At 72.9% G+C, this 110,313-nt stretch carries 108 protein-coding genes, 2 pseudogenes and 1 riboswitch (1 of these 111 cut by a window edge); of the genes and pseudogenes, 59 read left to right on the forward strand and 51 right to left on the reverse strand.

Annotated elements, in window-relative coordinates; genetic code table 11:
- Together CHB94_RS10720 and CHB94_RS10725 are read left to right on the forward strand one after the other, a co-directional pair.
- Positions 1–103, forward strand: partial view of an SDR family oxidoreductase gene (locus CHB94_RS10720; RefSeq protein WP_089336567.1) — the end only. The gene continues 698 nt to the left of window position 1, outside the view; the window shows 103 of its 801 coding nt (coding positions 699–801); its start codon lies off the left edge, out of view; its stop codon occupies positions 101–103.
- Positions 104–156: 53 nt separating this feature from the next.
- Positions 157–1,113, forward strand: a complete 957-nt coding sequence (locus CHB94_RS10725) for an NADPH:quinone oxidoreductase family protein (RefSeq protein ID WP_089336568.1) — start codon at positions 157–159, stop codon at positions 1,111–1,113.
- A gap of 110 nt (positions 1,114–1,223) precedes the next feature.
- Here the strand turns inward: CHB94_RS10725 and CHB94_RS10730 are convergent, their stop codons facing one another.
- Positions 1,224–1,427: a DUF5703 family protein gene (locus tag CHB94_RS10730; protein WP_089336659.1), complete on the reverse strand. Its 204-nt coding sequence runs from the start codon at positions 1,425–1,427 to the stop codon at positions 1,224–1,226.
- Between the two features lie 133 nt (positions 1,428–1,560).
- Between CHB94_RS10730 and CHB94_RS10735 the strand changes: the two genes are divergently transcribed.
- Positions 1,561–1,833 (forward strand): Rv3202a family protein, encoded by a 273-nt coding sequence (locus CHB94_RS10735; RefSeq protein WP_089336569.1) that lies wholly within the window; start codon positions 1,561–1,563, stop codon positions 1,831–1,833.
- 96 nt (positions 1,834–1,929) lie between these two features.
- Here the strand turns inward: CHB94_RS10735 and CHB94_RS10740 are convergent, their stop codons facing one another.
- Both CHB94_RS10740 and CHB94_RS10745 read right to left on the reverse strand, forming a co-directional pair.
- Positions 1,930–3,921: an AAA family ATPase gene (locus CHB94_RS10740; RefSeq protein ID WP_089336570.1), complete on the reverse strand. Its 1,992-nt coding sequence runs from the start codon at positions 3,919–3,921 to the stop codon at positions 1,930–1,932.
- 73 nt (positions 3,922–3,994) lie between these two features.
- Positions 3,995–4,975, reverse strand: coding sequence for an aldo/keto reductase (locus CHB94_RS10745; protein ID WP_089336571.1), 981 nt, complete (start codon positions 4,973–4,975; stop codon positions 3,995–3,997).
- A gap of 213 nt (positions 4,976–5,188) precedes the next feature.
- Here CHB94_RS10745 and CHB94_RS10750 point away from each other — a divergent pair, with 213 nt between their 5' ends.
- From CHB94_RS10750 to CHB94_RS10770, 5 genes are all read left to right on the forward strand, one after another.
- Positions 5,189–6,019 carry an undecaprenyl-diphosphate phosphatase gene (locus CHB94_RS10750; protein WP_089336572.1) on the forward strand — a complete coding sequence of 277 codons (831 nt, stop codon included), beginning with the start codon at positions 5,189–5,191 and terminating at the stop codon, positions 6,017–6,019.
- Positions 6,020–6,150: 131 nt separating this feature from the next.
- Positions 6,151–6,849, forward strand: a complete 699-nt coding sequence (locus tag CHB94_RS10755; protein ID WP_089336573.1) for a histidine phosphatase family protein — start codon at positions 6,151–6,153, stop codon at positions 6,847–6,849.
- Between the two features lie 63 nt (positions 6,850–6,912).
- The gene (locus CHB94_RS10760) at positions 6,913–7,464 is read left to right on the forward strand and encodes a DUF3090 family protein (protein WP_089336574.1); all 552 of its coding nucleotides are present in this window, start codon (positions 6,913–6,915) and stop codon (positions 7,462–7,464) included.
- 11 nt (positions 7,465–7,475) lie between these two features.
- Entirely contained in the window at positions 7,476–8,225 is a 750-nt protein-coding gene (locus CHB94_RS10765) for an SCO1664 family protein (RefSeq protein WP_089336575.1), read from the forward strand.
- Positions 8,226–8,439: 214 nt separating this feature from the next.
- Positions 8,440–8,826, forward strand: coding sequence for a VOC family protein (locus CHB94_RS10770; RefSeq protein ID WP_089336660.1), 387 nt, complete (start codon positions 8,440–8,442; stop codon positions 8,824–8,826).
- A 3-nt stretch (positions 8,827–8,829) separates the two neighbouring features.
- Here the strand turns inward: CHB94_RS10770 and CHB94_RS10775 are convergent, their stop codons facing one another.
- Entirely contained in the window at positions 8,830–9,546 is a 717-nt protein-coding gene (locus CHB94_RS10775; protein ID WP_089336576.1) for a maleylpyruvate isomerase family mycothiol-dependent enzyme, read from the reverse strand.
- Between the two features lie 119 nt (positions 9,547–9,665).
- Here CHB94_RS10775 and mshC point away from each other — a divergent pair, with 119 nt between their 5' ends.
- Together mshC and CHB94_RS10785 are read left to right on the forward strand one after the other, a co-directional pair.
- Entirely contained in the window at positions 9,666–10,919 is a 1,254-nt protein-coding gene (gene mshC, locus CHB94_RS10780) for a cysteine--1-D-myo-inosityl 2-amino-2-deoxy-alpha-D-glucopyranoside ligase (RefSeq protein ID WP_089336577.1), read from the forward strand.
- On the forward strand, positions 10,916–11,962 hold the full coding sequence (locus tag CHB94_RS10785) for an HD domain-containing protein (RefSeq protein ID WP_089336578.1): 1,047 nt from the start codon (positions 10,916–10,918) through the stop codon (positions 11,960–11,962). The genes mshC and CHB94_RS10785 overlap by 4 nt, the downstream gene beginning before the upstream one ends.
- Positions 11,963–12,136: 174 nt before the next feature.
- On the opposite strand, the gene CHB94_RS10790 is transcribed toward CHB94_RS10785, so the two are convergent.
- Complete coding sequence (locus CHB94_RS10790) at positions 12,137–13,000, reverse strand: PAC2 family protein (RefSeq protein ID WP_089336579.1); 864 nt, start codon at positions 12,998–13,000, stop codon at positions 12,137–12,139.
- Positions 13,001–13,124: 124 nt separating this feature from the next.
- Between CHB94_RS10790 and metH the strand changes: the two genes are divergently transcribed.
- The 4 genes from metH to CHB94_RS10810 all read left to right on the forward strand — a co-directional run bounded on the left by metH (position 13,125) and on the right by CHB94_RS10810 (position 19,452).
- On the forward strand, positions 13,125–16,928 hold the full coding sequence (gene metH / locus CHB94_RS10795) for a methionine synthase (RefSeq protein WP_089336580.1): 3,804 nt from the start codon (positions 13,125–13,127) through the stop codon (positions 16,926–16,928).
- A 128-nt stretch (positions 16,929–17,056) separates the two neighbouring features.
- Positions 17,057–17,214: riboswitch (cyclic di-AMP (ydaO/yuaA leader) on the forward strand.
- A gap of 14 nt (positions 17,215–17,228) precedes the next feature.
- Positions 17,229–18,233: a VldE C-terminal domain-containing protein gene (locus CHB94_RS25115; protein ID WP_254920566.1), complete on the forward strand. Its 1,005-nt coding sequence runs from the start codon at positions 17,229–17,231 to the stop codon at positions 18,231–18,233.
- Complete coding sequence (locus CHB94_RS10805; protein WP_217899262.1) at positions 18,230–18,949, forward strand: HAD family hydrolase; 720 nt, start codon at positions 18,230–18,232, stop codon at positions 18,947–18,949. The genes CHB94_RS25115 and CHB94_RS10805 overlap by 4 nt, the downstream gene beginning before the upstream one ends.
- A gap of 23 nt (positions 18,950–18,972) precedes the next feature.
- A complete protein-coding gene (locus CHB94_RS10810) occupies positions 18,973–19,452 on the forward strand; it encodes a mycothiol transferase (RefSeq protein WP_089336581.1) in 480 nt (159 codons plus the stop codon).
- A gap of 21 nt (positions 19,453–19,473) precedes the next feature.
- Here the strand turns inward: CHB94_RS10810 and CHB94_RS10815 are convergent, their stop codons facing one another.
- Positions 19,474–20,430 (reverse strand): RecB family exonuclease, encoded by a 957-nt coding sequence (locus tag CHB94_RS10815; RefSeq protein WP_089336582.1) that lies wholly within the window; start codon positions 20,428–20,430, stop codon positions 19,474–19,476.
- Between the two features lie 95 nt (positions 20,431–20,525).
- Between CHB94_RS10815 and CHB94_RS10820 the strand changes: the two genes are divergently transcribed.
- From CHB94_RS10820 to pafA, 9 genes are all read left to right on the forward strand, one after another.
- Positions 20,526–21,425, forward strand: a complete 900-nt coding sequence (locus CHB94_RS10820; protein ID WP_089336583.1) for a tRNA (adenine-N1)-methyltransferase — start codon at positions 20,526–20,528, stop codon at positions 21,423–21,425.
- 127 nt (positions 21,426–21,552) lie between these two features.
- Complete coding sequence (gene arc / locus CHB94_RS10825; RefSeq protein WP_089336584.1) at positions 21,553–23,331, forward strand: proteasome ATPase; 1,779 nt, start codon at positions 21,553–21,555, stop codon at positions 23,329–23,331.
- Between the two features lie 210 nt (positions 23,332–23,541).
- Positions 23,542–25,047: a depupylase/deamidase Dop gene (gene dop / locus CHB94_RS10830; RefSeq protein WP_089336585.1), complete on the forward strand. Its 1,506-nt coding sequence runs from the start codon at positions 23,542–23,544 to the stop codon at positions 25,045–25,047.
- A 90-nt stretch (positions 25,048–25,137) separates the two neighbouring features.
- Positions 25,138–25,347 (forward strand): ubiquitin-like protein Pup, encoded by a 210-nt coding sequence (locus CHB94_RS10835; protein WP_089336586.1) that lies wholly within the window; start codon positions 25,138–25,140, stop codon positions 25,345–25,347.
- Positions 25,348–25,596: 249 nt separating this feature from the next.
- Positions 25,597–26,136 carry an endonuclease VII domain-containing protein gene (locus CHB94_RS10840; RefSeq protein WP_254920567.1) on the forward strand — a complete coding sequence of 180 codons (540 nt, stop codon included), beginning with the start codon at positions 25,597–25,599 and terminating at the stop codon, positions 26,134–26,136.
- Positions 26,133–26,990: a proteasome subunit beta gene (prcB, locus tag CHB94_RS10845; protein ID WP_176445505.1), complete on the forward strand. Its 858-nt coding sequence runs from the start codon at positions 26,133–26,135 to the stop codon at positions 26,988–26,990. Before CHB94_RS10840 ends, prcB begins: the two co-directional genes overlap by 4 nt.
- 4 nt (positions 26,991–26,994) lie before the next feature.
- Positions 26,995–27,852, forward strand: a complete 858-nt coding sequence (gene prcA / locus CHB94_RS10850; RefSeq protein ID WP_089336588.1) for a proteasome subunit alpha — start codon at positions 26,995–26,997, stop codon at positions 27,850–27,852.
- Positions 27,853–27,858: 6 nt separating this feature from the next.
- Entirely contained in the window at positions 27,859–28,212 is a 354-nt protein-coding gene (locus CHB94_RS10855) for a hypothetical protein (RefSeq protein ID WP_089336589.1), read from the forward strand.
- Positions 28,213–28,293: 81 nt separating this feature from the next.
- Positions 28,294–29,652, forward strand: a complete 1,359-nt coding sequence (gene pafA, locus CHB94_RS10860) for a Pup--protein ligase (protein ID WP_089336590.1) — start codon at positions 28,294–28,296, stop codon at positions 29,650–29,652.
- A gap of 209 nt (positions 29,653–29,861) precedes the next feature.
- On the opposite strand, the gene CHB94_RS10865 is transcribed toward pafA, so the two are convergent.
- Both CHB94_RS10865 and CHB94_RS10870 read right to left on the reverse strand, forming a co-directional pair.
- A complete protein-coding gene (locus CHB94_RS10865; protein WP_089336591.1) occupies positions 29,862–30,155 on the reverse strand; it encodes a putative quinol monooxygenase in 294 nt (97 codons plus the stop codon).
- The gene (locus CHB94_RS10870; RefSeq protein WP_089336592.1) at positions 30,152–31,294 is read right to left on the reverse strand and encodes a DUF3866 family protein; all 1,143 of its coding nucleotides are present in this window, start codon (positions 31,292–31,294) and stop codon (positions 30,152–30,154) included. Before CHB94_RS10870 ends, CHB94_RS10865 begins: the two co-directional genes overlap by 4 nt.
- A 79-nt stretch (positions 31,295–31,373) precedes the next feature.
- Here CHB94_RS10870 and CHB94_RS10875 point away from each other — a divergent pair, with 79 nt between their 5' ends.
- The 8 genes from CHB94_RS10875 to CHB94_RS10910 all read left to right on the forward strand — a co-directional run bounded on the left by CHB94_RS10875 (position 31,374) and on the right by CHB94_RS10910 (position 39,476).
- On the forward strand, positions 31,374–32,351 hold the full coding sequence (locus tag CHB94_RS10875; RefSeq protein ID WP_089336593.1) for a helix-turn-helix transcriptional regulator: 978 nt from the start codon (positions 31,374–31,376) through the stop codon (positions 32,349–32,351).
- Positions 32,348–33,334: a helix-turn-helix transcriptional regulator gene (locus CHB94_RS10880; protein WP_217899263.1), complete on the forward strand. Its 987-nt coding sequence runs from the start codon at positions 32,348–32,350 to the stop codon at positions 33,332–33,334. Before CHB94_RS10875 ends, CHB94_RS10880 begins: the two co-directional genes overlap by 4 nt.
- Positions 33,335–33,343: 9 nt before the next feature.
- Positions 33,344–33,550, forward strand: a complete 207-nt coding sequence (locus tag CHB94_RS10885) for a hypothetical protein (protein ID WP_089336594.1) — start codon at positions 33,344–33,346, stop codon at positions 33,548–33,550.
- A 107-nt stretch (positions 33,551–33,657) separates the two neighbouring features.
- Entirely contained in the window at positions 33,658–33,975 is a 318-nt protein-coding gene (tatA, locus tag CHB94_RS10890; protein ID WP_089336595.1) for a Sec-independent protein translocase subunit TatA, read from the forward strand.
- 85 nt (positions 33,976–34,060) lie between these two features.
- A complete protein-coding gene (gene tatC, locus CHB94_RS10895) occupies positions 34,061–34,909 on the forward strand; it encodes a twin-arginine translocase subunit TatC (protein WP_141137459.1) in 849 nt (282 codons plus the stop codon).
- 11 nt (positions 34,910–34,920) lie between these two features.
- A complete protein-coding gene (locus CHB94_RS10900; protein WP_089336596.1) occupies positions 34,921–35,820 on the forward strand; it encodes a diacylglycerol/lipid kinase family protein in 900 nt (299 codons plus the stop codon).
- 123 nt (positions 35,821–35,943) lie between these two features.
- On the forward strand, positions 35,944–38,787 hold the full coding sequence (locus tag CHB94_RS10905; protein ID WP_089336597.1) for a DEAD/DEAH box helicase: 2,844 nt from the start codon (positions 35,944–35,946) through the stop codon (positions 38,785–38,787).
- A 98-nt stretch (positions 38,788–38,885) separates the two neighbouring features.
- Positions 38,886–39,476, forward strand: coding sequence for a DUF4333 domain-containing protein (locus CHB94_RS10910; RefSeq protein WP_141137460.1), 591 nt, complete (start codon positions 38,886–38,888; stop codon positions 39,474–39,476).
- A 16-nt stretch (positions 39,477–39,492) separates the two neighbouring features.
- Here CHB94_RS10910 and CHB94_RS10915 read toward each other — a convergent pair whose 3' ends face one another.
- On the reverse strand, positions 39,493–40,410 hold the full coding sequence (locus CHB94_RS10915) for a 5'-3' exonuclease (protein ID WP_089336599.1): 918 nt from the start codon (positions 40,408–40,410) through the stop codon (positions 39,493–39,495).
- A gap of 115 nt (positions 40,411–40,525) precedes the next feature.
- On the opposite strand from CHB94_RS10915, the gene CHB94_RS10920 reads away from it, so the two are divergent.
- The 3 genes from CHB94_RS10920 to CHB94_RS10930 are packed head-to-tail and all read left to right on the forward strand — an operon-like array spanning position 40,526 to position 43,761.
- On the forward strand, positions 40,526–41,641 hold the full coding sequence (locus tag CHB94_RS10920; RefSeq protein WP_089336600.1) for a M24 family metallopeptidase: 1,116 nt from the start codon (positions 40,526–40,528) through the stop codon (positions 41,639–41,641).
- Positions 41,616–42,101 carry an Lrp/AsnC family transcriptional regulator gene (locus CHB94_RS10925; protein WP_089336601.1) on the forward strand — a complete coding sequence of 162 codons (486 nt, stop codon included), beginning with the start codon at positions 41,616–41,618 and terminating at the stop codon, positions 42,099–42,101. The genes CHB94_RS10920 and CHB94_RS10925 overlap by 26 nt, the downstream gene beginning before the upstream one ends.
- A gap of 40 nt (positions 42,102–42,141) precedes the next feature.
- Positions 42,142–43,761, forward strand: a complete 1,620-nt coding sequence (locus CHB94_RS10930; RefSeq protein WP_254920568.1) for an Rv2578c family radical SAM protein — start codon at positions 42,142–42,144, stop codon at positions 43,759–43,761.
- A gap of 10 nt (positions 43,762–43,771) precedes the next feature.
- Here CHB94_RS10930 and CHB94_RS10935 read toward each other — a convergent pair whose 3' ends face one another.
- Positions 43,772–44,617: a hypothetical protein gene (locus CHB94_RS10935; RefSeq protein WP_089336602.1), complete on the reverse strand. Its 846-nt coding sequence runs from the start codon at positions 44,615–44,617 to the stop codon at positions 43,772–43,774.
- 272 nt (positions 44,618–44,889) lie between these two features.
- Between CHB94_RS10935 and CHB94_RS10940 the strand changes: the two genes are divergently transcribed.
- Both CHB94_RS10940 and CHB94_RS10945 read left to right on the forward strand, forming a co-directional pair.
- Positions 44,890–46,080 carry a carboxylate-amine ligase gene (locus tag CHB94_RS10940; RefSeq protein WP_089336603.1) on the forward strand — a complete coding sequence of 397 codons (1,191 nt, stop codon included), beginning with the start codon at positions 44,890–44,892 and terminating at the stop codon, positions 46,078–46,080.
- A 9-nt stretch (positions 46,081–46,089) separates the two neighbouring features.
- Entirely contained in the window at positions 46,090–46,953 is an 864-nt protein-coding gene (locus CHB94_RS10945; protein ID WP_089336604.1) for a lysophospholipid acyltransferase family protein, read from the forward strand.
- A 21-nt stretch (positions 46,954–46,974) separates the two neighbouring features.
- Here the strand turns inward: CHB94_RS10945 and CHB94_RS10950 are convergent, their stop codons facing one another.
- Both CHB94_RS10950 and CHB94_RS10955 read right to left on the reverse strand, forming a co-directional pair.
- Positions 46,975–47,505: a GNAT family N-acetyltransferase gene (locus tag CHB94_RS10950; RefSeq protein WP_089336605.1), complete on the reverse strand. Its 531-nt coding sequence runs from the start codon at positions 47,503–47,505 to the stop codon at positions 46,975–46,977.
- Positions 47,506–47,558: 53 nt separating this feature from the next.
- Positions 47,559–48,968, reverse strand: coding sequence for a KamA family radical SAM protein (locus CHB94_RS10955; RefSeq protein ID WP_089336606.1), 1,410 nt, complete (start codon positions 48,966–48,968; stop codon positions 47,559–47,561).
- Positions 48,969–49,095: 127 nt separating this feature from the next.
- On the opposite strand from CHB94_RS10955, the gene kdd reads away from it, so the two are divergent.
- The 8 genes from kdd (at position 49,096) to CHB94_RS10995 (ending at position 58,085) form a co-directional block, all read left to right on the forward strand.
- The gene (gene kdd, locus CHB94_RS10960) at positions 49,096–50,124 is read left to right on the forward strand and encodes an L-erythro-3,5-diaminohexanoate dehydrogenase (RefSeq protein ID WP_217899264.1); all 1,029 of its coding nucleotides are present in this window, start codon (positions 49,096–49,098) and stop codon (positions 50,122–50,124) included.
- Positions 50,121–51,704: an amidohydrolase gene (locus tag CHB94_RS10965; protein ID WP_254920569.1), complete on the forward strand. Its 1,584-nt coding sequence runs from the start codon at positions 50,121–50,123 to the stop codon at positions 51,702–51,704. Before kdd ends, CHB94_RS10965 begins: the two co-directional genes overlap by 4 nt.
- Before the next feature lie 85 nt (positions 51,705–51,789).
- Positions 51,790–53,388, forward strand: a complete 1,599-nt coding sequence (kamD, locus tag CHB94_RS10970) for a lysine 5,6-aminomutase subunit alpha (RefSeq protein WP_217899265.1) — start codon at positions 51,790–51,792, stop codon at positions 53,386–53,388.
- Positions 53,381–54,166 (forward strand): lysine 5,6-aminomutase subunit beta, encoded by a 786-nt coding sequence (gene kamE, locus CHB94_RS10975; RefSeq protein WP_254920570.1) that lies wholly within the window; start codon positions 53,381–53,383, stop codon positions 54,164–54,166. Before kamD ends, kamE begins: the two co-directional genes overlap by 8 nt.
- Positions 54,163–54,567, forward strand: a complete 405-nt coding sequence (gene kal / locus CHB94_RS10980) for a 3-aminobutyryl-CoA ammonia lyase (RefSeq protein ID WP_089336607.1) — start codon at positions 54,163–54,165, stop codon at positions 54,565–54,567. Before kamE ends, kal begins: the two co-directional genes overlap by 4 nt.
- Positions 54,568–55,154: 587 nt before the next feature.
- Positions 55,155–56,771, forward strand: coding sequence for an apolipoprotein N-acyltransferase (gene lnt, locus CHB94_RS10985; RefSeq protein WP_254920571.1), 1,617 nt, complete (start codon positions 55,155–55,157; stop codon positions 56,769–56,771).
- Complete coding sequence (locus CHB94_RS10990) at positions 56,768–57,553, forward strand: polyprenol monophosphomannose synthase (protein WP_089336608.1); 786 nt, start codon at positions 56,768–56,770, stop codon at positions 57,551–57,553. Before lnt ends, CHB94_RS10990 begins: the two co-directional genes overlap by 4 nt.
- The gene (locus CHB94_RS10995) at positions 57,546–58,085 is read left to right on the forward strand and encodes an FxsA family protein (protein WP_254920572.1); all 540 of its coding nucleotides are present in this window, start codon (positions 57,546–57,548) and stop codon (positions 58,083–58,085) included. Before CHB94_RS10990 ends, CHB94_RS10995 begins: the two co-directional genes overlap by 8 nt.
- Here the strand turns inward: CHB94_RS10995 and CHB94_RS11000 are convergent.
- The 7 genes from CHB94_RS11000 to CHB94_RS11030 all read right to left on the reverse strand — a co-directional run bounded on the left by CHB94_RS11000 (position 58,082) and on the right by CHB94_RS11030 (position 64,158).
- Positions 58,082–58,639 (reverse strand): dihydrofolate reductase family protein, encoded by a 558-nt coding sequence (locus tag CHB94_RS11000; protein WP_089336609.1) that lies wholly within the window; start codon positions 58,637–58,639, stop codon positions 58,082–58,084. The two genes, CHB94_RS10995 and CHB94_RS11000, sit on opposite strands and share 4 nt — an antisense overlap.
- Before the next feature lie 153 nt (positions 58,640–58,792).
- On the reverse strand, positions 58,793–59,137 hold the full coding sequence (locus CHB94_RS11005) for an RNA polymerase-binding protein RbpA (protein ID WP_089336610.1): 345 nt from the start codon (positions 59,135–59,137) through the stop codon (positions 58,793–58,795).
- Between the two features lie 192 nt (positions 59,138–59,329).
- On the reverse strand, positions 59,330–60,163 hold the full coding sequence (locus CHB94_RS11010; RefSeq protein ID WP_089336611.1) for a thymidine kinase: 834 nt from the start codon (positions 60,161–60,163) through the stop codon (positions 59,330–59,332).
- Positions 60,160–61,539, reverse strand: coding sequence for an MFS transporter (locus CHB94_RS11015; RefSeq protein ID WP_089336671.1), 1,380 nt, complete (start codon positions 61,537–61,539; stop codon positions 60,160–60,162). The genes CHB94_RS11010 and CHB94_RS11015 overlap by 4 nt, the downstream gene beginning before the upstream one ends.
- 100 nt (positions 61,540–61,639) lie before the next feature.
- Positions 61,640–62,146, reverse strand: a complete 507-nt coding sequence (locus CHB94_RS11020) for a lysophospholipid acyltransferase family protein (protein WP_254920573.1) — start codon at positions 62,144–62,146, stop codon at positions 61,640–61,642.
- A complete protein-coding gene (locus CHB94_RS11025) occupies positions 62,131–62,907 on the reverse strand; it encodes a glycerophosphodiester phosphodiesterase family protein (RefSeq protein WP_217899266.1) in 777 nt (258 codons plus the stop codon). Before CHB94_RS11025 ends, CHB94_RS11020 begins: the two co-directional genes overlap by 16 nt.
- A gap of 66 nt (positions 62,908–62,973) precedes the next feature.
- Positions 62,974–64,158, reverse strand: coding sequence for a MalY/PatB family protein (locus tag CHB94_RS11030; protein ID WP_089336613.1), 1,185 nt, complete (start codon positions 64,156–64,158; stop codon positions 62,974–62,976).
- Between the two features lie 92 nt (positions 64,159–64,250).
- Here CHB94_RS11030 and CHB94_RS11035 point away from each other — a divergent pair, with 92 nt between their 5' ends.
- Positions 64,251–64,658: a hypothetical protein gene (locus CHB94_RS11035; RefSeq protein WP_254920574.1), complete on the forward strand. Its 408-nt coding sequence runs from the start codon at positions 64,251–64,253 to the stop codon at positions 64,656–64,658.
- Between the two features lie 5 nt (positions 64,659–64,663).
- Here the strand turns inward: CHB94_RS11035 and CHB94_RS11040 are convergent, their stop codons facing one another.
- Both CHB94_RS11040 and CHB94_RS11045 read right to left on the reverse strand, forming a co-directional pair.
- Positions 64,664–64,900: a hypothetical protein gene (locus CHB94_RS11040; protein ID WP_089336614.1), complete on the reverse strand. Its 237-nt coding sequence runs from the start codon at positions 64,898–64,900 to the stop codon at positions 64,664–64,666.
- A gap of 458 nt (positions 64,901–65,358) precedes the next feature.
- Positions 65,359–65,934, reverse strand: a complete 576-nt coding sequence (locus CHB94_RS11045; RefSeq protein WP_089336615.1) for a cysteine hydrolase family protein — start codon at positions 65,932–65,934, stop codon at positions 65,359–65,361.
- Between the two features lie 256 nt (positions 65,935–66,190).
- On the opposite strand from CHB94_RS11045, the gene CHB94_RS11050 reads away from it, so the two are divergent.
- Positions 66,191–66,385: a hypothetical protein gene (locus CHB94_RS11050; RefSeq protein WP_089336616.1), complete on the forward strand. Its 195-nt coding sequence runs from the start codon at positions 66,191–66,193 to the stop codon at positions 66,383–66,385.
- Between the two features lie 80 nt (positions 66,386–66,465).
- Here CHB94_RS11050 and CHB94_RS11055 read toward each other — a convergent pair whose 3' ends face one another.
- Both CHB94_RS11055 and CHB94_RS11060 read right to left on the reverse strand, forming a co-directional pair.
- Entirely contained in the window at positions 66,466–67,110 is a 645-nt protein-coding gene (locus CHB94_RS11055) for a LysE family translocator (RefSeq protein ID WP_089336617.1), read from the reverse strand.
- A 196-nt stretch (positions 67,111–67,306) separates the two neighbouring features.
- A complete protein-coding gene (locus CHB94_RS11060; protein WP_089336618.1) occupies positions 67,307–67,903 on the reverse strand; it encodes an antibiotic biosynthesis monooxygenase in 597 nt (198 codons plus the stop codon).
- A gap of 124 nt (positions 67,904–68,027) precedes the next feature.
- Between CHB94_RS11060 and CHB94_RS11065 the strand changes: the two genes are divergently transcribed.
- Complete coding sequence (locus CHB94_RS11065) at positions 68,028–68,732, forward strand: M50 family metallopeptidase (RefSeq protein ID WP_176445506.1); 705 nt, start codon at positions 68,028–68,030, stop codon at positions 68,730–68,732.
- 1 nt (position 68,733) lies between these two features.
- On the opposite strand, the gene CHB94_RS11070 is transcribed toward CHB94_RS11065, so the two are convergent.
- Both CHB94_RS11070 and CHB94_RS11075 read right to left on the reverse strand, forming a co-directional pair.
- The gene (locus CHB94_RS11070) at positions 68,734–71,091 is read right to left on the reverse strand and encodes a glycoside hydrolase family 65 protein (RefSeq protein ID WP_089336619.1); all 2,358 of its coding nucleotides are present in this window, start codon (positions 71,089–71,091) and stop codon (positions 68,734–68,736) included.
- Positions 71,092–71,164: 73 nt separating this feature from the next.
- The gene (locus CHB94_RS11075) at positions 71,165–71,911 is read right to left on the reverse strand and encodes an HAD family hydrolase (RefSeq protein WP_089336620.1); all 747 of its coding nucleotides are present in this window, start codon (positions 71,909–71,911) and stop codon (positions 71,165–71,167) included.
- A 170-nt stretch (positions 71,912–72,081) separates the two neighbouring features.
- Between CHB94_RS11075 and CHB94_RS11080 the strand changes: the two genes are divergently transcribed.
- Positions 72,082–72,627 (forward strand): YbhB/YbcL family Raf kinase inhibitor-like protein, encoded by a 546-nt coding sequence (locus tag CHB94_RS11080; protein WP_089336621.1) that lies wholly within the window; start codon positions 72,082–72,084, stop codon positions 72,625–72,627.
- A 106-nt stretch (positions 72,628–72,733) separates the two neighbouring features.
- On the opposite strand, the gene CHB94_RS11085 is transcribed toward CHB94_RS11080, so the two are convergent.
- Positions 72,734–73,543, reverse strand: coding sequence for a GNAT family N-acetyltransferase (locus CHB94_RS11085; RefSeq protein WP_089336622.1), 810 nt, complete (start codon positions 73,541–73,543; stop codon positions 72,734–72,736).
- A 123-nt stretch (positions 73,544–73,666) separates the two neighbouring features.
- Here CHB94_RS11085 and coaA point away from each other — a divergent pair, with 123 nt between their 5' ends.
- Together coaA and CHB94_RS11095 are read left to right on the forward strand one after the other, a co-directional pair.
- Positions 73,667–74,620: a type I pantothenate kinase gene (gene coaA / locus CHB94_RS11090; RefSeq protein WP_089336623.1), complete on the forward strand. Its 954-nt coding sequence runs from the start codon at positions 73,667–73,669 to the stop codon at positions 74,618–74,620.
- 217 nt (positions 74,621–74,837) lie between these two features.
- Positions 74,838–75,041 carry a DUF5999 family protein gene (locus CHB94_RS11095; RefSeq protein WP_089336624.1) on the forward strand — a complete coding sequence of 68 codons (204 nt, stop codon included), beginning with the start codon at positions 74,838–74,840 and terminating at the stop codon, positions 75,039–75,041.
- Between the two features lie 15 nt (positions 75,042–75,056).
- Here CHB94_RS11095 and CHB94_RS11100 read toward each other — a convergent pair whose 3' ends face one another.
- From CHB94_RS11100 to CHB94_RS11175, 16 genes and pseudogenes are all read right to left on the reverse strand, one after another.
- Positions 75,057–75,641 carry a DinB family protein gene (locus CHB94_RS11100; protein WP_089336625.1) on the reverse strand — a complete coding sequence of 195 codons (585 nt, stop codon included), beginning with the start codon at positions 75,639–75,641 and terminating at the stop codon, positions 75,057–75,059.
- Positions 75,642–75,703: 62 nt separating this feature from the next.
- Positions 75,704–78,745, reverse strand: a complete 3,042-nt coding sequence (gene gcvP, locus CHB94_RS11105; RefSeq protein ID WP_089336626.1) for an aminomethyl-transferring glycine dehydrogenase — start codon at positions 78,743–78,745, stop codon at positions 75,704–75,706.
- A gap of 139 nt (positions 78,746–78,884) precedes the next feature.
- A complete protein-coding gene (locus tag CHB94_RS11110; protein WP_089336627.1) occupies positions 78,885–79,457 on the reverse strand; it encodes a MerR family transcriptional regulator in 573 nt (190 codons plus the stop codon).
- 315 nt (positions 79,458–79,772) lie between these two features.
- Positions 79,773–80,261 (reverse strand): bifunctional nuclease family protein, encoded by a 489-nt coding sequence (locus CHB94_RS11115; protein WP_089336628.1) that lies wholly within the window; start codon positions 80,259–80,261, stop codon positions 79,773–79,775.
- 140 nt (positions 80,262–80,401) lie between these two features.
- Positions 80,402–81,139, reverse strand: a complete 738-nt coding sequence (ftsR, locus tag CHB94_RS11120; protein ID WP_254920575.1) for a transcriptional regulator FtsR — start codon at positions 81,137–81,139, stop codon at positions 80,402–80,404.
- A gap of 85 nt (positions 81,140–81,224) precedes the next feature.
- Positions 81,225–81,743, reverse strand: a complete 519-nt coding sequence (gene odhI, locus CHB94_RS11125) for an oxoglutarate dehydrogenase inhibitor Odhl (protein WP_089336630.1) — start codon at positions 81,741–81,743, stop codon at positions 81,225–81,227.
- A gap of 249 nt (positions 81,744–81,992) precedes the next feature.
- Positions 81,993–82,397 (reverse strand): glycine cleavage system protein GcvH, encoded by a 405-nt coding sequence (gene gcvH / locus CHB94_RS11130; protein ID WP_089336631.1) that lies wholly within the window; start codon positions 82,395–82,397, stop codon positions 81,993–81,995.
- 63 nt (positions 82,398–82,460) lie between these two features.
- The gene (locus CHB94_RS11135) at positions 82,461–83,414 is read right to left on the reverse strand and encodes a DUF881 domain-containing protein (protein ID WP_089336632.1); all 954 of its coding nucleotides are present in this window, start codon (positions 83,412–83,414) and stop codon (positions 82,461–82,463) included.
- On the reverse strand, positions 83,411–83,743 hold the full coding sequence (locus tag CHB94_RS11140; protein WP_089336633.1) for a small basic family protein: 333 nt from the start codon (positions 83,741–83,743) through the stop codon (positions 83,411–83,413). The genes CHB94_RS11135 and CHB94_RS11140 overlap by 4 nt, the downstream gene beginning before the upstream one ends.
- Before the next feature lie 5 nt (positions 83,744–83,748).
- Positions 83,749–84,660 (reverse strand): DUF881 domain-containing protein, encoded by a 912-nt coding sequence (locus CHB94_RS11145; RefSeq protein ID WP_089336634.1) that lies wholly within the window; start codon positions 84,658–84,660, stop codon positions 83,749–83,751.
- Positions 84,657–85,340: a cardiolipin synthase ClsA gene (clsA, locus tag CHB94_RS11150; protein ID WP_254920576.1), complete on the reverse strand. Its 684-nt coding sequence runs from the start codon at positions 85,338–85,340 to the stop codon at positions 84,657–84,659. The genes CHB94_RS11145 and clsA overlap by 4 nt, the downstream gene beginning before the upstream one ends.
- Positions 85,341–85,486: 146 nt before the next feature.
- Positions 85,487–87,553: an elongation factor G-like protein EF-G2 gene (locus CHB94_RS11155; RefSeq protein WP_089336635.1), complete on the reverse strand. Its 2,067-nt coding sequence runs from the start codon at positions 87,551–87,553 to the stop codon at positions 85,487–85,489.
- A gap of 12 nt (positions 87,554–87,565) precedes the next feature.
- Positions 87,566–87,766: a DUF1918 domain-containing protein gene (locus tag CHB94_RS11160; protein ID WP_089336636.1), complete on the reverse strand. Its 201-nt coding sequence runs from the start codon at positions 87,764–87,766 to the stop codon at positions 87,566–87,568.
- A gap of 146 nt (positions 87,767–87,912) precedes the next feature.
- Positions 87,913–88,056, reverse strand: a pseudogene (locus CHB94_RS26715) (DUF2243 domain-containing protein); the annotation flags it as partial.
- Between the two features lie 134 nt (positions 88,057–88,190).
- The gene (locus CHB94_RS26135) at positions 88,191–88,460 is read right to left on the reverse strand and encodes a hypothetical protein (protein ID WP_089336637.1); all 270 of its coding nucleotides are present in this window, start codon (positions 88,458–88,460) and stop codon (positions 88,191–88,193) included.
- A gap of 555 nt (positions 88,461–89,015) precedes the next feature.
- Positions 89,016–90,476, reverse strand: a complete 1,461-nt coding sequence (locus CHB94_RS11175) for a DHA2 family efflux MFS transporter permease subunit (RefSeq protein ID WP_089336638.1) — start codon at positions 90,474–90,476, stop codon at positions 89,016–89,018.
- Between the two features lie 126 nt (positions 90,477–90,602).
- Here CHB94_RS11175 and CHB94_RS25120 point away from each other — a divergent pair, with 126 nt between their 5' ends.
- Positions 90,603–91,205 carry a TetR family transcriptional regulator gene (locus CHB94_RS25120; RefSeq protein ID WP_176445508.1) on the forward strand — a complete coding sequence of 201 codons (603 nt, stop codon included), beginning with the start codon at positions 90,603–90,605 and terminating at the stop codon, positions 91,203–91,205.
- Positions 91,206–91,250: 45 nt separating this feature from the next.
- Here the strand turns inward: CHB94_RS25120 and CHB94_RS11185 are convergent, their stop codons facing one another.
- The 3 genes from CHB94_RS11185 to CHB94_RS11195 are packed head-to-tail and all read right to left on the reverse strand — an operon-like array spanning position 91,251 to position 94,461.
- Positions 91,251–92,357, reverse strand: coding sequence for a zinc-dependent alcohol dehydrogenase (locus CHB94_RS11185; RefSeq protein WP_089336639.1), 1,107 nt, complete (start codon positions 92,355–92,357; stop codon positions 91,251–91,253).
- Positions 92,354–93,340 (reverse strand): Gfo/Idh/MocA family protein, encoded by a 987-nt coding sequence (locus CHB94_RS11190; protein ID WP_089336640.1) that lies wholly within the window; start codon positions 93,338–93,340, stop codon positions 92,354–92,356. The genes CHB94_RS11185 and CHB94_RS11190 overlap by 4 nt, the downstream gene beginning before the upstream one ends.
- On the reverse strand, positions 93,337–94,461 hold the full coding sequence (locus CHB94_RS11195; protein WP_176445509.1) for a glycosyltransferase family 4 protein: 1,125 nt from the start codon (positions 94,459–94,461) through the stop codon (positions 93,337–93,339). Before CHB94_RS11195 ends, CHB94_RS11190 begins: the two co-directional genes overlap by 4 nt.
- A 193-nt stretch (positions 94,462–94,654) precedes the next feature.
- Between CHB94_RS11195 and CHB94_RS11200 the strand changes: the two genes are divergently transcribed.
- Positions 94,655–96,007 (forward strand): amidase family protein, encoded by a 1,353-nt coding sequence (locus CHB94_RS11200; RefSeq protein WP_089336642.1) that lies wholly within the window; start codon positions 94,655–94,657, stop codon positions 96,005–96,007.
- Positions 96,008–96,121: 114 nt separating this feature from the next.
- Here CHB94_RS11200 and CHB94_RS11205 read toward each other — a convergent pair whose 3' ends face one another.
- The 5 genes from CHB94_RS11205 to benA all read right to left on the reverse strand — a co-directional run bounded on the left by CHB94_RS11205 (position 96,122) and on the right by benA (position 104,123).
- The gene (locus CHB94_RS11205; RefSeq protein ID WP_089336643.1) at positions 96,122–96,535 is read right to left on the reverse strand and encodes a DUF4349 domain-containing protein; all 414 of its coding nucleotides are present in this window, start codon (positions 96,533–96,535) and stop codon (positions 96,122–96,124) included.
- A gap of 82 nt (positions 96,536–96,617) precedes the next feature.
- Complete coding sequence (locus CHB94_RS11210) at positions 96,618–99,356, reverse strand: helix-turn-helix transcriptional regulator (RefSeq protein WP_089336644.1); 2,739 nt, start codon at positions 99,354–99,356, stop codon at positions 96,618–96,620.
- Positions 99,357–99,417: 61 nt separating this feature from the next.
- The gene (benC, locus tag CHB94_RS11215; protein ID WP_089336645.1) at positions 99,418–102,174 is read right to left on the reverse strand and encodes a benzoate 1,2-dioxygenase electron transfer component BenC; all 2,757 of its coding nucleotides are present in this window, start codon (positions 102,172–102,174) and stop codon (positions 99,418–99,420) included.
- An 18-nt stretch (positions 102,175–102,192) separates the two neighbouring features.
- Positions 102,193–102,741, reverse strand: coding sequence for a benzoate 1,2-dioxygenase small subunit (gene benB / locus CHB94_RS11220; RefSeq protein WP_089336646.1), 549 nt, complete (start codon positions 102,739–102,741; stop codon positions 102,193–102,195).
- Positions 102,742–102,746: 5 nt separating this feature from the next.
- Positions 102,747–104,123 carry a benzoate 1,2-dioxygenase large subunit gene (gene benA / locus CHB94_RS11225; RefSeq protein ID WP_089336647.1) on the reverse strand — a complete coding sequence of 459 codons (1,377 nt, stop codon included), beginning with the start codon at positions 104,121–104,123 and terminating at the stop codon, positions 102,747–102,749.
- Positions 104,124–104,366: 243 nt separating this feature from the next.
- Between benA and CHB94_RS11230 the strand changes: the two genes are divergently transcribed.
- The 6 genes from CHB94_RS11230 to CHB94_RS11255 all read left to right on the forward strand — a co-directional run bounded on the left by CHB94_RS11230 (position 104,367) and on the right by CHB94_RS11255 (position 109,508).
- Positions 104,367–105,311, forward strand: a complete 945-nt coding sequence (locus tag CHB94_RS11230) for a LysR substrate-binding domain-containing protein (protein ID WP_089336648.1) — start codon at positions 104,367–104,369, stop codon at positions 105,309–105,311.
- The gene (locus CHB94_RS11235) at positions 105,308–106,411 is read left to right on the forward strand and encodes a mandelate racemase/muconate lactonizing enzyme family protein (protein ID WP_089336649.1); all 1,104 of its coding nucleotides are present in this window, start codon (positions 105,308–105,310) and stop codon (positions 106,409–106,411) included. Before CHB94_RS11230 ends, CHB94_RS11235 begins: the two co-directional genes overlap by 4 nt.
- Positions 106,412–106,454: 43 nt before the next feature.
- The gene (gene catA, locus CHB94_RS11240) at positions 106,455–107,309 is read left to right on the forward strand and encodes a catechol 1,2-dioxygenase (RefSeq protein ID WP_089336650.1); all 855 of its coding nucleotides are present in this window, start codon (positions 106,455–106,457) and stop codon (positions 107,307–107,309) included.
- Positions 107,306–107,680, forward strand: coding sequence for a muconolactone Delta-isomerase (gene catC, locus CHB94_RS11245; protein WP_254920577.1), 375 nt, complete (start codon positions 107,306–107,308; stop codon positions 107,678–107,680). Before catA ends, catC begins: the two co-directional genes overlap by 4 nt.
- A 174-nt stretch (positions 107,681–107,854) precedes the next feature.
- Positions 107,855–109,255 carry an MFS transporter gene (locus tag CHB94_RS11250; RefSeq protein WP_089336651.1) on the forward strand — a complete coding sequence of 467 codons (1,401 nt, stop codon included), beginning with the start codon at positions 107,855–107,857 and terminating at the stop codon, positions 109,253–109,255.
- A gap of 52 nt (positions 109,256–109,307) precedes the next feature.
- The gene (locus tag CHB94_RS11255) at positions 109,308–109,508 is read left to right on the forward strand and encodes a hypothetical protein (protein ID WP_089336652.1); all 201 of its coding nucleotides are present in this window, start codon (positions 109,308–109,310) and stop codon (positions 109,506–109,508) included.
- A 127-nt stretch (positions 109,509–109,635) separates the two neighbouring features.
- Here the strand turns inward: CHB94_RS11255 and CHB94_RS27020 are convergent, their stop codons facing one another.
- A complete protein-coding gene (locus CHB94_RS27020) occupies positions 109,636–109,809 on the reverse strand; it encodes a DUF8730 family Cys-rich protein (RefSeq protein WP_089336653.1) in 174 nt (57 codons plus the stop codon).
- A 202-nt stretch (positions 109,810–110,011) separates the two neighbouring features.
- Here CHB94_RS27020 and CHB94_RS26720 point away from each other — a divergent pair.
- Positions 110,012–110,313, forward strand: a pseudogene (locus CHB94_RS26720) (rhodanese-like domain-containing protein); the annotation flags it as partial.

The following is a 110,313-nucleotide window of genomic DNA, read 5'->3' on the forward strand; positions in this document are numbered from 1 at the left end:
CGGCGCCGTGCCCTACAAGTTCAAGGGCGTGCCGTCTGCGAAGACCCGGAGCGGCGAGACCGCCGTCGTCCCCGAGGCGCTGCGCCCACCCGGCATGCGCTGACGCCCGGGGGCACCCCGTGACCACGGTCACGGAGCGTCTGGCAAGGTCGCGACATGCGTGCATGGCGGGTACACGAACTCGGGGATCCCTCGAAGGTCATGAGCCTCGACGAGGTGGAGCAGCCGACCCCCGACGAGGGACAGGTCCTGGTCCGGGTGCGGGCGGCGGCACTGAACTTCCCCGACGTCCTCATGGCCATGGGCATGTACCAGGAGAAGCCGCCACTGCCCTACACCCCGGGTGTCGAGCTGTGCGGGGAGATCGTCGAGACCGGCCAGCGGGTGATCGGCTCGCCGTCGCGCGGCCCGGGGGCCTTCGCCGAGTACGCGCTGATGGACACCGACAACGCGTGGCCGGTGCCCGACGGCATGAGCGACGAGAAGGCGGCCTCGCTCTACCTGACCTACCAGACGGGGTACGTCGGCCTGCACCGCCGCGCGAACATCCAGGCCGGTGACTGGCTGCTGGTGCACGCCGGGGCGGGCGGCGTCGGGACGGCGGCCATCCAGCTCGGCAAGGCCGCCGGCGCGAAGGTGATCGCGACGGCCGGCGGCGCCCGCAAGACCGAGGTCTGCCGGGAGCTGGGCGCCGACCACGTCATCGACTACACGACCGAGGACTTCGTCCCCATCGTGAAGGAGGTGACCGGTGGGCACGGCGCCGACATCGTCTACGACCCGGTCGGCGGTGACGTCTTCGACAAGTCGCGCAAGTGCATCGCCTTCGAGGGCCGGATCGTCGTGGTGGGCTTCACCAGCGGCCGCATCCCCGAGGCGCCGGCCAACCACCTGCTGGTGAAGAACTACAGCGTCGTCGGTCTGCACTGGGGCCTCTACCGGAAGATGGACCCGGCGCGAATCGGGCAGGTCCACGAGGCGCTGACCACGCTCGTCGAGTCCGGCGCGGTCGACCCCCTGGTGGGGGAGCGCCTGCCCCTGGACCAGGCGCCCGAGGCGCTGGCCAAGCTTGCTGACCGGAGCACGGTCGGTAAGGTCGTCCTCGTCCCCTGAGGGCAACGCCTGACCTGGGCGCGCGACCCTCACCCAACCCGAGGTGGAGGCGGCGCCGGGCGACGGCTCGACCCGTGTCCCCGCGGCGGTACGCCGCGCGCCGCACTGGGTCAGATGACGGGAAGCGGCAGGTAGGACAGCCGGGCGCGGCGCCGGAGGATGACCTTGCGGGTGCCGTCGGGGTGCAGTTGCAGGCGGGCCAGCTCCCAGCCGCCGGTGTCGGCCTGCAGGCTCAGCATGGTCGCCGCTGCGGACCGGGACGTGCCCGGCGGGATCCGCAGCGGCGCGTACTGGTAGTCCGCGGCCGCCTCCATCACGCCGATTGTGCCCGGCCCGCGCCGATCGGTCACGCGATCGTGACCCGGTCGGCAGACCCGGCCTGCCGGGCCCGGGCGCGTTCGGCAGGATGGATGGCGAGCCCCGCCGACCCACGACGAGGAGGACGACGTGACCGGACCCGGCATCCCGAGCGAGGTGCCCGACGCCGACCGTGCGGAGCAGGAGGCGCTCCTCGACCCGCCCGCCGTGACCTCGGCCGCCGAGGCGAACGCCCCTGCGCCGGGCGTTCCGGAGGCCGACGCCCTGGAGCAGCAGCTCGCGGCACGCCCGGGGGAAGCCGGCAACCCGCTGCGGCCGGTCGATGACCGGGAGGCGAACGAGGCCGACATCCTCGAGCAGGACGCCGATGTGCCGCTGGACGACGACGACATCCTGACCTGACCCGCTCGCGGTCACCGTCTCGGTGTCGAGCCGTGGTCGCTCCCGTGTTCTGTGACGCCCCCCCGGCCGACGCCGGCCACGGGCGGCCGGACCGGCTCAGCCGGCCGGGTCGCCGTGCTCCGCCAGCAGCGAGGCCAGCCGGGTGCGCCGGGGGCGGACGTCGACCTCGCGCACCGCTCGCGCCAGGGCGGCACCGCTGGCGTGCACGATCGACAGGTGCTGCTGGGCGCGTGTCACGGCGGTGTAGACCAGCGGCCGCGACAGCATCCCACCGGCCTCCGGCGGCAGGACGACGACCACCCCCGGCCACTCCGAGCCCTGCGCCCGGTGCACGGTGATCGCCCAGCCGTGCCGGAGGTCCGACAGTGCCTGGCCCGACACCGTCACGGGGCCGGACGCGAAGGAGACGTCGATCGAGCCCTCCCCGGTCCCCGTGACCACGCCCACCTCACCGTTGGCGAAGCCGGTGGGCTCCAGGTCGAGATGGTTGGCGGTGGCCACGACGCGGTCGCCGGGGTCGAAGCCGAAGACCGTGCCGGTACCCGGGTTGAGCTCGTCCTTCAGCGCCTTGTTGAGCTCGATGGTGCCTGCGGGCCCGCGGTGGACCGGCGTCACGACCTGCACCGCGCCCGGCTCGATGCCGAGCGCACGGGGGATCGAGTCGGTGACCAGCTGGACCACCCGCCGTGCGGCCTCGGCGCTTCCGGTCGCCGGGACGACGACCACTTCACGGTCGGGGGAGTCCACCGGCGGCAGTTCGCCGCGCCGCATCGCCGTGGCGAGCCGGGCGATGGCGCCACCCTCCGCCTGCCGGTACAGCGTGGTGAGCTCGGTCACCGGGACCGCGCCGGAGTCGATCAGGTCGCCGAGCACGTGACCCGGGCCGATCGACGGCAGCTGAGCCGGGTCGCCCACCAGCAGCAGGTGGGTGCCGTCGGGACAGGCCTCCAGCAGCGCCGCGGTGAGCTCGACGTCGAGCATCGAGGCCTCGTCGACGACGATCACGTCGGCGTCCAGCGGCCACTCCTCGTTGCGGGCGAACCCGCCGGTGGTGCCCTGCGCGCCGAGCAGCCGGTGCACCGTGACCGCCGGATGGTCGGTGAGCTCCTCCAGCCGCTTGGCCGCGCGCCCGGTGGGAGCGGCGAGCGCGATGTCGGTGCCCTTCGCCCGCAGCAGCTTCACCACCGCGGCGACCGTGCGGCTCTTGCCGGTGCCGGGTCCACCCGTGAGCAGGCTGACCCCGGACTCGAGCGCCTGCGCCACGGCGGCCTTCTGCGCCTCGTCCAGTCCCTTCGCGACGGACCGCACCGACGCCGGGTCGGCGATCCGCTCGGCCGAGGCCGCGAGCCGGGCCACACCCTCGGCCACCGCCTCCTCGGCCATGCCGTAGCGGGCCAGCGACAGCGACCGCAGCGCCGGCTCGGGCTCCGGGTCGGACTCGGTGGCCTCGGTCGGGGTTCCCTCGCGAGGTTGCGAGCGGAGGGGGGATCGAGGTCCTCCTTCGTGCTCCAGCACGTCCCCGGACTCCACCGCGGCCACGATCGCCGCCACCGGATCACTCACGCCCTCGGCCCGCAGCGCGGCGACGACCAGGTCGGCCGGCAGCGTGGTGTGCCCGTCGCGGGTCGCCGTCCGGAGGGTGAGGCCGACGATGGCGCGGCCGCGGCGGCTGTCCTGCCGGTCGGCCCCCTTGAGCACGGCGATGGCCAGCCGGTCCGCGTCGCCGAGGGCGACGCCGGTGAGGCTCAGCAGAGCCCAGGGGTCGTCGCGCAGCCGCCGGGCGGCGTCGGGGCCGAGAGTGTCCGTGACACCCGCGGCCAGCTTGGCCTGCAGCCCGGCGCCGACGAGCAGTTCGACGACCTCGTAGGTCGGCTGCGCGGACAGGAAGCTGGAGAACAGCCGCTCGGCCCGCTGCCGTCCCACCCGGGGGAGCTTGATCAGCCGATCGGCGGTGACGTCGTCGGGTGCGGTGATGCCGGCGGCCGGCAGCTCGGCCGCCGTCCGCCGACCCAGGCCCGGCCAGAGACCGGCGGCGCAGAACGCGGCGAAGACCGGGTCACCCCCGGCCGCCGGGGTTGCCGCCGTCATGCCACCTCCTCGCCGGCGCCCGCCGGCCGCCCGACCACCGGTTCCCTGTCTCCCCGTGAGCCGGCGAACCGGCTCACGTCGCCGACCGGCGTTCGGGGTAGCTGAAGGCCGGCGCGGAGACGTCCTCCAGAGCGGTGCGGATCGCGGCGGGCAGGCGCACGCCCTCGGCGTCCAGGCTGGCCTGCAGCTGCTGCGCGGTGCGCGCGCCGACGATGGGGGCCACCACCCCCGGCCGGTCGCGCACCCAGGCGAGGGCGACGGCCAGGGGAGTGGTGCCCAGCCCCTCGGCCGCGGTGATCACGGCCTCGACGATCCGATCGGCCTTCGCCGAGCGCAGGCCGTCGATGAAGCCCTGCCACTGCGGAGAGGCGCCGCGGGACTCCGACGGGGTGCTGTGCCGGTACTTGCCCGTGAGCAGACCACGGCCCAGGGGCGACCAGGGCAGCACGCCCAGGCTGAGCGACTCGGCGGCGGGGATCACCTCGCGCTCGACCCCGCGCTGCAGCAGCGAGTACTCGACCTGCGTGCTGACGACCGGGGTGCGCCCCGGCCAGGCGCGCTGCCAGGTGGCCGCCTGCGCGGTCTGCCAGCCGGTGAAGTTGCTGATGCCTACGTACCGTGCCCGCCCGGAGGAGACGGCGGCGTCACAGGCGGCGAGGGTCTCCTCGAGGGGGGTGGTCTCGTCCCAGGCGTGCAGCTGCCACAGGTCGACGTAGTCCAGGCCGAGGCGCTCCAGGGAGGCGTCCAGCGCGGTCAGCAGGTGACCACGGGAGGCGCCCCGGCCCATCGGTCCCGGCGCGGTGCGGCCGACGGCCTTGGTGGCGACCAGCACCTCGGAGCGGGGGACGACGTCGGCGAGCAGGTGGCCGAGGGTGCGCTCGCTCTCGCCGTCGCAGTAGACGTCGGCGGTGTCCACCAGCGTGCCGCCCGCGTCGACGAAGGCGGTCAGCTGCATGGCGGCCTCGTCCTCGTCGGTGTCCCGGCCCCACGTCATCGTGCCGAGCGCCAGCCGGGATACGACCAGACCACTCCGTCCCAGCGTGCGTTGCTCCACGACCGGCCAACCTACCGGCGCGCCCGGCCCGGCACCGGGGAGCACCCGGCCGCCCGGAGCGGCGCGGCGGGTCGCCCGCGCCCGCCGCCTAGGGTGACCTGTCGTGCCCGGACGACACGCTCAGACCCTGGCCGCCGCGAGATCTGCCCAGTGGTGGTCATCAGCGCCTGATGGCCACCACTGTGCAGATCTCGCGGCCACGGGAACGCGCTGATGGGCTGGATCGAGGCCGTCGTCCTGGGCGTCGTCCAGGGGCTGACCGAGTTCCTGCCGATCTCCTCCAGCGCCCACCTGCGCCTCGTCGGCGAGCTGTTCGGTTGGGACGACCCGGGCGCGGCGTTCACCGCGATCATCCAGATCGGCACCGAGGCCGCCGTCCTCCTGTACTTCCGCAAGGACATCTGGCGGATCGTCGTGGCCTGGCTCGCCTCGCTGACCGGCCGGCGGAAGGGCGATCCCGACGCCCGGATGGGCTGGCTGATCATCGTCGGCAGCATCCCGATCGTCGTCCTCGGGCTGCTGTTCCAGGACGACATCGAGACGACGCTGCGCGACCTGCGCATCGTGGCGATCTGCCTCGTCGGGTTCTCCCTGATCCTCTTCTGGGCCGATCGCGGCGGTGCCAAGAAGCGGGAGCTCCGGGATCTCACGGTCGGGCACGGCATCGGTTTCGGCTTCGCGCAGGCGATGGCGCTGATCCCCGGGGTCTCCCGCTCCGGCGGGACGATCACCGCCGGCCTGTTCCTCGGCTACTCCCGGGCGGCTGCGGCGCGGTACTCCTTCCTGCTCGCCATCCCCGCCGTCCTCGGGTCCGGGTTCTTCCAGGCCTACGAGGCGCTCACCGGGGACGTCGCCGGTCAGGGCGTCGCCTGGGGGCCGACGATCCTGGCCACCGTCATCGGCTTCGGCGTCGGTCTGACGGTGATCGCGTGGCTGCTGCGCTACCTCGACCGCGGCAGCTTCCTGCCGTTCGTGGTCTACCGCGTCGTGCTGGGGCTGCTGGTCCTCGCGCTGGTCGGCGCGGGGGTGCTCAGCCCGACCTGAGAGAGGAACCCGCTGCCCTCACCCCTCGCACGCTCGGGGCGGTGGAAGGACCCCGTCCTCCTCACCCCTCGCACCCTCGGGGCGGGCCTCGGGACGGGGCCCGACGGGACCGGCGTCATACCCTGCTGCCCGTGACGACGGTGATCCTGCTCCGGCACGGCCGGACGACGGCGAACACCGGCGGCGTCCTCGCCGGCTGGACGCCGGGTGTGCGGCTCGACGAGACCGGGGACGCCCAGGTCGCCGCCGTGGGGGAGCGGCTGGCGAAGGTCCCGCTGGCCGCCGTCGTCAGCAGCCCGCTCGAGCGCTGCGCGCAGACCGCGGCGGCCGTCGTGGCGGGGCGGGATGTCGACGTGCAGACCGACGACCGCCTCGGCGAGGCCCGCTACGGCGACTGGACCGGCCGGGCGATCAAGGAGCTGGCCAAGGAACCGCTCTGGAGGGTCGTCCAGCAGCATCCGTCGGCCGCCGTCTTCCCCGGCCCCGAGGGGGAGGGGCTGGCCCAGACCCAGGCCCGCGCGGTGGCCGCCGTGCGTGCCTGGAACGCCACGCTCGGGCCGGACGCGGTCTGGCTGGCCTGCAGCCACGGCGACGTCATCAAGGCGATCCTGGCCGACGCCCTGGGCCTGCACCTGGACCAGTTCCAGCGGATCGTCGTCGACCCGGCGTCGATCTCGGTGGTCACCTACACCGACACCCGGCCGTTCGTCCTCCGGGTGAACGACACCGGTGGCGACGTCTCCGCCCTCATCCCGGCGCCCCGGAAGCGCCGGCGCACCAAGGCCTCCTCGGACGCCGTCGTCGGCGGCGGGGCGGGCACCACCGTCTGATCCGCGCTCCTGACCTCGGTGTCGTCGGGGCGAGGGACCTGCTCGCCCGCGTAACCTGGGCGCGTGCCCCGTCAGGTCCATCTCTTCGAGCGCCCGTCCCGGTTCGTCGCCGGCACCGTGGGCCAGCCCGGGGACCGCACCTTCTACCTGCAAGCGTCCGACGAGACCGGTCGCACGGTGAGCGTCGCACTGGAGAAGACGCAGGTGCAGGTCCTCGCCGACCGGATGAACGAGCTCCTCGACGAGGTCGCCGGCCGCGCGCACACGGTGATCCCACCCGAGGCCGACGTCGACGACCTCGAGCCGCTGACCGCGCCGGTCGACGAGGAGTTCCGGGTCGCCGCCATGGGCCTGGCCTGGGACGGGTCGGCCGAGGCGGTCGTCGTCGAGGCCGTCGCGGCCGGCGAGGAGCCGATCGACGAGGAGGCCATCCTCTCCGACAGCGACGAGGGTCCCGACGCGCTACGCGTGACCATCACGCCCATGGCCGCCCGTGCCTTCGTGGCGCGCGCCCGCCGGGTCGTCGCCGCGGGGCGCCCCCCGTGCCCGCTGTGCTCCCTGCCGCTGGACCCGGCCGGTCACGTCTGCCCGCGGCAGAACGGTTACCGCCGCTGAGCGGCTCCACGATGAGCGAGCAACCAGTCGAGCCGGACCTGCGTGCCCCGGTGGACGACGACGAGGCGCTGCGGCTGCTGCGCGAGGGCGTCATCGACCTCGAGGGCCGGATGCTGGACGCCAGCAACGTCACGCTGGTGGGTGCCATCCGCACGCCGGACCTGGCCGCCGAGTGCGTCTACAAGCCGGTCGCGGGGGAGCGGCCCCTCTGGGACTTCCCCGACGGCACCCTCGCCGGCCGGGAGATCTCGGCCTTCCTCGTGTCCGAGGCGACCGGGTGGCGGGTCGTGCCGCCCACCGTGCTGCGGGACGGGCCGTTCGGCCCCGGCATGGTGCAGCTGTGGATCGACGGCGACGAGGACGTCGACCTGCCCGCGTTCGTGCGACGCGACGACCCCGCCCTGCGGCGGATGGCCGTCTTCGACGCAGTGGTCAACAACGCCGACCGCAAGGGCGGGCACATCATCCCGACCCGTGAGGGCCACGTGTACGGCGTCGACCACGGCATCTGCTTCTCCGTGGACCCGAAGCTGCGCACGCTGCTGTGGCGGTGGGCGAACGCGCCGCTGACCGCAGAGACGGTGGCGGTGCTGGAGCGGCTGGCCGACGAGCTGCGTGGTGACCTCGGCGAGCAGCTGCACGCGCACCTGACCCGCCGGGAGGTGCACTGCACCCAGCAGCGGGTGGCCGAGCTGCTGCGTACCGGCCGGCATCCCGGGCCCAGCGGCGAGTGGCCCGCGCTGCCCTGGCCGCCGTTTTAATTGTCGGCCTACCGGCCTCCGACCGCGGCCAGGTGCCGTCCCCTGCGGCGTTGAGCCGTTTCCCGACCTCGTTCGGGGAGCCTCCGGCCCCCGCTCACGTGGTCGGCCTCGCCGGGGCGTCTCGCCCTCCAGCGTCTTCGGCTCCCGTCCCGTCCCTCCTCGGGGAGCCTCCGGCCCCCGCTCGTCGGGACCGCTTCGCGGCATGATCACCGGCATGCCGCACCGTTCGCGTTTGTCGATCCTGTTGCTGGACCTGCCGCCGGAGCACCATGCCGCGAGCAGCGCGTTCTGGGCCGGCGCGACCGGACGTCGGGATTCCCCTGACCCCGCCGACGAGAAGTGGGCATCGCTCGGGTCGTTCGCCGACGGGTGGCACGTCGAGATCCAGCGCACCGGTCAGGGCACCCCGCCCCGGTGGCACGTCGACATCGAGACCGACGACATCCCCGCCGAGGTCGCCCGGCTGGAGAGCATCGGCGCGAAGCGGCACCGGGACATGGGCTCGTTCTGGCAGATGACGGACCCTGCGGGCCTCGTCTTCTGCGTCGTCGGGATCCAGACCGGCGAGGAGTTCGACCGGTACGCCGTCACCTGGCCCTGAGCGCTACTCCAGCCGCACCAGATCGATCATCGCGGCCGCCTGCAGCCCGTCGCCGTCCACGGTGAGCACCTCCAGGGGCACTCGCCGCCAGACGGCCAGCAGCAGGTCACCGGCGGTGCCGGTCAGCGCGGCGATCGGGAACGGTCTCACGCCGGGGAACAGGGTGCGCTCGGCGTCGGCGTCGACGGCGTGGAAGACGACGGGGTGCGCGTCCTCCGGGGGGCCACCGGGCAGCACGCCGGGGACGATCACCTCCAGCCACTCGTCCAGGCCGTCGAGGCCGACGTCGGCCGGGATCGGTCGTACGTCGCCCAGGACCTGTTCCACGTCGACGGTGTGCACCGTCGCCTCCTGCGCCTGCCGGCGGAGGACGAACGCGACGTCCTGCTGCGGCGCCCACGTCCACACGCGGGTGGCGGGATCCGCGCCGGCCAGCACCGTCTCCAGCTCGGCGTTCTGCGCGGCGAGGAAGCCGAGCAGTTCGTCGTCGGGGTGCCGCGCGGGCTCGACGTAGGTCGACGGATCCGGTGCGCGGGACCTCACCACCCACGACCAGAAATGCTGCATCTCGGCCAGGTGCCAGACCAGGTCGTTCAACCGCCACTCCGGGCAGCCGGGCACGGGGACCTGCCAGCCGTGCTCGAGCACGGCCTCGGCCGCCGCAGCGGCGAACCGCGCATCGGCCTTCTGCAGGACCGGGAGGTACTCGTCGAGCTCCATCGCTCCTCCTCGTGCTGCCGCTGCGGTGTTCCGGAGCGGACGGTAGGGGAGAGGCCCACGAACGGCGGCGATCCGGTGCGCGGCACAAGATCGTCGGTGGTCCGCTCTAGGCTCGTGCCGTGCTCTCCTGGCCCGCCCCCTTGCTGCCGACCCTGCCCGGGACCGGGCCCGTCCTCAAGCTCTACGACACCTCCCGCCGGGAAGTCGTGGCCACGAGCCCCGGGCCCACCGCGCGGATGTACGTCTGCGGCATCACGCCGTACGACGCCACGCACCTGGGGCACGCGGCCACCTACCTGGCGTTCGACCTGGTCAACCGCGTGTGGCGGGACGCCGGACACGCCGTCCACTACGTCCAGAACGTCACCGACATCGATGACCCGTTGCTGGAGCGGGCCGATCGCGACCACGAGGACTGGATCGTCCTCGGCATGCGCGAGACGGCCCTGTTCCGCGAGGACATGACGGCGCTCCGCGTCCTGCCGCCGGAGGACTACGTCGGTGCCGTCGAGTCGATCCCGCGGATCGTCGCCCATATCGAGGACCTGCTGACCGAGGGCCTCGCCTACGTCCTGGACGACGGGACGGGTGACATCTACCACGACGTGGCGCAGGCCCCCGGCTTCGGGGAGCAGTCCCGCTACGACGAGACCACCATGCTGCGGTTCTTCGCCGAGCGTGGGGGAGACCCCGACCGTCCGGGCAAGCGCCAGCCGCTGGATCCGATGCTGTGGCGCGGGCCGCGCCCCGGCGAGCCGTCGTGGCCGGGACCGAAGGGCGCCGCAGGCCGCCCCGGCTGGCACATCGAGTGCGCCACGATCGCGCTGGACACGATCGGCATGGGCTTCGACGTGCAGGGCGGCGGGAGCGACCTGATCTTCCCGCACCACGAGTACTCCGCCGTGCACGCCGAGGCGCTGACGGCGACCAAGCCCTTCGCCCAGGCCTACGTGCACGCGGCGATGATCGGCCTGGACGGCGAGAAGATGAGCAAGAGCCGCGGGAACCTGGTCTTCGTGTCCCGCCTGCGGGGGGACGGCGTCGACCCGATGGCCATCCGGCTGGCGCTGCTCTCCGGCCACTACCGCACCGACCGGGCCTGGACGACGGACCTCCTGCGCACCGCCGAGGAGCGGCTGGCGACCTGGCGCCGGGCCGTCGCGCTGGACGCCGGCGCCCCGGCCGCGCCGCTGCTGCTGGGGCTGCGCGAGCGGCTGGCCGACGACCTGGACAGCCCGGGCGCCATCGCACTCGTCGACGCGTGGGCCGCCGAGACCCTCGCCGGGGGAGCCGATGCGGAGGACGAGGCCCCCCGCATCGTGTGCGACGCCGTCGACGCGCTCCTCGGGGTGGCCCTGGGGGACTGCGGATGACCGAGGCGGCTCCTTTCCGGTTCACCGACCGGGCCGCACGGGAGCGCGCCGAGGAGCAGCTCGCGCCCGCCGCGGTGCGAGCGTCGGCCAGCAGGGGGCGAGCGCGCCCCGAGCCGGAGGACCCGCTGCGCACGGCTTTCGAGCGCGACCGGGACCGGATCCTGCACGCGAAGGCCTTCCGCCGACTCAAGCACAAGACGCAGGTCTTCCTGAACCCCGACGGCGACCACTTCGTCACCCGCCTCACCCATACGCTCCAGGTCACCCAGGTGGCCCGCTCGCTCGCCCGGGCGCTGGGGCTCAACGAGACGCTGGCCGAGGCGATCGCCCTGGCCCACGACGTCGGGCACTCACCGTTCGGGCACCTCGGGGAGGACGCCCTGGAGCCCTACGTCCCCGGCGGCTGGCACCACGCTGCTCAGGGCGTGCGGATCGTGGAAGTGCTCGAGCAGCTGAACCTCACGTGGGAGGTCCGGGACGGCGTCCGCTCCCACAGCTGGAAGATCAATCCGCCGCCGTCGACCCGCGAGGGCGAGTGCGTCCGCTACGCCGACCGGATCGGTTATCTCTCGCACGACGCGCTGGACGCCGTCCGCGCCGGCGTGATCCGGCTGGACGACCTCCCGTCCCGTGCCCGCGAGGTGTTCGGGGCGCCGGGCAGCGAGATGGTCGGGACGATGATCGACGCCGTCGTCGAGGGCTCGCTGTCCCCGGAGAACACCGCGGGCGCCGTCGTCATGGCGCCGGCGCCGCTGGAGGCCATGCACGAGCTGCGGGCCTTCATGTTCACTCGCGTCTACGCCTCCGAGACCGCCACCGGGCAGAAGCACGTCGCGATCGACGTCATCCGCCGGTTGGTCGACCACCACCTGGCGCACCCGGAGCAGATCCCGGCGTCCTACCGCGACACCGAGGCCGACACGGTCACCCAGGTCGTCGACTACGTCTCCGGGATGACCGACCGCTTCGCCCTGGCCATGCACGACCGCCTCTTCGACGCCGACGCCGGCTCGCAGATGACACCGTTGCTCCGCGCCCGGTAGACCGCATCACGGGGAGTCGCCCGGCGTCGCATCCCGATTGCCGGGAGCACCAGCGCCGGCACCATGATCGCCGCTCGACGAGTGAGACGGGTGAGCAGTTTGGTGTCGCCGACACGGGCGGACGCGCCGGTCGGAGCGACCGCAACTGCACACTCGGCCGGCGTGGCGCCGCCATCAGCCTCCCGACGCACCCCGGCGGCGGAGGTAGCGCTCGAACTCCTTGGCGATCATGTCGCCGTTGGCCTGCGAGAGGTCGACCTCGGTGGCCCGCTCCTCCAGCGAGCGGACGTACTCGACGACCTCCTCGTCCTCGTTGGCCATCTCGTCGACGGTCTTCACCCAGTCCTCGGCCTGCTGGGGCAGGGCGCCCAGCGGGACGGTGAGCTCGAGGACCTCCTCGACCCGCTGGAGCAGGGCGACCGTCGCCCGAGGCGACGGCGGCTGCGACACGTAGTGCGGCACGGCGGCCCAGAAGCTGATCGCGGGCAGCCCGGCCTGGACGCAGGCGTCCTGGAAGACCCCGAGGATGCCGGTCGACCCTTGGTAGCGGGAGGTCTCGAGGCCGTAGGTGCGGGCGGACTCCGCGTCGTAGGCCGAGCCGGTCACCGGGGTGGGTCGCGTGTGCGGCGTGTCGGCCAGCAGCGCACCCAGGGCCACGACGATCGAGACGTCGAGCTCCTGCAGGATCGCGATGAGCTCCGCGCAGAAGCCCCGCCAGCGCATGTTCGGCTCGATGCCCCGGATGAGGACGACGTCGCGCTCGCTGCCCGGCGGGCGGGCCACCGAGATGCGGGTCGTCGGCCACTCGATGCGGCGGCTCACCCCGCCGATCAGCGAGACGGTCGGGCGGTTGACCTGGAAGTCGTAGTAGTCCTCGGGGTCCAGCGCGACCAGCGGCCTGGCGTCCCAGATCAGTTCCAGGTGCTCGACGGCTCCGGTTGCCGCGTCCCCGGCGTCGTTCCAGCCCTCGAACGCGACCACCACCAGCGGGTCGGTCAGCTGGGGCAGGTCATCAGCAGCGGACGGTGCATCGATCACCTTTGCGAGCCTACGTCGATCCGCCGTCCCCGCCGCGCCCTCACACCCCGACGGTGGGGCTGAGAGCCGGACCGGCGGTGAACCACGGAACCGATCCGGACGGGCCCGCGTCTACGCTTGTTCGGTGTCTGCCCAGGCCCCGTCCCTCCGTCCAGACGCCACGGCGCGGCTGACCGCCCTGCTCGAGCAGCGCATCCTCGTGCTCGACGGCGCCATGGGCACGGCCATCCAGCGCAACCGTCCGGACGAGGCGGGCTACCGGGGGGAACGCTTCGCCGACTGGCCGACCGACGTGCAGGGCAACAACGACCTGCTGAGCATCACGGCGCCCGAGATCATCTCCACGATCCACCGGGAGTACCTCGAGGCGGGCGCCGACCTGATCGAGACGAACACCTTCAACGCCACGCGGATCTCCCAGGCCGACTACGGCATGGGGGACCTCGCCTACGAGCTCAACGTGGCCTCGGCCCGCCTCGCCCGCGACGAGTGCGACGCGATGACGGCGCGCACCCCGGAGAAGCCGCGCTATGTCGTGGGGGCGCTCGGCCCGACCAGCCGGACGGCGTCCATCTCGCCCGACGTCAACGACCCGGGCGCTCGCAACGTCACCTACGACCAGCTCGTCGAGGCCTACCTGGAGCAGGCCAACGGGCTCGTCGACGGCGGCGCGGACGTGCTCCTCGTCGAGACGATCTTCGACACGCTCAACGCCAAGGCGGCGATCTTCGCGCTCGAGACCCTGTTCGAGGAGCGCGGACGTCGCTGGCCGGTGATGATCTCCGGAACCATCACCGACGCCTCCGGGCGCACGCTGTCGGGTCAGGTGACCGAGGCGTTCTGGCACTCGGTGCGGCACGTGAACCCCCTGCTGGTGGGCCTGAACTGCGCGCTGGGCGCCAAGGAGATGCGGCCCTACATCGCCGAGATCTCGCGCGTCGCCGACACGTTCGTCTCCTGTTATCCGAACGCCGGCCTGCCCAACGCCTTCGGCGAGTACGACGAGTCACCGGAGGAGACGGCCGCCGTCCTCCAGGAGTTCGCCGAGTCGGGCTTCGTCAACCTCGTCGGCGGCTGCTGCGGCACGACGCCGGCGCACATCGCCGCGATCGCCGACGTGGTCGAGGGCCGGACGCCGCGGACGCCGGTCGAGACGACGCCCGCGCTCCGGCTCTCCGGCCTCGAACCGCTGACCGTCACCGAGGACAGCCTCTTCGTCAACGTCGGCGAGCGGACGAACATCACCGGGTCCGCGCGCTTCCGCAACCTGATCAAGGCCGGGGACTATCCCGCCGCGCTCGCCGTCGCCCGCCAGCAGGTCGAGGCCGGCGCGCAGGTCATCGACGTCAACATGGACGAGGGCATGATCGACGGCGTCGAGGCGATGGACCGCTTCACGAAGCTGATCGCCTCCGAGCCCGACATCTGCCGGGTGCCGACGATGATCGACTCCTCGAAGTGGGAGGTCATCGAAGCCGGCCTCAAGACCGTCCAGGGCAAGGCGATCGTCAACTCGATCTCCCTCAAGGAGGGCAAGGAGAAGTTCGTCCGCGAGGCACGGCTGTGCCGCAAGTACGGTGCCGCCGTCGTCGTCATGGCGTTCGACGAGGCCGGTCAGGCGGACGACCTCGAGCGCCGGAAGCAGATCTGCCGGCGTGCCTACGACATCCTGACCAAGGACGTGGGCTTCCCGCCCGAGGACATCATCTTCGACCCGAACGTGTTCGCCGTCGCCACGGGGATCGAGGAGCACGCCAGCTACGGGCTGGACTTCATCGAGGCGACCCGCTGGATCAAGCAGAACCTGCCCGGTGCGCTGGTCTCCGGAGGCGTCTCCAACGTCTCCTTTTCCTTCCGCGGCAACAACCCCGTCCGCGAGGCCATCCACGCGGTGTTCCTGTACCACGCGATCGCGGCGGGCATGGACATGGGCATCGTCAACGCGGGCGCCCTCGAGGTCTACGACGAGGTGCCTCCGCTGCTGCGCGAGCGGATCGAGGACGTGATCCTCAACCGCCGGCCGGACAGCACCGAGCGCCTGCTGGAGATCGCCGGCGACTTCGCCGGTGACGGCTCGGTCAAGGAGGTCGCCTCCGAGGAGTGGCGGGCACTGCCGGTGGCCGAGCGGATCACCCATGCGCTGGTGAAGGGGATCGACGCGTTCGTCGAGGACGACACCGAGGAGCTGCGCCAGGAGATCAGCGCGCGCGGTGGCCGCCCGATCGAGGTCATCGAGGGCCCGCTGATGGACGGCATGAACGTCGTCGGCGACCTGTTCGGTGCGGGGAAGATGTTCCTGCCGCAGGTGGTGAAGTCCGCCCGCGTCATGAAGAAGGCCGTTGCGTACCTGATCCCGTTCATCGAGGACGAGAAGCAGCCGGGCGACGCCGAGCGCAGCATCGGCAAGGTCGTGATGGCCACGGTCAAGGGCGACGTCCACGACATCGGCAAGAACATCGTCGGCGTCGTCCTGCAGTGCAACAACTACGAGGTCGTCGACCTCGGTGTCATGGTGCCCGCGCAGAAGATCCTGGACACCGCCAAGGAGGAGGGCGCCGACATCATCGGGCTCTCCGGCTTGATCACGCCGTCGCTGGACGAGATGGTCAACCTCGCATCGGAGATGGAACGGCAGGGCTTCGACATCCCGCTGCTCATCGGTGGGGCCACCACCTCGCGTGCGCACACGGCGGTCAAGGTGGCGCAGAAGTACCACGCCCCCGTCATCTGGGTGAAGGACGCCTCCCGGTCGGTGCCCGTGGTCGCCGCCCTGCTGTCGGACGAGCAGCGCCCGAAGCTGCTGGCCGAGACCGACGCCGACTACGCGGCGCTGCGCGAGCGGCACGCGGCCCGCCAGGACACCCGTTCCCTGCTCCCGATCGCCGCCGCGCGCGCCGCGGCGCCCCCGATGGACTGGAGCAACTACCACCCCCCGCGGCCGCGGATGCTGCTGCAGCAGGCCAGGGACGTGTGCGCGGGGCCCTCGTGCGACCACGTCCGTCACACCGCGACCCAGTTCGTCCGGACGTTCTCCGACTACTCCCTCGAGGAGCTGCGCGGCTACATCGACTGGCAGCCGTTCTTCAACGCCTGGGAGATGCGGGGCCGGTTCCCCGACATCCTCCACAACCCGACCACCGGCGAGGCGGCCAGACGGCTGTACGAGGACGCGCAGACGATGCTGGACCGCATCGTCGAGGAGAAATGGCTCCGGGCGAACGGCGTCTTCGGCCTGTTCCCCGCCAACCAGGTGGACGGCGACGACATCGAGGTCTACGCCGACGAATCGCGGCGCACCGTCCTGGCGACCCTCCACCAGCTCCGGCAGCAGAGCGAGGGCCGGGAGGGCTCGCCCCGCAAGTCCCTGGCCGACTTCGTCGCGCCCAAGGGGACCGGGCTGAGCGACTACGTCGGCGCCTTCGCCGTCACCGCCGGTCTCGGCTCGGCCGACCGCGTGGCCGCCTTGAAGAAGGCGAACGACGACTACAGCGCCATCCTGCTGGAGTCGCTGGCCGACCGCCTCGCCGAGGCCTTCGCCGAGCGGCTGCACGAGCGGGTGCGCAAGGAGTTCTGGGGCTACGCACCCGACGAACACCTGGACAGCGCCGGGCTGATCGCCGAGAAGTACGCCGGCATCCGTCCGGCCCCGGGATACCCCGCCTGCCCCGAGCACACCGAGAAGCAGACCATCTGGCAGCTGCTCGACGTCGAGGCCAGCACCGGCATCGAGCTGACGGAGAGCATGGCCATGTGGCCGGGGGCGGCGGTCAGCGGCCTGTACTTCTCGCACCCTCGGTCGCGGTACTTCGTGCTGGGGCGCATCGGCCGTGACCAGGTCGAGGACTACGCCCGGCGCAAGGGCTGGACGGTCGACGAGGCAGAGACGTGGCTCTCGCCGAATCTCGGCTACCGCACCGAGAACGAGTGATCGTCGACGGCGGCCGCTGACCGAGTGCGCCGGGCGGCGAGATGTGACGGATCCGTCCCGCTCGCGGGAGCGCGCCGTGATACTTTCGTTATCTGTCCGCCGGGCCCCGCTCCTCGACCGAGGACCTCGGCCGGACACCGCCGAACTGTGCGCGGCCCAGCGCCGCCATCAGACCGGGGACCCATGGTTCCTCTGGGGTGAATCCTGCGCTCGAGCACGGGCGCAGGTAGGGCAACTTCCGGCCCGAACCCGTCAGCTAACTCGGTAGGCGGGCGAGGAAGAAACGGAGAGCCGCCCGCTGTGGCGACCCTGAACCAGCACCCTGCACCATCTCTCGACGACACCCCCCTCGACGCCAGCGCGGACGGCAGCTCAGCCGCCGCGGGCGGGGACGGCGCCCGCCGCGCCCGCACCCCGGGGCGCCGTTCGGCCCCGCGTTCCCGCGTCGCCTACACCGTGGGCATCGCCTCGGTCTGCGCCCTGGCGCTGGGGAACCTGGTGGCCGGTGAGCCGGCCGCCTCCGCCACAGCCGACCCTCAGGAGCAGTCGTCCGTTGCCGTCGCCGACGCTCTGGGCATCGACGGCGCCGGGATCGAGCAGCCGGCGTGGGACGAGGCCCAGATCCTGGGCCAGCTGGCCGCGAGCCGGGCACAGCGCGACGGCGAGCAGGCCGCAGCAGCCGCGTCCCAGGCGCAGGCCGAGGAGGCGGTAGTGGCCGCTCGGGCCGAAGCCGAGGCGCGGGCGGCAGCCGAAGCCGCCGCCGCAGCCGAGGCGGCCGCCGCGGCCGAGGCGGCAGCTCAAGCGGCCGAGGCCGCCAAGGCGGCTGAAGCTGCCGAGACGGCCGAGCGGGCAGCAGCCTCGGCCCCCGCCGCGACCATGGGGACCGCAGCCCCCGCTGCAGCCCCCGCCGCGTCGGTGGCCGCGTCGGTGACCGTCCCGGCCGTCGCGAAGATCCGGAACAGCGCCGGCCCCGTGCGGCCACAGACACAGGCCGCAGCCGACAAGGTCGTCTCCAACGTGCCCGGCGCCGCCGGCATCACCATCGGAGGCACGCGGCCCAGCGCAGCGGACCCGAAGGGCCACCCCTCCGGGCTGGCGCTGGACTACATGGTCGGCTCCAACACCGCGCTCGGCGACGCGATCACCGAATACCACATCGCTCACTGGAACGAGCTCGGCGTGGACTACATCATCTGGAAGCAGCGGATCCTCTCCTCGCCGAACGGCTCGTGGAAGCAGATGGAGAACCGGGGGAGCGCGACGGCCAACCACATGGACCACCCGCACGTGAACTACCGCGGATGAGTCGGCCGGCGCTCACGACGGGTGAGCTGAGCGCAGTCCTGTTCGACATGGACGGCACGCTCGTCGAGACCGAGCAGTACTGGGGCGAGGCGATGTTCGAACTCGCCGCGAGGCTGGGTGGCCGCATGTCCGAGAGCGCCCGGGCGGCCACGGTCGGGTCCACCATGCGGCGGTCGATGAGCATCCTGCATGCCGATCTGGGACTCGACCGGACCGAGGAGGAGCTGCTGGCCGACGCCCGCTGGGTGGAGGATCGGACGGCGCAGTTCCTGGCCGCCGGCGTCTCCTGGTGTCCCGGCGCCCGCGAGCTGCTCACCGAGGTGCGGGCCGCGGGACTGCGAACGGCCCTGGTCACCACGACGCCCCGGCGACTGGCCGACATCGTGCTGTCGACCATCCACGCCGACCTGGACGGCGACCCCTTCGACGTCACCGTGTGCGGCGACGAGGTGCCGGCCCGCAAACCCGACCCCGCCCCCTACCGGCAGGCGATGGCCGCGCTCGGGGTCGAGCCCGACGACTGCGTCGTCGTGGAGGACTCGGATTCGGGCGTGGCCGCCGGGCTCGCGGCAGGTGCCGCGGTCCTCGGGGTGCCGACCGTGCAGGAGATCGAGCCCGCCCCGGGGTTGACCCTCCGGGGCGGGCTGGCCGGCGTGGACGTGGCGGTGCTGGCCGGCGTCCTGGCCGCGCGTACCACGGCGGGCGCCCCGGTCTGAGCGCCGTTGGCTAGCCTGCGGCCGTGCCGGAAGCCGACGCAACACCGGAGCCATCCCCGATCCCCGACGAGCGGGACCTGCTGCTCGCCTGGCTGGCGTACCTGCGGGGTTCGATCCTCCGCAAGCTCGAGGACCTGAGCGAGGAGCAGGCGCGCTGGACCCCGGACGATGCGCTCATCTCGGTCCTCGGCGTCGTCAACCACCTCACGCACGTCGAGTGGCGCTGGCTGGACGGCACGATGCTGGGCGCCGAGACCTCGCGCAGCGAGGCGGAGTTCCATCCGGGCCCAGAGCTGACGGTCGCCGAGGCCTGTGCCCGGTACCGGGCACGCGCAGCGGAGACGGCACGGGTCGTGGGAGCACTGGCCGTCACCGAGCCCTGCCGCGACGGCAGCGGGCGAGACCTGCGCTGGGTGCTCCTGCACCTGATCGAGGAGACCGCGCGTCATGCCGGCCACGCCGACGCCACCCGGGAGCTCCTGGACGGGACAACCGGGATCTGACCCCGGTCGCCGCGCCCCCGGTCAGTCGCGCTCGACCACCGGCAGCACGGTGTGCCAGCCGGCGGCGGCCGCGGCCTCGGCCGGGAAGGGTGGGGGAGTGCCGCCGAAGGCGGGGCAGACCGCCTGGTGGTCGCACCACCCGCAGAGCCGGGTCTTGTTCGGCCGGAAGTCGCCGGTCGCCACCGCGCGCTCGATCGCGGCCCAGATTGCCTGCAGGGTGCGCTCGAAGCGGAGCAGCTCCGCCTCGTCCGGGGCGTAGGTGAGCGTGTCGCCGTCCCCGAGATAGATCAGCTTGAGCTGGGCAGCGACCACACCGCGGGTCCGCCAGAGGACCAGCGCGTAGAACTTCATCTGGAACAGGGCCTTGGCCTCGAAGGCCTCGCGCGGCATCGAGCCGGTCTTGTAGTCCACAACCCGCAGCGCGCCGTTGGGCGCGACGTCGAGCCGGTCCACGAAGCCGCGCAGCAGGAGACCGTCGGGCAGCGTGACCTCGACCAGTTCCTCGCGGCCCTCGGGCTGGATCCGGGTCGGGTCCTCCAGCCCGAAGTACTTCTCGACCAGCTTCCCGGCCGACGCGAGCCACGCGTCCACCGACTCGGGTGCGTTCGCATCGGACTCCGCGCCGTCGTCCTGGGCGGTCTCAAACAGCTCGGCGATCCCCGGCTCGTCCCGCAGCTCCGCCCAGGCCGGCTCGATCAGCTCCTGCGCCGCTTCGACGGTGCGCCCGGCCGGCGGGAGGTCGTAGAGCCGCTCGAGGACGGCGTGCACCAGGGTGCCCCGCACGGCGGCGAGGCTCTTGCGCTCGGGCAGCCGGTCGATCGTGCGGAAGCGGTAGAGCAGCGGGCAGGTCTTGAAGTCGGCCGCGCGGCTGGGGGACAGCGAGGGCCGGCGCGGGGCCTGCGCCTCGGTGTCGATGGCCCCGGAAGCGTCGATGGCTCCGGGATCAGGGCCGGGCTGGGTCTCCACCATCGCCGTCATGCATCCGAGGCTAGGTCCCCCCTCCGACAGTTCCGAGCCTCCGCGCCGCGTCGGCACGACAGGTCACAGCGGCGGCGTCCGTAGGCTGGCGGCCCGTGGACACGCAGCTGGAACCGGACGACACCGTCACCCCCGAGCCGGAGACCGCACCCGAGGGGCCGCGAGTCCCGGTCGAGGGCGCCTTCGTCGCAGGTGACCGGGTGCAGCTCACCGATCCGAAGGGGCGGCTCCACACCGTCGTCCTCGAGCCGGGCAAGCAGTTCCACACCCACCGCGGGGCGATCGCCCACGACGACCTCATCGGCGCGCCGGAGGGCTCGGTCGTGCACTCGACGGCCAACACCGGCTACCTGGCCTTCCGGCCGCTGCTGGCCGATTTCGTGCTCTCCATGCCGCGGGGCGCGCAGGTCATCTATCCCAAGGACGCCGCCCAGATCGTCGGGTTCGGCGACGTCGGGCCGGGCATGCGCGTCCTGGAGGCCGGCGCCGGGTCGGGGGCGCTGACCTGTTCGCTGCTGCGCGCCGTCGGCTCCGGCGGATCGGTGACCAGCTACGAGCGCCGCGAGGACTTCGCCGACGTCGCCCGCGGCAACGTCGAGGCGTTCTTCGGCGAGGTGCCCGCCAACTGGTCGCTGCGCCTGGGCGACCTGGCCGAGCACCCGGCCGAGGAGGTCGTGGACCGTGTGGTGCTGGACATGCTCGAGCCGTGGGCGGTCCTGCCGACGGTCGCGGCCGCACTGCGGCCCGGTGGGGTCCTCGTCGGCTACGTCGCGACCGTGACGCAGCTGTCGACCTACGTGGAGGCCCTGCGGGCGCAGGGCGTGTGGACCGAGCCGCACGCCTGGGAGTCGCTCCTGCGGCCCTGGCACGCCGTCGGCCTGGCCGTTCGCCCGGAACACCGGATGGTCGCCCACACCGCCTTCCTGGTGACCGCCCGCCGGCTCGCCGAGGGCACGGTGGCTCCCATCCGGCAGCGCAGGGCCCAGAAGGGCTGAGCCGCGGCCGGCCGCTGCCACGGCGGGTGTCACAGCTCGGTCCCAAGGGCCGCGAGCCCACGGCGAAGTGTCAGATCGCGTGTATAGATTTGCGTCTTGACTCCCTCGATGTGTGTGGAGGTGCGCGATGGGTCTGGGTCCCGACGAGACTCGAGCGCGGCGTGAACGTGACGTCGCGGCACTGCTCAGCCAGATCACCTACCTCGAGGAAGAGATCGGCCTCCTCCGGCGGAAGGTGGCCGACAGTCCCCGGCAGGTGCGGCTCCTCGAGGAGCGCGTCGCCGAGGCCGAGGGGCGTGCGGCGTTCCTCTCCGAACGCAACGACAAGCTGGCGGGCACGCTGCGCGACGCCCGGGAGCAGCTGGTCGCGCTCAAGGAGGAGGTCGACCGGCTCGGCCAGCCGCCGTCGGGCTACGGCCTCTTCCTGAGCCGGCACGAGGACGGCACCGTCGACGTCTTCACCGGCGGCCGCAAGCTGCGGGTCTCGGTGTCGCCCAACGTCGAGGTCGAGACGCTGCAGATCGGCCAGGAGGTCATGCTCAACGAGGCGATGAACGTCGTCGAGGCGCGCGACTTCGAGCGCGCGGGCGACGTCGTCATGCTCAAGGAGCTGCTCGAGCCGATCGACGGCGTCACGCAGCGGGCGCTGGTCATCGGGCACACCGACGAGGAGCGGGTGGTCTTCCTCGCCGACTCGCTGAGCGGCCAGCCGCTGCGCGTCGGCGACTCGCTGCTGCTGGAGCCGCGTTCCGGCTACGTCTACGAGCGGATCCCGAAGAGCGAGGTCGAGGAGCTCGTCCTCGAAGAGGTGCCCGACATCGACTACGGCGACATCGGGGGCCTGGCGCGGCAGATCGAGCAGATCCGGGACGCCGTCGAGCTGCCGTTCCTGCACGCGGAGCTGTTCCGCGAGTACGAGCTGCGCCCGCCGAAGGGCATCCTGCTCTACGGCCCGCCCGGCTGCGGGAAGACGCTGATCGCGAAGGCCGTGGCCAACTCGCTGGCCAAGAAGGTCGCCGCCGTGCGCGGTGACGACGACACGAGCCAGGGGAAGTCCTACTTCCTGAACATCAAGGGCCCCGAGCTGCTCAACAAGTACGTCGGCGAGACCGAGCGGCACATCCGTCTGGTGTTCCAGCGTGCGCGGGAGAAGGCCAGCGAGGGCACTCCGGTCATCGTGTTCTTCGACGAGATGGACTCGATCTTCCGCACCCGCGGGTCAGGGGTGTCCTCCGACGTCGAGTCGACGATCGTTCCGCAGCTGCTCAGCGAGATCGACGGCGTCGAGGGCCTGGAGAACGTCATCGTCATCGGCGCCTCCAACCGCGAGGACATGATCGACCCGGCGATCCTCCGGCCCGGCCGGCTGGACGTGAAGATCAAGATCGAACGGCCGGACGCCGAGGCGGCACGCGACATCTTCAGCAAGTACCTGACCACGTCGCTGCCGATCAACCCCGAGGACCTGGCCGAGCACGGTGGCAGCCGCGAGGCGACCATCGCCGGGATGACCCAGCGCACCGTCGAGCGCATGTACACCGAGAGCGAGGAGAACCGCTTCCTCGAGGTGACCTACGCCAACGGCGACAAGGAGGTCCTGTACTTCAAGGACTTCAACTCGGGCGCCATGCTGCAGAACATCGTCGACCGGGCCAAGAAGATGGCGATCAAGGAGCACCTGGAGACCGGCACGTCGGGCCTGCGGGTGAGCCACCTGATGGCCGCCTGCCTCGACGAGTTCAAGGAGAACGAGGACCTGCCCAACACGACCAACCCCGACGACTGGGCGCGGATCTCGGGCAAGAAGGGCGAGCGGATCGTCTACATCCGGACGCTCATCAGCGGCAAGGGCAACGAGGCGGGCCGGGCCATCGACACGGCCACGAACACCGGCCAGTACCTGTAGCAGAAGGACCGTGAGTCCGGCCCCCTGCAGAGGCTCGGCCCGAGCGTGCGAGGGCTGAGGAGGAGGGGTCGTTCTGCTTCGCAGGCTCAGGGCGGAACTGTGGACGAGGCCGGCCGGTGGCCCGGCTCCCAGTGGGGGCCGGGCCACCGGCGTCCGTGCCCACCCGAGCCGCTGCCGGTAGGTGTCCGCCTCGCGGCCTAGGGTTGGTCCATGAGCGTGCGGCGGGTCATGGGCACCGAGGTCGAGTACGGCATCTCGGTGCCGGGACAGCCGACCGCCAACCCGACGACGCTGTCCAGCCAGGTCGTCAACGCATGGGCGGTGGCCGAGGCCCCGACCCCGCGCCGTCCCCGCTGGGACTTCGAGGAGGAGAGCCCGCTCCGGGACGCCCGCGGCTTCGACCTGTCACCGGCGCAGGCGCTCGACCACAACGACCTGGACGAGGACACCGGGATGGCCAACGTCATCCTCACCAACGGCGCCCGGCTCTACGTCGACCACGCCCACCCGGAGTACTCGACGCCGGAGGTCACCAACCCGCGCGACATCGTCCTCTGGGACAAGGCGGGGGAGCAGGTGATGGCGGAGGCGGCCCGGCGTGCCGCGCGCATCCCCGGCCAGCCGACCATCCAGCTCTACAAGAACAACACCGACGGCAAGGGCGCCTCGTACGGGTCGCACGAGAACTACCTGATGGACCGGCGGACGCCGTTCATCGACATCATCCGCGGGCTGGTGCCGTTCTTCGTCACCCGGCAGGTGTTCGCCGGCTCCGGACGGGTCGGGATCGGCACCGAGGGGCGGACGCAGGGCTTCCAGCTGTCCCAGCGCGCCGACTTCTTCGAGGTCGAGGTCGGTCTGGAGACGACCCTCAAGCGGCCGATCATCAACACCCGCGACGAACCGCACGCCGACGCCGACAAGTACCGGCGGCTGCACGTGATCATCGGTGATGCGAACCTGTCCGAGCTGTCCACCTACCTCAAGGTCGGGACGACGGCGCTGGTGCTGGCCATGATCGAGGCCCGCGCGCTGCCCCGCGACCTCTCGATCGAGGAGCCCGTCGAGGCCCTGCAGGCCATCAGTCACGATCCCACGCTCACCCACAAGGTGCGGTTGCGCGACGGGCGCCAGATGACGGGGCTCGACGTCCAGCGGCTCTACCTCGAGCAGGCGGAGAAGTTCGTCCAGAACACCGGGGACGGCGACGAGCAGACCGCCGACGTGCTCCGCCGGTGGGCCGAGGTGCTCGACGACCTCTCCATCGACCCGCTGCGCTGCGCCGACCGGCTGGACTGGCCGGCCAAGCTGCGGTTGCTGGAGGGCTATCGGAACCGGGACGGCCTGAGCTGGGGCGATTCCCGGCTGCACCTGGTCGACCTGCAGTACTCCGACGTCCGGCCGGAGAAGGGGCTCTACCATCGGCTGGTCGCCCGCGGCTCGATGCAGCGCCTGCTCACCGACGAGGAAGTGGACCGGGCGATGGTCAACCCGCCGGGGGACACCCGCGCCTTCTTCCGGGGGGAGTGTCTCCGGCGCTATCCCGCGCAGGTGGCCGCGGCGTCCTGGGACTCGGTGGTGTTCGACCTCGGCCGGGAGAACCTCGTGCGGATCCCGACGATGGAGCCGCTCCGGGGCACCCGCGAGCACGTGGGCGCGTTGTTCGAGGCCACGTCGACGGCGCAGGAGCTCGTCGACACGATCACCGGGGGCTGATCGGAAGGTACTCGTCCGGCGGACGCGGAATGTCGGCCTCGGCGGGTAGCTTCAGCCCAGTAGCAGTCACGTGAAGGACCGGAGGGCAGCATGGCCACCAGGGACACCGGCGGACAGCAGAAGGCCACGCGGACACGCGAGGAGGTCGACGAGGTCGAGGCCTCCGTCGACACCGAGACCGCCGAACGCCACAAGGAGATGACAGAAGACGTCGATTCCTTGTTGGACGAAATTGATGAGGTATTGGAGGAGAATAGCGAAGAATTCGTGAGACAATATGTACAAAAAGGGGGTCAGTGAACAAGATCGTTCTTGTTTGCTGAAGTGAAAGAAAAGTATTGTCGTGATTGCGGTTTCAAGCGCCCGGTAGCTGACTTCTCTGCCAATCGCCGGTCTCGGGACGGGCTTGCCTTGTACTGCCGTGACCACCTGGCCGTACGGGCGGCGCGAAGCAGGGAGGCGCGTCGCGCAGAGCCGGTTCGCTACCGCAGCCGACCGCGCGAGCTGTCCGTCCCACCCGGTACCAAGTGGTGTCCCGATTGCGGGCACGTGAAGCCAGAGGCTGAATTCGCCCGCAGTCGTGCGTCTGCGTCGGGACTCGCCTCGTACTGTTTGCCGTGCCACAACGCCCGCGGCAAACGAAGCATTGAAAAGCGTGGCGGCAGTCGCACGTACCACTTGACGCGCCGGTACGGGATAAGCGGCGAGGAGGCGGACGCGATGCTCGATGCGCAGGCCGGCTTCTGTGCGATATGCAAGACAGCGCCGGCGGTCCACGTCGACCATGACCACGCCACCGGCGCCGTGCGGGCGTTGCTGTGCTTCAACTGCAACGGGGGCCTCGGGCAGTTCAGGGACGACCCGCAGCTGCTGCACGCCGCCGCGTACTACGTCCAGTTCCACACCATCCGTCAGCAGATGCAGGCCGAGCTCGACGCGACGGCCAGCCCGCCGGACGGGGCCAGCCGGCCAGGCGAGCCGCCGGTAGGGTCGCAACGACGCCCGGGAACCCGCAGCACCACCACGCGGAGCACCGGGCGGAACAGCGGGTCACGCCGGCGGACGCAGGCGGGAGAGGCGGATGGGTGAGCGAGCAGTCGATCGGCCGGAGCGGGTTCCCGCCCGCCTATCTGGACCGGGTGGGCTCCTCGTTCACCGACTTCCTCGCGACGACCGCGCCTGACCTCCTGCCCGGCCGCCGTCCGGTCCCGACGCTGCCGGTGGGCGACATCGCCCCGCACGGCACGACGATCGTGGCGGTCACCTACGAGGGCGGCGTCCTCATGGGCGGCGACCGGCGCGCCACCATGGGCAACCTGATCTCCTCCCGCGACATCGAGAAGGTCTACCCGGCCGACTCCTACAGCGTCATCGGCATCGCCGGCGCCGCGGGCATCGCCATCGAGATGGTCCGGCTGTACCAGGTCGAGCTGGAGCACTACGAGAAGATCGAGGGGCTGACCATGTCCCTCGACGGCAAGGCCAACCGGCTCGCCGCGATGATCCGCGGCAATCTCGGCGCGGCGCTGCAGGGCCTTGCCGTCGTCCCGCTCTTCGCCGGCTTCGACCTGGATGCCGCCCCCGGGACCATCCCCGGACGCATCTTCAGCTACGACGTCACCGGCGGGAACTACGAGGAGCGCGGCTACGCCGCCGTCGGCTCCGGCTCGTTGTTCGCCAAGAACTCGTTGAAGAAGACCTGGCGCACCGGCCTGCCGGCCGACGACGCCACGCGGACCCTGGTCGAAGCGCTCTACGACGCCGCCGACGACGACTCCGCCACGGGCGGTCCGGATCCGGTGCGCCGGCTGTACCCGATCGTCTACCGCGTCGATGCGGAGGGAGCGGTACGCCTCACCGACGCCGAGGTGGCCGCCGTCGCCGACACCATCGTGAGCGAGCGGGCCGAGGCCGACCGCCAGAACATGGACCGGGAGGCCTGACCCCATGACCATGCCGTACTACGCCTCGCCCGAGCAGCTGATGCGGGACCGCTCGGAGTACGCCCGCAAGGGCATCTCCCGCGGCCGCAGCGTCGCCGTCCTCACCTATGCCGACGGCGTGCTGTTCATCGCGGAGAACCCGAGCTCCACTCTGCACAAGGTCGGTGAGCTGTACGACCGCATCGCCTTCGCGGCTGTGGGCCGGTACAGCGAGTTCGAGAGCCTGCGCGTGGCCGGGGTGCGCCTCGCCGACGTCCGCGGGTACTCCTACAACCGCCGCGACGTCACCGGCCGGGTCATCGCCAACGCCTACGCCCAGACCCTGGGCGAGATCTTCACGCAGCAGACCAAGCCCTTCGAGGTCGAGCTCTGCGTGGCCGACGTGGGGGACCGCCCCGAGAACGACCAGCTCTACCGCCTCACCTTCGACGGCTCCATCGTCGACGAACCGGACTTCGTGGTGATGGGGGGCCAGGCCGAGGCCGTCACCGGTCACCTGCGCGAGCACTTCCATCCGGGCATGGGCCTGTCCGACGCCCTCGAGGTCGGTGTCCGGGCGCTCTCGGCCGTCAGCCCGGTCACCGCCGGCGGCGGCAACGGTGGGCCCACCCGCCTCACCGCCGCGCAGCTGGAGGTCGCCGTCCTCGATCGGCGCCGCCCGAAGCGGGCCTTCCGCCGGGTCGTCGGCGCCGCGCTGCGCACCCTGCTCGGCGACGAGGTGCCCGCACCTGACGCCCGCGAGGAGGCACCTGCGACCACCGCTCACGCGCCGAGCGTGCCCGAGCCCGGAACCCCTCCCGGACTCGGTGACCCCGCCAACCCGGACACCGCCGGGGGCGTCGGGACCGATCCGCAGGACTGATCGGGCGTGCCGACCTACCGCATCAACGAGGACGGCGTGGCCCGGGCCCGGGAGCTGATCGACGCCGGGAAGGTCGACGTCGACACGGAGTGGGCCGATGCCGCACCGTCGGCCGACGACGAGAACGCCGAGATCGAGAAGCACGGATACGACGGCTACGGCGCCTGGCACCTGGCGGTCGATGCGGAGGCGAACGAGGAGACCAAGAAGCGCTACGCCTTCCCGTACGGCGACTGGCCCGCTGCAGGGTCCCGCCGCGAGCCTGCGAGCGGTGGGGGGCAGAGGGTCCTTCTCCACGCGGAGATCGAGCAGGTCGCCGACGACCTGCTCCAGCACCTCGACGCCACCCGCCGGGGCTGACGACACGGACGGGCCTCCGATCGAACCCGCCCGGTGCGCCGGGACAGCGCCTCTGTCCCTCTCGGCGCCTAGGCTCAGATCGTGGACCGACGGATCTTCGGCATCGAGACCGAGTACGGCGTCACGTGCACCTTCAAGGGGCAGCGTCGGCTGTCCCCGGACGAGGTCGCCCGCTACCTGTTCCGGCGGGTGGTCTCCTGGGGGCGCAGCTCCAACGTCTTCCTGCGCAACGGCTCCCGGCTGTACCTGGACGTGGGCAGCCACCCCGAGTACGCCACCGCCGAGTGCGACGACCTCAGCGAGCTGGTCGTCCACGACAAGGCCGGTGAGCGGATCCTCGAGGGCCTGCTGGTCGACGCCGAGCAGCGGCTGGCCGAGGAGGGCGTCACCGGAGACATCTACCTGTTCAAGAACAACACCGACTCCGCGGGCAACAGCTACGGCTGCCACGAGAACTACCTGGTCGGCCGGCACGGGGAGTTCAGCCGCCTGGCCGACGTCCTGATCCCGTTCCTGGTCAGCCGGCAGATCGTCGTCGGCGCCGGCAAGGTCCTGCAGACCCCCCGCGGTGCCATCTACTGCGTCAGCCAGCGCGCCGAGCACATCTGGGAGGGCGTCTCCAGCGCCACGACCCGGTCCAGGCCGATCATCAACACCCGTGACGAGCCGCACGCCGACGCCGAGCGCTACCGGCGGCTGCATGTCATCGTCGGTGACTCGAACATGAACGAGACGACGACGCTGCTCAAGGTCACCATGACCGACCTGGTGCTCCGCATGGTCGAGGCCGGCACCCCGATCAAGGACATGTCGCTGGAGAACCCGATCCGCGCCATCCGCGAGATCAGCCACGACATGACCGGCCGGCGCAAGGTCCGCCTGGCCAGCGGCAAGGAGATGTCGGCGCTGGAGATCCAGTCCGAGTACCACTCACGGGCCGCCGACTTCGCCGACCGGGAGGGCTGCAGCGCCGAGCACCGGCAGATGCTGGAGCTGTGGGGCCGGGTCCTCAAGGCCGTCGACACCGAGGACCTGTCCCTCATCGACCGGGAGATCGACTGGGCGACCAAGTTCAGCCTGCTCGAGCGCTACCGCGCCAAGCGCGATCTGCCGCTGTCGCACCCGCGCATCGCCCAGATGGACCTCGCCTACCACGACATCAGCCGCCGCCGCGGCCTGTACTACCTGCTGGAGCGGGCCGGCCAGGTCGACCGGGTGGCCCACGAGCCGCGCATCTTCGAGGCCAAGAACGTCCCGCCGCAGACGACCCGGGCCCGGCTGCGCGGGGAGTTCATCCGCAAGGCCCAGGAGAAGCGCCGCGACTTCACCGTCGACTGGGTGCACCTCAAGCTCAACGACCAGGCCCAGCGCACCGTCCTCTGCAAGGACCCCTTCAAGGCCGTCGACGAGCGCGTCGACAAGCTCATCGCGAGCATGTGAGTCGTCCCGAGTGGGCCCCGGAGGGGTCCGCGAGGGACGACTCATGGATGGGCTCAACGCAGCTGGGGGACGGCAGCTGGTCGCGGTGTCGGCCGGAGGCCGACAAGTGTCATAGCGAGGTCGGCCGGAGGCCGACAAATGTCATAGCGGTGTCGGCCGGAGGCCCACCGGAAACGGGGTCCGCGGTGTCGGCCGCAGGCCGACCGATGTCACGGCGCCTCGACCGACGCGATCCGGTACTTCCGCACCTCGGCCGACAGCACGTCGGGAACGTCCGGGGGAGGCGCGTCCGGGTCGCCGGACGTGCGGAAGCGCTGGAGGTCCTCGTCGGACTCCCAGCGCTCGAAGATGTTGATCCGCTCGGGATCGAGCGGATCCGCAGCCTGCACGAAGTCGAGGCACCCGGGCGCCCGTCGGGCCTGAACCGCGACGTCGGCGACCGCGGCCAGGTAACCGTCCCGGTCGCCCGATGCGACCCGCAGCGAGCCGGCGACGATGATCACGGCGCCTGCGCCCCCGCGGCCTCGGGCTTGGTCTCCGCCACGGGCACCCGCAGGGCAGCGAACCGCCCCGCGGCCGCGGCGGCCAGGAAGTAGGCCCGTTCCTCCGGGTAGCCGCGGCCCATCGTCCGCAGCGGCACGGGGGAGAGCCCGAGGGCGTCGTCGAGGCCATCGGTGTCCACCCACACGACGGGGTTGCGGGAGGGCTGCCCGGCGAGGTCCTCGTCGATCTGCCCACCGAGCTCCGAGGACAGGCCGCGCGGCGCGATCAGGGTCACCCCGCCCAGCGCCACCCGCCCGAACGCCGTGAGGGAGTGGTGGGAGACGCCGCGGTGCCGGGTCCGCGGATCGGCGTCGGAGATCCGCAGGGCGCCGATCGGCTCACCGCCCAGAATCGTGACCGCGTTGCACGCCTCGCCGGCGGCGACCCCGGAGAAGCCCCACGGCGTTCCGGTGCCCAGGTTGCCGGGTCCCTGGCTGACGATCGTCAGGTCGGCGCCCAGGACGTGCCGCGCGGCCAGCAGGCCGGTGTGCACCGTGACCGCCTCCAGGTCCCCGCCGAACGCCTGCCCGACGGTGATGACCCCGGCCAGCGAGGGCGCCAGCGCGTCCAGGGTTCGGGAGAAGGCCGCCGGCAGCGCGCCGCCGTCGGTCATCACGTAGGCGACCTTCAGGTCCGGATCGGTGGCCAGCATCCCGATCAGGATCGCGGGCAGCGCCGAGTGCAGATCGGCGACGACCACCGGCATGCCCCCGAGGTCGTCCGCCTCGGCCAACAGCGCGTGGTGCTCGGTGTCCTGCTCGTCCACACCGCTGACGGTCGCCTGCAGCGGCGTGTAGCGCGCCTTGACCAGGTGCCCCGGGCCGGTGGGGTCGGGGGGCAGCCGGTCAGGTACGGCGACCACAAGGGCCACGCCACCGGTGCCCAGGCCCTGGGCCAGCGCCGTCGTGTTCAGCAGCACGTCGTCCCCCACCTGGGGGATGCCGACGAGTGAGGGGTAGGCCAGCGCGCGCAGATGGCCCTCGTCGGGCACCTCGACGGTCAGTTCCAGGCTGTCCCGGCCCCTGCGTCCGGTGGCCGTCACCTGCCCGCGTCGCCAGCGGACCCGCGAGGGCGGGGGGGGAGCGGCGGAGTAGGGCATGACCGCAGGCTAGCCAGCGCCGCAGACGGCGGTGCACCGGCGGCGGGAACGAGGGCCCGGGCTGACTAGCCTGGGCGCCATGGCGGCCAAGCGGGCAGAACGACTGGTGAACCTGGTCATCGCCCTGCTCAGCACGCGGCAGTACGTCACCGCCGCCCGGATCCGTGCCACCGTGCCGGGTTACGAGGCCGACGACGGGTCCGAGCGTGCCGACGAGGCCTTCAAGCGGATGTTCGAGCGGGACAAGGCCGAGCTCCGCGAGATGGGCGTCCCGCTGGAGACCGGCCGCACCAGCGCTTTCGACACCGAGGACGGCTACCGGATCGCCCGGGCCGACTACGAGCTGCCCGAGATCCGGCTGACCGGTGAGGAGGCCGCGGCCGTCGGCCTGGCTCTGCGGCTGTGGGAGTCGGCCCAGCTGGCCGGTGCCGCACACAGCGCGCTGGTGAAGCTCAAGGCGGCCGGCATCGACGTGGACAGCTCCCGCGCCATCCCGCTCCAACCACGTCTGGACGCCGGGGAGCCGGCGTTCGAGCCCTGCTACGCCGCCGCCCGCGACCGTCGCCGGCTGGAGTTCGGCTACCAGCGCCCCGACGAGGACACCCCCTCCCGCCGCCGCGTGCAGCCCTGGGGGGTCGTGGCCTGGCACGGCCGCTGGTACCTCGTGGGCCTCGACCTCGATCGCGGCGCCGAACGAGTGTTCCGGCTCTCCCGGGTCGTCGGCACCCCCAAGGCGACCGGTCCCGCCGGTGCCTTCGAGCCGCCCGCCGGTCTCGATTTGGCCGAGGTGGTCGCGGGTCAGGTCAGCGGGGAGGAGCAGCTGGTCGTCGTCCGTGCCCGGCCGGGGACCGCCATCGGGCTGCGTCGGCACGCCACCCCCCTGGGCGGTGGCGAGGACGGGGACGACCGACTCCAGCTGCGCACGACCGAGCCCGGGCGGCTCGCCGACCAGCTCGCGGCCTACGGCTCCGACGTCCTCGTGGAGGCACCTGCCGAGCTGCGCGACGCCGTGATCGCCCGCCTCACCCGGCTCGCGGCGATGGGGGAGCCGGCGTGACGACCACCGGCACCACCGACCGGATGACGCGCCTGCTGGCGCTCGTCCCGTACCTGACCGCCCGGCCCGAGGGGGTGCTCGTCGCCGAGGCCGCCCGCGACTTCGGCGTCAGCGAGCGGCAGCTCCGCAGCGATCTCGAGCTGCTCTGGATGTGCGGGCTGCCCGGCTACGGGCCCGGTGACCTGATCGACCTGTCCTTCGAGGGCGAGCGGGTGCGGGTCACCTTCACCGCGGGCATGGTGCGGCCGCTGCGGCTGACCACCGACGAGGCCGTCGCCCTGGTGGTCGCGCTGAAGACCCTCCTCGAGCTGCCGGGCCTGGCCGAGCGCGAGGCGGTGAGCCGCGCCCTGGCGAAGGTCTCGGCCGCGGCCGGGCACGCCGGCGACCGGGTCACCCCGGTCGCCGTCAGCGTCGACGCGCGCGAGGAGGCGCTGGCCGTCGTGCGGGACGGCCTGGAGCGCAAGCGGGCACTGCACCTGCACTACTACGTGCCGACCCGGGACGAGCGGACCGAGCGGACCGTCGATCCGATGCGCCTGCTCCTCGTGGACGGGAAGTGGTACCTCGAGGCGTGGTGCCGGAGGGCCGAGGGCGTGCGGCTGTTCCGGCTCGACCGGGTGGACGACGTCGTCGCGCTCGACGAGCCGGCCGCCCCACCGCCGCAGGCCCACGAGCGCGACATCGACAACGGCGTCTACCAGCCCGACCCCGGCTCGCCGGCCGTCCGCCTGCGGCTGTCCCGCAGCGCGCGGTGGGTCGCCGACTACTACCCGGTGGACTCGGTGTCCGCCGTCGACGACCCACCCGGCGGGCTCGCCGTGACCGTGCGGACCCAGGATCTCTCCTGGGCCCGGCGGCTGGTCGCCTCCCTCGGCGGGGATGCGCTGGTCGACGAGCCGGCCGACCTGGCCACCCAGGTGGCCGCCGACGCCCGTGCCGCCCTCGCCCGGTACGGGGGCGTCGCCACGGACAGCGCCGGTTAGGGTCGGCGCGTGCTGTTCTGGATCGTGCTGGCGGTCGTGGTCGTCCTGGCGCTGGTCGCCCTCGGCGTGGTCGGCTACGGGGTGCTGGGTGCCTTCGGCCGGCTGAACCGGGAGCTCGAGGCCGCCGAGCGGGACGTGCGGCCGCTCCTGGAGCAGGCGCAGGCCACCGCCACCCGGGCGGCCGAGGTCCAGGGCGGCCGGGCGAACTCCGGCTGAACAACAGGCGGCAACCGGACCAGCACGGCGCGAACGTCCGCGCGGGGCCCGGGTCGCGAACCCCGTTCGGCGTAACATCCCCGGTGCCACCCACCCCTGGAGGACCAGTGAATCTCGGCCCGCTGGAGATTGGCCTGATCGTCCTGGCCATCCTGCTGCTCTTCGGCTACAAGAAGCTCCCGGACGCCTCCCGCTCGCTCGGCCGCTCGCTGCGGATCTTCAAGGGCGAGATGAAGGGCATGAAGGACGACGACGTGCGCACGAAGGACGCGGCGCAGACCGCGCCGGTCCGCGGCGAGATCGCCGGCCCGGCCGGTGACGACCCGAGCACCCAGCTGCACGAGGAGGCCCGCGCCGCCGAGGCGCGTGCCGCCGAGCTGCGGGCCCGCGCCGAGCAGACCCGCGCGGCCGACGGCTCCCGCTGACCTTCGCACCAGGCAGGCACCGGTGAGCGAGGGCGGGCGCCCGAGGCTTCGGCGACGGCGGCAAGCCCGTGACCCCCAGGCGACGATGACCCTCGTCGCCCACCTCACCGAACTGCGCAACCGCATCGCCAAGGCGCTGCTGGCGCTCGCCCTGGGCACCGTCGTGGGCTTCCTCTGGTACGACCGGGGCCTGCTCACCTTCCTCACCGAGCCGTACTGCGCGCTGCCGCCCGACTTCCGGTTCCAGGGCGACGAGTCCTGCCGGCTGGTGGTCCTCGACGTGTTCGGCGGTGTGCTGCTGCGGCTGAAGATCGGTCTGATCGCCGGCGCGGTGCTCTCCGCACCGTTCTGGCTCTACCAGCTGTGGGCGTTCATCACCCCCGGGCTCAAGCGCAACGAGAAGCGTTACACCGTCGGGTTCGTCGTCGCCTCCACGCTGCTCTTCGCCGCCGGCGCGTTCCTCGCCTGGCTGACCCTCCGCAAGGGACTGGAGTTGCTGCTCGGGCTGGCCGGCGGCGAGGTGGCGTTCCAGCTCACCGCCCCCGACTACCTGGGCTTCGTGATCAGCCTGCTCGTGGCCTTCGGGCTGTCGCTGGAGCTGCCGCTGATCGCCGTCGCCCTCAACCTCGTCGGCGTCCTGAGCTACAACGCGCTGAAGAGGTCCCGGCGCTGGATCTTCTTCCTGACCATCGTCTTCGCCGCGTTCGTCACGCCGACCCAGGACCCGTTCACCATGCTGGCGATGGCCGGGCCGATGATCGTGCTGTTCGAGGGCGCCATCCAGATCGCGCGCGTCGTCGACAAGCGCCGGGCCAAGCGGGAGGCGCTGGAGCACTTCCACGACCTCGACGACGACGAGGCCTCGCCGCTGGACGCCCGGCCCTCCGCCCTGGGCGCCGACTACGATCCCTCGACCGCGTCCACGCGCGGCTGAGCGGAGGACTGATGAGCACCTTCGGCGCGGACGTCTCCGTCCTCGTCAGCCCGGCGGCCGGACGCGGGCGCGGCGCCGTCCTGGCGGTGGAGGTGCTGGCCGCCTTCCGTGAGGTCGGCTTCGACCCCGAGGTGCTGCCCGCGGACAGTGGTGCCGAGGCCGAGCGGCAGGCGGCCAAGGCGGTCGCCGCCGGCACCCGTGCGGTGGTCGCCGTCGGCGGGGACGGAACGGTGCACGCCGCCCTGCAGGCCGTGGCCGGGACGACGACACCGCTGGCGATGATCCCGGCCGGCACGGGCAACGACCTCGTGCGGGCGCTGGGGGCACCCCGCGACCCGCTGGCCGCCGCCCGGGCGGCCGCCGAGGACCTGATGGCAGGCACCACCCGGACCGTCGACGCGGGGCGGACCGGCGACCGGTGGTGGGCCACCGTCCTGTGCTGCGGCTTCGACTCCGCCGTCACCGACCGGGCCAATCGGCTGCGGTGGCCACGGGGGCGCCGCCGGTACGACGTCGCCGTCCTGGCCGAACTGGCCCGACTCCGGCCGCGGGAGCTGACGCTCGTGCTGGACGGCGAGTCGCAGACCCTGCCGATCACGATGGTCGCCGTCGGGAACACGGCCTGGTACGGCGGGGGGATGAAGATCTGCCCGGGCGCCGACCCCGGGGACGGGCTCTTCGACGTCACCGTCGTCGGTGCCACCACGCGGCTGGAGCTCATCCGCACCAAGCCGCTGCTGACGTCGGGAACGCACGTCGACCACCCGTCGGTCTCGGTGTTCCGGGCGGCCCGGGTGGAGCTGTCCAGCCCGGGGGCCACCGCCTACGCCGACGGGGAACCGGTCGCCCCGCTGCCCACCGTCGCCGAGTGCATCGCGGGTGCCCTGACCGTGGTGGGTGCCGGGCGCTGAGCCCGTCGGCCTGCCGGCAGGACCCGCCGCCGGCCTCGTCCCGAGGCTCGTCCGAGCCTGCGAGGGATGAGGAGGACGGGGTCCTTCTATGGTGGGGGGCAGCAAGGTCCCTACTGTGGAGACATGTCCAGCCCAGCTGAGCGCTACGCGGCTGCCCGGCGGCGGACCGCCCATCCCACGCTGTCGGACTTCACCGCCGAGCTCGGCTTCTCCCTCGACCCCTTCCAGGTGGAGGCCTGCGAGGCCCTGGACGAGGGCTCGGGTGTGCTCGTCTGCGCCCCGACCGGCGCCGGCAAGACCGTGGTCGGCGAGTTCGCCGTCCACAAGGCCCTGTCCGAGGGACGCAAGGCGTTCTACACGACGCCGATCAAGGCGCTGTCCAACCAGAAGTACGCCGACCTGGTGGAGCGCTACGGGCCGGACACGGTCGGCCTGCTGACCGGGGACAACGCGGTCAACGGCGGGGCGCCCGTGGTGGTGATGACCACCGAGGTCCTGCGCAACATGCTCTATGCCGACTCCCCGGCGATCGACGGTCTCGGCTACGTGGTCATGGACGAGGTGCACTACCTCGCCGACCGGTTCCGTGGCGCCGTGTGGGAGGAGGTGATCATCCACCTCCCGCAGTGGGTCACCCTCGTCTCCCTGTCGGCGACGGTGAGCAACGCCGAGGAGTTCGGCGACTGGTTGGTCACCGTCCGCGGCGACACGAAGGTCGTCGTCAGCGAGGTCCGGCCCGTGCCGCTGTGGCAGCACATGCTCGTCGGCAACCGGGTGTTCGACCTGTTCGCCCTGCGTCCGTCGGCGCACGCGGGGGAGCAGGGCGAGGGACCGCGCGAGCTGTCCACGCGCGAGCGCGGCTCGTCGGTCGTGGACCCCGAGCTGGTGCGCTACGTCCGCGAGCACGAGCGGCGGATCGACAGCTGGCACGGCGGCAACGGCGGCTCGCGCCGCGAGTCCTGGCACAAGCCGCGGTACCGGCCGCCGGCCCGCCCCGACGTCATCAGCCGCCTGGACGCCGCCGGCCTGCTGCCCGCGATCACCTTCGTCTTCAGCCGCAACGGCTGCGACGCCGCCGTCCACCAGTGCCTGCTGAGCGGGCTGCGGCTGACCGACGAGGCCGAGCGGGCCGAGATCGCCGAGATCATCGACCGGCGGACCGGATCCCTGCCAGAGGAGGACCTCCACGTCCTCGGCTTCTGGGAGTGGCGCGAGGCCCTGCTGGCCGGGCTCGCGGCCCATCACGCGGGTCTGGTGCCGGCGTTCAAGGAGACCGTCGAGGAGCTCTTCGTCCGCGGCCTGGTGAAGGCCGTCTTCGCCACCGAGACCCTCGCCCTGGGCATCAACATGCCCGCGCGCAGCGTCGTGCTCGAGCGGCTGGTGAAGTGGAACGGCGAGGCGCACGTCGACGTCACGCCGGGGGAGTACACCCAGCTCACCGGTCGGGCCGGCCGGCGGGGGATCGACGTCGAGGGCCACGCGGTGGTGATCTGGGCGCCTGGCATGGACCCCTCGGTGGTCGCGGGACTGGCCAGCACCCGGACCTACCCGCTGAGGTCCTCGTTCCGGCCCAGCTACAACATGGCGGTCAACCTGGTCAGCTCGTTCGGCCGGGCGCGGGCCCGCGAGCTGCTCGCCTCCTCCTTCGCCCAGTTCCAGGCCGACCGGTCGGTGGTGGGCCTGGCCCGCGCCGCCGCCCGGCACGAGCAGGACGCGGCGCGTTTCGCCGCCGAGATGCACTCCGACCGGGGCGACGTGGGCGCCTACGCCCAGTTGCGCCGCGAGATCGCCGACCGGGAGAAGGAGCTCTCCCGGGACTCGCAGGCCAAGCGCCGCATGGAGACCGCGGACGCCCTCGCTGCGCTGCGGCCCGGTGACGTCATCCGCGTGCCCTCGGGACGGCGGCAGGGGCTGGCCGTCGTCATCGACGCCGGCATCACCGACCTGGCCGACCCGCGCCCGCTGGTAGTGACCGAGGACAAGTGGGCCGGCCGGCTGGGCTCGGTCGACTTCCCGACGCCGGTGACGGCGGTGGCCCGGGTGCGGGTGCCCAAGAACTTCAACCACCGCAGCCCGCACGCCCGGCGGGACCTGGCCTCGACCCTGCGGAACGCACGCGTGGAGAACGACCTCGGGGCCCGGCGGATCAAGCAGCGGTCGGGGGCGGCCGACGACCCGGTGCTCGCCGACCTGCGCCAGGCGCTCCGCAACCATCCGGTCCACCAGCTGCCCGATCGCGAGGAGCGGGTGCGGGTCGCGGAGCAGTGGCTGCGCGCCGTTCGGGAAGCCGACGGGCTGCAGCGGAAGATGGCCGAGCGGACCGGGTCGCTCACCCGCCAGTTCGACGCCACCTGCGACGTCCTCGAGGAGCTCGGCTACCTCGTCCCGGAGGTCGCGCCGCTGGTGCCCGCCGACACCGAGGTGCTCGGCGCGGCCGACGACGTCCCCGTGGTCACCGCCGACGGGCACCGGCTCGCCCGGATCTGGTCGGAGGCCGACCTGCTGGTGGCCGAGTGCCTGCGCTCGGGCGCCTGGCGGGGGCTGACGCCGGCCGAGCTCGCGGCGGCGGCGTCGACAGTCGTGTTCGAGGCCCGGCGGGACAACCCCGCGCTACCGGCCGTGCCCGCGGGCAAGGTCGCCGCCGCGATCGCGGAGATGCGGCGGATCCGGGCGCGGCTGCACGACGTCGAGTCCGACCACGACGTGCGGGTCACCCGCGATCTGGACCTGGGGTTCGCCTGGGCCGCCTACCGGTGGGCCGACGGGCAGAGCCTCGACCGCGTCCTCGCCGGCGCCGAGCAGGCGGGCACCGAGCTCTCCGGCGGTGACTTCGTCCGGTGGATGCGCCAGCTCATCGACCTGCTCGACCAGCTGGCCAAGGTCGCCGAGGAACCGGTCGCGGCGATCGCGCGCGCGGCGGTCGGCCGGGTGCGCCGGGGAGTGGTCGCCGTCGCGGCCGGCGGCTGACCGCGGCTCGCCGCCGGCCACCCGGGGATGGCGTGGGACACAATTCGCGGGGCCCCGGCGATCGATCGTCACGGGGGACGCCGGACCGGGGAGTGGCCATGACCGACCCGCCGCAGGGCAGGGACCAGCCGGCGGACGGCCGCGGCGATCCCTACGACCCCGACCGTCATCCGACGCGGCCCGTGCCGTCGTACGAGCGTCCACCGCCCGCCGTCGGCCAGCGCATCCACCCGGGGCAGGTCCAGCAGCCCTACAGCCGCCGGCCTCAGCCGTACCCGGCCCAGCCGTACGGGCAGCCCTACGGCCCTCCCGCCGGGCCTCCGCAGCAGTACGGGGTGCCACCGTACGGTCCCGGGCCCTACGGGCAGCCGGCGCCGCAGCGGAGATCCCGGGTCGGGCTCATCGCGGGCGTGACGGCGGGGCTCCTCCTGCTCATCGCCGGTGCCGTCGTCCTGGCGCTGAGCCTCTCCTCCACGGTGCTGGACCGGACGGCGGTCGAGCGGGACGTCGCCGGCCAGTTCGAGGAACGCGAGGGCGTGGCCATCGACCTCGACTGCGCCGAGGAGATGAAGGTCGAGGCGGGCGCGACCTACGAGTGCAGCGGGACGACCGCCGACGGCGAGGACGTCACCCTGCGGATCGCCATCACCGACGAGGACTCGGCGGCCTACACGTGGACCGAGCCGTGACCGTCACCCGACCGCGTCACCCGACCGCGTCGGCCGGCCAGCCGAGGGCGGCGCCCAGCCGCCTGAGCGAGGACTCCAGCCCGTGCCGCGCGGCCAGGGTCGTCAGGGCCTCGGGGTCGGCCGGCGAGCGGGGGAGGGTGCCCTCGACCGGTGGCAGGTCGATCGTGCGCGCCACCGCCACGACCACGGGCGCCGCGTCCAGGTAGTCCGACGCCGCGTGCAGCTTCTTCAGCACCGCGGCCGTCAGCGGCGGTCTCGGGACGACGGTCCGCGCGACGGCGGCCCGGATGCCGGTCAGGTCGCCGAACTCGTTGATCAGCGCCGCCGCCGTCTTCGCGCCCACCCCGGCCACTCCCGGCAGCCCGTCGCTCGGGTCGCCCCGGAGCACGGCGAAGTCCGCGTACGTGCCGCCCGGGATCCCGTACTTCGCGGTGACGGCGGCCTCGTCGACGAGCTCGATGTGCGCGATCCCGCGAGCGGTGTAGAGGACCCGGATGCCCCGCCCGTCGTCCACGAGCTGGAAGAGGTCGCGGTCGCCGGTGACCACGTCGACCGGGCCGCGGGCGCGGGTGGCCAGGGTGCCGATGACGTCGTCCGCCTCGTAGCCCGGTGCGCCGACGCGGTCGATGCCCGCGGCGGCCAGGACGTCGATCAGCACCGGGACCTGGGGGCTCAGCTCGTCAGGCACCTCCTCGCCGCCCTCGGGGGCGACCCGGTGCGCCTTGTAGGAGGGGAGTGCCTCCACCCGGAAGGCCGGCCGCCAGTCGTCGTCCCAGCAGGCGACCAGCCGGTCGGGACCGTGCGTGGTCAGCAGCCGCGCGGTCATGTCGACGAACCCGCGCACCGCGTTGATCGGCCGGCCGTCCGGCGTCGTCACGCTGGTCGGGACGCCGTAGAAGGCCCGGAAGTAGAGGCTGGCCGCGTCCAGGAGCATCGTCGTCACGGTGGCGGACGGTAGCGGTCTGGAAACGATTGCGGAGAACGGCGGTCCCCGTGGCTAGTCTGCGGTGGTGGGAATCGCGACTGCACCGGCCGGAAACCGCCCCCTCGTGACGATCGATCGGCTGCATGCCGCCCGGGACATCGCCGTCGAGACCGGGACCGACCTGCTGGTGCTCACGCCCGGCTCGGACCTCCGGTATCTCGTGGGCTACAACGCCCACCCGCTGGAGCGACTGACCGCCCTCGCGGTTCCCGCGCGGGGCGAGGCCTTCCTCGTGGTTCCCCGGCTGGAGGCGCCGATGGTCGAGGCCAGCCCGGCCGGGAGCCTCGGGCTCGACGTCCTGGCGTGGGACGAGACCGACGATCCGTTCGCCCTGCTGGCCGGTGCCGCCACGGCCCGGTTGAGCCGGTCCCCGGGCCGCGTCGCCGTGGGCGCGCGCAGCTGGGCCGAGCATGCGCTGGGCGTCCAGCGCGCTCTGCCGGGATCGGAGCTCGCACTCGCCAGCCCCGTCATCGACCGGCTGCGCATGGTGAAGTCCGCGGCGGAGGTCGAGGAGCTGGCCCTGGCCGGTGCGGCGATCGACCGCGTGCATGCGCGCATGGGGGAGTGGCTCCGGGTCGGGCGCACCGAGGCCGCGGTCGGCGCCGACATCGCGGCCGCGATCCTCGAGGAGGGCCACGTGAGCGTCGACTTCGTCATCGTGGGGTCCGGTCCGAACGGCGCGAGCCCGCACCACGAGCTGTCCGACCGCACGATCGAGGCCGGCGACCTGGTCGTCGTCGATCTCGGCGGTGGGACGTCCACGGGTTACCGCTCCGACTGCACCCGTACCTACGTCGTCGGCGGCTCGCCGGACGCCGAGGTCGCCGAGTGGTACGGCGTCCTCCAGGCCGCGCAGCAGGCCTCCACCGCGGCGGTGCGCCCGGGCGTGACCGCCGAGGAGATCGACGCCGCCGCCCGGCAGGTCATCGCCGACGCGGGCTGGGGGGAGCACTTCATCCACCGCACCGGCCACGGCATCGGGCTGGACACCCACGAGGCGCCCTACATCGTCGCCGGGAACGACCTGCCGCTGCTGCCGGGCATGGCGTTCTCGGTCGAGCCGGGTATCTACCTGGCCGGGCGCCGCGGCGCCCGCATCGAGGACATCGTCGTCTGCACCGAGGACGGCGTCCGCCTGCTCAACAACGGTCCCCGTGAACTCGTCGAACTCCCCGGCTGAGCCGGGCGCCGGTGGCGTGCCGGCCGCCGACGTCGATCGGGCCCTGCTGGCCGCCCTGGCACGGGACGGCCGGGCCAGCTACACCGACCTGGCCGAGAAGGTCGGCCTGTCGGTCTCCGCGGTGCACCAGCGGGTGCGGCGGCTCGAGCAGCGGGGCCTGATCACCGGGTACCGGGCGACGCTGGACGCCAAGGCCCTCGGCCTCCCGCTGACGGCGTTCGTCTCCATCACACCCATCGACGTGGCCCAGCCCGACGACGCCCCGGCGCGGCTGGCCCACCTGACCGCCATCGAGGAGTGCCACTCCGTCGCCGGCGTGGAGAGCTACATCCTCAAGGTGCGGGTCGCCTCGCCCGACGCCCTCGAGCACCTGCTGCACGACATCCGGGCGGCGGCGAACGTCACCACGCGGACGACGGTCGTGCTGTCGTCGTTCTACGAGAACCGCCCGCCGATCTGACCGCGCCACGAGCTGGACATCGGTTCGAACGTGTGTTCGCATGGACGCCATGCGATGGGACGCGCAGCGGCTGGACCTGCCCGAACCCGCGCTCCTGCCGGGGATGCCGAGCATCCGGGGGCTGCTGCGTAGCGTGCAGGTGCCCGAGTTCCCCGGCCTGACGTTCCACGAGGTGCGGGCGCAGAGCGCCCTGAACCATGTGCCCGGCGAGTCGGCGATGCCGTTCCCGTGGACGATCAACCCGTATCGGGGCTGTTCCCATTCGTGCGTGTACTGCCTACGAGGTGACACGCAGGTCCTTCTGGCCGACGGGCGCCGGCGACCGATCGCCGAGCTGCAGGTGGGGGACCGGCTCATCGGCACCGAACGCCGGGGCACGTATCGGCACTACGTGCAGACCGAGGTTCTCGCCCACTGGGCCACGGTCAAGCCGGCCCACCGGGTGAGCCTGGAGGACGGGACGGAACTCGTCGCGAGCGGTGACCATCGGTTCCTCACCCCCCGCGGCTGGAAGTACGTCACCGGCGCCATGGCCGGGCGCGATCGTCGTCCCCACCTGACGACCAACGACGAGCTGCTCGGCTTCGGCCGGACGGTGGAGTCTCTCGCCACGTGCCCGGTCGAGGGGATCGCCGTCGAGAGCGACGCCGCCCTCCGGGTCAGCGACATCCAGGCGCTCGGACTCGAGATGCCCATGTACGACATCACGACCGGAACCGGCGACTTCATCGCCAACGGCGTCATCAGCCACAATTGCTTCGCCCGCAGAACGCATGAATGGCTGGAGCTGGATACCGGCCGCGACTTCGACTCCCAGGTCGTCGTCAAGACCAACCTCGTCGACGTCCTGCGGCGGGAACTGGCGCGACCGTCGTGGACGCGCGAGCACGTGGCGCTCGGCACCAACACCGACCCCTACCAGCGCGCCGAGGGCCGCTACACGCTGATGCCCGGCGTCATTCAGGCCTTGGCCGAGTCCGGCACACCCTTCTCCATCCTCACCAAGGGCACGCTGCTCCGGCGCGACCTCGCGCTGCTGACCCAGGCGGCGCGCCAGGTTCCGCTGGGGCTCGGCGTCTCCATGGCCATCTGGGACGACGACCTGCACCACGCCCTCGAGCCAGGTGTGCCCACACCGCGGGCCCGCCTCGACCTGGTCCGTGCCCTCACCGACGCCGGACTGTCCTGCGGCGTCTTCATGGCGCCGGTCCTGCCGGGCCTCACCGACGGGGTCGAGCACCTCGACGCCGCGATCGCCGCCGTCGCCGCCGCAGGCGCGACCGGGCTCACCGTCCTGCCGTTGCATCTGCGCCCGGGTGCCCGCGAGTGGTTCATGGCCTGGCTGGCCCGCGACCACCCCGAACTCGTCCCGCGGTACGAGCAGCTCTACCGCCGAGGCGCCTACGTGCCTGCCGAGTACCGCGGCTGGCTGTCCGCGCGGGTGGCGCCGCTCCTCGCGAAGCACGGCCTCGACCGCCAGTCCGGCGGCACCGCCCGCAACATCGTCGACGCCGTCACGGGGATCCCCGGCGACCCCGCGGGCTCGTTCCCGATCGGCAGCCTGGCCACCGGCGGCCTCCCTGGCGTCCGGCCGAAGAGGGCCACGGCAACGCGTGGCCCGGCGGGGCCGGAGCCAGCGGACCAGCTGTCCCTGCTCTGACCGCCCCGGTTCAGCCCACCAGCCGATGACCCCGGTTCACTGCGCGGGCAGCCCGCACTACGCCGCGCGCCGCCACCGGCGGCGCCCCGGCGGCCAGGGCCAGGCGCCGGTAGGAGTCGTAGGAGAGCTCCCGGTAGGCCGCAGCGAGTTCCTCGGCATGGGCCTGGCGTGACGGGGCGGCGGTGGCCCGCAGGTGCTGCGCGGTCCGGCTGGCGTGCTTGGTGAACGTCGCCTGAAGCGCCTGGTTGGACAGCCGGCCGCCGATCCGCGAGTCCAGGCCCGGCCCCCGTCGCAGCGCCGGCAGCACCCACGGGCTGTCCGCCAGGGCGGGGAAGCGGCTCCGCACCGCTTCCCAGGCATGCCACGCGGTCAGGGCGCCGGGCACCGACCACTCACCGTCGTCGGTGGAGAGGAGCAGGCGGCGGGTCGTGGCGCGCACCTGGTCGCGGCGCAGTGGCCGGAAGGCGGCCACCGGCGCCGGCCAGCCCAGGGCGATCGCGCACCACGCCACCGCCCGCAGGTGCTCGGGGTCCTGGGTCCGGACCTGGGTGAGCGGACGCAGATCCAGCTCCGGCGGATCGGGCTCCGGCGTCGGGACACGCGGCAGCGCGACCCCTCCGTACCGGGCGACCTTGCTGTACAGGGCCACCGTGGCCGGCTTCCAGCCGCGCGCTGCCGTGAGCGGTTCGAGGCCCGTCTCGCTCAGCTGATCGGGTCCCAGGCCGAGCTCGAGTGCGGCCTCGGCCAGCCGGCGCCACTGGGCGGCGTACCCCGGTGGCGCGTCCAGGCGCCGCCAGGCTCGGGCCGGGGGAGGGGCCGGCATGTCGGGCAGCGGCTGCTGCCATCCACCTCGCATGACGTGACACTACCGTTATCCCTAACAAAAGTGCACCAAGAATTCGTGGTCACCTGCCGAAGAAAGTCACCGGCGCCCTCCGGGCGCCATAGCAGCAATCGTGGGAACTGCGGTGGCGTTCGCAGGGCGACCAGGAGGGAGAGCGGGACCGCAGGTACCGCCAATGTCCATATCAAAGTTGGGGATAACGGTAAGGGGATGTGCGCCGCCCCGATGAATGGCCGGGATGCGTCCACCCGGCGCCGATTCGCGACGCTGACGATCATGGGGACGTGCGGACGGTAGGTGTCGAGGAAGAACTGCTCGTGGTCGACGACGACGGCCGGCCGGTCCCGCTGGCACCCGACGCCCTGGAGGTCGCGTCCCGGCGGGGCGAAGGCGAGAACCCCGCGGAGCACGACCGCGCCGAGCGAGACGGCAGCCAGGCGGACGGCGGCGGGCCCGCGGCCCACCTGATGCCTGAACTCAAGGCGCAACAGCTCGAGCTGGGCACGGCGGTCTGCCACAGCCTGTCCGAGGTGGACGGCGAGCTGCGGTTCTGGCGCGCCCGAGCCCGGTCCGCGGCAGCCGCCACCGGTGCGCACGTCGCGGCGTTGGCCACCTCGCCCGTCCCGGTCAGGCCCGTCCCGACCGAGGGCGACCGCTATGCCCGGATGCTCGACGCCTTCGGGCTCACCGCCCGGGAGATGCTCACGTGTGGCTGCCACGTGCACGTCTCGGTCGCCGACGACGACGAGGGGGTCGCCGTCCTCGATCGCATCCGCATCTGGCTGCCGGTGCTCACCGCCCTCACCGCCAACTCCCCGTTCTGGCAGGGGGAGGACACCGGCTACGCGAGCTTCCGGTCCCAGGCATGGCACCGGTGGCCCTCCGCGGGCCCCAACGAGGTGTTCGCCGACGCCGCGGCGTACCACCGGCTGATCGACCAGGTGCTCGCCACGGGGACCGTCCTCGACCCCGGCATGGTCTACTTCGACGCCCGCCTGTCGGCCAGCTGGCCCACCGTCGAGGTCCGCACCGCCGACGTCGCACTCCGCGTCGAGGACGCCGTCACCATGGCCGGGATCGTCCGCGGCCTGGTGGAGACCGCCGCCCGCGACGCCCGGGCCGGGCATCCGCCGCCCGCCGTCCCCGCGGCGGTGCTCCGCGTCGCCGCCTGGCGGGCCGGCCGGTCCGGACTTACCGGCGACCTCGTCCACCCCCTCACGGGCCGCCCGGCGCCGGCAGCCGACGTGCTCGGCGCCCTGCTCGACCACGTCCGCCCCGCCCTGGCCGACGCCGGCGACGAGCAGCAGGTGGCTGACGGCCTCGGTGCGCTGCTGCGGCGAGGGACCGGCGCCGACCTGCAGCGTCGGGTCCACGAGGAGACCGGTGACCTCACCGCGGTGGTCCGCGCCGCCGTGGCGCTCACCGCCGGCCGACCGGACGGCACCGCCCAGGCGGCGTACGGCACGACCGGCTAGATTCCGCCCATGTACACCGCGAGCTGGCGCGACGTCGTCCGCCGCAACCTCTTCGGCGCCACGCCGCCCCGGCGGGACCGTCCCTACCGGATCGTCATCCGGATCTGCCTGATCGTCTTCCGGCTGTTCCGCTTCCGCTTCGACGTGCGCGGCTCCGAGCACGTGCCCGCCACGGGTGGGGCGATCATCTGCAGCAACCACGTCAGCTTCTTCGACTTCACCTTCCTCGGTCTGGGCGCTCTGCCGCAGCACCGGCTGGTCCGGTTCATGGCGAAGTCCCCCGTGTTCGACCACTGGTTCTCCGGCCCGTTCATGCGGGCGATGCAGCACATCCCCGTCGACCGCAAGGCCGGCGCCGCCGCCTTCGAGGCCGCTGTCCGTGCCCTGAAGGACGGCGAGGTCGTCGGCGTCTTCCCCGAGGCCACGATCAGCACGAGCTTCACCGTGAAGGACCTCAAGGCCGGCGCGGCCCGCATGGCGGTGGACGCCGGGGTGCCACTCATCCCGGCCGCCGTCTGGGGCGGTCACCGGGTCGCCACCAAGGGGCACAAGGTCGACCTCCGTCGCGACGTCGCGGTCACCGTGATCCTCGGCGAGCCGCTCGTCCCCGGGGCGGGGGAGAAGCCGCAGGCGCTGCTGCGGCGCACGCGGGCCGCGATGGAGGCCCTGCTGGACGAGGCCCAGCGCACCTATCCGCAGCAGCCGGCCGGTGACGACGACCGCTGGTGGCTGCCCGCCCACCTGGGCGGCACGGCACCCACGCCGGAGGAGGCAGCGGTCACGGACTCGGTCCGCGCCGCCGGCAAGGAGGTGACCGCGGAGCGGCCGCACCCGCTGAAGCGTCTCGCCGCCCGGCTCGGCATCCGCCGCTGACCCGGGTCGCTCGCCCCCCGGTCACTCGACGACGACGGGCGCCATCAACCGGAATGTCTCCAGCTCCACGTCGTACCACCGGCGGAAGCGCCCGAGGGGCTGCATGCCCAGCCGGGCGCACACCGCCATCGACGCCCGGTTCCCCGGGCGCACGACGGCATAGACCTCCGGCACGCCGGCGGCGAACCCCCGCTCGATCACCGCACGTGCGGCCTCGGTCGCAAAGCCGTGGCCCCAGGAGTCGGGGTGCAGGTGCCAGCCGACCTCCACCTCGCCGACCCCGTTGGGCAACGGCTTGAACAGCACCGTTCCGGCGACCGAGGCATCGCGGCGCTCGATCGCCCAGCAGCCGTAGCGCTCGTCCAGGACGCTCACCTGCGCCCACCGGGCCACCAGCTCGGCCGGCGGTACGGACGGCGTGCCGCCGACCCAGCGGGTGATCTCCTCGCGGGTGTAGATGTCGGTGAGCCGGGCGATGTCGCGGGGCGACGTCGTCCACGGGCGCAGGCGCAGCCGTTCGGTCCGCAGCAGTTCCCCGCCGATCGCCCCCACGGGCGGTGCCTACCCCCGCAGCAGTAGTGCGGACACCCGTGTACCGCTCGCGTTCAGCCCAGCAGATCGGCAGCCGAGGCTGCCCGCGAGCTCGCGGCCCGCAGCTCGGCGGCCACCGGATCGTGCTCACGCTCGGCCCACCACTGCTGCCCCCGCTCCGGCAGGGTCCGGATCGGGTCGTAGTAGGTGTAACGACGGTCGAGCGCCGCCTCGTCGGTGCGCTCGATCCCGGTGCGGTAGTTCTTCGTCCAGTAGCTGATGCCGCGCTCACGGTCGTACTCGGCCACCTGGTGCACCCAGCGCTTGCCGACGTAGGGGACGTCGCACACGATCCGGGGGGTCGCGAAGCCCGGCAGGTAACCCATGATGTCGTGCTGCAGGGTCTGCGCCTGCGCCAGTGACACCCGCCAGTGCTCGGCGCTGGGGATCATGTCGCACATGTAGAAGTAGTAGGGCGTGATCGAGGCGCCGTCCTGGAGCGCGAAGCACAGGTCGAGCAGCTGGGTCGCCGCCGCGTTGACGCCCTCGAGCAGCACCCCCTGGTTGCGCACGTCGCGCACGCCGGCGGCCAGCATCGCCTTCGCCGCCTCCGCCACCAGCGGGGTCACCGACTGCGCGGCGTTCACGTGGGTGTGCACGGCGAGGGACACCCCGCGCTCCCGGGCGGTGGTGGCCAGCCGGGTCATGCCCGCGACGACGTCGTCCTGCAGCCAGTGCTGCGGGAGGCCCATCAGCGCCTTCGACGCCAGCCGGATGTCGCGGACGGACTCGATCTCCAGCAGGCCGGCGACGAACGCCTCGAGGTTCTTGAAGGGCAGGTTGGCGACGTCCCCACCCGAGACGACGACGTCGCGGACGCCGGGGGTTCGCCGCAGGTACTCGAGCATCGCCGTCTGCCGATCGACCGGCTTGAGCTCGAACTTCAGCTTGGGGACGGCGGGCGTCGAGTTGCCGACCAGATCCATGCGGGTGCAGTGGCCGCAGTACTGCGGGCAGGTCGGGAGCAGTTCGGCCAGCACCTTGGTCGGATAGCGGTGCGTGAGGCCCTCGACGGCCCACATCTCGTGCTCGTGCAGGGAGTCGCGCGCCGCGTAGGGGTGGCTGGCCGCCGCACCGGGAAGCCGGTCGGAGGCCACCGGGAGCATGTAGCGGCGCACCGGGTCGGCCAGCATCGCCGCGGTCGAGGGGACCTCGGTCGGCACCATCGTGTTGAGCATCTGCGGGGGCAGCAGCAGCGACATCGTCGCGCGGCCGGCCTGGTCGGCCTCGACGTCGGCGTAGAACGACTCGTCCAGCAGATCGCCGTAGACGCCGCGCAGCTGGCGGAGGTTCTTCACGCAGTTGACGCGCTGCCACTGGGCGCTGCGCCACTGCTCCGCTGTGACGTCCGCGAAGCCGGGGAGCCGCCGCCAATCGGGCTCGACGAGTTCCCGCGCCGAATACTCATAGGGCTGTTCGAGCACGGTTCCGCCTCCTTGACTCGTCGATGCGGGGATCCGCAACACGGGGGACCTTACGGGAATATCTTCGGCAAAGCCGCCATGACACGATAGCTTCTCCTGCATCGGACGGGTGAGACAGGAGAGTCGTGTGCCGGGATCGGAAGAACGTGCCCTGGGCGTGCACCGGGTGCTCGAGCCGGAGGGCGTGCTGCCCCAGGCAGCCGTCCGACTGGACGCCGCCCCGGCGGTCGGGCCGGACGAGGTGCGCATCGCGGTCCAGCGCCTGAACCTCGACGCCGCCTCCTTCCGCCAGCTCTCGGAGTCCTGCGGCGGCGACGGCGCGGCCGTCCGGTCGGCCGTCCTGGAGATCGTCGCGGCGCGCGGGAAGATGCAGAACCCGGTGACCGGATCGGGCGGCATGCTCATCGGCGTCGTGGACGCCGTGGGCCCGGAGTCCCCGCTGGGCCTCGAGGTCGGGCAACGGGTGGCCACGCTGGTCTCGCTGTCGCTCACCCCGCTGCGCATCACCGACGGCCTGGCGCGCTGGGACGGCCGCTCGGAGCAGGTCCCGGCGGAGGGGACGGCGATCCTGTTCGCCCGCTCGATCGCCGCCGTGCTGCCCGACGACCTGCCCGACGCCGTCTCCCTCGCCGTCCTCGACGTCTGCGGGGCGCCGGCTGCGACCGCCCGTGTCGTCGCGCGGACCGGGGCGCGCTCGGTCGTCGTCGTGGGAGCGGCGGGGAAGTCCGGCTGCCTGTCGCTGGCCGCCGCCCGGGCGGCAGGGGCGGACCAGCTCACCGGCCTGGTGCGCAACGACGCGGAGGCCGCCGCGCTGAGCGCCTCCGGCCTCGCCGACCGGGTGCTGGTCGCGGATGCCACCGATCCGCTCGCCGTGGCGGCGGCCGTGGGCAGACCCGTCGACGTCACCGTCGTCTGCGTCGACGTGCCCGGCGCCGAGCACGGAGCGGTCCTCGCCACGGCCCAGGGAGGCACCGTGGTCTTCTTCTCCATGGCCACGTCCTTCTCGGCGGCGGCCCTGGGCGCGGAGGGGATGGCGGCGGACGTGACGATGCTGGTCGGGAACGGCTACACGCCCGGGCACGCCGCCCTGGCCCTCGACCTGTACCGCTCGTCCCCGGGGGTCCGGGCGCTGATCGATCCGCGCGTGGGCGAGTGAGCGGGCGCAGCACGGGCGAGGCCGTCCCGGTGACCGGGTCCGACGCGCGCCGGCGTGGCGGCGCCGTGAGCCTGCTCGTCACCGAGGTGACGGTCGGCGACCGGCCCGGCTGCGCCGTCCACGTCGTCGACGGCCGGATCGCCTGGCTGGGCGACGCCGCCGACGCGCCGGCCTCCGGCCGCGTGATCGTGGGGGAGGGGGCCCTGCTCACACCCGCCTTCGTCGACGCCCACATCCACGCCACGTCGACCGGTCTCGCGCTCACCGGACTAGACCTCTACTCGAGGGTGAGCCTGGAGGCGGCCACCGCAGCCGTCAGGGAGCACGCCGCTGGCGCGCCCGACGGCATCCTGCTGGGCACCGGGTGGGACGAGACCGGCTGGCCGGAAGGGCGCGGCCTGACCCGGCACGACCTCGATGCCGTGGTGGGGGAGCGGCCCGCCTACCTGGCGCGGGTCGACGTCCATTCGGCCACGGTGTCGACGGCGCTGCTCGATCGCATCCCCGGTATCACCGGCCTGCCGGGCTACGACCCCGACGGGCAGTTGCGGCTGGACGCCCACCACGCCGCCCGCCGGGCCGCCTACGGCGCCGTGGACGGCGCCCAACGACGGGCCGCTCAGCGGGCCACGCTCGCTGCTGCCGCCGCGCTGGGCATCGGCAGCCTGCAGGAGATGGCCGGGCCCGAGGTGTCCGGCGCCGACGACCTCGCGGACCTGCTCGCGCTGGCCGCCGCCGAGCCCGGGCCCTTGGTGCTGGGGTACTGGGGAGAGCTCGCCGAACGTGGGGGGCTGGACCTCGTCCGGGAACTGGGGCTGGCCGGTGCCGGGGGCGACCTGTTCTGCGACGGCGCCTTCGGCTCGCACACCGCCGCGTTGTCGGAGCCCTACACCGACCGCCCCGGCACCAGCGGCGCCCTGCGCTTCGAGACGGCGTCGCTGGTCCACCACGTGCGGGCCTGCACGGAGGCCGGCATCCAGGCCGGCTTCCACTGCATCGGCGACGCCGCGGTGAACCAGGTGCTCGACGCCGTCGGAGCCGTCGTCGACGAGCTCGGGGCCGCGGCCGTGCGGGCCTGCCGGCACCGGCTGGAGCACCTGGAGATGGCCGACGACTCGGTGATGGACCGGATGCGCGCGTGGGGGATGGTCGCCAGCGTGCAGCCGGCGTTCGACGCCGCCTGGGGCGGGAACGCCGGCATGTACGCCGAGCGGCTCGGCCTCGAGCGTGCCGCGGCGACCAACCGGTTCGCCGACCTCGCCGACGCCGGCGTCGCGCTGGCGCTGGGCAGCGACGCGCCGGTCACCCCCTTGGACCCGTGGGGCGGGGTGCACGCCGCGGTGGACCACCGGACGGCCGGTTCGGGCCTGCGCCCCTTCGACGCGTTCGACGCGGCCACCCACGGCGGCTGGCACGCCGTCCGGTCCGAGCACGCCGCCGGCCCCCTCGCCGTCGGGGCCCCCGGGCACCTGGCCCTCTGGGCGACCTCGGACACCCTCTCGACCGTCCTCGCTGAACGGGCGCGCCCCGCCTGCCGTCTGCTGCTCGTCGACGGAGACCCGATCGGAGACCACCCATGACGCCCCCTCGGGGACCTTCTGCACAGAAAGTTCCCGAGGAGGACCGGACTTTCGGTACCGACAGTCCGGAGAAGGGAGATGTGCGGTGAACACCCTCACGCTCGACCCGATGCTCGTGGCCCGTGCCCGGGAGCTCGCCGCCCTGGCGGCCCAGCCGGTCGTCGACCTGGCGCGGCGGCACACCACCGTGTCGGTCGAGCGGGCCGTACTGCGGCTGGCCGGCCTCACCGGCACCGACCCGGTCACGGGGGAGGGGCGCCTGGAGGACCGGGTGCCCTGGGCGAACCGCGTCGTCGACGCCGTCCGCGACCAGGTCGGCCTGGCCTCGGGGGTCGCGCTCCCGGTGTGGCACGCGCTGGCCTCGGGCGCGGCGCCGTCCCTGCAGGCCCTGGCCGAGCAGGTCGGCGCCGGGACGGCCCGGTTCGAGGTACCGACCGGCACCGACGCCGAGCGAGCCCGGGACGCGGCGCACGCCGCCGTCGGTGGGGGGATCGCCCGGATCGACGCCAACCGCCGGCGTCGGGAGGAACTGGTCGCGCTGCACGGCAACCCGCGGCGCCGCCCCTGGATCTACCTGATCGTGGCGACCGGCGACATCCACGAGGACATACCGCAGGCCCAGGCCGCCGCGCGGGCCGGCGCGGACGTCATCGCCGTCATCCGCTCCACGGGGCAGTCGCTGCTGGACTACGTCCCGGAAGGGGCCACCCGCACCGGGTATGCCGGCACCTACGCCACCCAGGAGAACTTCCGGCTCATGCGGGCCGCCCTGGACGACGTCAGCGCCGAGCTCGGCCGCTACGTCCGGCTGACCAACTACGCGTCCGGGCTGTGCATGCCGGAGATCGCCGTCCTAGCCGGGCTGGAGCGGCTGGACATGATGCTCAACGACGCGATGTACGGGATCCTCTTCCGCGACATCAACCCGCGGCGCACCTTCGTCGACCAGCGGTTCAGCCGGATGGTGCACGCTCGCGCCGGGATCATCATCAACACCGGCGAGGACAACTACCTCACCACCGCCGACGCCGTCGACGAGGCACACACCGTCACCGTCAGCCAGCTGCTCAACGAGACCCTCGCCCACGAGGCAGGGCTCGAGGACTGGCAGCTCGGCCTGGGCCACGCCTTCGAGATCGACCCCGAGCGCGAGGAATCCTTCCGGCTGGAGCTCGCGCACGCCCTGCTGGCCCGCGAGCTCTTCCCGGATGCGCCGCTGAAGTGGATGCCGCCCACGAAGCACATGACCGGCGACGTCTTCCGCGGCTACCTGCTCGACGGCTTCTTCAACCTGGCGGGTGCGCTCACCGGTCAGGGCATCCTGCTGGTCGGGATGATGACGGAGGCCGTGGTCACCCCGTGGCTCTCCGACCGCGACCTGGCGCTGCGCAACGTCCGCTACGTCCTGGACGCCGCCGGCAACCTGGCCGAGGACTTCGCGCCGCCCCCGGGCGGCTTCATCGACCGCCGCGCCGACACCGTGCTGCGCGAGGCGGTCGACCTGCTCGGCCGGATCGCCGAACACCCGGACGGCCTCATCCAGGCCATCGCCGACGGCACGTTTGGCATCACCAGGCGGCCGGCCGACGGCGGCAAGGGCCTGGACGGCGTCGTCGAGCTCGCCGCCGACGCCTACAACCCGGCACTGGAGCTGCTGTCGACGAAGGAGACCGCTCGTGCCTGAGCACGGCCGAAGTGGCCACGAGGGCCGCCCGGGGACGATCGGGTCGATCATCCGGCCCTACGGGGACACGACGGGTGACGGGATGGTGCAGACGTCGTTCACCCTTCCCGTGCCGGCCGGTCCGAAGGCCGAGGGCGCGGCCCTGCAGCTGGCGAACAAGATGGGCATCGAGCCCGCGATGGTCGTGCACAGCCACGCCATCGACAGCGGCTACACGTTCTTCGTCGTCTACGGCAGCGTGCAGCACCTGGTCGACCTCGACGCCGTCGTCGTCGAGGAACGCGCCTACCCGCTGCTGTCGTCGTCGGAGATCAACGGCGCGATCCGCAGTCGGCTGGGCCGCAAGCTCGTCGTCCTCGGGGCCTGCATCGGCACCGACGCCCACACCGTCGGCATCGACGCGATCCTCAACGTCAAGGGCTTCGCGGGGGAGAAGGGCCTGGAGTACCTGCGGGAGATGGCCGTGACGAATCTCGGCGCCCAGGTCACCGTGCCCGATCTCGTCTCGCGGGCCCGCGCCGCCCGCGCCGACGCCGTCCTCGTGTCCCAGGTGGTCACACAGAAGGACGCCCACCTGCGCAACACCCGCGAGCTGGCCGCCGCCTTCCGGGAAGCGATGGGGACGGCGCGGCCGCTGCTGGTCGTCGGTGGTCCACGCTTCGACCCGGCGATGGCCGCCGACCTCGGCGTCGACAAGGTTTTCGGCCGGGGGACGACGCCCGGCGAGGTCGCCAGCTATCTCGTGCACGCACTGATCCCTTCGGAGGAACCCGCATGACCGAGCCCGACCCCCGACTGGGCCTGACCGTCACCCACCGGCGCTACGTGCCCTACGCGCACGCCCACTACGGCGGCGCGCTGGTCGACGGCGCCTACACGCTGGGCCTGTTCGGGGACGTCGCCACCGAGGTCGCGATCGTGATGGACGGCGACGAGGGGCTGCTCGCCGGCTACTCCGAGGTCCGCTTCCTGGGGCCGGTCCGGGCCGGCGACGTCCTGGAGGCGACCGCCGAGGTGGTCCGCATCGGCCGCCGCAGCCGGGAACTCCGCTGCACCGCACGGGTGGCCGCCCGGGCCGAGCCCGAGCGCGGGGCATCCGCCGCGCGGGTCCTGGAGACCCCGGAAGTCGTGGTCGAGGCGACGGCCACCCTGGTGGTGCCCGGGCCCGGCCCGGCCTGACTCCGACACTGCAGTCGGCGTAACGATCGGATCACAGTCCCTCTCTTGATCACCGATCGTATCGATCCGGTCGCGAGCCGTTCTTACAGTCGCTGCAGTTCATCCGGGAGCACCGTGACACGCTCCTCCGGACGGATCCGTACGGCCTCCCGGCCGCGCGGGAGGCGCGCCGCGCCGCCCCGCGCGACCGGGCCGAAGAGGCCTCCGGACCGGCGGAGGACCGACGACCGGCCACCCCGGCGGGGCCCACTCGGATCCGCGTCATCAGACAACGGTCGAGCCGATCGCCGCCAGCGACCGGCCGTCCGGCCCGGAGATGCAGGTCCCGTGCGGCGCACCCGCCGGCCGCTGAACCCGGTTGGGGGAAGGACCGCAGAAGGACCCCGTCCTCCCCACCCTTCGCGAGCTCAGGGTGGGACCCGGGACGGGGCCGTACCGGGGTGGGATGCTGGGTCAGGACCGCGGCCGAGGACGCGGCGGTCCGGACCCCGTCCGATCGGCACGGGGCGGCGTCGCGGTTCCCGGTACGCACCGGGAGCCGGAACGGGTTCCAGGAGGCTGTGCGTGCCGCAGGAGCAGGGCAGCCGGTGGCCGGCACGCTGATCCGGCCGGCGCCCCCGGAGACGCATCCACCGAGCGCCCGGGGGCGCATGCGGTGGCCGTGGCGCACTCTCCTCGCTGCCGCCGGCGGCCTGGTGCTCGTACTGGCGTTCCCCGGCTACGACCTCGTCTGGCTGGCTCCGCTCGGTCCGGCGGCCCTCGCCCTGGCCGTGCGCGCCCAGCGGCTGCGCTCGGGGCTCTGGCTCGGCCTGGTGTTCGGCCTGGCATTCTTCGTCCCGCTCCTCTCCTGGACCGGCATCTACGTCGGTCCCGTCCCGTGGCTGGCCCTCGCGGTCTGGGAGGCGGCGCATCTCGCGGTCCTGGGGGGCGCGCTCGCCCTGACGTCCGGCCTGCGGCTCTGGCCGGTCTGGGGGGCGGCGCTCTGGGTGGCCGACGAGGCTCTCCGCGGCCGATTCGTGCTCGGCGGCTTCCCCTGGGGGCGACTGGGCTTCAGCCAGACCGAGGGCCCGCTCCTGGCGCTGGCCGCCTACGGCGGGGTCCCGCTGGTCAGCTTCGCGGTAGCCCTCACCGGGACGCTGCTGGCCGCTGCCGCCCTCGCCCTGGGCCGTCTGTGGCGCCCGGTGGCGGGGCAGCGGCGCACGGCGGCCCGCACGGCCGCGCTCGCGCTCGCCGGAGTGATCGCCGTCCCCCTGGTGGGAGCCCTGGCCTGGCTGCCGCTGCCCGGGCCGTCGCTCACCGAGGGCGGGCCCACGGCGACCGTCGCGGTCATCCAGGGCGACGTGCCCCGCGCCGGCCTGGACTTCAACGCCCAGCGCCGTGCGGTGCTCGACAACCACGTCCAGCGGACCCTCGAGCTCGCCGAACAGGTCGCCGCGGGGGAGCGGCCCCGGCCCGACGTGGTGATCTGGCCGGAGAACAGCTCGGACATCGACCCGTACACCAACGCCGACGCCGCCCGGCAGATCGACCGGGCCGCGACCGCGATCGATGCCCCGATCCTGGTCGGGGCGATCGTGCAGGGGCCGGGACGGTTCATCAGCAACACCGCGATCGTCTGGGACCCGGCGAACGGTCCGGGGGACACCTACGTCAAGCGGCACCCGGTGCCGTTCGGGGAGTACGTGCCCGCGCGCTCCTTCTTCCGCCTCTTCAGCAGCCAGGTCGACCGGGTGCACGACCAGCGGGCCGGCGACGAGGTCGGGGTCCTCGATATCGGGGGCGTCCGGCTGGGCGACCTCATCTGCTTCGAGGTCGTCTACGACGGGCTGGTGGGCGACGTCGTCGACGGCGGCGCCGGGATGATCGTCGTCCAGACCAACAACGCCACCTTCGGGTACACCGACGAGAGCGCCCAGCAGCTGGCGATGAGCCGGCTGCGGGCGGTGGAGTTCGGCCGGTCGGTCGTCGTCGCGGCCACGAGCGGCATCTCGGCGATCGTCGCCCCCGACGGGTCGATCCAGCGGTCCTCGGAGCTGTTCACCCCCGCGGTCTTCGTGGAGGAGATCGCCCAGCGGGACTCGACGACCGTGGCGCAGCGCCTCGGGGCGGCTCCGGAGTGGGTGCTCTCCGCCGTCGGCGCCGCGGCAGTGGTCGCCGCCGCCCGCCCGGGGCTGCTCGGCCGGCGAGGCAAGGGCGGGGCATGATCGGCCGCGTGCTGGTCGTCGTCCCCACCTACAACGAGGTCGAGAACCTGGAGCCGATCCTCGAGCGGCTGCACGCCAGCGTGCCGGGGGCGCACGCCCTGGTCGTCGACGACGGCTCGCCCGACGGCACCGGCGAGCTGGCCGAGAAGCTGGCCGCGCGCGACGAGCGGGTCCACGTGCTGCGCCGCAGCGCCAAGCTGGGCCTCGGCCAGGCCTACGTCGCCGGGTTCCGGTGGGCGCGGGAACGCGGTTACGACGTCCTCGTGGAGATGGACGCCGACGGCTCGCACGCCCCCGAGCAGCTGCCCGACCTGCTGGCCGCCCTCGGTACGGCGGACCTGGTGCTCGGTTCCCGGTACGTCGCCGGGGGAGCGGTGACGGACTGGCCGGTCCACCGCCTGCTGCTCTCCCGGGCGGGCAACCGGTTCACCCGCTGGGCGCTGCGCCTGCCCCTCACCGATGCCACGGGCGGCTTCCGGGCGGCCCGGGCCGAGCTGATCGACCGGCTGCCCTTCGACGACGTGGCCAGCCAGGGGTACTGCTTCCAGGTCGACTGGGCCTGGCGGGCGGTGCGAGCCGGAGCCGTTGTGGCGGAGGTGCCGATCACCTTCACCGAACGGGCGTTCGGCAGGAGCAAGATGAGCGGCTCGATCGTTAGGGAGGCATTGGTACGGGTCACCGTGTGGGGCCTGCAGGACCGGTTGGCCGATTGGCTGCCGTGCCGCGTGCGCCGGCCCGTGCCCGCACGGGCCGGGCGGAGAGGGGCAGGGCATCGTGAGTGACACCGTGGGACGGCGGGTGCGTCTGGTCGCCGGGTTGCTGGTCCTGGCCGAACTCGTCGTCTACGTCCTCGTGGCGCAGTGGATCGGCGTCGGCTGGACCATCCTCGCCACGCTGGCCACGAGCGCCCTCGGCTGGGTCCTGCTCGCCCGCCAGGGCACGAAGGCGCTGGCCGACCTGCGCGAGCGCGCCCGCACCCGCCGATCGCCCGGCGCCGAACTGGGCAACGCCGGGCTGGTCGCGGCCGGCGGTCTGCTCATGATGCTGCCTGGCTTCATCGGCGACCTGGTCGGCCTGCTGTGCCTGCTGCCCGGCACCCGGAACCTGGTGCGCGGCGCGCTGACCCGGCTCGTGCTCGCGCGGCTCCCGGTAGGGCTGCGCCCGCCGGTGCGGGTCGAGAGCGTGCGGACCGCCGAGGTGCCCCGCAGCGGCGACGTCCGCACCGAGGGCTCGGGCAGTTCGCGGCTGGTGATCGAGGGCTCCGTGGTCGAGGGGGAGGCCGTGCGCGGCCCGGACGGCGGACCGCTCTCCTAGCGGAGCACGCGGAACCGCAGGGTCGTCCGCACCCCCTCCTCGTCGACGCCGAGCTTCGCCAGGCGCACGGCGCCGGGAGGAAGGCCGTCGAACAGCCGTCGGCCTTCTCCCAGCAGGACCGGCATGACGTCGACCCGCAGCTCGTCGACCAGCCCGGCGGCCAGCAGCTGCCGGTTCAGGTCCGCTCCGCCGAGGACGGTCACCGCCTTGTCACCGGCCAGCTCGGCCGCCCGACGGACGGCGGCCTCGATCCCCTCGGCCACGAAGGTGAAGAACAGCCGGTCGTTGCGCTTCGGCTGCCGCTCCGGGGACCGATGGGTCACAACCACGATCGGCACCTGGAACTCGTAGCCGTCGGCGTACACGTCGGGGTCAGGAGCCATGTCGAAGAAGCGCCGTCCCATGAGGGCGGCGCCCGTCTCGGCCTGGGCCGCCTTCATGTACGCAGAGTCTTGGAGATCGTCGACGTCGGCGTAGAGGGCCGAGATGCTCCCGTTCGCGTCCTCGAAGAACCCGTCCAGGGAGACGGTCATCCCGCCGATCACATGTGTCATGCCGGTAGGACCCCGGGGGACCGGTGACCTCATCGCGGACGCAGAACGGCCCCGGTGAATCTCTCCACCGGGGCCGTCAGCACGACGCTGGAACGGCTCGCCTCCGGGGGCCGCCGCGAGCTCGCGAGCGGTGGGGAGGAGGCGGGTCCTTCGTCAGCTGGCGCGGGTCCGCCGGCCGCGCAGCACGTCGAGGCGCTCGGCGAGGACCTCTTCCAGGTCCTCCACGGAACGACGCTCGAGCAGCATGTCCCAGTGGGTGCGCGGGGGCTTGACCTTCTTGGGAGCCGGCTCGGCGCCGCCGACCAGCTTGGCGGCGGATCCGTCGAACTTGCACTCCCAGGTGTCGGGAAGCTCGGCGTCGTCGGCGAACGGCACCGTGAACAGGTGACCCGACGGGCACCGGTACTCGGCGTACTGCCGGTCGATCGGCGCCGTGTTCCGCTCGGTCTCGTAGCTGACGCTGCCCAATCGGCTGCCGCGCAGGGAACGCTCGCCCATGGCACACCGTCCTCTCGCTCGTGGTGTCGGTCGCGACTCGATATCCCGGCGACGAGGGCTTACCCACGATGCAGGGGAGTCACAGAGATGAACGACAGAAATCGCGGAAGGATTCCGTCGAATCGGTGGTCCATCATCGCATGGGGTCGGTTCCGGGCCGCCACTGCCCCCCGGAGGGGTGACCCGACCGCCTCAGGACAGGACCAGTTGCCCCGGCCCGGCCGCGGTGGGGCCCAGCTCCCCCTGGACGTAGTGCCGTCGGCAGAGCACCTGGTAGCGGACGGCGGGGGAGGCCGACACGGTGGCGGAGTGGTCTGCGGTGGCGGAGTGGTCTGCGGTGGCGGAGTGGTCTGCGGTGGCTGAGTGGTCTGCGGTGGCGGAGTCGGCCGCCACCGTGTCGGCCACCACGACCGTCTCACCCGAGCGCACCATCGCCCCGTCCACCACCCGCGCGTTCAGGAGCCCGGGGAGCCCGCACCAGCACAGGACCTCGACCTGCACCCGCTGCACGTCGTCGGCGAGCTCCAGGAGGCGCTGGGTGCCGGGGAAGAGCCGGGTCCGGAAGTCGGTGGTCAGGCCGAACGCGTAGACGTCGACGTGCCACTGGTCCACGAGCTCGGCGAGCTGGTCCACCTGCACCCCGGTCAGGAACTGTGCCTCGTCGACGATCAGGTAGTCCACGCGGCGCCCGGCGGCCCAGCGCTCGCGTACCAGCAGCCGGAGGTCGGTGCCGTCGTCGATCTCGGTCGCCTCGCGCGAGAGCCCGACCCGGGAGCTGATCTGCGGGGCGGAGGACCGCTCTCCCTGGGTGACCAGCAGCCCGTGGCGGCCCTGCCGGCTGTGGTTGTGGTTGACCTGGAGCGCCAGCGTGGACTTCCCGCAGTCCATCGGCCCGTGGAAGAACCGCAGGTGAGCCGGCGCCGGGTGCCGGCGCCGGTCCCCGGAGGCCGGCACGGACGACAGGTCGGGCAGGACGGGGGAGAGGGCGGTGCCGTCGGGGACAGGCTCCGCGACATCGAGGGTCACACACGCTCCGGTGGGGTGTTGCCGGCCTCGACGATCGCCTGGCGCATGTTCAGCTTCGCCAGCAGGAACCCGCCGGCGACGAAGAAGAACACCAGACTGAAGATCGCGTTCCGGTAGGAGCCGCTCAGGTCGTAGGTCAGGGCGAACAGGAACGGTCCCAGCCAGGAGGTGCCGCGGTCGCTGATCTCGTAGAAGCCGAAGTACTCGGCCTCCTTGCCCGGCGGGATGAGCTGGCTGAACAGCGACCGGGAGAGCGCCTGCGTGCCGCCCATGACGAAGCCGATGACCACGGCCAGGCAGTAGAACTGGACGGCGGCACCGGCCTGCAGGAAGTACGCGGCGACCAGGACGCCGGTCCAGACGACCAGGGCCCCGAGCACCGTGCGCTTGGCGCCGATGCGGGCGGCGATGCGGCCCAGGGCCAGCGCGCCGAAGAAGGCCACGACCTGCACGAGGAGGATCGCCGATACCAGCGTGGTCTGCGAGAGCTCCAGTTCCTCGCCGCCGTACTGCGCCGAGACCGCGATGATCGTCTGCACGCCGTCGTTGAACAGCAGGTAGGCGCCCAGGAACCACAGCGTCAGCGGGTAGCGGCGCAGGTCCTTCAGCGTCGCGCCGAGCTGCCTGAAGCCGCCGGAGAGCGCGCCGGCCGACCGCCCCGCAGGCACGACGTGCCGGGGCGCACGGTTGCGCAGCAGCGTCACGCTCACGACGGTGAACCCGGCCCACCAGATGCCGGCCGAGGCCAGGCAGATGCGCACGGCGTCGCCCTCGCTGACGCCGAGGCTGTCGTGCATCGTGAACAGGGCCAGGCTGGCCGCCAGCAGCACCGCGCCACCCAGGTAGCCGAAGGCCCAGCCCCGGCTCGACACGGCGTCCCGCTCGTCCGGGCCGGCCAGGTCGGGCAGCCAGGAGTAGTAGACGACGGTCGCGGCCCCGAAGCAGAGGTTGGCCACGATGTAGAGCCCCGCGCCGAGCATGTACCGCTCGTCCGCGACGAAGAACAGCGCCATGGTGCACAGCGAGCCCAGCGTGGCGAAGCCCGCCAGCAGCTGCCGCTTGTGCCCGGTCCGGTCGGCGACCGCCCCGGTCAGCGGCAGCACGAGCACCTGCAGGATCACCGACGCCGAGACGACGTAGCCGAAGAACGCCCCGGCGGAGATCCCGATGCCGAGCGGGAAGATACGCCCCTCGGCGTCGGCCGCGGACTCGGCGATCGACGTCAGGTAGGGGGCGAGGAAGACGGTCGTCACCGAGGTGTTGAAGACTGACATGGCCCAGTCGTAGGAGTACCAGCCGAAGCGTTCTCGCTTCAGGGCCCGGTCGATGGGCTGATCGACGGGCCCTGTTCCGGCGGCCGGTGGCGCGGTGGTCACGGCCGCAGGTTTCCAGCCGCGGGACGGCGGGTCCAGCACCGCAGCGCGCAGCGTCGTCCATGTCCGCCGTCCGGGGACATCGACCGGTCCCGGGGAGCCGTCACGGGACGTCGTCCGGGACGACGCCACCGGGGAAGGCGGCCACTGCCGTCGTCGGCCGGGTGGGGTCCACGAAGGACGGCGGCTCCGGCTCGTCGGCTCGCAAGCGGGCCAGGCCGCGGGTGATCGCGGCCGCGGCCAGGTACCGCGCGCGATTGGCATCGCCGACGCGCCCCATCCGCAGGTCGTCCAGCCGCACCGGCGGGCCGGCGCGCACCTCGAGGACCGGACGGCGCAGGACGGCGCGGACGGCGGTGCGCAGCTTGCTCCGGTCGTTGCCGTGCTGGAGGACCTCGTGGGCGCCCCACTGGCTGACCGGGATGACCGGCACCCCCAGCCCCAGCGCGAGCCGGGCCATGCCGGTGCGTCCCCGCTCAGGCCATCCGTCGGGCGTCAGGCCCACCCGGCCCTCCGGATAGGCGACCACGTGCCCGCCGGAGACCAGCGCGACCTCGGTGACGCGGACGGCGTGGCGCACCCGTTCCCCGTAGGTCAGCGGGGTGCCCACTGGCCACGCTTCTCCAGCAGCTCGCGGAGCATGGCGGGCCGGTCGGTCATCAGCCCGTCGACCCCGAGGTCGAGCATCGCCGTGCTCTCCTCGACGGTGTCCACCGTCCAGACGTGGACCTGCAGTCCCCGTGCATGGGCGGCGGCCAGGAAGCGCTCGTCGACCAGGGCCCGGCCGCCCAGCTGGAGGGGAACCTGCGCGCAGCCCGCCTGGATCCGCACCAGACCGGCTGCGCGTGGCGAGTACGAGGAGAGCCGGAGTGCGGCGACACCCCGGGGCCCCAGGGACGTGCAGACCGACGGCCCGAACAGCCGCCGGGCCGCGGCGATGCGGGCGTCGGAGAACGAGGCCAGACAGATGCGGTCGGCGGCCTTCAGCCGGTGGACGGTCCGGACCAGCGGGGCGAGCACGCCGGCGGCCTTGATGTCGAGGTTGAAGCGGACATCGGGCCAGGCGCCGAGCAGGTCCTCCAGGGCGACGACGGGCTCGCGGCCACCGATCCGGGCGGCCGACACCTCCGACCAGGTCAGGCTATCGACCCGCCCGCTGCGGTCGGTCACCCGCTCCAGGGTCGGATCGTGGAAGGCGACGAGCACGCCGTCGGCGGTCACCTGGACATCGGTCTCCAGGTAGCGGTAGCCGAGGTCCACGCAGGCCTGGAAGGCCGGCATCGTGTTCTCGAGGTGCTCGATGGCGCCACCACGGTGCGCCATGGCCAACGGCGTAGGCCCGTCGAGGAAGGCGTAATGCGCGGCGGGCACGGTGCCACGCTAGTGGGGGCCGTCGAAGCCGTCGCGGGGTCCCGGTCGATTCCGGCTCGCCGGGGTTCACCTGCGCCGGACGGCGTCCGCCATGCGGTCCACGATGGCGGTCAGCAGCGGCCGAGGCGTGGCGAAGTTGAGCCGCACGTGCCCGGCTCCGGGCGCACCGCACTCCGGCCCGTCCACCATCGCGACGCCCGCCCGCTGGAGGAAGAACTCGCCGGCCGACGTCGACAGCCCCAGCTCCCGGCAGTCGAGCCAGGCCAGGTAGGTCCCCTCGGGCGAGGCCCAGCGGACGGTCGGCAGCCGCTCGGCGAGCAATTCGCCCAGGAGTCGCCGGTTGCCCTCGAGGTAGGCCAGGACGCCGTCCAGCCAGGCCTCGCCGTCGTCGTAGGCGGCGGTGGCGGCCAGCACGCCGGGGGTGGACGCGCCGTGGGTGTAGAGCGCACCCACCCGCTCCCAGTGGGCGGCGTCCTCGGCATTGCTCAGGATCAGCTGGGCGGCCTTGAGGCCGGGCAGGTTCCACGCCTTCGACGCCGAGGTCGCGGTGACCGTGTGTCCGGCGGTCACGGGGGAGAGCGAGGCGTAGGGGCGGTGCACCGCGCCGGGATGGACCAGTGGCGCGTGGATCTCGTCGGAGAAGACCCGGGCACCGGCGGCGTCCACCACGTCGGCCAGGGTCACCTGCTCCTCGGCGGTGAACACGCGGCCGAGTGGGTTGTGCGGGTTGACGTGCACCAGCAACCGGCCGCCACGGGCGAAGGCGCGGGCGATCCCGTCGAGGTCGTAGCTCGGCCGGCCGTCGCGCTCGACCATCGGCACCTCGATGAGCTCCCGGCCCAGCGCGCCGGGGACGGTCAGGAACGGCATGTAGGCCGGTGTGGGCAGGACGACCGGACTGCCCGGCGGCGTGAACCTCTCGATGGCCACCTGCAGCCCCGCGACGACGTCGGCCAGTGGGGTGATCCACTGCGCCGGCACGGCCCAGCCGTACCGGCGCCCCTGCCAGTCGGCGCAGGCACGCGCCATGTCGGCGGCGGCCTCCGTGGTGAGGTACCCGAGCCGACCGCGGTCGACCGCGTCGTGCAGCGCCGCGGTGACGGCGGGCGCCGTGCCGAAGTCCATCTCGGCCACGAAGGCTCCGATGGCCGGTCCGTAGCGCGTCCACTTGAGGCTCCCTGCCGCGCGCAGCGAGTCCTCGGAGAGGGCGTCGAAGCCCACGGGCGCGCCGCCGGGCACCGGACCGGTCATGCCTACGCCCCTCTCGCCGTGGCCTCTTCCTCGTCGCGCGTCCGTGGCGTGTCCCCGGAAGCTGTCGCCCCGTGCGTCTACCGTGCGCAGACGTGGCAGAACGACACGCAGCAGGCACCACCACGGAGCTTCCCGTGGCGCCGGTCCCCGATCGGGGGGGTGACGAGCAGCGGCGCTGCGGATGGTGCCGCCGGGTACTGCCGTCGCAGGGATCGGTCGGCCGGCCCCGGCTCTACTGCGGGCAGGCCTGCCGGCAGCGGGCCTACGAGCAGCGCTCCGCGACCGCCAAGGCGGGCTTGCCGGGGGACGTCGTCCTGGTCTCGCGCAACGAGCTGGACGGCCTGCAGGACCGGCTGTACCAGCTGCGCTGCGCTCTGGAGGACACGCAGACGCTGCTGACCGAGAAGCCGACCAAGGCCGAGTTGGAACGGCAGCTGGCCGAGCTGTTGCGCTCCACCGGCCGGCTGGACCGTCTCTGGGTCAGCGAGCGCGCCGGCTGAGTCGTTCAGTCCGGGTCCTGCTGGTCGTCGCCGTCGTCCTCGTCGTTGGGCTGCTGGTTGCTGTTGTCCGGCAGGTTGTCCTGCTCGTCGCTGCCCGGATCGTCGCCGCTGGTGTTCCCGCTGTCGTCGGTCGTCCCGTCGTTCTGGTTCTGGCCGGCCGCTCCGCAGGCGGTCATCGTGACGCCCCCTCCGAAGAGCGCCAGGGCGGTCAACAACGCGGCGAGCGGACGTCGGATCTGCATGTCCCGACCCTACGAACACCCGGCCGTCGGCGCCCGTTGAGCCGCCCACATCACCCTTATTACGTCACCGTGACGCAATGAGGGTGATGTGGGCGGCCGGGGAGAGCGCCTCCGCAAGGGGCTCCGGGAGGGCTGACTGGCGGCCCCACGCCGATCGGCACACCGTCAAGATCGTCCGGTCAACAAGATCAACTCATGGGGGAGTCGAGCACGAGCCGAGGAGCCGTCGACGACGCCATGGGCGACAGCAACGGCAGACCCACCCGGGACGGGCTCGCCGACCGCGTCGAGCGGCGCAGGACGGTCGACGCCGGCGACGCCGGGACGGTGGCGGTTCGACGCGATGCCCGTCGCGCGGAACGATCGTCGGGCCGGTGGGCCGGACGCGAGTGATCACGGGTCCCGACGACCCCTTCTGGCCACCTCAGTGCATCGCCGATAATCGACATTATGTCAACTCACCTGCATCTGGCGGCGGCTCGACCTGCGAACGTCACGTCCCTCGTCGCCGCGACTCCGGCAACGCGGCCGGGTGCCGACTGGTACCGCCAGTAGAGATTCGTGTGCGCGATGACCTCGCCCGGCGACGGCGCACCCCAGGCGCTCTGGTCCTCCGTCGTGTGCGCGTCGCCGACGAGCGTCACGTCGTAGCCACGAGCGAAGGCGCCGTGGATCGTGGACCGGATGCAGGCATCGGTCTGCGCGCCCGTCACGACCAGGTGTCCGATGCCGGCCCTGGCGAGCGTCTCCTCGAGGTCGGTCGCCTCGAAGGAGTCGCCGTACGTCTTGTGCACCAGCGGCTCCGACTCCTGGCGCGCCAGCTGCGGCACGTACTCCCAGGCGTCGCTCCCCTTCTCCAGGCCGTCGTCGGAGTGCTGGACCCAGACGATCGGGATGCCCTCCTCGCGAGCCTTGTCGACGAGCGCGCTGATGTTGGCGATGACGGCGTCGCGCTGGTGCGCCTCCCCCACGACGCCCTTCTGGACGTCGATCACCATCAGTGCGATGTGGGGTCGATCTGACAGCGTGGTCAACGTGATCTCCTCTGCCGGCCGGACGAGCTCGCAGCGGTGACACTAGGTCCACCGACCGACAACCCGGCGCAGTTCGTGCCAGGGCTTCCCGGGCAGTCTCGGCCATCCGGCCCAACATCGTCACCGACCACATCGAACGGCCGCACGCGCGCCACGTACCACGTCGCCGTTTCGTCACGGTGACGCATCCCCCGCTTCCCGGCAGGGACGGCCGATCGGTGCGTGTCCGGGCGACAGCACGGGTAGCGGCACCCGCATGACCGAGCAGCGTCCCGACCCCGGCGAGCGCAACGAGCCCGCGGGCACACCGTCACCCGGACCGGACAACCTGACGTCGAAGCCCGTGACGCCGGGATCGGAGGAGACGACCCGGCCGACGGCGGTGCCCGGCGCCTACGAAGCCGACGAGGACGAGCAGCGGCGGGGCCGTGCGATGAAACCGGGCAACTGAGCGCCGACCGACGGCAACGGCGGCAGCGACGATCCGGCGCTCGACGCCTGCGCAGCCCGGGCCCGCCGTCACGGCGCAGGTCAGCGGTTGGTGACGGCGACCCGTAGGCCCAGGCCCACGAGCACGCTCCCGCTGACCACCTCCAGCCGACACCGGATGCGCGGCCGGCGGAACCAGGCACCCGCCCGCGCCACCCCGGCGGCGAGCCCCAGGTACAGGACGGTCTCCACCGCGATCTGCAGCAGCCCCAGCAGCGCGGTCGTCGCGAAGACCGGGCCGCTCACCGGGACGAACTGGGGATAGAACGCGATCATGAAGACGGCGGCCTTCGGATTGGCCAGCTGGACCACGACGCCCTCACCGAACGCGCCCCACCAGTGGCGCCGTCCGGGCGGCGTCAGCTGCACCACGGCGGCTTCGGACTCCCGCCGCTGCAACCAGGCCGCGCGGAACGAGCGGAACCCCAGGTAGAGCAGGACAGCCGCGCCGACCACCCGGAGCACGAGGTAGGCGACCTCCGACGCGGCCACCAGCGCGGCGAATCCCGCGCCGGCGACCAGGGCCCAGACGTACAGTCCGAGCTCCAGCCCCAGCACCGTCGGCACCGCATCCCGTAGTCCGCGCATCGCGGCCCGCCGGAAGATCAGTGCCATCGCCGGCCCGGGCGACGCCGAGATCAGCAACACCGCCAGCAGGAAGGCCGGTAACGAGGAGAGCACGTCCACGCCCGGATGCTGGCACCCCCCTCCCGCCGTCGACCGGCTTCCTGCTCAGCCCCCAGCGTCGCGCGCCGGCGGGCCACGAACGCCTCGACGCCGTCGAGGTAGCAGGTCAGCGCGAACTCGAGCTCCGCCTCGAACCCGTCTGAGCCGATGTGACCGGCGGCCTGATCGACCGGTTCCGCCGGACCGCTGAGCCAGGTCAGCGGTCGCGGAACCGCCGTCCCTGGAGCCACCAGTCCAGCCGGGCGGTGATCCAGGGCAGCAGCGCGTACGTCATGATCGGCGTCAGCGCGAGCGTCACCACCGCCACCCGCAGGGCGACCGGAACGCCCTCCAGCAACCGGCCGAGGGTGACCGTCGCCAGCAGGTTGAGCGGGAAGAAGACCAGCCAGATCGTCGTCGCCTGCTTCCAGCGGGGCGGCGCCGGGCGGGCTGCCGGGCCGCTGACCCCCGCGGCGACCGGCGCGTCGAACCAGCCTTCGATCCCGGTGCGCCGCTCGGTCCGGGTGACCTCGGCCAGCCCCTGGCCCGACCGCAGCCACCACTGCCGCTCCGACGAGGAGTCCCACACCGCCAGCGACCGCTGATCGGCGAACCGGCACAGCATGTGCCACTCGTCGGCGTCGCCCCGCGGCCGGACCCAGCCGCCGCCGAGGAATCCCGGGAAGCTCTCGGCCATGCTCAGCCCGGCCCTGATCCAGGCGGTCATCTCCCGGGCGTGCGCCGGGTCGGCACGCCGGGTGAAGGACACCGTGACCGGAAGGTCGGCGGGGGTCACGGGGGCCGGCGCGCTCATGTCCCCAGGATTCCGGGTCCATTCCTCCGCGTCGCTCCTGGAGGGTGTGACGATCACCGCAGGAGCCTGCCGACACGCTCCTGCACCCCCCGGCGCCGGCAGGTCCGTGCGGTTGACTCGGCCGGTGGAGGTCCTCGGCCGGTTCTGGGTGCGCGTCACCGCCACCGTTCCGGAGCTCCCCCTCCCGGTCCTCCTGGCGACTGCTGCGGCGGCCGCCGCCCTGGTCCTCTCGCCGGCCCTCTGGCGGACGACCCGCCACGCGGTGACCATCGCCCACGAGGGGGCGCACGGCGTGGTCGCGCTGGCAGCAGGCCGCCGGCTGTCGGGCATCCGGCTGCACTCGGACACCTCGGGACTCACCGTCTCCGCCGGGAAGCCGACCGGTGTGGGCATGGTGCTCACCTGCGCGGCCGGCTACACCGGCCCCGCGCTCCTCGGGCTCGGCGCGGCCGCGCTCCTCGCCGCCGGGCACGCCGTCGGCCTCCTCTGGACCCTGCTCGTCCTGCTCGCGCTGCTGCTGGTGCAGATCCGCAACTGGTACGGGCTGTGGTCGGTCCTGGTGACCGGCACGGTCGTCTTCGCGGCCACCTGGTGGCTGCCACCGGAGGGCCAGGCGGTCTTCGCCGCCGTGGCGACCTGGTTCCTGCTGCTGGCCGCCCCGCGCACCGTGCTCGAGCTCCAGACCGCCCGAAGCCGGCGCCGGGCACCGGACTCCGACGCCGACCAGCTCGCCCGCCTCACACCGTTCCCGGCGCTGTTCTGGGTGGGCGTCTTCCTGGTGGTCGACGTCGGCGCGCTGACGCTGGGTGCCGGCTGGCTCCTGCCCTGAGCTACTTCCGGGCGCGCCGCCGGGGTTCACAGCCCACAGGCTGGTGGACCGGGCCGACCTCCGGCGGGGGCGGGATGTCGAGCACCAGATCCCGGTGGTCCACGGTGACCTGCCGGCCGTGGTGGCGGATGTCGAGCGGGTCGCCTTCCTCCAGGCGGTAGGTGGCCCAGTCGTGGGTGACGGTCACCGTCAGCCGCCGGCCCCGGTAGACGACCCGGAACCGCATCCGGGTGATGCGCTCGGGCAGCCGCGGGCCGAACGCCAGCTCGCCGTTGTGGTCCCGCAGACCACCGAAGCCGGCCACCGCGACCGTCCAGCCGCCGGCCAGGGAGGCAATGTGCAGCCCGTGTCCGGAGTTGTGGTGCAGGTTCTGCAGGTCGGTCAGCGCGGCCTCGGCCCAGTAGTCGTAGGCGAGCTGCAGGTGGCCGGTCTCCGCGGCCACCACGGCCTGCTGACTGGCCGAGAGCGAGGAGTCCCGCGTCGTCCTGGCCTCGTAGTAGGCGAAGTTCGCGATCTTCTCCTCGAGGGTGAACGCGTCCCCGCGCAGGTGCAGCGCCATGACGAGGTCGGCCTGCTTGACCACCTGCTTCCGGTAGATCTCGAAGTAGGGGTAGTGCAGCAGGAGGGGGTAGTTCTCCTCCGGCGTGTGCGCGAAGTCCCACTCCTCGTGGTGGGTGAAGGCGTCGGACTGCATGTGCACGCCGCGCTGGGTGTCGTAGGGCACCGCCATCAGGGAGGCGGCCCGCAGCCAGCAGTCCACCTCCTCGGGGTCGACGTCCAGCCGGCCCGCGACGTCGGGCTGGCGCTTGACCGCCTCGGCGGCCTCCCGCAGGTTCCGCTGCGCCATGAGGTTGGTGTAGACGTTGTTGTCCACCACGGCGGTGTACTCGTCCGGTCCGGTGACGCCGTCGATGCGGAACCCGTGCTCGGGGTCGAAGTGACCCAAGGACGCCCACAGCCGGGCGGTCTCCACGAGCAGCTCCGTACCGAAGTCGCGGTCGAAGTCGTCGTCCAGGGTGGCGTTGTAGTACCGGACGACGGCGTCGGCGATGTCGGCGTTGATGTGGAAGGCGGCCGTCCCCGCCGGCCAGTAGCCCGACGTCTCCTCCCCGCGGATGGTCCGCCAGGGGAAGGCCGCCCCCCGGCGGCCGAGCACGCGCGCCCGCTCCCGCGCCAGATCCAGCGTCGAGTGCCGCCACCGCAGGGCGTCGCGGACGGCGTGCGGCGCGGTGTAGGTCAGGACCGGGAGCACGTAGGTCTCGGTGTCCCAGAACGTGTGACCGTCGTAGCCGGGACCGGTCAGCCCCTTGGCGGGGATCGGTTGACGCTCGCCGCGCAGGCCGGCCTGCAGGACGTGGAACATGCCCACCCGCACCGCCTGCTGGAGCTCGTCGTCGCCCTCGATCTCGACGTCGGCCTCGTCCCAGTGCTGGTCCAGGACCTCCCGCTGTTCGCGGGCGAGACGGTCCCAGCCGGCCAGCTTGGCCGTCGCCAGCGCGGCCTCCACCTGGTCGCGGAGGGCGGCGCTGGAGCGGCGGGAGGACCAGCCGTAGGCGAGGAACTTGACCAGCTTCAAGCTGCCACCCCGTGGGATGCGCGCGGCGAGCGTGTAGCGGGCGAGATCCCCGGCGGCCTCGATGTCCTCGGTGTGGCTGTCCGGGGTCTCGATGACGTGGTCCATCCCGGCCGCCATGCGCAGGCGACTGCGCTTGGTCCGGTGCACCAGCACCGCCCGCCGCCCGCGGCCGACCGCGAGCTCCGACTGCAGGGGCTCGGCCAGCGCGGCCGCCGCACGCGGGTCGTCCTCCTCGGTCGGCACCGCCTCGTTGGCCAGCAGGTCCGACTGCAGGGCCACGTAGAGGTCGCCGAGGTCGTCGGTGAGCTCCACCTTGTACTCGATGGCGGCGATCGACCGCCGCGCCAGAGACACCAGGCGGGTGCTGGTGACCCGGACCGTCCGGCCGCCCGGGGAGCGCCACTCGGTGGAGCGGCGGAGGACCCCGGCCCGCAGGTCCAGCGTGCGCGTGTGCTCGATGATCTCGCCGTACTCGAGGTCGAGCGGCGAGTCCTTGACCAGCAGCCGGATCAGCTTGCCGTCGGTGACGTTGACCATCGTCTGGCCCTGCTCCGGGAACCCGTAGCCCGCCTCGGCGTAGGGCAGCGGCCGCTCCTCGAAAAAGCCGTTGAGATAGGTGCCGGGGACGACGACCGGCTCCCCCTCCTCGAAGGAGCCGCGCATCCCGATGTGGCCGTTGGTCAGGGCGAACACCGACTCGTGCACGGCCAGCGAGGCGTGGTCCAGCCCGACCTCGGTGAGCGACCAGGGCTCGATCGGGAAGGTGGCGCGGCCCTCCGTCACTGCTCCTCCTCGCCGTCGCTCGTCGGCCTCGTGACGGCCGTCGCTCCGCTCATGCGTGAGCTCGCGAGCTCGCTCAAGGATGCACCTCCAGCAGTTCGGCCAGGTCCTGGACGACGACGTCGGCCCCCGCAGCGGCCAGCTCGTCGGCGTGACCGACCCGGTCGACCCCGACGACGTAACCGAAGTTCCCCGCGCGGCCGGCCGCTACCCCCGACAGCGCGTCCTCGAAGACCACGGCAGCACCCGGCTCCACCCCGAGCAGCCGGGCACCGGCGAGGAAGGTGTCCGGCCGCGGCTTGCCCCGCAACCCGTCGCGAGCGGCGACGACGCCGTCCACCCGGACGTCGATGAGGTCGGCGAAGCCGCCGGCGGCGATGACCTGCTCCCCGTTGGCCGACGCCGTGACCACCGCCGTGGCCAGCCCGGCCTCCTTCACCGCCCGCAGGTACCGCATGGAGCCGGGATAGACCTCGACCCCGTGCTCCTCCAGCTCGGCCAGCACCAGTTCCTGCTTCCGGGAGGCGATGCCCTGCACCGTCGGCGTCTCCGGCGGATCGCCCGGCGAGCCCTCGGGCAGGGTGATGCCGCGGCTGGCGAGGAAGTCGCGGACGCCGTCGGCGCGGGGCTTGCCGTCGACGTGGCGGTTGTAGTCGAGCTGGGTGAACTCGGGTGCGGCCGGGTCGTGCGACCGGAGGAACTCGTCGAAGGTGCGCTTCCAGGCCGCCATGTGCACCGTCGCCGTCCGGGTGAGGACGCCGTCGAGGTCGAAGAGGCAGACGCGCACGGCCTCGGGCAGGCCCAATGAGGCGGGAGCAGGCACGATGCGACGCTACCGGCGGCGGCCCGTCCGCACGTGCCGGAACGGCGGCAGTCGTGCATCGGATGCGCAGCCGCCGGAGAGCGGGGCGCAGCGGCCGTACCTAGGGTCGCTTCGGGAGCCAGCTCTTCGCCGTCCCTCCCCCAGTCCGTCCGAGCAGAGGAGCGCCCACGATGGCCGACCGGCCGCTGTCCTACGACCCCTACGAGCACCTGCCGCAGGTCCCGAGCTTCACCGTCACCAGCAGCGACGTGTCCGACGGCGACGTAATGCCGATGCCACACGTCAGCGGCGTCATGGGCGCCGGTGGGGACGACCGCTCGCCGCAGCTGTCCTGGTCGGGCTTCCCCGAGGGGACCAAGAGCTTCGCGGTGACCGTCTACGACCCCGACGCCCCCACCGCCAGCGGCTTCTGGCACTGGGCCGTCGCCAACATCCCGGCGTCGGTGACCGACCTGCCGCACGATGCCGGCGACAAGGACGAACCGCAGCTCCCCGAGGGCGCCATCCAGTTGCGCAACGACGGCGGCTTCGCGGGGTATGTCGGCGCCGCTCCTCCCGAAAACCACGGCCCGCACCGCTACTTCATCGTCGTGCACGCCGTCGACACGGAGGCCCTCGACGTCACCGAGGACACCACACCCGCGGTCCTCGGCTTCAACCTGTTCTTCCACACGCTGGCCCGCGCCACGCTGGTGGTGACCTACGAGGAGAGCTGAGGGCGACCGGCGGGCAGCAGCAGACGGACCGCTGCACCACTGGCCGCCGACGGCTTCGACCAGCGGTCCGGGACGTTCGCCACCGCTCTTCCGCTGACCGGACCGGTCAGCAGCTCGGGCGGTCGGCGATCGCCGACGAGGCCAGCCGGGCGAAGCCGACCCGCTCGTAGACCCGGGCCACGTCGTCGTCACCGGCGGCGAGGAAGACCACGTCGGCGGTCTCCCGGGCGTGCGCGACGAGCGCCGAGGCCATGCCGGCTCCCACGCCGCGTCCGCGCAGCCGGGGCAGCGTGGCCACGCCCACCACCTCGCTGACCTCGGTGCCGTCGACGTCCACCGGCTGATGGGAGCCCACGGCCACCGGCCGGCCGTTCTCCACCGCCACCATCATCACGGTGCGGCCGGAGGCGATCCGCTCCCGGAGGACCTGGGTGCGCGCCCGAGCCGCGGCGGAGCTGTCGGGGGGCACGTCCTGCACGTCGGCCGAGCCGCCGGGGTTGGCGAAGGCCGTGGCCGCCACCCACTGGTACGCGGGCAGACCCGGGTCGTCGGCGCCGACGACGTACAGGCGGACGCCGGCCGGCAACAGCACTTCGACGGGGTCGACGGCGACCAGCAGGGGCAGCTCCTCGACCGTCAGGCCGGCGGCACGGGCAGCGGCAGCCGTCTCCGGCGAGCGCTCGGGGACCCACTCCAGAGCGACCGGCAGTCCCGCCTCGTCCTGGAGCGCCGCGGCGGCCCGGACATCGTTCTCGGTGACCGGGCCCGCACCGGCGCGGGGCCGGGCCGGATAGGGCCAGGCGGGGTCACCGATCGGCACATCGAGGCCGCCCACGGCCTCGATGCGCGCGTCCGCTCGAGGAGCTGCGGCGAAGTAGCGCTCGATGCACTCGAGCAGCCCCGGACGGGTCGGCACACGGGGAACCCTAGACGCGGTCGCCGTGGGCGGTCGCCTCCCCGGGCGTTCCCCTGCCCTCTCCCCACCCGGGCGAGTGACCCGGGCGAACGACACGGCCCCCTGGGACGGCACGATGGTCGGGTGACGGCCGGTGCGCGCAGCTCCATCTCGCCCTACGCGATATTCGACCGCGACTCGTGGCGTGCGCTCTCCGCCGGGTCGCGCCTCCCCCTCGACGAGACCGAGCTGGGTGAGCTGGCCACCCTCGGGGACCGGATCGATCTCGACGAGGTGGCGACGGTCTACCTGCCACTGGCCGAGCTGCTGTACCTGCACGTCACCGCCAGCCGTCGGCTGTGGGCGGCGCAGAGCAAGTTCCTCGGCGACGCCACGGCCAAGGTGCCGTTCGTGATCGCGGTCGCCGGCAGCGTCGCCGTCGGCAAGAGCACCACCGCCCGGCTGCTGCAGCGGCTGCTGGCCTCTGCCCCCGGCTCACCCCGGGTCGACCTGGTGACGACCGACGGCTTCCTGCTGCCCAACGCGGTACTGGAGGCCCAGGGCCTGCTCGGCCGCAAGGGGTTCCCGGAGAGCTACGACCGGCGGGCACTGGCGCGCTTCCTCGCCGACGTGAAGTCCGGTCGTGAGGAGGTCTTCGCGCCGGTCTACGACCACCAGTCCTACGACATCGTCCCCGGCGCACGGCAGGCCGTGGACCGGCCGGACATCCTCGTGCTGGAAGGCCTCAACGTGCTGCAGGCCGGGAGCCGCGCCGACGGCACGGCCCCCGCGGTGTTCCTGTCGGACTTCTTCGACTTCTCCGTCTACGTCGACGCTGCCGAGGCCGACATCCAGCGCTGGTACGTCGAGCGCTTCCTGGCGCTGCGGCGGACGGCGTTCCGCGACACCACCGCCTTCTTCCACCGTTTCGCCGACCTCACCGACGACCAGGCCCGGGAGACCGCCCTCGGCATCTGGGCGGCGGTCAACGGGCCGAACCTGCGCAGCAACATCGCCCCGACCCGCTCGCGCGCCCGGCTGGTGCTGCAGAAGGCCGCCGACCACTCCGTACGACGGGTGCTGCTCCGGAAGCTGTGAGGGCCGGACGGTGCCCCTCGACTCGCCGGGCTGACCTGCACCGGAGGCCTCCGCGGCCTGTTGGCTTCGGCAGAACGTGACGACCCTTCGGGATGACCTGGTGAGCCAGATCACTCCAGCGAGCTCCAGGTCCGGCGCAGACTTACCGAAGCAGTGATCAGACGAGCGCGGTGAGTGATCTTGACCCGGCTCGAGACGACCGAACGAACGGACCGCCATGTGCCACCACGTAACGCCCTGCCCCGACCCCACCAGCGAGGCGCGTGACCTCGCCGCCGTGGTCAGCAGCCACCCCGAACAGGGCTGGAGCCTGCTGTGCAACGGCGTCGTCCTCTTCGACGACGACGGTGAGCTGCTCCCCGACGGCCAGGCCGTCGGCGACCACCACGTCTGGCTCGCCCCCGAGCTCGTCCAGGCCTGAGCGCCGCCGCCGGGCTCAGCGCGCGGCAGCCTCCCGCGCCCCCCGCTCCAGCTGGTCGCGGTAGCCGGCCCACCACGCCTGGTCGACGTCGGGCAGGTTGTCGCCGCCCGCGCGCAGGCCCGCCGCTCCGTCGATCAGCTCCCGCACGATGTCGGCATGACCGGCATGCCGGTGCGTCTCGGCGATGACGTGCACCAGGATCTGGTGCAGCGTCACGTCGCGGCGCTCCGGCCGCCACCACGGCACGTGTCCGGCAGCGTCCAGGGGCAGCGACTCGATCGTCGTGTCGGCGTGCTCCCAGGCCCGCCGGTACCCCTCCACGATGTGCCGACGTGACTCGTCAGCAGCGGCCCACAGGTCCCAGTTCGGTTCGCTGCCGTCGTCGTCGATCCAGGCCTGCGCCTCCGGGACCGGCCTCCCGAAGACCCCACCGAAGTAGCCCAGCTCCACGAACGCCAGGTGCTTGACCAGCCCCAGCAGGTTCGTCCCGGTCGGCGTCATCGGCCGCCGGACGTCGTACTCCGACAGCCCCTCGAGCTTCCAGAGCAGCGCGTCGCGCCCGGCTTGCAGATCGCGCCGCAGCTCGGCCTTCGCATCCATGGCCGACACCCTGCCACGGCCCCCTCTCCCCGAGCCCCCAGGGGGTGGGGAGGAGGGGTTCCTCAGGCCTGGGAGCCCACCACGTCGGCCGCCGTACCGAGGTCGTCGGGGTGCCCCTGGCCGCGGGTGGGAACCGCGCCGTCCGCCGGCGGCGCGTGCGTCCCGAAGTCGTGCTCCTCGAACGCCTCGGGCGGCGGGCACGAGCACACCAGGTTGCGATCGCCGTAGGCCTGGTCGATCCGCCGCACGGGACTCAGGTAATCGCGCCCCTGGAGCCCGCGCACCGGGTAGATCGCCGTGGTACGGGGATAGGGCCGGTCCCACTCCCCCGCGAGCATCGCCAGCGTGTGCGGCGCGTTGCGGAGCGGGTTGTCGGTGCGGTCGTACTCCCCCGTGGCGACCTTCTCGATCTCCTCCCGGATGGTCACCATCGCCTCGACGAAGCGGTCCAGCTCGGCCTTGTCCTCGCTCTCCGTCGGCTCGACCATGAGCGTCCCGGCGACCGGGAAGCTCATCGTGGGGGCGTGGAAGCCGAAGTCGATCAGCCGCTTGGCGATGTCGTCGTTGGTGACGCCCGTGGCCTTCGTGAGCGGCCGGATGTCGAGGATGCACTCGTGGGCGACCAGACCCCCGGCGCCGGTGTAGAGCACCGGGAAGTGGTCGCGCAGCCGCGCGGCCACGTAGTTCGCCGCCAGGATCGCGTGCTCGGTCGCCCTGAGCAGCCCGTCGGGGCCCATGAGGCGGATGTAGGCCCAGGAGATCGGCAGGATCCCGGCCGAACCCCACGGAGCGCCGGAGACGACGGGACCGTGCCCGCCGGTCTCGACCAGCGGGTGGCTCGGCAGGAACGGCACCAGGTGCTCCCGGACGCCGATCGGGCCGACCCCCGGGCCGCCGCCCCCGTGCGGGATGCAGAAGGTCTTGTGCAGGTTGAGATGGCTGACGTCGGAGCCGAAGCGGCCCGGCTTGGCCAGTCCCACCATCGCGTTGAGGTTGGCCCCGTCCACGTAGACCTGTCCGCCGGCGTCGTGCACCGCGCCGCAGATCTCCTGGATGTCCACCTCGAACACCCCGTGCGTCGACGGGTAGGTCAGCATGATCGCCGCGAGGCGCTCGGCGTGCTGGTCCACCTTGGCGCGCAGGTCGGCGAGGTCGACGTTGCCGGCCTCGTCGCAGGCCACCACGACCACCCGCATGCCGGCCATGACGGCGCTGGCGGCGTTGGTGCCGTGCGCCGAGCTGGGGATCAGGCAGACGTCGCGCTGCTCGTCGCCGCGGGACCGGTGGTAGCCGCGGATGGCCAGCAGGCCGGCGAACTCCCCCTGGGAGCCGGCGTTGGGCTGCACGCTCACCGCGGCGTAGCCGGTGACCTCGGCCAGTGCGTCGCACAGCTCGTCGATCAGCTGCCGGTAGCCGCGGGCCTGCTCGGCCGGGACGAACGGGTGCAGGTTCGCGAACTCCGGCCACGTGATGGCAGCCATCTCGGTCGCGGCGTTGAGCTTCATGGTGCAGGAGCCCAGCGGGATCATCGTGCGGTCGAGCGCGAGGTCCTTGTCCGACAGCGACCGCAGGTAGCGCAGCATCGCCGTCTCCGAGCGGTGCGCGGAGAAGACGGGGTGGGTCAGGTAGGGCGTCCGGCGGCGCAGCGCGGCCGGGAGCGCCTCGTCCGCGTCGTCGTCCAGGTTCGCCTCGTCGACGGCCACGCCGAAGGACTCCGCGACCTGCCGCAGGACCGCCACGGACGTGGTCTCGTCGCAGGCGACCGCCACCGTGTCGGCGTCGACCAGCCGGAGATTGATCCGTCGGGCGGCGGCCGCGGCCACGACGTCGGCCGCCCGGCCGGGTACCGACACCTCGACGGTGTCGAAGAAGTGCTGGTGGACCAGCTCCACACCGCCGGCGCGCAGCCAGCCGGCCAGCACGACGGCGCTGCGGTGCACACGGGCAGCGATGTCGGCCAGCCCCTCCGGCCCGTGGTAGACGGCGTAGGCGCCGGCCATGACGGCGAGGAGCACCTGAGCGGTGCAGATGTTGCTGGTCGCCTTCTCCCGGCGGATGTGCTGTTCCCGGGTCTGCAGCGCGAGCCGATAGGCCACGTCGCCGTCGGCGTCGACGGACACCCCGACCAGCCGGCCGGGCAGCTGACGGGCCAGGCCCTCGCGGACGGACAGATAACCGGCGTGCGGGCCGCCGTACCCCATGGGGACGCCGAAGCGCTGGCTCGTGCCGCAGGCGACGTCGGCGCCCCACTCCCCCGGCGCCTCCAGCAGGGTGAGCGCCAGCAGGTCCGCGGCCACCACCACCGCGGCGCCGGCCTCGTGCGCGGCGGCAGCCAGCGCACGGTGATCGCGGACCGCGCCACTGGCACCGGGGTAGGACAGCAGGACGCCGAAGGCACCGGCCTCGGGCAGATCGGTGGGCCAGCCCGCCGACAGGTCGCTGACGTGCAGCCGGATGCCGAGCGGCTCGGCGCGCGTCTGCAGCACGCCCAGGGTCTGCGGGAGCGTGTCGGCGTCGACGACGAAGACGGCGTCCGACTTCGCCCGGCCGGCGCGGCGGACCAGCGTCATCGCTTCGGCGGCCGCGGTCGCCTCGTCCAGCATGGAGGCGCCGGAGACGGGCAGCCCGGTGAGGTCGGCGACCATCGTCTGGAAGTTGATCAGCGCCTCGAGCCGACCCTGGCTGATCTCGGGCTGATAGGGCGTGTAGGCGGTGTACCAGGACGGGTTCTCCAGCACCATGCGCTGGATGACCGTGGGGGTGACCGTCCCGTAGTACCCCAACCCGATCATCGAGGTGTAGACGTCGTTGGCCTCCGCCCGCTCGCGCAGCAGCGCCAGCACGGCCGCCTCGTCCTCGGCGGCGGGGAGAGCCAGCGGCGTCCGGTCCCGGACGCCCTCGGGGACACAGGCGTCGACCAGGGACTCGAGCGTGGGATGTTCGACGGTCGCGAGCATCTCGGCGGTGTCGGCCGCACGCGGGCCGATGTGCCGAGCGGCGAAGGAACCGGACGGGTTCAGGGACGTCAGCGAGGGAAGCGACCCGGTCAGCGGCGGGAGGGTCTCCCCCGCCGGCTCTGCCGCAGTCTGAGCACGGTCGACCATTGCAGCGACGCTACCAGCGGGCATCCAACCGCGAGGCCATGACCCGGTGTCCCGACGAGCGGGGCCCGAGGGGTCCCCGGGGAGGCTCGACGACGCAGGGGACGGCACGTGGCCGCGGTGTCGCCCGGAGGGCGACCGGTCACACCGCGGCGCGACGCCTCCGGCGCATGGACAGCTCGTCGTCGGCGTGGTGCACGGGGCCGCCGTCGAGGCGCTCGGCGGGCAGCTCCGCCAGCTCACCGGAGAGCTCGCGCAGCGCCCCGGAGACCGCGATCCCGAAGACGCCCTGGCCACCGGCCAGCAGGTCGACGACCTCTTCGGCCGAGGTGCACTCGTAGACCGTGGCGCCGTCGGAGAACAGGGTCACGTTGGCGAGGTCCCTGATCCCCCGGGTGCGCAGATGGTCGACCGCCTTGCGGATGTTCTGCAGGGAGACCCCGGTGTCCAGCAGCCGCTTGACGACCTTCAGCACCAGGATGTCGCGGAAGGAGTACAGCCGCTGTGTTCCCGAGCCGGTGGCGCTGCGCACCGAGGGTGCGACGAGCCCTGTCCGTGCCCAGTAGTCCAGCTGGCGGTAGGTGATCCCTGCAGCGGCGCACGCCGTCGGGCCGCGGTAACCGACGAGGTCGGTGTCGACCTCGTCGTACGGTGGGGCCCCCACAGCGGCATCACTGAACAGCTGACCCTGGGAGCCGTCGCTCTGGTCGCTCACGTCCAGCGTCCTCCTCTGGTCCCGTGCCGCTCACGCGGTCCAGGTCGACGGCTTCGCATCTGATGGCCTCGTACTGATGAGCCCTGCATCGGTGGGCATTGCACCCACTGACCTCAGATGTCACACCGTTGTTGTTCGCCGACCGTAAGCCGGGCCAGGGACCCGGTCAACTGAGCGGGGCGGCGTGTCGCCGCACTCATCATTTCGAGTGGAGGCTGAGACCACCGCTGCCGATAACGACGGGATGGGCTCCCATCGGCCCCCTCCCGGCCAGCACACCGACCCTGCGAGGGGTGGGGAGGAGCGCTTCCTCCGTCAGGTCGATCCGCCGGACCCGGAGCCGGCGCCGAAGTCCTCGGGCGAGATCTGGTCGAGGAACTCGCGGAACTTCTCGACCTCGTCCTCCTGCTCGTCGGGGATCTCGATACCGACCTCGTCGAGCAGGTCGTCGGCGCCGTAGATCGGGGCGCCGGTGCGGACGGCGAGCGCCACGGCGTCCGACGGCCGGGCGCTGACCACCCGCTCGTCGCCGAACACCAGCTCGGCGATGTAGATGCCGTCGCGCATCTCGGTGATGTTGACCGCCTCCAGGGTGGCGCCCAGGGCGGTCACCACCTCCCGCAGCAGGTCGTGGGTCATGGGACGGGCCGGCCGGACGCCCTGCTGCTCGAAGGCGATCGCGGCGGCTTCGACCGCCCCGATCCAGATGGGCAGGTACCGCTCCCCCCGCGCCTCCTTGAGCAGCAGGATCGGCTGATTGCCGGGCAGCTCGACGCGGACACCGACGACTCGAAGCTCCTGCACGGTGCGACTCCTCGGCTGCGGCCCGGGGGTGCGGGCGGCTCGGTCTGGTCAGGCGGCGGTCGGACGCCGGGGACGGGTCGGGTGCGTCGGGCGGACCCGACCCACCCGGCTCATCCTGCCGCGTTCACGGTACGCCCGAGTCAGGGCCGCAGGAGTTCCCGCAGCCGTGCCTCCAGCAGCGCCGTGTGCAGCTGGGCCGAGAGCGTCGCGAGCTCGCGCAGCTTCTCGGTCGCCCGGGTGCGCGCCTCCTCGGAGCGGGCCCGCAGGACGGGTGCGACGAGCTGCTCCACGAGGCCGGCCTCGCGCTCCACACCGCTCCGGTAGACCCGGAGGTGGCGAGGCTCGATACCGTGCCGGGCCAGTCCCGCGGCCGCCCGCGCGACCGGCAGGTCGGCCGCCGGGTGCCGGCCGTCGGCGTCGGTGGTGAGCAGGCCGAACTGCACGCAGTCGGCCAGCTGCTGGGCCTCCAGGCCGGCCGCACGAGCGAACTGCTCCGGCGTCAGCGGGGGGACCCCGGCATCCGCGTCACCGTCGACGGCCGGCGGCGGCGGGACCGAGCCGGGTCCGCCGGTACCCGGCGGCAGGGGCTCGCCCCGGTCGAGCGCCTCGAGGTGCTCCTTGATGACCCGCAGCGGCAGGTACAGGTCACGCTGGGCGGCCAGGACGTAGCGCAGCCGGCTGACGTCGGCCCGGGAGAACTTCCGGTAGCCCGACGGCGTCCGCTGCGGGTGGACCAGGTCCTCCGACTCCAGATAACGGATCTTGCTGATCGTCACGTCGGGGAAGTCGTCGCGCAGAACCGCCAGCACCTCGCCGATCGTCAGCCGCGGCGTGCGCTGGTCGGTGGCGTCCCCGAGCGCACCATCGGGCTCGGGCACCGCCGTCACGTGCCTGTCCCGCCGGCGCCCGGGAAGCGGGCGCCGGGCCGTGCCCCGCGGGTGCGGGCGCCCGCCGGCACGCCCACTAGCGAGCGGCCGGCTCGCCGGTGCGGGGGCCGGTGAGATAGACGAGCCGGAACTTGCCGATCTGCACCTCGTCACCGCCGGCGAGGTTCGCGACGTCGACCGGCTCACGGTTGACGTAGGTGCCGTTGAGGCTGCCGACGTCGTGGACGGAGAAGCCGCCGCCCTCGCGGTGGAACTCCACGTGCCGCCGGCTCACGGTGACGTCGTCCAGGAAGATGTCGCTGTCGGGGTGGCGCCCGGCCGTGGTGACGTCCTGGTCGAGCAGGAAGCGACTCCCGGCGTTGGGCCCGCGCTTGACCACCAGCAGCGCCGAGCCGGCGGGGAGCGACTCGACGGCGCCCGCGTGGGCGTCGGCTGCCGACTCGGTGATCTCCGGGGACTCGCCCGAGTCCTCACCGCCGACCTTGGGGATGACGCTGGTGGACTCGCCGATCCGCTCCTGGGAGAGCGCCGATCCGCACTGCGCGCAGAAGCGACTGCCCTCGGGGTTCTCGTGGCCACATCGAGTGCAGTGCACGTCTGTCTCCTCCTGTACGAGGGGGCCCGCCGCGGCCTCAGAACGGGCCGCGAGCGGCCGGCGGACGACGGACCGGACGGCCCGTCGCGGGTCGGCCGCCGCGAGGCGGCGGACCGCTTGTCATGCAACCAGCCGGTCGGCCCGAGGGTCAACCGGACGTTCAGGGTGTGCCACCGAGGTGACCGGTGATCGACGCACCCTGATGCGATCATAGTGAGCACCGCGCGGCCGCAGCCGGACGGCAGGCCGTCACGACGCGTCGATCAGCGCCTGATAGGCGTCGGCGTCGAGCAGGGCCCCGATGGGGTCGCCGCCCTCCCCCGGCACGCTGATCTCGACCAGCCACCCGGCACCGTACGGATCGGCATTGATGGTCTCCGGCGCATCGGTGAGCGCCTCGTTCACCGCGGCCACGACGCCGGCGACGGGGGCGTAGACGTCGGACACCGACTTGGTCGACTCGACCTCGCCGATGGGGACCCCAGGGCCCACCTCGTCGCCCACGGCCGGCAACTGGACGAACACGATGTCGCCGAGGGCGTCCTGGGCGTGGTCGGTGATCCCGACCCGGACGACGGTCGACGTGCCGTCGGTGCCCTGCACCAGCGCCCACTCGTGCTGATCGGTGTAGCGGCGGTCGTCTGGCGTAGCCATGCGGCGGTCGTCTCCTGGGGTCGAGGGGCGGTGCGGGGGCTCAGCGGCAAGCGTCGCGGAGGATCAGTCGCCGGTGTCCGGCGAAGCGTATTGAGGCGTGTCGAGCGGCCGCAACGCGTCCACCGTGACCTGCTCGGACTGGGTGATCGTCACCGAGGCGCCGTGCCGCGTCAGATCCTGCACGACGCCTCCCGGGATGTTGAGGGCGGTCTCCATGTTCTGCGGCGACCCGATGACCACGAACTCGTAGGGCGAGGTGATCGGCCGGCCGTCGACCATGAGGCTTCCGGGCGTGCCGGTGACGGCGGTGGAGACGCCGACGCGGACCCCGTCGATCTCCATGGTCTCAGCACCGGCCCCGCGCAGTTCCTGGATCGCGTCCAGGATGTCGCTGACGCGGACCTCGTCGTCGGCGTCACGGATGGTCATCACCAGACCAGGCCCCTGCGCGGCGACCGTCCCGTTCAGGATGCCGATGGCCTCCGCCCGCGCTCGCGCCTCCTCCAGCGCCGCCGCCGACTGGCTGTCAGAGCTGTTGAGCTGCTGCAGGGCGGCGCGCTGGTCGGCGATCTGATCCCGCAGTCGGGCCTCGCGGGCGTTGAGCTCGTCGAGGATGCGGACCAGGTCCTCCTCGCGGGCACCCGCGTACTGCTGGTCGTCCCCGGCGGCGCGCACCTGCACCGCGAAGGCGAACCCGAGCAGCAGTGTGAGGACGCCGATCAGCGCCGCGGCGAGCGGGTCGCGGGTACGGCGGCCGGACGGCTTCCCGGCGCCCGGAGCCCCCTGCTCCTCCCCCGTGGCCGATCCGTCCTCCGTCCTCAGGTCGTCGGTCGCCGGCTCGTGCGCGGTCGCCGGCGCCTCGGGCGGCGCCCCGGATGCGTCCACGTCGGCCACCGGCTCGGTCGTGGCTGCGGCGGCGTCGTCCGTGTCGGCGTCCGGGATCTCGACCGCCGCCTCGACCTCCGCCGCCTCGAGCTCGGGGTCGGGGCCCGCACCGGGCCGCTGGTCGCCGCTCATGCCCGGAAGACGTGTCGGCGGATGGCTGCGGCGTTGCCGAAGATGCGGATCCCGAGCACGACCACGACCGCGGTGGACAGCTGCGCGCCCACGCCGAGCTGGTCGCCGAGGAAGACGATCAGGGCGGCCACGACCACGTTGGACACGAAGGAGATGACGAAGACCTTCGCGTCGAAGATGCCGTCCAGGCGCGCACGGAACCCTCCGAAGACGGCGTCCAGCGCGGCCACGACCGCGATCGGCAGGTAGGGCTGCAGACCCAACGGGACAGTGGGATCGAAGAAGAGGCCGAGCAGGACACCGGCCGCGAGTCCGAGGATCGGGATCACGGGGGTCAGCCTCCAGGCGTGGGGTCGGGTCGGGGGGCCTGCTGGTCGCGCCCCTCCGGTCGTGCGGAGCGGAGCTCGGAGATGCCGGCTGCGGGCAGGGTCAGCTCGTCCTCCCGGGCGAATTCGAAGCGCAGGCCGAACGATTCGGAGATCACCGCGAGGGCGCCGACCTCAGGGCTGGCGAGGAACTCCTTCGACAGCGTGTCCGGATCGCCGATGGCACTGACCTCGTAGGGGTTGGTGACCGGTCGGAAGTCGACGAGCACCGCCTCCCCGGCGAAGCGGATGGCGGTCGTGGGCCCCAGACGCTGGCCGTTGATGCTGACCGCCTCCGCGCCTGCCGCCCACAGGGCGTTGACGACCAGTTGCAGGTCGCCGTCACGCACCCGGCCTCGCGGATCCTCCTCGGCGGTGCCGCCACCGACGGGGTCGTCGTCGGCCTCGGCGTCGGCGTTGGCCAGGGTGACGAGCAGCCCCGGGCCGGTGACCGGCACGGCGGCGGCGGCGCGTTCGGCCCTCGCGAGCTCGTCGAGCGCCCGCTGCCCGACGGCACTGGCCGCCAGCAGTTCGTCGCGGGTGCGGGTGACCTCGCCGCGGAGGGTCTCCAGCTGGACCGCGAGCTCGTCGGTCACGTCCGAGTCGTGCCGGATGTCGTCGACGAGCGCGGCGCGCACCTGCTCCCGGCCCTGGGCGCTCGCGGCGGCCTGGTCGTAGGTCACCGCCAGAAGGAGTCCGGCGACGGCCATCGTCAGCGCGACCATCGTGCGGGCACGGAGACGCGACCGCGGTGCGGCCCCGGCGGCGGAACGGGCGGCGGCCGCCTGGGCGTACGCGGGGTCGAGGGTCTCGGCGAGGACGGCGTCCAGGAGCGATGCGCCCAGCGAGCGCTGCCCACCGCCCCGTGCGGTTGCGGTCACCGCGCCGTCCGGGGCACCACGGTCCGGCGTTCGGCACGCAGGATGCCGGCGACCTGCACCACGTAGAAGAGCCCGGCCAGCAGGTAGAGGGCGGTGCCCCAGATCGTGAACGCCCAGGCGAACGGCGTGATGACCGTGGCCAGCCAGCCGCTGCCGTCGGCCAGGAGCAGTCCGGGGAACGCGTACAGCAGCAGCAGCGTGGCGGCCTTGCCGAGGTAGTGCACCTGCAGCGGCGGGTACCCGTAGTGGCGAAGCACGAGCAGCATGACGCCGAGGACGACCTCGCGCCCGAGGAGCAGGGCAACCATCCAGACGGGGACGATGCCCCGCAGGGCGAGCGCCACGAGCGTGCTGACGATGTAGAGGCGATCGGCCGCGGGGTCGAGCAGCGCGCCCAATCTGCTGCTCTGGTCCAGCCAGCGGGCGAGCTTGCCGTCGAGCCAGTCGGTGAAGCCGGAGACCATGAGAACGGCGACCGCCCACCGGTCCGCCTCGGGCCCCAGCAGCAGCCACAGGAAGAGCGGCACGCCCAGCAGGCGGAGCACCGAGAGGGCGTTCGGCACGGTCCAGATACGGTCGGGCAGCGCCTCGCGGCCGGCGCCCGGACGTGCGCCGGCGAGCGGCAGGGCGCCGGCCTCGGGGACGGGCGCGGCCGCCGACGACCCGTTCGACGACGTCACGTTCCCTCCAGCCCGCTGCACACCGCCCCCGAGGCTAGTGTCCCGCGTCGTCGAGCCGGGACGCGACGCACCGGTGCGCACCGTCCCGGTGCCGGAACGTGCAGGCAGGGGCCCCGCGCGAGGCGCCCAGCCCCCTCAGGCCCCGCTCATGCCGGTACCGCGGTCGAAGCCGGGGCCGGCTCGTAGCCCAGGCGCCGTCGGGAGAAGCTGCCGGTGCCGTGGGTGACCGAGCGCAGCACGCCCGGATAGGTCAGCAGCTCCACCTCGGGCACCTCGGCGCGCACCGTCGTCCGGTCGCGGACCGGATCGGCCTCGCTGCCGGTGACCCGCGCCCGGCGGGCCGAGAGGTCGCTCATCACCGCGCCGACGTACTCCCCCGGGACGACGACCGCCACCTCGCACCAGGGCTCGAGCACCCGCGTTCCGGCGGCGGCGGCGAGCTCCCGCAGGGCGAGCGCGCCCGCGGCCTGGAACGCGGCGTCCGAGGAGTCGACGGAGTGTGCCTTGCCGTCGACGAGGGTGAGGTGGACGTCGACCAGCGGGCGGTCGCCGCTGGTGCCGCGTTCGGCCTGGGCGCGGATCCCCTTCTCCACGCTGCCGTGGAACTGGCTGGGCACGGTGCCCCCGACGATCCGCTGCTCGAAGACGATCCCCGAGCCGGGCGGTCCGGGCTCGGCCTCGATGACGACGACCGCGTACTGGCCGTGGCCCCCGGACTGCTTCACGTGGCGACCGGTGACCCGGGCGGGACCGGCCAGCGTCTCGACCATGGGCACACGGACCGGCACCGTGCTGACGGCGACGCCGTGGCGGGTGCGCAGCCGTTCCAGCAGGACCTCGGCGTGCGCCTCGCCGACGCACCACAGCAGCAGCTGGCCGGTGTCCTGCCGGCGATCCAGGCGCACCGTGGGGTCCTCGGCCACCAGGCGGGCCAGCGCCGTCGCGAGCCGGTCCTCGTCCGTGCGGGACGCGGCCTCCAGGGCGACGGGGAGCTGCGGGGTGGGCAGGTCCCAGGGCGAGATGAGGCGTGGGTCCTCCGGCGAGGAGAGGGTGTCGCCGGTCTCGGCGCTCGCCAGCCGGGCCACGGCACAGATGTCACCGGCCGGGCAGGCGGCCACCGGTCGCAGCGCGGTCCCCAGCGGCGAGGACAGGGCGCCGATGCGCTCGTCGACGTCGTGGTCGGGATGGCCACGTTCGCTCATCCCGTGACCGGACACGTGCACCGGGATGTCGGGACGCAGGGTCCCGGAGAAGACCCGGACCAGGCTCACCCGCCCCACGTAGGGGTCGGTGGTGGTCTTGACGACCTCCGCGACCAGCGGCCCCTCGGGATCACAGGTCAAGGACGGGGCCGGCGAGCCGTCGGGCCGGGTGACCGGCGGGCAGCCGTGCTCCATGGGGGACGGGAAGCCGGACACGATCAGCTCGAGCAGGTCGGGAATGCCCACCCCGCTCAGCGGGGCCGCGCAGAGCACCGGGTGGAAGTGCGCCCGGGCGACCGCGGTCTCGAGGTCGGCGATCAGGTCGGCCTGCACCAGCTGGTCGCCGGCCAGGTACCGCTCCATCAGCGCCTCGTCCTCGCTCTCGCCGATGATCCCCTCGATGAGCTCCGACCGGAGCCGGTCGGCCTCGGGGGCGTCGGCATCGGGCTCGAGCAGAGAGACCAGACCGCGGACCGAGCCGTCCGGACCGCGGTCGACCAGGTGTACCGGGTAGACGCCCTCCCCGAGGAGCAGCTGGCAGAGCCGGACGGCGTCGTCGACGTCGGCGCGTGCGCGGTCGAGCTGGGTGATGACGACGGCGCGGGGCATGCCGACCGCCGCGCACTCATCCCAGAGCTGCACCGTCGCGGCGTCGACACCGTTGACCGCCGACACGACGAAGAGGGCGGCGTCCGCGGCACGCAGTCCGGCCCGCAGCTCACCGACGAAGTCGGGCGACCCCGGGGTGTCGAGCAGGGTGATCCGGTGACCGGCGTGCTCGACGGTCGCCACCCCGAGGGACACCGAGCGCTGCTGGCGGATCTCCACCTCCTCGGTGTCGAGGCAGGTGGTGCCGTCCTCCACCCGCCCGGCCCGTGGCAGGGCGCCGGTCGCGACGAGGAGTGCCTCGGCGAGGGCGGTCTTCCCCGCCCCCGCGTGGCCGACCAGTGCCACGTTGCGCACGTTCGCGGCCGGTCGCGGTGCCGGCGCCGTCCCGGTGTCCCTGGCCATGGGGCTGGGCGCTCAGCCGTGCGCCGCTTCGGCCGGCATCACCGAGACGGTGCCCGCCGGATAGAAGAGCCCGGTGTGCCCGTCGGGCTCCCACCGCACCCGGTAGGGCGGTCCTCCCCCGGGCTCGGCGCACTCGATGACCTGCCCGATCCGGTCCGGCTCCCCCTGGTGGGTGGAGCGCACGATGATGCGGTCCCCGACATGGGCTTCCACGGCGGCCTCCTGGAGGTACGACTGTGGTCTTGTTCACAGCCTGCCCGCCGGACCCGGCACGGACAAGCCCCTCTCGGACCGTCAGCGGCCGAGGGTGCCCGCGCCTCCAGCGCCCGGGCACCGCGCCGGTGCGGCAGCCGGCCTCCGCCGATCAGGACCACCCCGGAGGCCAGGAAGGCGAGGTCCCAGCTCAGGGGTGCGCCGAGGTCGTCCGGGACGTGGTGGCCCCCCGGGATCTGGTGGTCGATCAGACCCTCGACGAGGTTGAGGAGACCCCGGCCGGCCGGCACGAGACCCAGGTGGAAGAAGCCGTCGGCGAGGGTGTCGACCTCCGGCCCGGCGACCGTGGCTGGGGGCGTCTCGGCGCTGACATGTGGTGCCGCTGCAGGATCTGGTGGAGCACGGGGCGAGGCGGAATCGGGACTCAGAAGGCGTGGGCCTCGTCGTAGCCGTAGTCCGCGCCCGGGTCGGAGGTCCTGCCCGGGTGGACGGTGGTGTACCGCTGATGCCCGGTGCCGTGCGGCTGCTCGCTGTGGTGCGGCCCCGGCGCGCGGTCGGCCCGCCCGCCCGCCATGTCCTCGCCCACCATGTCCTCGCGCGCCATGTCCCCGTGGGCGATGTCCTGGTGGGCGATGTCCTGGTGCGCCATGTCGTAGCCGTAGTCGGTGGCGGTGTCCCGCTCGCGCTCCGTCATGACCCGCTCCTCGCAGAGTGCCCTTCCCCGCGGCCGGGGAGGTGGTGTGCGCCGGTCGCTCCGATGCTCCTCGGACGCCCGGGGGGCCACAACCCGACCTCGGTGGGCGCTGTCCCCTGGAACAGGGCTGGCCAGCTCCCGCCTCCGGAGTCACGTCCGCGGCGGAGGATCCCGCACGACTGGGTGCCCTTGCCCGGACGCGGCCGAGCAGGGTTACCCGCTCCCCCGACGGCCGTCGAGAACGATCGCCGAACGAGCGCCACGTGCGTGGAGCCTGCTCGATGGCCTCGACCTCAGCCCCGGGGCGTGGCTCGCGGGTCGGAGAGGTCGGCTCCACCGTGTCGGCTGCCGATCCGGCCGGACCGCCGTCCGGCGATCCGGTCCGCTCGAGCCGGCACGAACTCCTCGCGGGATCGGCCGATGAGCTGTCAGCACTTCATCGGGTCCCGTGCGGCGCCCCGCTGCGCGGGGGGGCGCGGCGGGCCGGGGCAGCCGCCGCGCACAACAGGGGCCGGCCGCGACGCGACGTCCCGGCCGGCCCCTCCGCAGCTCCGGTCAGCGCGGAGTGTTCTCCCGCAGCCGCCGCACGAACGGCGCGCACACGATCGCGACGAGGCCGAGGCAGCCACCGAGGACGAAGGCGCCCCGGGTGCCCTCGACCAGCGCCTCCGCCGGGCCGCCCCCGGCACCGGCGGCGCCGATGGTGAGGGCGGCGACCAGCAGCGCGATGCCGGCCGCACCGGCCAGCTGCTGCAGGGTGTTCATGATCGCCGCACCGTGCGCGTAGCGGCTGCGCGGCAGCGACCCGAGCGACACCGTCATGAGCGGCGTCATCAACGTGGCCATGCCGACGCAGAACACCACGTGCATGGCGACGACGAGCCCGAGCGCGGTGTGCGCGCTCACGGTGCTGAGCCACCACTGACCGCCGCAGAGCAGCACCGCCCCCGGGATCACCAGCGGGCGCGGGCCCACCGAGTCGTAGAGCCGGCCGACGATCGGCGACAGCACACCCTGCACCAGCCCGCCGGGCAGCAGCAGGAGCCCGGTGGTCAGCACGCTCACGCCGAGTCCGGCCTGCAGGTAGATGGGCAGCACCACGACCGTGCCCAGCATGGTGGCCATGCAGATGACCACGATCGCCACGCACAAGCTGTAGTTCGTGACGGCGAACGGACGCAGGTCCAGCAGCGCGCTGTCGGTCCGCTGCAGGCGGAGCTGACGCCGGACGAACAGTGCCAGCGCCAGCACGCCGACCGCCAGGGCGACGAGCGGAGCCGCGGCGCCGTCGACGAGGGCGTCGATGGACGCCAGGCCGTACACGATCCCGCCGAACGCGAAGGCGGAGAGCACGACAGAGGGGACGTCGAACGGCGCCGTCCGGGTCTCGCTCGTCGTCCGGATGATCACGAGGCCGATCACGAGGACGACGGCGGCGATCGGCAGCATGAGGCCGAACAGCCAGCGCCATCCCAGCGAGTCGACCAGCACGCCGGAGACGGTCGGGCCGATCGCCGGCGCGACGGAGATCACCACGGAGTTCAGGCCCATCACCGTGCCGCGGTAGGCGACCGGGACCGAGGTGAGCGTGGTGGTCATCAGCAGCGGCAGGATCATCGCCGTGCCGCCGGCCTGGACGATGCGGCCGGCGAGGAGCATGGGGAACCCGGTCGCGACGGCGGCCAGCGCCGTGCCCGCGAGGAACAGCACCAGCGCGGCCGCGAACAGGGCCCGGGTGGTGAACCGCTGGATCAGGTAGCCGGTGGTGGGGATGACCACGGCCATCGTGAGCATGAAGCCGGTGGTCAGCCACTGCGCGGTGCCGGCGGTGACGGAGAAGTCCGCCATGAGCGGCGGCAGGGCCACGCTCAGCACGGTCTCGTTGAGGATCATGATCATCGCTGCGAGCACGAGCACGGCGATGACCGGCCCCACGCGTCCGGTGACCTTCTCCGGCTCCAGCGCCTCCGGCCACTGTTCGCCGGTGGGGTCGGGCCGGGTCTGGACGTCTGTCATGTGGGCGTGCTTCTCCTCGAGCCAGGAAGGGTGATCCGTTCGGACGACAAACGATGGCACACTGTGCCATGTTGTCAGCGCGTGCCGCTCATGTGATGTGCGCCCGGTTGACGGAGAGGACCTGCCATGGACGAGGCATCCAGCGGCCTCCGTGCGCGCCGGCGCAGGGACACCCACGACGAGATCCACCTGGCCGCCCTGGAGCTGTTCGAACAGCAGGGTGTCCGCGAGACGACGGTCCAGCAGATCGCCGAGCGGGCGGGGGTCTCGCCGCGCACGTTCTTCCGGTACTTCACCTCGAAGGAGCAGGCGGCCCTCCCCGGGCAGCGGCGGCTGCTGCAGGCGATCGACGCGCTGCAGGTCACGGGCACGGAGCCGGCCACGGTGCTGGGCGACGTGGAGGCCGCGACCGAGGCGGTCATCGGCCGGGACGAGGATCCCGAGCTCGAGGAGCACCGTCGCGTCGCTCTGCTGCTCGCCCGGGAGCCGGAGCTCCAGGCACTCGCCGCGTCGCAGGAGCAGGCGCTGACCGCCCGGCTCCGCACGCGCCTGGCCGGGCAGCTGCCGGGCAGCGACGCGGTGACGCTGCTGCTGATCGCCGAGGTGGCCGTCGCGGTGTGGCGCACGACCTGGGAGCGGTGGGGTGAGCTGGCCCTCGCCGGCCGGGCGGACGACCCGGTCGACGTCTACCGTCGCTGCCGCGAGCAGCTCCGGCACATCGTCGGCTGACGGCCTCGGGCCGGCCGGTGCGCGGTCGCGGCCGGCATCTGTGGGTCAGTCCGACGGCATCCGCAGCACCGCCTGCAGCGGCGGGCCGGGAAGCCGCCGCTCGGCGAGGTCGGCCAGCAACCGCGGCCCCTCCTCGAACGGGACGACGTCGGTCAGGAGGTGCGTGCGGATGTCCTTCCCCCGCCCCCGCAGCAGGTCGAGGGTGACTGCTGCCAGCGCTACCCGCGGCCAGGCGCCGGCCATGCCGCGGGGCACCCGGCCGATCTGCGCGCAGACCACGCTCAATCCGTTGTGGTGGAACTCCTCGCCGAGCCGCACCCGGTCTGCTCCGGCCTGGTAGAAGCCCAGGTCCACCACGACGCCCTGCGGGCGCAGCGCCTTGAGCCCGGTGGCCAGCGCCGCGTCGTGCCCTCGGCACTGCAGCGTCACGTCGGCACCGGCATCCCCGGGGGCGTGCCGCCACCGTTGCTTGACCGCGAGCCAGGTGTCGTCCGCGTCGGCCAGCGCGGGGAGGCCGAGCGCCTCGGCGACGCCCCGGCGTTGCGGCGACGGGTCGACGACGAGCACCTCCGCGGCGCCGTGCCGGACGGCGAGCAAGGCGCTGAGCAGGCCGATCACGCCGGCACCGGTCACGAGCACGACCCGGCCGCGGACGCCCTCGTCCACCCCGGCTGCCGGGCCGGCCAGCGCCGCGGCGGCGTGCAGCAGCCCGTTGACGCAGATCGGCCCCATCTGCGCCAGGTAGACACCCAGCAGCGGGTCGAGGTCATCCGGCACCGGGATCACCGGCATGGTCGCCGGGTCCGCGCACCGGCCGGTGCGGTGCCCGTAGGCCATCGCCACCAGAGCACCCTCGGCCAGCGCGTCGGTACGGCTCTCGGTGATCCGGCCGACCTCCATGTAGCCCAGCGCACGGATCGGATAGCCGGCCGTCGTGCCGGTGATGCCGAACGCCCGCAGGTCGGGATCCCAGCCCAGCTGGTGCTGCGGATCGGTGCCGCGGACCAGCGCCACCTCGGTACCTGCGCTGATCCCCGACCATTCGGTGCGCACCCACGCCTGCCCGGCACCGGGCTCCGGCTCGACGTCCTCGAGGATCGCGGGCCGTCCCGGCGCGGTGACCCCGATGGAGCGGATCGGTCGCACGGTCACCGCACCTCCTCGATCCGCGGATCCACCGGCTGCCCGTCCCGGGCGGACCGGTCGGCAGCGCAGGCCACGGCGTGGGTGCGCAGCGCCTCGGCGTACGGGACGCGGACTCGCGGCACCCGGCCGCGTACGACGTCGAGGAACTCGCGGTCCTCCGCGACGATCGGGTCGTCCCCCGACCGCAGGACCTCCTCCCCGTCCGCGGTGACCACCCGCAGCTCGTGGTCGGTGAGGCTCCGCTCGCCGATCTCCACGACCAGGCCCTCGGCGACGACGTGCAGCGCGACTCGGTGCCGCCAGCCGAGCACGCGGGCCGAGGAGATGCTGCCCACCGCGTCCGAGGCGAACCGCAGCAGTGCGCTGGCCGTGGCCGGGACGTCGCCCCACCCGTCCGGGGCGGCCCGCTCGACCGCCATGACGCTGACCGCCTCGCCGGCGAGCACACGGGCCAGGTCGAAGATGTGCGTGGTCTGCTCGATCACCTGGCTGCCGGAGTAGGCGCGCTGCGGCCACCACGCGGCTCCCGGCGTCTTGTCCAGCCAGTAGCCGGTGATCAGCTGCGCCGGTGCCCGCGCGAGCAGCTCCGCCGCTCGCTGCACGACCTGCAGGTGTCGCCAGTGGTAACCCACGGCCGTGGTCAGGCCGCTGGCGGCGACCTGGACGGCGACCTCCTGCGCGATCGGCAGATTCAGCGCGAGCGGCTTCTCCACGAAGAACGGCACCCCCCGGTCGACTGCGGCGGCCTCGAGCGCGCCGTGGGCGAACGGCGGCACACAGAGCCAGACGGCGTCGAGCTCCTCGGTGTCCAACAGCGCCAGCCCGTCGCCGTAGGCCCGCGCGCCGTACCGGCCGGCCGCCTGCGCCGCGCGCTCGGGCACGGTGTCGGCGACCGCCACGACATCGACGTCGTCGAAGCCGGCCAGGGCGCGCAGGTGCTGCCCGGCGATGAAGCCCGTCCCGACGCAACCGACGCGTAGCCGGGTCATGCCGCGACCTCCGCTCCGGCCAGCACCGACTCGTAGACCTCGGCGGTGTCGGCGGCCATGCGCGCCCTCGTGAACCGGGCCTCGTACCGGCGTCGACCCGCGGTTCCCTGCCGGCGGCGGAGCGCGGGATCGGCGAGCAGGCGGGCGACCGCGGCGCCGAGCGCCACCGGGTCACCCGGTCGGACGAGGGCCCCGGTGACGCCGTCCTCGACGACCTCCGCGCTGCCGATGACCCGGGTGGCCGCCACCGGCAGGCTCGCCTCCATCGCCTCCAGGGCGACCAGCGGCATGCCCTTGTGCCGCGACGGCAGCACGAACACGTCGGCCGCCGCCAGGAGCCGCCGCGCGTCGGGCCGGTGCCCCGGCAAGCAGACGTTGCCGAGGACGCCCAGCGCGGCCGCCTGCCTCACCAGGAGGTCCCGCAGCGGCCCGTCGCCGAGGAGGACGACAGCCAGCTCGGGAAACCTGGCGACGAGGCCGGCCACCGCGTCGATCAGGTGCCACTGCCCCTTCATGTGGGTCAGCCGGCCGACGGTGAGGACGACGGGTCGGTCCGGCCCCAGGCCGAGGGCCCGCCGGGCCCCCTCCCGGCTCCTGCGCCGGGCCAGCGGGGCCACGCCGTTGGGGACGGTGACGAACCGCTCCGGGGGGACGCCGATCCGTTGGTACGTCCGCCGCACGCCGTCGGACACCGCGATGAGCCGGTCCACCTCTTCGATGGCGCGGTGGTAGGCCCGCCGCTTGCGGGGATGCGACACCAGGTACGGAAGGTGCTGGGTCTGGACCACGGCGGGACATCCCGCGGCGCGGGCCAGCCGGACGCCGTCCCAGTTCTCGCAGCCGGTGCCGACGTGGCAGTGGAAGACATCGGCCGGATGGTCACGGAGGAAGTCGATGATCGACCCGCCGAACGCGGGGTCGCGCGGCGACGGCAGCGACACGGTCCGCGCCCCCGACTCGGCGGCCCGGTCCAGCAGCCACCTCGCCCGGTGGGTCGGCCGGGCCATGAGCGAGACGTCCGCTGTGCCCACGAACTCCGCGACCAGATCCAGCATGTGCACGCCCATGCCGGACGGATCGACCGATGGGGTGTAGAGGCGGATGGAACGACGCAGGGACACCCGCACCTCCTCTAGCTGCAGACACGTGCCGCAGCAGGTCCCTATGAAGCCCGACCGGCGTGGCTGGGGCAACCGCGAGCGATGGGCGGACCGGGCCGCCCCCGTCGGTGAACGTCCTGCTCCGGGTCCCGCCGGCCGTGGCGTGTGCAGTCGAGCCCGTGCGCGGTGGTCGGATTCGGCGAAAGGTGAGGGCATGACTTCCCTGCAGCCCGCCGGGCTCGACCGGGTGCGCGAGCGCATCGCCGTGACCTCCGCGGAAGAGGTGATCACAGACAGCCTCGAGCGGGCCCGGGAGATCACCGAGCTCGGCGCCTTCATCGCCCTCGCCGACCGGGCGGAGTGCGGGACGGGACCGCTGGCCGGGATCCCGCTCGCGGTCAAGGACAACCTCGACACCCGCGACTTCCCGACCACCGGCGGCACCGCGGCGCTGGAGAACTCCAGGCCTGGCCGGGACCACCTCGCCGTCGGGCGGCTGCGCGCCGCCGGGGCCGCGATCGTCGGCAAGACGAACATGCACGAGCTGGCGCTCGGGATCACCAGCAACAACGCCGCCTTCGGCCCGGTTCGCAACCCGCACGACCCCAGCCGTTCACCCGGCGGCTCCTCGGGCGGATCGGCGGTGGCGGTCGCCACCGGCGTCGTCCCCGTCGCCCTCGGCACCGACACCGGCGGGTCGATGCGGGTGCCGGCCGCACACTGCGGCGTGGTCGGCTGGCGGCCGACGGTCGGCCGCTGGGGCACCGACCGCACCGTGCCGATCTCGCGCACCCGCGACACCGCGGGGGTCCTTGCCACCACCGTGGCCGACGTCGCCCTCGTCGACGAGCTGGTGACCGGCGACCCCGCCGGGGACCCGCCGGCCCGCCGGCTGCGGCTGGGCGTCCCCCGTCGCGGCTACTTCGAGGACCTGCACCCGGAGGTCGCCGCCTGCGCCGAGCGGTCACTCGACCGGCTCGCCGACGCGGGGGCGGAGCTGGTCGAGGTGGACGTGGCCGGTGCGCACGAGCTCGACGCCGACTGCGGCTTCCCCATCGTCTTCTTCGAGATCGCAGACGACCTGCCGGCCTACCTCGCCACCCTCCCCGGCCCGGAGCGGCAGCTCACCTTCGCCGACGTCCTGGCCCGGGTCGCCTCCCCCGACGTCCGCGCCGCGATGGAGGCCGCCGCCGGCGGCGTGTGCACCGCGGAGGGCTATCGGCAGGCCATGGAGACCCGGGACCGGCTGATCGCCGCCTACCGCGCGGCGCTGCGCCCGAAGGACGCCGACCCGCTCGACGCGCTGGTCTACCCCACCGTGCCGCTGCCGGCCCCGCCCGTCGGCGACGACGACACCACCGAGCTCAACGGGCGGCAGGTACCCGTCTTCCTCACCACGATCCGCAACACCGGTCCCGGCTCGACCGCCGGGATGCCGGCGATCTCGCTACCCGCCGGCACGACGCGAACCGGCCTGCCGATCGGGATCTCGTTGGAGGCTCTGCCCGGGGACGACGCCGCCCTGCTCGCCGTCGCCGCTCAGGTCGAGGCCGCCCTGCGACCGTAGGGATAGCCGTGGCGAGAACGCCGATCTCGCCATCCAGGCAATCGAAGCAGGTGCGGTGGCTTCGCCTCAGCAGACGGCTCGGCACCGTCGTCCCTGGTGACGGACTGCGTCCCCTCACCCCTGCGGCGGCACCGGCGGCGCCGGGGTCACCACTGCGGCCCGCCGCCGCGCCAGCCGGACCGGCACGAGTACTCCCCCGGCCACCAGCACGGCGACCGCCGCCCACGGCAGGAGGATGCCGAGGACGACGACGGCCGCGCCCAGGGCCGAGACCAGGGCCCGCCATCCGGTGCCGAGCCCGTCGAGGAAGCCGTCCGGCCGAGCACCAGCACCAGGACGCCGGTGAGGAGGAAGGCGCCCACCACCTGGGGCCAGGACAGCTGCGTGAGCGCCGACCCCACGAGGACCGTGCCCAGGATCGTCCAGGATCACCGCGACCGGACCGGTGGCGGCGAAGACGAGCCCGATCAGGCCGTTCGTCGCGTAGCGGATCCCGGCGTCCCGGAGCACCCGGCGCGGTCGGGGCACCGGCGGGCGGGCCGCTCGAAAAGATGCACGTCCGCCGCAGCGCTCCCCTCGTCCGGGCGCGCCTCGACCGGATGGCGAGCCGTCACCGCTGCCCCTGGGTGCGGACGAAACGCGCGGCCAGCTCGGAGCGCGAGCGGACGTCGAGCTTCGCGTAGATCCGGGTCAGGTGGAACTGGACGGTCTTGACCGACAGCAGCATCGATGCGGCCACCTCCTTGTTGGTCAGACCGGTCGCGACGAGCGTGGCGACGGTCCGTTCCTGCTCGGTGAGCTTCTCGGTGCCGGGCTCGGTCGCCCGGGAGGCGGGCCGCCCGGTCTTCAGCTCCCGGTCGCAGCGCTCCACGTAGACCTGGGCACCCAGCGCCGCGAACGACTGGCGCGCCATGGTGAGCAGCGCCGCGGCGTCCCGTCGCCGGCCCACCCGGCGCAGGGTGATGCCGTGGGCGAAGTCCACCCGGGCCCGCTCGTACGGCATCGGCAGCGCAGCCAGCTGGGCTCGCGCCCCGTCGAACGCCTCCGCCGCGCCGAGGAGGTCACCACGGGCGGCGAGCAGCCGGCCACGGACGTAGCCGAGCCGGGCCGCCGCGGACCGGTGTCCCCGCCGGCGCACCGTCGCCTCGTGCGGGGCGAGGAAGGCCTCGGCCTCGGACAGCCGGCCGGTGACCACGAGCGCGTTGGCGTAGACGTCGTGCCACGGCCAGAACCCGGGCTCGTCGAGCCCGCCGCGCGGTGTCCGGAGAGCGAGGGGCGTCAGGTGGCGGACGACCGCGGGGTAGTCCGATGCCGCCTCGGCCACGGAGGCCCGGGCGAACAGCGCGGGCACCGTCATGACGGTGTAGTCCTGCTCACCGGCCCCGCCCAACCGCAGGTGGCGTTCCGCGGCCTCGTGCTCCCCCCGGAGTGCACGCACCTGCGCGCCGGTCCAGTGGACGAGGGGACGCAGCAGGTCCAACCCGGTGGTGCCGAGCAGCACCTCGGCCTGGTTGACGGCGTCCAGCGCCCCGGGCCAGTCGCCCAGGACGAACCGGGTCCGGGCCAGCCACACCAGGGCCCACAGAGAGATCCGGTTCGATCCGGTCTGCCGGACGGTGGGGACGGCGAACTCGAGCTCGCGGCGGGCGACCTCGGGTTCGTCCTGGGCGAGGGACAGCCAGCCCAGCCCCATGCGGGCGCGCTGGTGCTGTGGCCCGGACGGGCTCTCGGCCACCGCCTGCCGGTAGGCGGTGAACGCCGCGTCGACCGAGCCCCGGGCGGCATGCCCCAGGCCGACGATGGCACGGGACTCGACCGCGGCCGGGGAGCCGGGCTCGGCGTACTCACCCGCCCGGCCGGCCCACCGGACCAGCTCGTCGCCGTCCCAGTCGGCCAGCGCGTGCAGGACGTGGCGCTGGCAGACCACGGCCGCGGCGTCGCGGTCGGTCCCCCGGGAACGCCAGGCCGTGTCCAGGTAGGAGACCGCCTCGGCCCGCCGGCCGCGCTGCACCGCGACGTAGGCCAGCACCGCGTCCCGCCGCGGACCGAGCGGGAGCGCCTCCACGTCGGGGAGTGCGTCGACGGCCCGGCCGATCAGGCCGGCTCCGGCAAGTGCGTCCACCGCCTGGATGAGCCGGAGCTCGCGTTCGGCCCGCGAGGGACTGATCCGGCTGGCGTCGATGAGCGCTCCGGCGACATGTGCCCATGCGCCCTCGTCGGCCTTGCGCCGTGCCAGCTCCACCAGTTCGCCGGCGAGGCCGGCGTCGGGCAGCGGCGCTGCCTCGACCCGGTGGCGCAGCCGCTCCAGGTCGTCGGTGACCACGTCGGCCGCTCGGGCGTGGAGCCGGTGACGGGCGCCGGGGCTCAGGATGGCGTGGACGCCGCCGCGGACGAAGCGTTCCGGGAAGGCCAGCGCGTCCAGGCCGTAGCCCGTGGCCGGCGCGAGGAGTCCGGCGGCACAGGCCTCGTCGAGGGCGCTGATCGGCTGCGGGAGGCCCGCCAGTGACGCGGCGTCCGCCAGTCTCGGCGTGTCCCCCAGCACGGCCGCGCTCTCGACGAGCGCCCGAGCTTCCGGCGAGCAGCTGTCCAGCGCTTGCCGGACGCGGTGCTGGACCCGGCTCGGGACGGGGAGCTCGGTGTGCCAGTCCGACCAGCGGACCGGTGGGGTCTCCCGCAGGAGTTCCAGGAGATCCCGCGGAATGCCGGCGGTGTGGTCGCAGAGCCGCCGGGCGACCGGTGAGGGCAGGTCGGTGGCCGCCACCCGGGCGGCGAGGAGCCGGGTCTCCTCCAGCCCCAGTGGCCGTACCGGCACCCGGACGGCCGGGATGCGGTCGAGCAGGTCGACGACCTCGGGGTCGCCCGTGGCCGGCCATCCGGTGGCCCGCACGAGGACCAGCAGGATGGGCGCGCCGTCCAGCCGGGCGACCGCGGAGCCGATCGCCTGGAGCGAGACCGTGTCCGCCCGGTCGGCGTCGTCGACGGCGACCAGCAGTCCCCCTCCGCCCTCCGCCGCCGACGCCACCCACCGCTGGGCCAGCGCGGTGCCGAGGTCGGTCGGGTCCTCGGCAACGGCGGTGTCCGGGATCCCCGCGGGGCCGGCGTCGAGCAGCCGCCGGGCGAGCCCCCCCGACCGGCCGCTCTCCCAGGGCAGGGCACCGGCTGCCGACACCGGAAGCTCCTCGTGCCGACGCAGGAACCGTCGCAGCAGGGTCGTCCTGCCGCTGCCGGAACGCCCTTCGACGACGGCGACCAACGGCCCACCCACCTGCGCCTCACCCAGCAGCCTCTCGAGCTGCTCGGACTCAACGGTCAGGCCCACGACGTGGACGTCGTCCTCCCCCGGGTTCACGCCGCCACCGTAGGTCCGTGCGCCCGGAGGACCCCCGTCCGGGAGCGTCCGTACGCCGGGCTCAGCCGAGATCGCCACCGGCGACGGGCAGGACGGTCCCGGTGATGTACGAGGCCTCCTCCGACGCCAGGAAGGTGATCGCTGCGGCCTGCTCGTCCAGGGTCCCGTAGCGCTTCATCAGCGACGACTCCACCGTCTGGTCGACGATCGTCTGGTACCAGGCCTTCTCGGTCTCGGTCTGGGGCGCGGGACCGCGCGGGGTGCGGCGCGGGGGCGCGTCCGTCCCGCCGGGAGCGGTGGCGACGACACGCACGCCGTGTGGTGCCATCTCGAGGGCCAGGGCGGTGGTGATGGCGTTCACCCCGCCCTTGGCCGCGGCGTACGGGAGCCGGTTGAGGCCCCGGGTGGCCACCGACGACACGTTGACGATCGTGCCGCGGCCCCGTTCGACCATGTGCGGCACCACCGCCCGGCAGCACCACAGCGTGGGCCACAGGGACCGGTTGATCTCCGCCTGGATCTGGTCCGGCGGGTAGTGCTCGAACGGCTTGGCCCAGATCGTCCCGCCCACGGCGTGAACGGCGACGTCGATGCGGCCGAACCGCGCCAGCGCGGCCTCCACGACCGCGGACGCGCCCTCCCAGGTCTCCAGGTCGGCGACCACCGGGACCGCCTCGGCACCCGGATGGGTCAGCTCGCCGGCCAGGTCGCGCACGAGCTCCGCCCGATCGGCCAGGACGAGCGCGCCTCCTTCAGCGCTGATCCGGCGGGCCGTCCGTTCGCCGATGCCCTGCCCCGCGCCGGTCACCAGGACCACCTGGCCGGCGAACCGACCCGGGGTGATGAACCGGGGACGGCGGCTCTCGGCCCGGTCGTGCATCGCCCGGCGGGTGGTCTCCTTCGACCGCTCCGCGTGCTCGGTGATGAGGGTGCGGGCGCGCTCGCGGTCGCCGTCGCGGAAGGCCTCGACGATGTCCAGGTGGTCCTGCGCGCACCGCGGGTGCACCCATGTGGCCGAGCGCAGTGACTCCTCCATGTGCCCCTTCACGCCGAGGGCCTGGTAGGCGCGCAACAGGTGCTCGTTGCCGGTGAGGGAGAACAGGTAGTCGTGGAAGGCGGCGTTGGCCTCGGTGTAGGCCGCCGCGTCGACGAACCGGTCGCCCTCGACGTAGGGCACGGTGGCCTCGGCCAGCACCCGGTAGCCGACGAGCTGCTGGTGCGTGAGGCGACCGATGGTGAGCTCGAACGCGCCGAGCTCCAACGCCCGGCGGGCGTCGAAGAGGGCATCGGACTCGTGCACCGACGGGTGCTCCTCACCGATCTCGTACCCGTCGGCCGTGATCGAGTAGCCGCCTGCGGTCACCGCCGGTTCGATCTCGGCGTCCACCCGGTCGGCCGACGCCTCGGGCGCCGGCGGGGTGAGCTGCTCCAGCGCCACCTCGGGCAGCATCTCCTGCCCGGCGACGGCGCGGGCACCGACGGCGAGCACGAGGTCGTCGGCGTCGTCCACGGGCAGGACGTCACCGGTGGGGAACGGTTCCCCCACCTGCTGCCCCGCCACCTGCCACATGTCCGCCGGTGATTCGGCACGCGGCCCGGCGACGTCCGTGCCGAGGGGCGGCAGCTCCACCGCCGGGAACAGGGCCTGCCCGGCCGACGTCCGGCCCTCCCGGCCGTCCAGGACCAGCAGCTCGGCGACGGTGTCCGGGACGACGACCGGCACCGGCGGCGGCTCGGGAGCGACCGCCTCGGCGCCCGGCACGACCGCCTCGGGCTCCGGTTCGACGACCTCCTCGGCGGCCTCGGTCGGGACCGCAGCCAGCGCGAATTTCTCGTAGTAGAAGCCCGAGGGCGTCACCCCGAGCCCGGCGACGTGCGTGCGGACCCCCTCCACCATGGGCGGCGGGCCGCAGAGGTACACCGCGGCGTCGCCGTCGTGCAGGTGCTCGGGGCCCATCAGGCCGGTGACGTAGCCCTGGTTGGGTGCCGTCGTCGTGGGGTCGGCGACGCAGTAGTCCCAGGTGAGCCCGTCGATGGCGCCCGCCAGCTGCTCGATGGCCTCCAGCTCGACCAGGTCGTCGTCGGTGGTGACCCCGTAGAGGAGGTGCATCTGCCGGTCGCTGCGGTTGCCCTCCAGCGTGCGCAGGATGGACAGGATCGGCGCCAGCCCGGTGCCACCCGCCAGGAGCAGCAGCGGCGCGTCGGACTCGCGCAGGAAGAAGCTCCCGTGCGGTCCGGTGAAGGTGATCTCGTCACCGACCCGGGCACGCTCGTCCAGGTACGTGGACATGACGCCACCGGGTGTCAGCTTCACGAGGAAAGTCAGTGCCTCGTCCTGCGGGGCGCTGCTGAAGGAGTACGAGCGTGACTCCGCGGTTCCGGGGACGGCGATGTTGACGTACTGCCCGGGGAGGAACGTCAGGGCGTCCCGGTCGTCGATCTCGACGGCGAGGCCGACCGTGGTCGGGGAGAGCCGGTCCAGCGCGGTGATGCGACCGCGGTGGGTGGCGGCGCTCGTCTTGGCCACGGCCGAGGTCGTCGGGATCTGCAGGACCAGGTCCGACCGCGGCTTCATGCTGCAGGGCAGCACGTAGCCGGTGGCGGCCTCGTCGGCCGAGAGCGCGTCCTCGAGATAGCTGCCCCCGTCGAACTCACCGGACTCGCAGAGCGACTTGCAGGTCCCGCAGGCGCCGTCACGGCAGTCCAGCGGGATGTTGATCCGCGCCCGGTAGGAGGCGTCGGCGACGGTCTGGTCCTCCCGGCAGGTGATGAACCGGGTGACCCCGTCCTCGAACGCCAGTGCAACGCGATGGTCCATGGGAGATCGCTCCCCGGCTCAGAGGTGGTAGACGTCGACGACGTGGTGGATGTAGTCGTTCTTCAGCACCACGGTCTTGCGACGGATGAGGGGCGCGGGCCCGGAGAAGTCGATCGTGTAGAACGACGTCCCGTAGTAGGGGTCCACGGTCTTGTACCGGAAGTACATCGTGTGCCAGTTGAAGCGGATGTCGACCAGGTCGCCGCGGCGCTCGATGACCTCGACGTTGGTGATGTTGTGACTGGTGCGCGGCTCGGGCAGTGACGTCGCGCTGGAGCGCTCGGTGCGGATCCGGAAGACGCGGTCCTCCAGGCCCCCCTTGTTCGGGTAGTAGATGAGCGACATCTCCCGGCGCGGGTCCTCGGTGAGCCGGTCGTCGTCGGCCCACGACGGCATCCAGAAGACGACGTCATCGGCGTAGCACTCCAGCCACTTCTCGAACTCGCGGTCGTCGAGGTACCGGGCCTCGCGGTAGAGGAACTGCTCGATCATGTTCTGGGTGATGAGCTTCCCGCCCGCGGGCGCTGCCGGAACCGGGGGGTGCACGGGATCGTGCGTGGCGGTCATGACGGTCAGCCCTTCGTGGTCGCGGCGGCCGCGCCGGCCTGCTTCTCGAGTGCGGCACGCATGGTCTGCAGCCAGTAGCCGTGCTGGATCGGGTAGAGCCCCTCGTCCTCGTTGCGCTGGCCCGCGGAGATGACGCCGTCCATGCCGAGGGACGTGGCGACCTCGTCCGGCCCGTTGAGCCAGTGCTCGGCACCGCGGCTCATGTCGTTCCAGGGCGCGGCGGTGGCCCGGAAGGTGAGCTGGCAGGAGCGGAACTCCTCCAGGTCGTCCGGGGTGGCCATGCCGGAGGCGTTGAAGAAGTCCTCGTACTGGCGGATCCGGTGCTCGCGGGCCTCGGCGCTCTCGCCCTTGGGCGCGATGCAGTAGATGGTCACCTCGGTCTGATCGGGCGCGATCGGCCGGAAGTGCCGGATCTGGGTGCTGAACTGGTCCATCAGGTAGACGTTCGGGTAGAGGCACAGGTTGCGGGAGCCCTTGACCATGAACTCGCCCTTGGCCTCGCCGAACTGGGCCTTGAGCTGGTCCATGCGGTCCCACAGCGGGCGGTCCTGGGGGTTGGCCGCCCAGGTCCACAGGCACAGGTGCCCGTTGGGGTAGGACCAGTAGCCGCCGCCGGACTTGCCCCAGCCGCCGGCGTCCAGGGCCTTGGTCGTGTTCTTCGACTCGCCGGTGCTGCGTCGGGAGGTCGTGGCCGCGTAGTTCCAGTGGGTCGCGCTGACGTGGTAGCCGTCGGCGCCGTTCTCGGCCTGCACCTTCCAGTTGCCGTCGTAGGTGTAGGTCGAGGAGCCGCGCAGCACCTCCAGCCCCTCCGGCGACTGGTCGACGAGCATGTCGATGACCTTGGTGGTGTCACCGAGGTGCTCGGCGAGCGTGCTCACGTCGGGGTTGAGGCTGCCGAAGAGGAACCCGCGGTAGCTGTCGAACCGCGCGACCTTGACCAGGTCGTGCGAGCCGTCCTTGTTGAAGCTGGCCGGGTAGCCGGCGCCGTCGGGGTCCTTGACCTTGAGCAGGGCGCCGTCGTTGCGGAACGTCCAGCCGTGGAACGGGCAGGTCAACGTCATGCGGTTGTCCGTCTTGCGGCGGCAGAGCATCGCGCCACGGTGCGCACAGGCGTTGATGAGGCAGTGCAGCTCACCGCTCTTGTCGCGGGTGATGACGACCGGCTGACGGCCGATGAAGGTGGTGAAGTAGTCCCCGGGGTTCGGAACCTGGCTCTCGTGCGCGAGGTAGACCCAGTTGCCCTCGAAGATGTGGGTCATCTCCAGCTCGAATATCTCCTCGTCGGTGAAGATCCGACGGTTGGCGCGGTAGATCCCGGCCTCGGGGTCGTCGATGACGGCGTCGGTGAGGACGTCGCGGAGCTGGGTGGCATCGACTGTCATGGCGGGCCTCCGGTCCAGTGGGCGGTTCATCGGTGTGCGCTCACACCACTGTCGGGTGACCCGGGTCACGTCCGCGTCGGCAATGTGCCTAGTCCCGACCAGGGGCTTTTCCAGAGGCCTCTCGTCTGAATCCAGCCGAACTCGGTCTTTGTGCATACATGGCACCGCCCCTATGTTGGGCGCGTCACAGCAGGTGCATGGGCCCCACCCCGGGAGCCGGCACTGATCGACGGAGGAGGGCATGTGGAGATCCGCCAGCTGCACTACTTCGTCACCGTGGCCCGGACCCGGCACTTCGGGCGAGCGGCCGATCGTCTGCACATGGCCCAGTCCCCGCTGTCCCAGGCCATCCGGCAGCTGGAGGCCCAGCTCGGAGTCACCCTGTTCACCCGGACGACGAGACGGGTCGAGCTCACGCCCGCCGGCGAGGCCCTCCTGCAGGACGCCGAACGCATCATCGACTCGATCGAGGCGGCGCGGACGCGGGTCCAGCTCGTCGGCGCCGGCAGCACCGGCCTGCTCCGCGTCGGGTCGACCGGGCTGGCGGCCCTCCGCCAGCTTCCCCAGCTGGCCCGGATCGCCGCCCGGGAGGTACCCGGCCTGGTGCTGCGGTTCCGGCCCGACCTGCTCACCCCGGCCCAGGAGGCCGCGCTCGAGGAGGACCGGATCGACCTCGCCGTGCTCCGGCCACCGCTGCGCCGCGCGGGGCTGTCGTCCCGGCTGATCACCCGGGAGCGCGTGGTCCTCGCCGTACCCGGCAGCCACCGTCTCGCCGGTGAGGAGCCGGTCGGGCTGGCCGAGCTGCGGGACGAGGACTTCGTCGTCTACGGCGTCGAGGGCTCCGTCGTCGACACCGTCGTGACCCAGGCCTGTCTCACCGCCGGCTTCCTGCCGCGGCGCACCCACCAGGCCCCGGAGACCTCGATCATGCTCACGCTCGTCGCGGCCGGCTTCGGGGTGGCGCTGCTCCCCGAGTCAGCCGCGGCCCTGCACGTCGAAGGGATCCGCTTCGTGCCCGTCGCCGATGACGTGTCCATCGACCTGGCGCTCGCCTGGCGCCGCGACGACGCCTCTCCGGCGCTGGCCCGGCTGCTCCGAGCCTTGGAGGCCAACGGCTTCATCACACCTGATGTGGACCTCCCGCCCCCGGATGCAGACCTCGACGTCCCCATGGGAGGAACCCGGTGAAGATCCTTCGGATCGAGGCGATCCCCTTCGCGATCCCGTACAACAAGCCCCTCCGCTTCGCCAGCGGCGAGGTGCGCGTCGCCGACCACGTGCTGGTCCGCGTGCACACGGACGACGGCGTGGTCGGCGTCGCCGAGGCGCCCCCGCGCCCCTACACCTATGGCGAGACCCAGGAATCGATCGTCGCGGTGGTCGACAAGGTGTTCGCTCCGCAACTGACCGGGCTGACCCTGCTCGACCGGGAGGCCGTGCACGCGCGGCTGGACCGCACCGTCGGCAACCCGGCCGCCAAGGCGGCGATCGACATGGCGCTGTGGGATGCCCTGGGCCGAAGCCTCGGCCTGTCGGTGTCGCAGCTGCTCGGTGGATGGACCGACCGCATGCGGGTCTCGCACATGGTCGGTTTCGCGCCTGATGCCGAGATGGTCGCCGAGGCCGAGCGGGTCCGCGACACCTACGGCATCCGCACGTTCAAGGTGAAGGTCGGTCGGCGTCCGGTCGACCTCGACGTGGGCGCCTGTCGCGCCCTGCGGGAGGCACTGGGCCCGGACGTGGAGCTCTACGTGGACGGCAACCGGGGCTGGACGCCGTCGGAGGCGGCTCGTGCCCTCGACGCGATGGCGGACCTCGGCCTGACACTGTCCGAGGAGCTCTGCCCGGCCGACGACGTCCTGGGCCGACGGTGGCTCACGTCGCGGACGTCGGTGCCGACCGTGGCCGACGAGAGCGCGACGACGCCCGGCCAGGTGACCCGCGAGCTGCTGGACGGCGCGGCCACCATGATCAGCATCAAGACGGCCCGCACCGGGTTCACCACCTCGCAGCGGATCCTGCACCAGTGCGAGGGCCTCGGGGTCGAGGTCGTCATGGGCAACCAGATCGACGGCCAGGTCGGCACCGCCTGCAGCGTGGCCTTCGGCGCCGCCCACCGCAGCTCGTCCCGCCGGGCCGGCGAGCTGTCGAACTTCCTGGACATGAGCGACGACCTGCTCACCGAGCCGCTGGAGATCTCCGGCGGTGAGCTCGCCGTCCGTCCGGGACCGGGGATCGGCATCGAGATCGACCCCGGCAAGCTCGCGCACCACCGCCGGGACCGCTGACGCGGTCCTCCGCTCCCCCATCCTGACGACAGAGGAGACCACCATGAGTGCACCCACCGCCCCCAGCCCCTCCGCGGCCGGCTCCGGCCGCAACGCCACCGAGCGCTTCGCCCAGAAACAGCGCAACGTCGCCACCGTCGACCACGCCCGCGTGTCGGCCATCGCCACCGACGCCATCCAGGCCCTGCACGAGGTCATCCGCAAGCACCGCGTCGACTACGCCGAGTACGACGCGCTCAAGGCATGGCTGATCCGCGTGGGCGAGGACGGCGAGTGGCCGCTGTTCCTGGACGTGTGGGTCGAGCACGTCGTCGAGGAGGTCGTCAACGCCGACCGCAAGGGCGCCACCGGCACCATCGAGGGCCCGTACTACATCCCGGGCTCGCCGGAGTTCCGCAGCGAGGCCACCCTGCCGATGCGCGACGGCGAGAAGGGGACCCCGTTCGTCTTCCAGGGCACCGTCACCGACCTCGACGGCGGGCCGCTGGAGGACGCCCGCGTCGAGCTGTGGCACGCCGACGACGACGGCTACTACTCCCAGTTCGCACCGGGCATCCCGGAGTGGAACCTGCGGGGCACGGTCCTCACCGGGCCCGACGGCCGGTTCACGTTCCACACGATCAAGCCCGCGCCCTACCAGATCCCGACCGACGGCTCCTGCGGTGCGCTGATCGCGGCGGCCGGCTGGCACGCGTGGCGCCCGGCGCACCTGCACCTGAAGGTGTCGGCGCCCGGCAAGCAGCTGGTCACCACCCAGCTGTACTTCGAGGGCGGCGAACACGTCCAGGACGACGTCGCCCAGGCCGTGAAGCCCGAGCTGATCCTGCGCCCGACCCCGGCTGCCTCGGGCGCCGGCGAGGAGGTCACCTACGACTTCGCGCTGGACCCCGAGGCGTGAGTCACCTGTACGCGGTGCGGATGGACGTCGCGCTGCCGCCGGACATGGACCCGGCGGCACGCGACGACCTCCTCGCCCGAGAGAAGGCCTACTCCCAGCGCTGGCAGCGCTCGGGCCACTGGCCCCACATCTGGCGGTGCGTCGGGCAGTACGCCAACCTCAGCATCTTCGCCGTCGACAGCAACGAGCAGCTCCACCAGATCCTCTGGGGCCTGCCGCTGTTCCCCTACATGAGCATCACGGTCACGCCGCTGTCCCCGCACCCGTCGGACATCGCGCAGGACCCGGCGCAGAGCGACACCGCGCAGGACGGCGCAGCGCTGGATCCGGCATCCCGCGGCTCCGCGGCAGCTGACCCGTCCTACGACTGAACCCAGCACCACCGCACGACCCGCACCACTGCGCCACCCGACCGCCCGGCGTCCTCATCTCCGCTCGGCGCACCTCCCTCCCCCACCCGTGGCGACGTCGTTCGCCGGGTGCCCCCTGCCCTGCCACGGCCACGGGCCGTCCCCGAGCCAGGGCCCGTCCCGAGGAGAACAGCAGTGGCATCAACCCCGCAGGACGGAGCCGTTCGACAGGACGCGCTCCGTCGCAGGTCGGTCACCTGGATCGTCGCGTTGGCCACGGTCGGCCTGGTCTTCGACGGCTACGACCTGGTCGTCTACGGGACCGTCGTCCCCCTGTTCCTGCGCGACCCCGGTCAGATAGGTGAGGTGACGCCCGCGCTGGCCGGGGTGCTGGGCAGCTACGCGCTCATCGGCGTCCTCGTCGGCGCCCTGCTGGCCGGTAGCGTCGCCGACGTCATCGGCCGGCGGAAGGTCATGCTCACCGCCTACGCCTGGTTCTCCGTCGGGATGGCCCTCACCGCGCTGGCGACGAGCACGACGACCTTCGGCCTGCTCCGCTTCGTCACCGGCATCGGGGTCGGCGCGCTGGTCGCCACCACCGGGGCGCTGGTCGCCGAGTTCGCGCCCGCGGGGAAGAAGAACCTCGCCAACGCAATCACCTACTCCGGGGTGCCGCTGGGCAGCCTGCTCGCCGCCCTGCTGGCCATCCTGTTGCTGGACGTCATCGGCTGGCGGGGCATGTTCCTGATCGGCGCCCTCCCGCTGCTGACGCTGCTCCCCCTGGCTTTCCTCAAGATGCCCGAGTCGCCGGCCTGGCTGGCGTCGCGGGGGCGCCTCGAGGAGGCGCGTGCCGTTGCCACGCGGACCGGGGTGTCGTTCGCCGTACCGCCCACCGAGGACCCCCGGGGCACCGACCCGGCGGTCGAGGGCCGCGCCGGCTTCGCCGGGCTGGCCGGCCGCACCTACCTGCTGCCGACCCTGCTGCTGGGCCTGCTCAGCGCGACCGGTCTTCTGCTGGTCTACGCGCTCAACACCTGGCTGCCCGAGCTGATGGGCCGCGCCGGGTTCTCCACCAACGGGTCGCTGGCCTTCCTGCTGGTGCTCAACGGCGGCGCGGTGCTCGGCGCGCTGGCCGCCTCCCGGTTCGCCGACCGGTTCGGGCCCAAGCCCGTGGTGGCCGCGTCCTTCGCGCTGGGTGCAGCGGCGATCGCGCTGCTCACCGTTGGCCTCCCGCTGGGCGTGCTCCTGGCGTTCGTGGCGCTCGTGGGGCTGGGGACGAGCGGGACGCAGATCCTCATCTACGGCTTCGTCGCGACCTACTATCGAACGAACGTGCGCAGCGCGGGTGTCGCCTGGTGCGCCGGATTCGGCCATCTCGGCGGCATCGGCGGTCCGCTCATCGGTGGCCTGCTCGTCGCCTCCGGCATCGCGCTCAACTCCATCTTCTACGTGTTGACCGCCCTGGCCGTCCTCGGCGCTCTGCTCACCCTGCTCGTGCCGACGGCGGACGCCCGGCACGCGCAGGCTGCCCGCCGGACGGCGCCGGCCCGGCTCGCCATGGAGCCGGGCGGCCTGCTCGCCCGCAGGGCCGAGTAGCGGGGCCACCGCCGCGACCGCGGAGGCGCTGCGACAGGGCCTGGTCATTCCAATGGCAGAGGCATGCGCACGCGTCCTGGGACTGGCCGCGACGACCGATGGCGGATACGGGTTCAGCCCCAAGCGCGTCCAGAAGTGGCTGGGGCACGCGCGGTTCAGGACCACCACGGACACCTACGTCCACGAGCCCTGCGAGGACGACGACCACGTCCGCATGGAGACCCGCCGCCCTTCGGAGCGGAAGGCGGCGTAGGCGGCGCAACAGAGGGGCTGGCTGCCCAGACACCCGGCCCCTCCTCCTTGCACGTGCAGCCAACATGCTGGAAGGCCATCGGCCGGGCGCGATCCGTCGGCGGCACCACGTCTGACCCGATTGTCGGCTAGCGGGACCGACGAAACCGTGAGAAGAAGCCGCCGGCCGGTCGCCTGGTCTCCTGGTCATGCCCTGAGCACCGTTGCCCGGCGGGTACCCCTCGCATCACCTGGTCCACGTGCTGCCCGCACCCGGCCCACGTGGTCTTGCCGCAGGTCTTGCAGGTCACCGCTCGACACATCCGTCCTTCTCCTTGCTCCTCGAGTGCGATCGCGAGAGCACGGCCACGCGCGACAGGACTGATCCCGGCGTCCCGCTGCGTCCTCGCGCCAGCCAATATACCCCCCCGGGTATTTGCCGCGAACCACTGACGAGCTGACGTGATCCCCGAGATCGACCAGAACGCCTTCGCCGCCCGGCTCGCTGAGGGCGGCAGCCTCGTCGTGGACGTCCGCGAGGCCCGCGAGTACCGCCCCGGTCACGTGCCGGGCGCGACGACCTGCCGCTGAGCGTGCTGCCGGCGCGGCTGCCGGAGCTGCCGAAGAACCGGCCGGTCTACGTGATCTGCCAGGCCGGTGGGCGCAGCGCGCAGGCCACTGCGCTGATGCGTGCGGTCGGCATCGACGCCATCAGCGTCACCGGTCATCGCCATGAAGTCCTTCGCCGGGCTCGCCGGCTACCTGGCCACCGTGTCGATCGACTGGGCCCTGACCGGAGCCATCACCGTGGCCGCCGTCGTCGGCAG

Origin of the sequence: Blastococcus mobilis (genome assembly GCF_900188025.1) — a bacterium.
Classification (GTDB): Bacteria; Actinomycetota; Actinomycetes; order Mycobacteriales; family Geodermatophilaceae; genus Blastococcus_B; species Blastococcus_B mobilis.

Bases quoted from the DNA above. Each gene is read 5' to 3' on its own strand.
- CHB94_RS10725 (WP_089336568.1), top strand. From the start codon at position 157: ATGCGTGCATGGCGGGTACACGAACTCGGGGATCCCTCGAAGGTCATG.
- CHB94_RS10730 (WP_089336659.1), bottom strand. From the start codon at position 1,427: ATGGAGGCGGCCGCGGACTACCAGTACGCGCCGCTGCGGATCCCGCCG.
- CHB94_RS10740 (WP_089336570.1), bottom strand. From the start codon at position 3,921: ATGACGGCGGCAACCCCGGCGGCCGGGGGTGACCCGGTCTTCGCCGCG.
- CHB94_RS10750 (WP_089336572.1), top strand. From the start codon at position 5,189: ATGGGCTGGATCGAGGCCGTCGTCCTGGGCGTCGTCCAGGGGCTGACC.
- CHB94_RS10765 (WP_089336575.1), top strand. From the start codon at position 7,476: ATGAGCGAGCAACCAGTCGAGCCGGACCTGCGTGCCCCGGTGGACGAC.
- CHB94_RS10770 (WP_089336660.1), top strand. From the start codon at position 8,440: ATGCCGCACCGTTCGCGTTTGTCGATCCTGTTGCTGGACCTGCCGCCG.
- CHB94_RS10775 (WP_089336576.1), bottom strand. From the start codon at position 9,546: ATGGAGCTCGACGAGTACCTCCCGGTCCTGCAGAAGGCCGATGCGCGG.
- CHB94_RS10785 (WP_089336578.1), top strand. From the start codon at position 10,916: ATGACCGAGGCGGCTCCTTTCCGGTTCACCGACCGGGCCGCACGGGAG.
- CHB94_RS10805 (WP_217899262.1), top strand. From the start codon at position 18,230: ATGAGTCGGCCGGCGCTCACGACGGGTGAGCTGAGCGCAGTCCTGTTC.
- CHB94_RS10815 (WP_089336582.1), bottom strand. From the start codon at position 20,430: ATGACGGCGATGGTGGAGACCCAGCCCGGCCCTGATCCCGGAGCCATC.
- arc (WP_089336584.1), top strand. From the start codon at position 21,553: ATGGGTCTGGGTCCCGACGAGACTCGAGCGCGGCGTGAACGTGACGTC.
- dop (WP_089336585.1), top strand. From the start codon at position 23,542: ATGAGCGTGCGGCGGGTCATGGGCACCGAGGTCGAGTACGGCATCTCG.
- CHB94_RS10835 (WP_089336586.1), top strand. From the start codon at position 25,138: ATGGCCACCAGGGACACCGGCGGACAGCAGAAGGCCACGCGGACACGC.
- prcA (WP_089336588.1), top strand. From the start codon at position 26,995: ATGACCATGCCGTACTACGCCTCGCCCGAGCAGCTGATGCGGGACCGC.
- CHB94_RS10870 (WP_089336592.1), bottom strand. From the start codon at position 31,294: ATGCCCTACTCCGCCGCTCCCCCCCCGCCCTCGCGGGTCCGCTGGCGA.
- CHB94_RS10875 (WP_089336593.1), top strand. From the start codon at position 31,374: ATGGCGGCCAAGCGGGCAGAACGACTGGTGAACCTGGTCATCGCCCTG.
- tatC (WP_141137459.1), top strand. From the start codon at position 34,061: ATGACCCTCGTCGCCCACCTCACCGAACTGCGCAACCGCATCGCCAAG.
- CHB94_RS10900 (WP_089336596.1), top strand. From the start codon at position 34,921: ATGAGCACCTTCGGCGCGGACGTCTCCGTCCTCGTCAGCCCGGCGGCC.
- CHB94_RS10905 (WP_089336597.1), top strand. From the start codon at position 35,944: ATGTCCAGCCCAGCTGAGCGCTACGCGGCTGCCCGGCGGCGGACCGCC.
- CHB94_RS10910 (WP_141137460.1), top strand. From the start codon at position 38,886: ATGACCGACCCGCCGCAGGGCAGGGACCAGCCGGCGGACGGCCGCGGC.
- CHB94_RS10915 (WP_089336599.1), bottom strand. From the start codon at position 40,410: ATGCTCCTGGACGCGGCCAGCCTCTACTTCCGGGCCTTCTACGGCGTC.
- CHB94_RS10930 (WP_254920568.1), top strand. From the start codon at position 42,142: ATGGACGCCATGCGATGGGACGCGCAGCGGCTGGACCTGCCCGAACCC.
- CHB94_RS10935 (WP_089336602.1), bottom strand. From the start codon at position 44,617: ATGCGAGGTGGATGGCAGCAGCCGCTGCCCGACATGCCGGCCCCTCCC.
- CHB94_RS10945 (WP_089336604.1), top strand. From the start codon at position 46,090: ATGTACACCGCGAGCTGGCGCGACGTCGTCCGCCGCAACCTCTTCGGC.
- kal (WP_089336607.1), top strand. From the start codon at position 54,163: ATGACCGAGCCCGACCCCCGACTGGGCCTGACCGTCACCCACCGGCGC.
- CHB94_RS10990 (WP_089336608.1), top strand. From the start codon at position 56,768: ATGATCGGCCGCGTGCTGGTCGTCGTCCCCACCTACAACGAGGTCGAG.
- CHB94_RS11000 (WP_089336609.1), bottom strand. From the start codon at position 58,639: ATGACACATGTGATCGGCGGGATGACCGTCTCCCTGGACGGGTTCTTC.
- CHB94_RS11005 (WP_089336610.1), bottom strand. From the start codon at position 59,137: ATGGGCGAGCGTTCCCTGCGCGGCAGCCGATTGGGCAGCGTCAGCTAC.
- CHB94_RS11030 (WP_089336613.1), bottom strand. From the start codon at position 64,158: ATGACCGGTCCGGTGCCCGGCGGCGCGCCCGTGGGCTTCGACGCCCTC.
- CHB94_RS11040 (WP_089336614.1), bottom strand. From the start codon at position 64,900: ATGCAGATCCGACGTCCGCTCGCCGCGTTGTTGACCGCCCTGGCGCTC.
- CHB94_RS11050 (WP_089336616.1), top strand. From the start codon at position 66,191: ATGACCGAGCAGCGTCCCGACCCCGGCGAGCGCAACGAGCCCGCGGGC.
- CHB94_RS11060 (WP_089336618.1), bottom strand. From the start codon at position 67,903: ATGAGCGCGCCGGCCCCCGTGACCCCCGCCGACCTTCCGGTCACGGTG.
- CHB94_RS11080 (WP_089336621.1), top strand. From the start codon at position 72,082: ATGGCCGACCGGCCGCTGTCCTACGACCCCTACGAGCACCTGCCGCAG.
- CHB94_RS11095 (WP_089336624.1), top strand. From the start codon at position 74,838: ATGTGCCACCACGTAACGCCCTGCCCCGACCCCACCAGCGAGGCGCGT.
- CHB94_RS11100 (WP_089336625.1), bottom strand. From the start codon at position 75,641: ATGGATGCGAAGGCCGAGCTGCGGCGCGATCTGCAAGCCGGGCGCGAC.
- gcvP (WP_089336626.1), bottom strand. From the start codon at position 78,745: ATGGTCGACCGTGCTCAGACTGCGGCAGAGCCGGCGGGGGAGACCCTC.
- gcvH (WP_089336631.1), bottom strand. From the start codon at position 82,397: ATGGCTACGCCAGACGACCGCCGCTACACCGATCAGCACGAGTGGGCG.
- CHB94_RS11135 (WP_089336632.1), bottom strand. From the start codon at position 83,414: ATGAGCGGCGACCAGCGGCCCGGTGCGGGCCCCGACCCCGAGCTCGAG.
- CHB94_RS11155 (WP_089336635.1), bottom strand. From the start codon at position 87,553: ATGGCCAGGGACACCGGGACGGCGCCGGCACCGCGACCGGCCGCGAAC.
- CHB94_RS26135 (WP_089336637.1), bottom strand. From the start codon at position 88,460: ATGACGGAGCGCGAGCGGGACACCGCCACCGACTACGGCTACGACATG.
- CHB94_RS11175 (WP_089336638.1), bottom strand. From the start codon at position 90,476: ATGACAGACGTCCAGACCCGGCCCGACCCCACCGGCGAACAGTGGCCG.
- CHB94_RS25120 (WP_176445508.1), top strand. From the start codon at position 90,603: ATGGACGAGGCATCCAGCGGCCTCCGTGCGCGCCGGCGCAGGGACACC.
- CHB94_RS11190 (WP_089336640.1), bottom strand. From the start codon at position 93,340: ATGACCCGGCTACGCGTCGGTTGCGTCGGGACGGGCTTCATCGCCGGG.
- CHB94_RS11200 (WP_089336642.1), top strand. From the start codon at position 94,655: ATGACTTCCCTGCAGCCCGCCGGGCTCGACCGGGTGCGCGAGCGCATC.
- benC (WP_089336645.1), bottom strand. From the start codon at position 102,174: ATGGACCATCGCGTTGCACTGGCGTTCGAGGACGGGGTCACCCGGTTC.
- benB (WP_089336646.1), bottom strand. From the start codon at position 102,741: ATGACCGCCACGCACGATCCCGTGCACCCCCCGGTTCCGGCAGCGCCC.
- benA (WP_089336647.1), bottom strand. From the start codon at position 104,123: ATGACAGTCGATGCCACCCAGCTCCGCGACGTCCTCACCGACGCCGTC.
- catA (WP_089336650.1), top strand. From the start codon at position 106,455: ATGAGTGCACCCACCGCCCCCAGCCCCTCCGCGGCCGGCTCCGGCCGC.
- CHB94_RS11255 (WP_089336652.1), top strand. From the start codon at position 109,308: ATGGCAGAGGCATGCGCACGCGTCCTGGGACTGGCCGCGACGACCGAT.
- CHB94_RS27020 (WP_089336653.1), bottom strand. From the start codon at position 109,809: ATGTGTCGAGCGGTGACCTGCAAGACCTGCGGCAAGACCACGTGGGCC.